The organism is Streptomyces sp. NPDC028928 (assembly GCF_055564915.1).
This window is the reverse complement of the sequence record NZ_JBVHVI010000001.1, coordinates 1,156,060-1,271,402: the sequence shown is the minus strand read 5'-3', so window position 1 is coordinate 1,271,402 and position 115,343 is coordinate 1,156,060. Positions and strand designations below refer to the sequence as shown.

At 73.0% G+C, this 115,343-nt stretch carries 73 protein-coding genes and 2 pseudogenes (2 of these 75 only partly in view); 63 read left to right on the top strand and 12 right to left on the bottom strand.

Going from position 1 to position 115,343, the window contains the following annotated elements:
* The 12 genes and pseudogenes from ACZ4U1_RS05425 to ACZ4U1_RS05370 all read left to right on the top strand — a co-directional run.
* On the top strand, nucleotides 1–15,205 hold the 3' portion of the coding sequence (locus ACZ4U1_RS05425; RefSeq protein WP_467899824.1) for an SDR family NAD(P)-dependent oxidoreductase. 755 nt of this gene lie to the left of the window's left edge; the window shows 15,205 of its 15,960 coding nt (coding positions 756–15,960); the start codon falls outside the window, past its left edge; it ends in the stop codon at nucleotides 15,203–15,205.
* A 136-nt stretch (nucleotides 15,206–15,341) separates the two neighbouring features.
* Nucleotides 15,342–26,234, top strand: coding sequence for a type I polyketide synthase (locus tag ACZ4U1_RS05420; protein ID WP_467899822.1), 10,893 nt, complete (start codon nucleotides 15,342–15,344; stop codon nucleotides 26,232–26,234).
* A gap of 48 nt (nucleotides 26,235–26,282) precedes the next feature.
* A pseudogene (locus ACZ4U1_RS05415) lies at nucleotides 26,283–36,776 on the top strand (type I polyketide synthase); the annotation flags it as partial.
* 44 nt (nucleotides 36,777–36,820) lie between these two features.
* Nucleotides 36,821–37,624, top strand: a complete 804-nt coding sequence (locus tag ACZ4U1_RS05410) for an arylamine N-acetyltransferase family protein (protein ID WP_467899820.1) — start codon at nucleotides 36,821–36,823, stop codon at nucleotides 37,622–37,624.
* Between the two features lie 56 nt (nucleotides 37,625–37,680).
* Nucleotides 37,681–39,024, top strand: coding sequence for an NAD(P)/FAD-dependent oxidoreductase (locus tag ACZ4U1_RS05405; RefSeq protein WP_467899818.1), 1,344 nt, complete (start codon nucleotides 37,681–37,683; stop codon nucleotides 39,022–39,024).
* A gap of 124 nt (nucleotides 39,025–39,148) precedes the next feature.
* Nucleotides 39,149–40,225 (top strand): 3-dehydroquinate synthase family protein, encoded by a 1,077-nt coding sequence (locus ACZ4U1_RS05400; RefSeq protein WP_467899816.1) that lies wholly within the window; start codon nucleotides 39,149–39,151, stop codon nucleotides 40,223–40,225.
* Complete coding sequence (locus tag ACZ4U1_RS05395; protein WP_467899814.1) at nucleotides 40,222–41,640, top strand: 3-deoxy-7-phosphoheptulonate synthase; 1,419 nt, start codon at nucleotides 40,222–40,224, stop codon at nucleotides 41,638–41,640. Before ACZ4U1_RS05400 ends, ACZ4U1_RS05395 begins: the two co-directional genes overlap by 4 nt.
* Complete coding sequence (locus ACZ4U1_RS05390; RefSeq protein WP_467899812.1) at nucleotides 41,637–42,479, top strand: shikimate dehydrogenase family protein; 843 nt, start codon at nucleotides 41,637–41,639, stop codon at nucleotides 42,477–42,479. Before ACZ4U1_RS05395 ends, ACZ4U1_RS05390 begins: the two co-directional genes overlap by 4 nt.
* 159 nt (nucleotides 42,480–42,638) lie before the next feature.
* Nucleotides 42,639–43,799: a 3-amino-5-hydroxybenzoate synthase gene (rifK, locus tag ACZ4U1_RS05385; protein ID WP_467899810.1), complete on the top strand. Its 1,161-nt coding sequence runs from the start codon at nucleotides 42,639–42,641 to the stop codon at nucleotides 43,797–43,799.
* Nucleotides 43,796–44,890 (top strand): Gfo/Idh/MocA family protein, encoded by a 1,095-nt coding sequence (locus ACZ4U1_RS05380; RefSeq protein WP_467899808.1) that lies wholly within the window; start codon nucleotides 43,796–43,798, stop codon nucleotides 44,888–44,890. Before rifK ends, ACZ4U1_RS05380 begins: the two co-directional genes overlap by 4 nt.
* A 7-nt stretch (nucleotides 44,891–44,897) precedes the next feature.
* Nucleotides 44,898–45,593 (top strand): HAD-IA family hydrolase, encoded by a 696-nt coding sequence (locus ACZ4U1_RS05375; protein WP_467899806.1) that lies wholly within the window; start codon nucleotides 44,898–44,900, stop codon nucleotides 45,591–45,593.
* Nucleotides 45,594–45,595: 2 nt separating this feature from the next.
* Nucleotides 45,596–46,516 carry an ROK family protein gene (locus tag ACZ4U1_RS05370; protein WP_467899804.1) on the top strand — a complete coding sequence of 307 codons (921 nt, stop codon included), beginning with the start codon at nucleotides 45,596–45,598 and terminating at the stop codon, nucleotides 46,514–46,516.
* A 356-nt stretch (nucleotides 46,517–46,872) separates the two neighbouring features.
* Here the strand turns inward: ACZ4U1_RS05370 and mhpA are convergent, their stop codons facing one another.
* Nucleotides 46,873–48,522, bottom strand: a complete 1,650-nt coding sequence (mhpA, locus tag ACZ4U1_RS05365; RefSeq protein WP_467899801.1) for a bifunctional 3-(3-hydroxy-phenyl)propionate/3-hydroxycinnamic acid hydroxylase MhpA — start codon at nucleotides 48,520–48,522, stop codon at nucleotides 46,873–46,875.
* Between the two features lie 208 nt (nucleotides 48,523–48,730).
* Between mhpA and ACZ4U1_RS05360 the strand changes: the two genes are divergently transcribed.
* From ACZ4U1_RS05360 to ACZ4U1_RS05295, 14 genes are all read left to right on the top strand, one after another.
* Entirely contained in the window at nucleotides 48,731–49,501 is a 771-nt protein-coding gene (locus ACZ4U1_RS05360; protein WP_467899799.1) for a thioesterase II family protein, read from the top strand.
* A gap of 32 nt (nucleotides 49,502–49,533) precedes the next feature.
* On the top strand, nucleotides 49,534–50,934 hold the full coding sequence (locus ACZ4U1_RS05355) for a cation:proton antiporter (protein ID WP_467899797.1): 1,401 nt from the start codon (nucleotides 49,534–49,536) through the stop codon (nucleotides 50,932–50,934).
* Complete coding sequence (locus ACZ4U1_RS05350; RefSeq protein WP_467899795.1) at nucleotides 50,931–51,371, top strand: type II 3-dehydroquinate dehydratase; 441 nt, start codon at nucleotides 50,931–50,933, stop codon at nucleotides 51,369–51,371. The genes ACZ4U1_RS05355 and ACZ4U1_RS05350 overlap by 4 nt, the downstream gene beginning before the upstream one ends.
* 41 nt (nucleotides 51,372–51,412) lie before the next feature.
* Nucleotides 51,413–52,105 (top strand): alpha/beta fold hydrolase, encoded by a 693-nt coding sequence (locus tag ACZ4U1_RS05345; RefSeq protein WP_467899793.1) that lies wholly within the window; start codon nucleotides 51,413–51,415, stop codon nucleotides 52,103–52,105.
* Nucleotides 52,106–52,158: 53 nt separating this feature from the next.
* A complete protein-coding gene (locus tag ACZ4U1_RS05340; protein WP_467899791.1) occupies nucleotides 52,159–52,713 on the top strand; it encodes an SRPBCC domain-containing protein in 555 nt (184 codons plus the stop codon).
* A gap of 87 nt (nucleotides 52,714–52,800) precedes the next feature.
* A complete protein-coding gene (locus tag ACZ4U1_RS05335) occupies nucleotides 52,801–53,151 on the top strand; it encodes a DUF1330 domain-containing protein (RefSeq protein WP_467899789.1) in 351 nt (116 codons plus the stop codon).
* A 147-nt stretch (nucleotides 53,152–53,298) separates the two neighbouring features.
* Nucleotides 53,299–53,670 (top strand): hypothetical protein, encoded by a 372-nt coding sequence (locus ACZ4U1_RS05330; RefSeq protein WP_467899787.1) that lies wholly within the window; start codon nucleotides 53,299–53,301, stop codon nucleotides 53,668–53,670.
* Between the two features lie 11 nt (nucleotides 53,671–53,681).
* The gene (locus ACZ4U1_RS05325) at nucleotides 53,682–55,265 is read left to right on the top strand and encodes a peptidoglycan-binding protein (protein WP_467899785.1); all 1,584 of its coding nucleotides are present in this window, start codon (nucleotides 53,682–53,684) and stop codon (nucleotides 55,263–55,265) included.
* Entirely contained in the window at nucleotides 55,246–55,782 is a 537-nt protein-coding gene (locus ACZ4U1_RS05320; protein ID WP_467899783.1) for a protease inhibitor I42 family protein, read from the top strand. Before ACZ4U1_RS05325 ends, ACZ4U1_RS05320 begins: the two co-directional genes overlap by 20 nt.
* A 46-nt stretch (nucleotides 55,783–55,828) precedes the next feature.
* A complete protein-coding gene (locus ACZ4U1_RS05315; RefSeq protein WP_467899782.1) occupies nucleotides 55,829–56,242 on the top strand; it encodes a hypothetical protein in 414 nt (137 codons plus the stop codon).
* Nucleotides 56,243–56,397: 155 nt separating this feature from the next.
* On the top strand, nucleotides 56,398–57,813 hold the full coding sequence (locus tag ACZ4U1_RS05310) for a DEAD/DEAH box helicase (RefSeq protein ID WP_467899780.1): 1,416 nt from the start codon (nucleotides 56,398–56,400) through the stop codon (nucleotides 57,811–57,813).
* Between the two features lie 404 nt (nucleotides 57,814–58,217).
* The gene (locus tag ACZ4U1_RS05305) at nucleotides 58,218–58,622 is read left to right on the top strand and encodes a nuclear transport factor 2 family protein (RefSeq protein ID WP_467899778.1); all 405 of its coding nucleotides are present in this window, start codon (nucleotides 58,218–58,220) and stop codon (nucleotides 58,620–58,622) included.
* 123 nt (nucleotides 58,623–58,745) lie between these two features.
* Nucleotides 58,746–59,642: an alpha/beta hydrolase gene (locus tag ACZ4U1_RS05300; RefSeq protein WP_467899776.1), complete on the top strand. Its 897-nt coding sequence runs from the start codon at nucleotides 58,746–58,748 to the stop codon at nucleotides 59,640–59,642.
* Nucleotides 59,639–60,475, top strand: a complete 837-nt coding sequence (locus ACZ4U1_RS05295) for an NAD(P)H-binding protein (RefSeq protein ID WP_467899774.1) — start codon at nucleotides 59,639–59,641, stop codon at nucleotides 60,473–60,475. The genes ACZ4U1_RS05300 and ACZ4U1_RS05295 overlap by 4 nt, the downstream gene beginning before the upstream one ends.
* Here the strand turns inward: ACZ4U1_RS05295 and ACZ4U1_RS05290 are convergent.
* Nucleotides 60,453–60,863 (bottom strand): nuclear transport factor 2 family protein, encoded by a 411-nt coding sequence (locus tag ACZ4U1_RS05290; RefSeq protein WP_467899772.1) that lies wholly within the window; start codon nucleotides 60,861–60,863, stop codon nucleotides 60,453–60,455. The two genes, ACZ4U1_RS05295 and ACZ4U1_RS05290, sit on opposite strands and share 23 nt — an antisense overlap.
* A gap of 127 nt (nucleotides 60,864–60,990) precedes the next feature.
* On the opposite strand from ACZ4U1_RS05290, the gene ACZ4U1_RS05285 reads away from it, so the two are divergent.
* On the top strand, nucleotides 60,991–61,806 hold the full coding sequence (locus ACZ4U1_RS05285) for a helix-turn-helix domain-containing protein (protein WP_467899770.1): 816 nt from the start codon (nucleotides 60,991–60,993) through the stop codon (nucleotides 61,804–61,806).
* 159 nt (nucleotides 61,807–61,965) lie between these two features.
* Here the strand turns inward: ACZ4U1_RS05285 and ACZ4U1_RS05280 are convergent, their stop codons facing one another.
* Nucleotides 61,966–63,003, bottom strand: coding sequence for a helix-turn-helix domain-containing protein (locus tag ACZ4U1_RS05280; protein WP_467899768.1), 1,038 nt, complete (start codon nucleotides 63,001–63,003; stop codon nucleotides 61,966–61,968).
* 243 nt (nucleotides 63,004–63,246) lie between these two features.
* Here ACZ4U1_RS05280 and ACZ4U1_RS05275 point away from each other — a divergent pair, with 243 nt between their 5' ends.
* The 11 genes from ACZ4U1_RS05275 to ACZ4U1_RS05225 all read left to right on the top strand — a co-directional run bounded on the left by ACZ4U1_RS05275 (nucleotide 63,247) and on the right by ACZ4U1_RS05225 (nucleotide 74,545).
* Complete coding sequence (locus ACZ4U1_RS05275) at nucleotides 63,247–63,489, top strand: DUF5302 domain-containing protein (RefSeq protein ID WP_467899766.1); 243 nt, start codon at nucleotides 63,247–63,249, stop codon at nucleotides 63,487–63,489.
* Nucleotides 63,490–64,258: 769 nt separating this feature from the next.
* Nucleotides 64,259–64,420, top strand: coding sequence for a hypothetical protein (locus ACZ4U1_RS05270; RefSeq protein WP_159061809.1), 162 nt, complete (start codon nucleotides 64,259–64,261; stop codon nucleotides 64,418–64,420).
* A gap of 81 nt (nucleotides 64,421–64,501) precedes the next feature.
* Nucleotides 64,502–65,473 (top strand): arginase family protein, encoded by a 972-nt coding sequence (locus tag ACZ4U1_RS05265; RefSeq protein WP_467899763.1) that lies wholly within the window; start codon nucleotides 64,502–64,504, stop codon nucleotides 65,471–65,473.
* A gap of 5 nt (nucleotides 65,474–65,478) precedes the next feature.
* Nucleotides 65,479–66,762 (top strand): hypothetical protein, encoded by a 1,284-nt coding sequence (locus ACZ4U1_RS05260; RefSeq protein ID WP_467899761.1) that lies wholly within the window; start codon nucleotides 65,479–65,481, stop codon nucleotides 66,760–66,762.
* 5 nt (nucleotides 66,763–66,767) lie between these two features.
* Entirely contained in the window at nucleotides 66,768–68,132 is a 1,365-nt protein-coding gene (locus ACZ4U1_RS05255; RefSeq protein WP_467899759.1) for an MATE family efflux transporter, read from the top strand.
* Entirely contained in the window at nucleotides 68,122–69,342 is a 1,221-nt protein-coding gene (locus ACZ4U1_RS05250; RefSeq protein ID WP_467899756.1) for an outer membrane protein assembly factor BamB family protein, read from the top strand. The genes ACZ4U1_RS05255 and ACZ4U1_RS05250 overlap by 11 nt, the downstream gene beginning before the upstream one ends.
* A 4-nt stretch (nucleotides 69,343–69,346) precedes the next feature.
* On the top strand, nucleotides 69,347–71,182 hold the full coding sequence (locus ACZ4U1_RS05245) for a M3 family metallopeptidase (RefSeq protein ID WP_467899754.1): 1,836 nt from the start codon (nucleotides 69,347–69,349) through the stop codon (nucleotides 71,180–71,182).
* On the top strand, nucleotides 71,179–71,823 hold the full coding sequence (locus tag ACZ4U1_RS05240; RefSeq protein WP_467899753.1) for an O-methyltransferase: 645 nt from the start codon (nucleotides 71,179–71,181) through the stop codon (nucleotides 71,821–71,823). Before ACZ4U1_RS05245 ends, ACZ4U1_RS05240 begins: the two co-directional genes overlap by 4 nt.
* Nucleotides 71,824–71,825: 2 nt before the next feature.
* On the top strand, nucleotides 71,826–72,578 hold the full coding sequence (locus tag ACZ4U1_RS05235; protein ID WP_467899750.1) for an SDR family NAD(P)-dependent oxidoreductase: 753 nt from the start codon (nucleotides 71,826–71,828) through the stop codon (nucleotides 72,576–72,578).
* Nucleotides 72,579–72,601: 23 nt separating this feature from the next.
* Nucleotides 72,602–73,681 carry an aldo/keto reductase gene (locus tag ACZ4U1_RS05230; protein ID WP_467899748.1) on the top strand — a complete coding sequence of 360 codons (1,080 nt, stop codon included), beginning with the start codon at nucleotides 72,602–72,604 and terminating at the stop codon, nucleotides 73,679–73,681.
* 15 nt (nucleotides 73,682–73,696) lie between these two features.
* Entirely contained in the window at nucleotides 73,697–74,545 is an 849-nt protein-coding gene (locus tag ACZ4U1_RS05225; RefSeq protein WP_467899746.1) for a JmjC domain-containing protein, read from the top strand.
* A gap of 303 nt (nucleotides 74,546–74,848) precedes the next feature.
* On the opposite strand, the gene ACZ4U1_RS05220 is transcribed toward ACZ4U1_RS05225, so the two are convergent.
* The 4 genes from ACZ4U1_RS05220 to ACZ4U1_RS05205 form a co-directional block, all read right to left on the bottom strand.
* Entirely contained in the window at nucleotides 74,849–75,898 is a 1,050-nt protein-coding gene (locus tag ACZ4U1_RS05220; RefSeq protein ID WP_467899745.1) for an LLM class flavin-dependent oxidoreductase, read from the bottom strand.
* 179 nt (nucleotides 75,899–76,077) lie between these two features.
* Nucleotides 76,078–76,899 carry a DUF1684 domain-containing protein gene (locus ACZ4U1_RS05215; RefSeq protein WP_467899742.1) on the bottom strand — a complete coding sequence of 274 codons (822 nt, stop codon included), beginning with the start codon at nucleotides 76,897–76,899 and terminating at the stop codon, nucleotides 76,078–76,080.
* A gap of 60 nt (nucleotides 76,900–76,959) precedes the next feature.
* Nucleotides 76,960–77,883 carry an LLM class F420-dependent oxidoreductase gene (locus tag ACZ4U1_RS05210; protein ID WP_467899740.1) on the bottom strand — a complete coding sequence of 308 codons (924 nt, stop codon included), beginning with the start codon at nucleotides 77,881–77,883 and terminating at the stop codon, nucleotides 76,960–76,962.
* Nucleotides 77,884–77,987: 104 nt separating this feature from the next.
* The gene (locus ACZ4U1_RS05205; protein ID WP_467900114.1) at nucleotides 77,988–78,128 is read right to left on the bottom strand and encodes a hypothetical protein; all 141 of its coding nucleotides are present in this window, start codon (nucleotides 78,126–78,128) and stop codon (nucleotides 77,988–77,990) included.
* 670 nt (nucleotides 78,129–78,798) lie between these two features.
* Here ACZ4U1_RS05205 and ACZ4U1_RS05200 point away from each other — a divergent pair.
* The 10 genes and pseudogenes from ACZ4U1_RS05200 to ACZ4U1_RS05155 all read left to right on the top strand — a co-directional run.
* Nucleotides 78,799–79,173 (top strand): annotated as a pseudogene (locus ACZ4U1_RS05200) (hypothetical protein); the annotation flags it as partial.
* A 64-nt stretch (nucleotides 79,174–79,237) separates the two neighbouring features.
* Nucleotides 79,238–80,029: an MFS transporter gene (locus ACZ4U1_RS05195; protein WP_467899738.1), complete on the top strand. Its 792-nt coding sequence runs from the start codon at nucleotides 79,238–79,240 to the stop codon at nucleotides 80,027–80,029.
* A 64-nt stretch (nucleotides 80,030–80,093) separates the two neighbouring features.
* The gene (locus ACZ4U1_RS05190) at nucleotides 80,094–81,335 is read left to right on the top strand and encodes a vanadium-dependent haloperoxidase (protein WP_467899737.1); all 1,242 of its coding nucleotides are present in this window, start codon (nucleotides 80,094–80,096) and stop codon (nucleotides 81,333–81,335) included.
* 788 nt (nucleotides 81,336–82,123) lie between these two features.
* On the top strand, nucleotides 82,124–83,020 hold the full coding sequence (locus tag ACZ4U1_RS05185; RefSeq protein ID WP_467899735.1) for a TauD/TfdA dioxygenase family protein: 897 nt from the start codon (nucleotides 82,124–82,126) through the stop codon (nucleotides 83,018–83,020).
* Nucleotides 83,017–83,910, top strand: coding sequence for an ABC transporter permease (locus tag ACZ4U1_RS05180; RefSeq protein WP_467899733.1), 894 nt, complete (start codon nucleotides 83,017–83,019; stop codon nucleotides 83,908–83,910). Before ACZ4U1_RS05185 ends, ACZ4U1_RS05180 begins: the two co-directional genes overlap by 4 nt.
* The gene (locus ACZ4U1_RS05175; RefSeq protein WP_467899731.1) at nucleotides 83,907–84,638 is read left to right on the top strand and encodes an ABC transporter ATP-binding protein; all 732 of its coding nucleotides are present in this window, start codon (nucleotides 83,907–83,909) and stop codon (nucleotides 84,636–84,638) included. Before ACZ4U1_RS05180 ends, ACZ4U1_RS05175 begins: the two co-directional genes overlap by 4 nt.
* Nucleotides 84,639–84,681: 43 nt before the next feature.
* Complete coding sequence (locus ACZ4U1_RS05170) at nucleotides 84,682–85,740, top strand: aliphatic sulfonate ABC transporter substrate-binding protein (protein WP_467899729.1); 1,059 nt, start codon at nucleotides 84,682–84,684, stop codon at nucleotides 85,738–85,740.
* Entirely contained in the window at nucleotides 85,737–87,062 is a 1,326-nt protein-coding gene (locus ACZ4U1_RS05165; RefSeq protein ID WP_467899727.1) for an LLM class flavin-dependent oxidoreductase, read from the top strand. The genes ACZ4U1_RS05170 and ACZ4U1_RS05165 overlap by 4 nt, the downstream gene beginning before the upstream one ends.
* Before the next feature lie 339 nt (nucleotides 87,063–87,401).
* Complete coding sequence (gene panD / locus ACZ4U1_RS05160) at nucleotides 87,402–87,821, top strand: aspartate 1-decarboxylase (protein WP_467899725.1); 420 nt, start codon at nucleotides 87,402–87,404, stop codon at nucleotides 87,819–87,821.
* 30 nt (nucleotides 87,822–87,851) lie between these two features.
* Nucleotides 87,852–88,196 (top strand): GNAT family N-acetyltransferase, encoded by a 345-nt coding sequence (locus tag ACZ4U1_RS05155; protein ID WP_467899723.1) that lies wholly within the window; start codon nucleotides 87,852–87,854, stop codon nucleotides 88,194–88,196.
* Nucleotides 88,197–88,724: 528 nt separating this feature from the next.
* On the opposite strand, the gene gndA is transcribed toward ACZ4U1_RS05155, so the two are convergent.
* Nucleotides 88,725–90,164, bottom strand: coding sequence for an NADP-dependent phosphogluconate dehydrogenase (gene gndA, locus ACZ4U1_RS05150; protein ID WP_467899721.1), 1,440 nt, complete (start codon nucleotides 90,162–90,164; stop codon nucleotides 88,725–88,727).
* 272 nt (nucleotides 90,165–90,436) lie between these two features.
* Between gndA and ACZ4U1_RS05145 the strand changes: the two genes are divergently transcribed.
* Nucleotides 90,437–91,591 (top strand): transglycosylase family protein, encoded by a 1,155-nt coding sequence (locus ACZ4U1_RS05145; RefSeq protein ID WP_467899720.1) that lies wholly within the window; start codon nucleotides 90,437–90,439, stop codon nucleotides 91,589–91,591.
* Here ACZ4U1_RS05145 and ACZ4U1_RS05140 read toward each other — a convergent pair.
* Nucleotides 91,581–92,813 carry a DMT family transporter gene (locus ACZ4U1_RS05140; protein ID WP_467899718.1) on the bottom strand — a complete coding sequence of 411 codons (1,233 nt, stop codon included), beginning with the start codon at nucleotides 92,811–92,813 and terminating at the stop codon, nucleotides 91,581–91,583. The genes ACZ4U1_RS05145 and ACZ4U1_RS05140 overlap by 11 nt on opposite strands.
* A gap of 227 nt (nucleotides 92,814–93,040) precedes the next feature.
* On the opposite strand from ACZ4U1_RS05140, the gene ACZ4U1_RS05135 reads away from it, so the two are divergent.
* From ACZ4U1_RS05135 to ACZ4U1_RS05105, 7 genes are all read left to right on the top strand, one after another.
* Nucleotides 93,041–93,817, top strand: a complete 777-nt coding sequence (locus ACZ4U1_RS05135) for a (2Fe-2S)-binding protein (RefSeq protein ID WP_467899716.1) — start codon at nucleotides 93,041–93,043, stop codon at nucleotides 93,815–93,817.
* A gap of 40 nt (nucleotides 93,818–93,857) precedes the next feature.
* The gene (glgA, locus tag ACZ4U1_RS05130; protein ID WP_467899714.1) at nucleotides 93,858–95,009 is read left to right on the top strand and encodes a glycogen synthase; all 1,152 of its coding nucleotides are present in this window, start codon (nucleotides 93,858–93,860) and stop codon (nucleotides 95,007–95,009) included.
* 50 nt (nucleotides 95,010–95,059) lie between these two features.
* Complete coding sequence (gene glgC / locus ACZ4U1_RS05125) at nucleotides 95,060–96,280, top strand: glucose-1-phosphate adenylyltransferase (RefSeq protein ID WP_467899713.1); 1,221 nt, start codon at nucleotides 95,060–95,062, stop codon at nucleotides 96,278–96,280.
* Nucleotides 96,281–96,300: 20 nt separating this feature from the next.
* Entirely contained in the window at nucleotides 96,301–96,768 is a 468-nt protein-coding gene (locus ACZ4U1_RS05120) for a GNAT family N-acetyltransferase (RefSeq protein ID WP_467899711.1), read from the top strand.
* A 150-nt stretch (nucleotides 96,769–96,918) separates the two neighbouring features.
* Entirely contained in the window at nucleotides 96,919–99,240 is a 2,322-nt protein-coding gene (locus ACZ4U1_RS05115; protein WP_467899709.1) for a GH92 family glycosyl hydrolase, read from the top strand.
* Nucleotides 99,241–99,387: 147 nt separating this feature from the next.
* A complete protein-coding gene (locus ACZ4U1_RS05110; protein ID WP_467899708.1) occupies nucleotides 99,388–100,719 on the top strand; it encodes a wax ester/triacylglycerol synthase family O-acyltransferase in 1,332 nt (443 codons plus the stop codon).
* Nucleotides 100,720–100,838: 119 nt separating this feature from the next.
* Nucleotides 100,839–102,356, top strand: coding sequence for an SDR family NAD(P)-dependent oxidoreductase (locus tag ACZ4U1_RS05105; RefSeq protein WP_467899707.1), 1,518 nt, complete (start codon nucleotides 100,839–100,841; stop codon nucleotides 102,354–102,356).
* Between the two features lie 50 nt (nucleotides 102,357–102,406).
* Here the strand turns inward: ACZ4U1_RS05105 and ACZ4U1_RS05100 are convergent, their stop codons facing one another.
* Nucleotides 102,407–102,685 carry a hypothetical protein gene (locus ACZ4U1_RS05100; protein ID WP_467899706.1) on the bottom strand — a complete coding sequence of 93 codons (279 nt, stop codon included), beginning with the start codon at nucleotides 102,683–102,685 and terminating at the stop codon, nucleotides 102,407–102,409.
* 454 nt (nucleotides 102,686–103,139) lie between these two features.
* Here ACZ4U1_RS05100 and ACZ4U1_RS05095 point away from each other — a divergent pair, with 454 nt between their 5' ends.
* Nucleotides 103,140–103,313 carry a hypothetical protein gene (locus ACZ4U1_RS05095; RefSeq protein WP_467899704.1) on the top strand — a complete coding sequence of 58 codons (174 nt, stop codon included), beginning with the start codon at nucleotides 103,140–103,142 and terminating at the stop codon, nucleotides 103,311–103,313.
* A gap of 157 nt (nucleotides 103,314–103,470) precedes the next feature.
* On the opposite strand, the gene ACZ4U1_RS05090 is transcribed toward ACZ4U1_RS05095, so the two are convergent.
* Nucleotides 103,471–104,823 carry an amidase gene (locus tag ACZ4U1_RS05090; protein ID WP_467899703.1) on the bottom strand — a complete coding sequence of 451 codons (1,353 nt, stop codon included), beginning with the start codon at nucleotides 104,821–104,823 and terminating at the stop codon, nucleotides 103,471–103,473.
* A gap of 110 nt (nucleotides 104,824–104,933) precedes the next feature.
* The gene (locus ACZ4U1_RS05085) at nucleotides 104,934–105,968 is read right to left on the bottom strand and encodes a LacI family DNA-binding transcriptional regulator (RefSeq protein WP_467900096.1); all 1,035 of its coding nucleotides are present in this window, start codon (nucleotides 105,966–105,968) and stop codon (nucleotides 104,934–104,936) included.
* A gap of 269 nt (nucleotides 105,969–106,237) precedes the next feature.
* Here ACZ4U1_RS05085 and ACZ4U1_RS05080 point away from each other — a divergent pair, with 269 nt between their 5' ends.
* The 6 genes in view from ACZ4U1_RS05080 to ACZ4U1_RS05055 are tightly spaced (at most 29 nt apart) and all read left to right on the top strand, a layout consistent with a single transcriptional unit that may run on beyond the window.
* Nucleotides 106,238–107,524, top strand: a complete 1,287-nt coding sequence (locus ACZ4U1_RS05080) for an extracellular solute-binding protein (RefSeq protein WP_467899701.1) — start codon at nucleotides 106,238–106,240, stop codon at nucleotides 107,522–107,524.
* A 6-nt stretch (nucleotides 107,525–107,530) separates the two neighbouring features.
* Complete coding sequence (locus ACZ4U1_RS05075; RefSeq protein ID WP_467899698.1) at nucleotides 107,531–108,418, top strand: carbohydrate ABC transporter permease; 888 nt, start codon at nucleotides 107,531–107,533, stop codon at nucleotides 108,416–108,418.
* Entirely contained in the window at nucleotides 108,415–109,266 is an 852-nt protein-coding gene (locus ACZ4U1_RS05070) for a carbohydrate ABC transporter permease (protein ID WP_467899696.1), read from the top strand. The genes ACZ4U1_RS05075 and ACZ4U1_RS05070 overlap by 4 nt, the downstream gene beginning before the upstream one ends.
* 25 nt (nucleotides 109,267–109,291) lie before the next feature.
* The gene (locus ACZ4U1_RS05065) at nucleotides 109,292–110,572 is read left to right on the top strand and encodes a glycoside hydrolase 5 family protein (protein ID WP_467899694.1); all 1,281 of its coding nucleotides are present in this window, start codon (nucleotides 109,292–109,294) and stop codon (nucleotides 110,570–110,572) included.
* Nucleotides 110,545–112,578, top strand: coding sequence for an endo-beta-N-acetylglucosaminidase (locus ACZ4U1_RS05060; protein WP_467899691.1), 2,034 nt, complete (start codon nucleotides 110,545–110,547; stop codon nucleotides 112,576–112,578). The genes ACZ4U1_RS05065 and ACZ4U1_RS05060 overlap by 28 nt, the downstream gene beginning before the upstream one ends.
* Nucleotides 112,579–112,607: 29 nt before the next feature.
* A protein-coding gene (locus tag ACZ4U1_RS05055; protein ID WP_467899689.1) for an alpha-mannosidase crosses the window boundary here: on the top strand, nucleotides 112,608–115,343 show its 5' portion. It continues 285 nt past the right edge of the window; only the first 2,736 of its 3,021 coding nucleotides appear in the window; it begins with the start codon at nucleotides 112,608–112,610; its stop codon lies off the right edge, out of view.

Sequence of the window (115,343 nt, the reverse complement as noted above, 5' to 3'; positions counted from 1 at the left end):
CTGCAAGTCGTACGCGGACGCGGCCGACGGCACGGGCTGGGCCGAGGGCGCCGGTGTGGTCGTCCTGGAGCGGCTGTCGGAGGCGCAGCGCAAGGGTCACCGGGTGCTGGCGGTGGTGCGGGGCAGCGCGGTGAACCAGGACGGCGCGTCGAACGGCCTGACGGCTCCGAACGGGCCGTCGCAGCAGCGCGTGATCCGCAAGGCGCTCGCCGCAGCGGGCCTGACTCCGGCGGACGTGGACGCGGTGGAGGGCCACGGCACGGGCACGGTTCTCGGCGACCCGATCGAAGCCCAGGCCCTGCTGGCGACCTACGGCCAGGACCGCGAACAGCCCTTGTGGCTCGGCTCGCTGAAATCCAATGTCGGCCACACCCAGGCCGCCGCCGGTGTCGCCGGCGTCATCAAGATGGTCCAGGCCCTGCGCCACGGCGTCCTGCCCGCCACCCTGCACGCCGACGAGCCCAGCACCCGCGTCGACTGGGACGCCGGCGCGGTCCGGCTCCTCCACCGGACCAGCCCCTGGCCGGAGATCGACCGGCCCCGCCGCGTGGGCGTGTCCGGCTTCGGCGTCAGCGGCACCAACGCCCACGTGATCCTGGAGCAGGCACCGGAGGAGCCCGCCACCGTGCCGGTGGCACCGACGCCGGCCGACGGTGTGGTGCCGGTCGTGCCGGTCGTGCCGGTCGTCGTGTCGGCGCGGAGTGCCGGTGCGCTGGCCGGGCAGGCGGGACGACTGGCCACCTTCACCGGCGACAGCGACACCCCGTTGACGACCCTCGCCGGGGCACTGGTCTCGCAGCGGGCACTGCTGCCCGAGCGGGCCGTGGTCGTCGCCGGATCACGGGAGGAGGCGGCGGCCGGGCTCGGGGCACTGGCCCAGGGGGAGACGGCTCCCTCGGTGGTCACCGGTTCGGCGGCCGACGGGAAGACGGTGTTCGTCTTTCCGGGCCAGGGGTCGCAACGGGTCGGTATGGGACGGGAGTTGTGCGCCCAGTACCCGGTGTTCGCGCGGGCGTTGGACGAGGCCTGTGCGGCATTGGACGCGAAGCTCGGCGCCTTCGTCGAGCACTCGGTCCGGGATGTGATCTTCGGCGACGCGGGTGAGGGTCTGCTGGACCAGACGGTGTTCACCCAGGCCGGGCTGTTCGCGGTCGAGTCGGCGTTGTTCCGGTTGGTGGAGTCGTGGGGTGTACGGCCGGATGTGGTGGCCGGGCACTCGATCGGCGAGGTCGTCGCGGCGCACGTTGCTGGCGTGCTGTCGCTGGAGGACGCGGCGGCGCTGGTCGCGGCGCGCGGCCGGCTGATGCAGGCCCTTCCGTCGGGCGGCGCGATGGTTGCCGTTTCTGCCACCGAGGCGGAGATCGCCGAACACCTGGGCGATGGTGTGGACTTGGCGGCGGTGAACGCTCCCGGCTCGGTGGTTCTGTCCGGCGGTGAGGCGTCCGTCCTGGCCGTGGCGGAGAAGCTGCGGGAGCAGGGTCGCCGCCGGGTCAAGCGGCTGACCGTGTCCCACGCCTTCCACTCGGCGCTGATGGAGCCGATGCTGGCGGAGTTCGCCGCAGCCCTGTCGGGGCTGACGTGGAACGAGCCGGCCATCCCGGTCGTGTCCAACGTGACCGGTCGGCTCGCCGAACCCGGGCAGCTGACGGACCCGGCGTACTGGGTCGACCACGTCCGTCGTCCGGTCCGTTTCGCCGAGGGGGTCAGTGCCTCGGGTGGGTCGGTGTTCCTGGAGCTGGGTCCGGGCGGTGCGCTGACGGGTGCGATCGCGGAGTCGGCGGGCGAGGACGCGGTGAGCGTGCCCGCGCTGCGCGACGAGCGAGGCGAGGCGCAGACGCTCCTGCTCTCCGTCGCGGAGCTGTTCGTGCGCGGTGCGCAGGTGGACTGGGCGGCCGTACTCCCCGAGGGGGCCACGGACGTCCACGTGGACCTGCCGACGTACGCCTTCGACCATCAGCACTACTGGCTGCGCATGGCGGAGTCGGTGGTCGACGCGGCGGCCCTGGGGCTGGCCGGTGCCGGGCATCCGCTGCTGGGCGCGGTGGTGCCGTTGCCGCAGTCGGACGGGCTGGTCCTCACCTCGCGGCTGTCCCTGCGCACGCACTCCTGGCTGGCCGATCACGCCGTCGGGGGAGTGGTGGTCGTACCCGGTGCCGGACTGGTCGAGCTGGCCGTACGCGCCGGTGACGAGGTCGGCTGCGGAGTGCTGGACGAGCTGGTGGTCGAGGCCCCGCTGATCGTGCCGGAACAGGGCGCCGTACGCGTGCAGATCACGGTCGGCGGGCCGGACGAGACCGGCGCCCGGAGTGTGGAGGTGTACGCGGCCCCCGACGGCACCGCCGAGGCGGGCGGGCCGGTCCCCTGGACCCGGCACGCCACCGGAATCCTCGCACCGGCGACCGGTGCCGCGGCGACCGGCGGCTTCGACTTCACCGCCTGGCCGCCGCCCGGCGCGGAGCGGGCGGGTACGGACGAGCTGTACGCCGAGCTGATCGCCCACGGCCACGCCTACGGGCCCCTCTTCCAGGGCCTGCGCGGGCTGTGGCGGCGCGGCGACGAACTGTTCGCCGAGGCCGCCCTGGCGGAGGAGGACCAGACCGAGGCCGACCGGTACGGCGTGCACCCGGCGCTGCTGGACGCCGTCCTGCACCCCGCCGTCCGGGAAGCCGTCGCCGGCGACACCGCCCAGGTGTGGCAGCCGCTGGAGTGGAACAGGGTCGTCCTGCACGCCACGGGCGCCACGGTGCTGCGCGCCCGGCTCGTACGGTCCACCGCGGGCGTCGTGTCGGTCGAGGCCGCCGACGAGACCGGTGCCCCGGTCCTGACGGCGGACGCCGTGACCCTGCGACCGGTCCCCGCGGACCGCCTGGCGACGGCGGAGCCCGTCACCGGCGTGGACGACGCGCTCTTCCGGGTGGAGTGGACCGAGCTGCCCGCACCCCGGCCGACCCCGGCGGCACCGGAATGGGTCGCGCTGTCCGACCCGAGCAAGCTGACGGCTCTGGCGGACGGCGCCGAACCGCCGGCCGCCGCCGTGCTCGACTGCGCCGGGGACGGCGGCGACGACACCGCGGCGCTCACCCTGACCAGCAGGGCACTGGGCGTCGTCCAGGCCTGGCTGGCCGAGCCGAGGCTGGAGGGAACGCGCCTCGTCGTCCGTACGAGGGGCGCCGTGCCCGCCGGCGGCGAGCTGATGGTGACCGACCCGGCCGCCGCGGCGGTCTGGGGTCTGGTCCGGGTCGCGCAGGCGGAGAACCCGGATCGGATCGTCCTGCTCGACACCGATGTCGAGGAGGGTGCGGACGTGGAGTCGGTGCTCGCCGCGGTCCTGGCCGTCGGTGAGCCGCAGGTCGCGGTCCGCGGCGGGCGTCTGTTCGTGCCGAGGCTCGCCCGTGTCGCGCCGGCCGGGGCGCCGGTCGTCTTCGACCCGGCGGGGTCGGTGCTGATCACGGGCGGTACCGGCTCCCTGGGTGCGCTGGTGGCGCGGCACCTGGTCGAGCGGCACGGGGTACGGCATCTGGTGCTGGCCAGTCGGCGGGGCTTGGCGGCCGAGGGTGCCGTGGAGCTGGCGGCCGGGCTGTCGGAGTCGGGTGCGGAGTCGGTGTCCGTGGTGGCGTGCGATGTGTCGGACCGGGCGTCGGTGGCCGAACTGCTGACCTCCCTGTCGGCGGAGCGCCCCCTGACGGGTGTCGTGCATACGGCTGGTGTGCTGGACGACGGGGTGATCGGCGCGTTGACGCCCGAGCGGCTGGCAGGCGTGTTCGCCCCCAAGGCCGGTGCGGTCGCCCACCTGGACGAGCTGACACGTCAACTCGCTCCGCAACTCGGCGCGTTCATCGTCTTCTCGTCGGCTGCGGGGGTGTTCGGCTCGGCGGGACAGGGCAACTACGCGGCGGCGAACGCGTATCTGGACGCGGTGGTGCAGCGTCGGCGGGCCGCCGGACTGCCGGGTGTGTCACTGGCGTGGGGTCTGTGGGAGCAGGCCACCGGCATGACCGCCCACCTCGACACCGCCGACCAGGCGCGCATGAACCGCGGCGGATTCCAGGCGATCAACCCCGAGGAGGGCCTGGACCTGTTCGACGCGGCCCTGCGCACCGGTGACAGCCTCCTCGTCCCCATCAAGCTGGATCTGCGGGCCGTACGCGCCGAGGCGGCGGCCGGCGGCGAGATACCGTCCCTGCTGCGCACGCTGATCCCCCACAGCCGGCGGGCCGCCGCCCGTATCGCCGCCGGTCGCGGCAGCGGTCTGGCCGGCCGGCTCGCGGGTCTGACCCCGGCCGAGCAGGAAGCCCTGCTCCTGGACCTGGTCCGCACCCACGTCGCGACCGTGCTCGGTCACAGCGGCCCCGACAAGGTCAAGGCCGACAAGGCGTTCAAGGACGCCGGCTTCGACTCCCTCACCGCCGTCCAGCTGCGCAACCGGCTCCGCGAGACCACCCGGCTCAGCCTCCCGGCCACCCTCGTCTACGACTACCCGACCCCGCTCGCGCTCGCCCGCTACCTCCGCGACGAACTGGACGGGCTGAACGGCAACGTGGCCGGCGCGGCGGCCCCCACGGTCGTCGTGGCCGACCCGGACGAGCCGATCGCCGTCGTCGGCATGGCCTGCCGGCTGCCCGGCGGCGTCAACAGCCCCGAGGAACTGTGGCGGCTGGTGGCCGAGGGCCGCGACGCCATCTCCGGCTTCCCCGCCGACCGCGGCTGGGACGTGGACGATGTCTTCGACACCGACCCCGAGAACATCGGCACGTCCTACGTCGACCAGGGCGGCTTCCTGCACGAGGCCGGCCTGTTCGACGCGGGCTTCTTCGGTATCTCGCCGCGTGAGGCGCTGGCGATGGACCCGCAGCAGCGGCTGCTCCTGGAAACGTCCTGGGAGGCGCTGGAGCGGGCGGGCGTCGACCCGTCCGCGCTGAAGGGCACCGACGTCGGCGTGTTCTCCGGCGTGATGACCCAGGGCTACGGCATCGGCGGTGACATCCCGCCCGAGCTGGGCGGCTTCACGGCCACCGGCTCCGCGGTGAGCGTGGCCTCGGGCCGAGTGTCGTACGTCTTCGGCTTCGAGGGCCCCGCGGTCACCGTGGACACCGCCTGCTCCTCCTCCCTGGTCGCCATGCACCTCGCGGCCCAGGCGCTGCGGCAGGGCGAGTGCTCCCTCGCGCTGGCAGGCGGCGCGACCATCATGGCGACCCCCGGCACCTTCGTGGAGTTCTCCCGGCAGCGGGCCCTCGCCCCCGACGGCCGCTGCAAGGCCTTCTCCTCGACCGCCGACGGCACCGGCTGGGCCGAAGGTGTCGGCGTGGTCGTCCTGGAACGCCTCTCGGAGGCGCGCCGCAAGGGCCATCGCGTCCTCGCCGTGCTGCGCGGCAGCGCGGTCAACCAGGACGGCGCCTCCAACGGCCTCACCGCCCCCAACGGCCCCTCCCAGCAGCGGGTCATCCGCCGGGCGCTCGCGGCGGCAGGGCTGACCGCGACCGAGGTCGACGCGGTGGAGGCCCACGGCACGGGCACCGCGCTCGGCGACCCCATCGAGGCCCAGGCGCTGCTGGCGACCTACGGCCGTGACCGCGAAGAACCCTTGTGGCTGGGCTCGGTGAAGTCCAACATCGGCCACACGCAGGCCGCCGCAGGTGTCGCCGGTGTGATCAAGATGGTTGAGGCCCTACGACACGGCGTCCTGCCCCCGACCCTGCACGTGGCGGAACCCACCCCGCAGGTCGACTGGTCGGCCGGCGCCGTCGAACTGCTCACCGAGGCCCGCCAGTGGCCGGACACCGGGCGCCCGCGCCGCGTCGGCGTCTCCTCCTTCGGCCTGAGCGGCACCAACGCCCACCTCATCTTCGAGCAGGCCCCGGAGGAGCCCGTCGCCCCTCGGGAGCCGCATGACGGAGTCGTACCGCTGGTGGTCTCGGCCGCCTCCGAGGGCGCGCTGTCCGGCCAGGCGGAGCGGCTGGCCGCCTTCGTCGGCGACACCGACGCCTCGCCGGCGGAGGTCGCGGGGGCGCTGGCGGCTCGGCGGGCGGTGCTGTCGGAGCGGGCCGTGGTCGTCGCCGGGTCCCGGGAGGAGGCGGTCGCCGGGCTGAGCGCGCTGGCGCGAGGGGAGTCCGCGGCCGGTCTGGTCACCGGTGGTGCGGGTGCGGTGTCCGGGCGGACGGTGCTGGTGTTCCCGGGTCAGGGTTCGCAGTGGCTGGGGATGGGCCGGGAGTTGCTGGAGTCCTCGCCGGTGTTCGCGGAGCGGGTCGGGGAGTGTGCCCGGGCTCTGGGGCCGTGGGTGGACTGGGACTTGACGGCCGTTCTTCGGGGGGATGTCGACCTGCTGGGTCGGGTGGATGTCGTCCAGCCGGCGAGTTTCGCGGTGATGGTCGGTCTGGCGGCTGTGTGGGCGTCGGTGGGTGTGGTGCCGGATGCGGTGGTGGGTCACTCGCAGGGGGAGATCGCGGCCGCCTGTGTCGCCGGGGCGCTGTCCTTGGAGGACGCCGCCCGGATTGTCGCGGTGCGTAGTCAGGTGATCGCGGGGGAGTTGGCGGGCCGGGGTGGGATGGCGTCGGTGGCGCTGTCCGAGGCGGAGGCTTCCGTTCGTATTGGCGAGTGGGCTGGGCGGGTGGAGGTAGCGGCCGTCAACGGTCCGACGTCCGTGGTGATCGCCGGTGACGCCGAGGCGTTGGACGAGGCTCTGGTGGCGCTGGAGGCCGACGGTGTCCGCGTCCGCCGCGTGGCGGTGGACTACGCTTCCCACACCCGCCATGTGGAGGCGATCGAGGGCGCGTTGGCGGAGGCGTTCGCGGACATCCGCAGCCAGGCGCCGCTGGTGCCGTTCTTCTCCACGGTGACTGGTGAGTGGGTGCGTGAGGCGGGCGTCCTCGACGGCGGTTACTGGTACCGCAACCTGCGCAGTCAGGTCCGTTTCGGCCCGGCTGTCGAGGCCCTCCTCGCCGAGGGTCACACGGTGTTCATCGAGTCCAGTGCCCACCCGGTCCTGGTCCAGCCGGTCAGCGAGATCGTCGACGCCACGCGCGCGGACGCGGTGGTCACCGGGTCCCTGCGCCGAGAAGAGGGCGGACCGCGGCGGCTGTTGACGTCGATGGCCGAGGTGTTCGTCAGGGGTGTGGCGGTGGACTGGACGGGCGTCCTGCCCGCCGGTGCCGACGGCGCGCAGGTGGACCTGCCGACGTACGCCTTCGACCACCGCCACTACTGGCTGAAGCCCACTCCCGCGGCGGACGCGGCCTCCCTCGGGCAGGCGGGCGCCGACCACCCCCTGCTCGGCGCCGTAGTCGAAGTGCCGGAGACCGGAGGCGTGTTGTGCACGTCCCGGCTGTCCCTGCGTACGCACCCCTGGCTGGCGGACCACGCGGTCGGCGGGGCCGTGCTCGTGCCCGGTACCGGGCTGGTGGAGCTGGCCGTGCGGGCCGGTGACGAGGTGGGCTGCGGGGTCCTGGAGGAACTGGTCATCGAGGCCCCGCTGGTGCTTCCGGAGCAGGGCGGGGTGCGCGTCCAGGTCGCCGTCGGCGGCCCCGAGGAGACGGGCACCCGTACGGTCGCCGTGTACTCGGCACCCGAGGACGCCACCGGAGACATCGGCGTCGACGCCTGGACCCGGCACGCCACCGGCACCCTGACCGCGCCGGCACCGGCCGACCCCGCCCAGCCGGTCGCCGACCTCGCCGTGTGGCCGCCCACCGGCGCACGGCAGGTGGACGTCTCCGGCGGCTACGAGCTGCTGGCCGCGGCCGGCTATGGCTACGGGCCCGTCTTCCAGGGCGTACGGGCCCTGTGGCGGCGCGGTGACGATCTCTTCGCCGAGGTCGTGCTGCCCGAGGACCAGCGGGCCGGCGCCGCCCGGTTCGGCATCCATCCGGCGCTGCTCGATGCCGCGCTGCACCCCGCGATGCTGGATGTGGCGCTCGCCGACCCCGAGGGCGAGAACCGCACCGACGACGGGAACGGCGTGCACCTCCCGTTCGGCTGGAACGGGCTGCGCCTGCACGCGGCCGGCGCCTCGGTGCTGCGCGTGCGCCTGACCCGGTCCGCGCCCGACGCCCTGTCCCTGGACGCGGCGGACGAGACCGGTGCGCCGGTGCTCACGCTGCGCTCGCTGGTCTCCCGGGCCGTGTCCGCCGACCAGCTCGGCGCGGCGGCCGACGACAGCCGGCAGTCCCTGTTCCGCGTCGACTGGACGGAGCTGCCCGGGACCGCGGAACCGGGCACCGACCTGCCGCCCGCCTGGGTCCCGATCACCGAGCCCGCGCACGTGGCCGCGCTGACCGACGGCTCGGGCGTGCCCCCGGTGGTGGTGCTGGAAGCCGACCGTACCGGGACGGCGGACGACGTGGCGGCGCTGGCCCTGACGGGCCGGGTGCTGGAGATCGTCCAGGCGTGGCTGGCCGGCCCCGGTCTCGAAGCGGCCCAGCTGGTCGTCGTCACCCGGGGTGCGGTGCCCGCCGGCGGCGAGCGGACGGTGACCGACCAGGCCGCCGCTGCGGTCTGGGGTCTGGTCCGGGTCGCGCAGGCGGAGAACCCGGATCGGATCGTCCTGCTCGACACCGATGTCGAGGAGGGTGCGGACGTGGAGTCGGTGCTCGCCGCGGTCCTGGCCGTCGGTGAGCCGCAGGTCGCGGTCCGCGGCGGTCGTCTGTTCGTGCCGAGGCTCGCCCGTGTCGCGCCGGCCGGGGCGCCGGTCGTCTTCGACCCGGCGGAGTCGGTGCTGATCACGGGCGGCACGGGCGTGCTGGGTGCGCTGGTGGCGCGGCACCTGGTCGAGCGGCACGGGGTACGGCATCTGGTGCTGGCCAGTCGGCGGGGCTTGGCGGCCGAGGGTGCCGTGGAGCTGGCGGCCGGGCTGTCGGAGTCGGGTGCGGAGTCGGTGTCCGTGGTGGCGTGCGATGTGTCGGACCGGGCGTCGGTGGCCGAACTGCTGACCTCGGTGACGGCGGAACGTCCGTTGTCCGGTGTGGTGCATACGGCTGGTGTCCTGGACGACGGGGTGATCGGCGCGTTGACGCCCGAGCGGCTGGCAGGCGTGTTCGCCCCGAAGGTGGCCGCCGTCACCCACCTGGACGAGCTGACGCGCGAAATCGCCCCGGATCTCGGTGCGTTCGTTGTGTTCTCGTCGGCTGCGGGGGTGTTCGGTTCGGCGGGACAGGGCAACTACGCGGCGGCGAACGCGTATCTGGACGCGGTGGTGCAGCGTCGGCGGGCCGCCGGGCTGCCGGGTGTGTCACTGGCGTGGGGTCTGTGGGAGCAGGCCACCGGCATGACCGCCCACCTCGACACCGCCGACCAGGCCCGGGTGAAGCGGAGCCGCAGCCGGACCATCACCTCAGACGAGGGCCTGGACCTGTTCGACGCCGCTCTGCGCACCGGCGACCCCCTGCTCGTCCCGATCAAGCTCGACCTGCGGTCCCTGCGTGCCGACGCGGCGGCCGGGCGTGGCGTACCGTCCCTGCTGCGCGGCCTGGTCAAGGTGGCCCGGCAGGTCGCACGGGCAGCCGCCGCCACCGACACCACCGGCGAACTCGCCGGGCGACTCGCCGGGTTGGACGCGGCGGAGCAGGAGGCGCTGCTGCTGGACCTGGTGCGGACGCACGCGGCGACCGTGCTCGCCCACGCGGGCCCCGAGGGCGTCAAGCCGGACACGGCGTTCCGTGACTCGGGCTTCGACTCGCTCACCTCCGTCGAACTGCGCAACCGGCTCCGCGAGGCCACCGGCCTCAAGCTGCCCGCCACCGTCGTCTTCGACCATCCCACCCCGCTCGCCCTGGCCCGTCACCTGCACGGCGAGCTGGGCGAGACGGCGCCGCTCGACCCCGCCCTCGCCCCGCCCCGCGCAACTGCACTCGCCGACCCGGACGAGCCGATCGCGATCGTCGGCATGGCGTGCCGCCTGCCTGGCGGTGTCAACAGCCCGGAAGACCTGTGGCGGTTGGTGTTCGAGGGCCGCGACGCGATGTCCGGCTTCCCCGACGACCGCGGCTGGGACCTGGAGGGCCTGTTCGACGCCGACCCCGACAAGGCCGGCACGTCGTACGTCGACCAGGGCGGCTTCCTGCACGAGGCGGCCCTGTTCGACGCCGGCTTCTGGGGGATCTCGCCGCGTGAGGCGCTGGCGATGGACCCGCAGCAGCGGCTGCTCCTCGAAACGTCCTGGGAGGCGCTGGAGCGGGCCGGCATCGACCCCCTGTCGTTGAAGGGCACGGACGTCGGCGTGTTCTCCGGCCTGATGGGCCAGGGCTACGGCTCCGGCGGCGACATCCCCGCCGAACTGGAAGGGTTCGTCACCACCGGCGCCGGCAGCAGCGTGGCCTCGGGCCGGGTGTCGTACGTCTTCGGCTTCGAAGGCCCCGCCGTGACCGTGGACACGGCCTGCTCCTCCTCCCTGGTCGCCATGCACCTCGCGGCCCAGGCCCTGCGCAGCGGCGAGTGCTCCCTGGCCCTGGCCAGCGGCGCGGCCGTGATGTCCAGCCCCGGCGCCTTCGTCCAGTTCTCCCGGCAGCGGGGTCTGGCCTCGGACGGCCGCTGCAAGTCGTACGCGGACGCGGCCGACGGCACGGGCTGGGCGGAAGGTGCCGGTGTGGTCGTCCTGGAGCGGCTGTCGGAGGCGCAGCGCAAGGGTCACCGGGTGCTGGCGGTGGTGCGGGGCAGCGCGGTGAACCAGGACGGCGCGTCCAACGGCCTGACCGCCCCCAACGGGCCGTCCCAGCAGCGCGTGATCCGCAAGGCGCTCGCCGCAGCGGGCCTGACTCCGGCGGACGTGGACGCGGTGGAGGGCCACGGCACGGGCACGGTTCTCGGCGACCCGATCGAGGCGCAGGCCCTCCTCGCCACCTACGGCAAGGACCGCGACCCGGAACGGCCGCTGTGGCTGGGCTCGTTGAAGTCCAACATCGGTCACACCCAGGCCGCCTCCGGTGTGGCCGGCGTGATCAAGATGGTGGAGGCGATGCAGCACGGCGTCCTGCCGCCCACGCTGCACGTGGACGCGCCGTCGTCCCAGGTGGACTGGACGTCCGGGGCGGTCGAACTCCTCACCGAGGCGCGTGACTGGCCCGAGACGGGACGCCCCCGCCGGGTCGGCGTCTCCTCCTTCGGACTGAGCGGCACGAACGCCCATCTCATCCTGGAACAGGCACCGGAAGAGCCCACCACGGAGGAACCGGTCCTGCCGTCCGGCGGTGTGGTACCTCTGGTGCTGTCGGCACGGAGCGCCGGTGCGCTGGCCGGACAGGCCGGGCGAATGGCCACCTTCGTCGGCGGAACCGATGCGCCACTGGCGGCTGTTGCGGGGGCGCTGGTGTCCCGGCGGGCAGTGCTGTCCGAGCGGGCCGTGGTCGTCGCCGGGTCGTCGGAGGAGGCGGTGGCCGGACTGGAGTCGGTGGCTGCCGGCGAGTCCTCACCGCTTGTGGTCACGGGCTCGGACACCGACGGGAAGGCGGTGTTCGTGTTCCCGGGGCAGGGGTCGCAACGGATGGGTATGGGCCGGGAGTTGTACGCCCAGTACCCGGTGTTCGCGCGGGCGTTGGACGAGGCGTGCGCCGCCCTGGACGGGCAGCTGGGTGCGGGGCACTCGGTCCGGGATGTGATCTTCGGCGACGCGGGTGAGGGTCTGCTGGACCAGACGGTGTTCACCCAGGCCGGGCTGTTCGCGGTGGAGTCGGCGTTGTTCCGGTTGGTGGAGTCGTGGGGTGTACGGCCGGATGTGGTGGCCGGGCACTCGATCGGCGAGGTCGTCGCGGCGCATGTGGCCGGGGTGCTGTCGCTGGAGGACGCGGCGGCGCTGGTCGCTGCGCGCGGCCGGCTGATGCAGGCCCTTCCGCCGGGCGGTGCGATGGTTGCCGTTTCTGCCACCGAGGCGGAGATCGCCGAACACCTCGGCGGTGGTGTGGACTTGGCGGCGGTGAACGCGCCCGGCTCGGTGGTTCTGTCCGGCGGTGAGGCGTCCGTCCTGGCCGTCGCGGAGAAGCTCCGTGAGCAGGGCCGCCGGGTCAAGCGGCTGACCGTCTCCCACGCCTTCCACTCGGCGCTGATGGAGCCGATGCTGGCGGAGTTCGCCGAGGCGCTGTCGGGGCTGACCTGGAACGAGCCGGCCATCCCGGTCGTGTCCAACGTGACCGGTCGGCTCGCCGAACCCGGGCAGCTGACGGACCCGGCGTACTGGGTCGACCACGTCCGTCGTCCGGTCCGTTTCGCCGAGGGGGTCAGTGCCTCGGGTGGGTCGGTGTTCCTGGAGCTGGGTCCGGGCGGTGCGCTGACCGGTGCGATCGCGGAGTCGGCGGGCGAGGACGCGGTGAGCGTGCCCGCGTTGCGCGACGAGCGAGGCGAGGCGCAGACGCTCCTGCTGTCCGTCGCGGAGCTGTTCGTGCGCGGTGCGCAGGTGGACTGGGCGGCCGTGCTCCCCGAGGGGGCCACGGACGTCCATGTGGACCTGCCGACGTACGCCTTCGAGCACCGCCACTACTGGCTCCGGATGGCCCCCGCCACCGACGCGGTCGCGCTCGGCCAGAGCACGGCGAACCACCCGCTGCTGGGTGCGGTGGTGCCGTTGCCGCAGTCGGACGGCCTGGTGTTCACCTCGCGGTTGTCCCTGCGCACGCACTCCTGGCTGGCGGACCACGCCGTCGGAGGAGTGGTGGTCGTGCCTGGTGCCGGGCTGGTGGAGCTGGCCGTGCGGGCCGGTGACGAGGTCGGCTGCGGTGTCGTGGAGGAGCTGCTGATCGAGGCTCCGCTGGTCGTGCCCGAGCAGGGCGGTGTGCGGGTGCAGGTCACGGTCGAAGCCCCCGACGCGGAGGGCCGCCGTCCGGTGACCGTCCACTCCGTGAGGGAGGACGCCGTCGGCGAGACCGGCGCGGACGCGTGGACCCGGCACGCCACCGGAAGTCTCACCGGTACGCCGACCGCTGCCGACGCCGGTACGCCGACCACTCCCGATGCCTTCGACTTCAGCGCCTGGCCCCCGCCCGGCGCGCAGGCGGAGGACCTGTCCGGTGCGGACGAGCGGCTGCTCCGGCACGGCTACGAGTACGGCCCGGCCTTCCAGGGGCTGCGGGCGCTGTGGCGGCGTGGCGACGAGCTGTTCGCCGAGGTCGCCCTGCCGGACGGACAGCGGGACGCGGCGGCCCGGTTCGGCATCCACCCCGCTCTGCTGGACGCGGCCCTGCACCCGGCGCTGCTGGATGCCGCGGCGGCGGACGACGCCGAGGTCTGGCAGCCGCTGGAGTGGAGCCGGCTGGTGCTGCACGCCGAGGGAGCTACGGCGCTGCGCGTGCGTCTGGCGCGGTCCGCCTCCGGCGCCCTGGCGGTCCAGGCCGCCGACGAGGCCGGTGGCACGGTCGTCACGGCGGAGGCCGTCACGCTACGGCCGGTCCCGGCCGAGCAGCTCGAAGCGGCGGCCGGCGTGTCCGGCACCGATGCGTTGTTCCGGGTGGAGTGGAGTGAGCTGCCGTCCGTGGCTGGTGCTGGTGCTGGTGCTGGTGCTGGTGCTGGTGGGGTGTCGGTGGTGGATGCCCGGGGGGCCGGGGAGGCTCCGGTGGTGTTGGTGGGGCGGGTGTTGGCGGCCGTGCAGGCGTGGCTCGCGGACGATCAGGCCGCTGAGGACGGTCGGTTGGTGGTGGTGACCCGGGGTGCGGTGCCGGCCGGGGGTGAGGAGGCGGTCACCGATCCTGGTGGTGCGGCTGTCTGGGGTCTGGTGCGGGCCGCGCAGGCGGAGAACCCGGACCGGATCGTGCTTGTCGACACCGACTCGGAGGACGTAGGCCTCGATGCGGTGCTGGCGACCGGTGAGCCGCAGGTGGCCGTTCGTGGCACGGCGCTGTACGTACCACGCCTCGCCCGTGCCGCCGGGGCCGCCTCGGCCGAGCCGGTGCTGGACCCGGAGGGTACGGTCCTGATCACCGGCGGCACCGGAATGCTCGGCGCCGCGGTCGCCCGGCGCCTGGTCGAGCGGCACGGCGTGCGGCATCTGCTGCTGGCGAGCCGGCGGGGTCCGGAGGCCGAGGGCGCGGATCGGCTCGTCGCCGAACTCGGGGAGCGGGGTGCCACCGTATCGGTGGTCGCCTGCGACGTCACCGATCGTGACGCGGTCGCCGCGCTCCTCGCCGCCGTACCGGACGCGCATCCGCTGACCGGTGTCGTCCACGCGGCGCGCGTCTTCGACGCCGGGGTGATCGGCGAGATGGACCAGGACCGGATGGCCCGGGTCTTCGCGCCGAAGGTGACGGCCGTCCAGCACCTGGACGAGTTGACCCGCGAACTCGCCCCCGACCTGGCCGCGTTCGTTCTGCTCTCCTCCGCCTCCTCGGTCTTCCTGGGTGCGGGCACCGGCGGCTACGCGGCGGCCAACGCCTGTCTGGACGCGGTCGCCCACCAGCGCCGGGTGGCCGGTCTGCCCGCCGTCTCGCTGGCCTGGGGCCCGTGGGAGCCGACGGGCGGCCAGGACACGGCCGCCGGAGAGGCCGTACGGAACCGGACCGGCCGGCGCGGGGGCGTCGTACCGCTCACGCTCGCGGAGGCCATGGAGCTGTTCGACGCGGCACTGCCGACGAATGAGGCGCTGGTGGTGCCCGTGAAACTGGACCTGCGGGCGCTGCGCGCCGACGCCGCGCTGGGTGCCGGTGTCGCCCCCTTGCTCCGGGGCCTGGTGCGGACCGGGCGGAAGACGGCCCGGGCCGGTGCCGGGGACTCCGGCGGACTCGCCCGCAAGCTGGCCGCGCTGGACCCGGCCGAGCGGGAGACCCTGCTGCTGGCGCTGGTCCAAGGACAGGTGGCGACCGTCCTCGGGCACACCGGGGCGGACCAGGTCAGGGCCGAGACGGCGTTCAAGGACGCCGGGTTCGACTCCCTCACCTCCGTCGAACTGCGCAACCGGCTCCGAGAGGCTACCGGCCTCAGCCTGCCCGCCACCGCCGTCTTCGACTACCCCACCCCGCTCGCCCTCGCCCGCTACCTGCACGACCGGCTGGCCCCGGGTGACCAGGCCGCCCCGACCACGCACCCCCTGCTCGCCGAACTCAGCAAGCTGGAGGCGCTGTTGGCCGACACCGCACCCGACGACGCCACCCGCGCCCAGGTCGCCGCCCGGCTCCAGGGCCTGCTGACCACCTGGTCCACGGCGAACGTCACCGAGCAGGACGCCGAGGAGGACGTGGACTTCGACTCTGCCTCCGACGACGAACTGTTCGAGCTGATCGACACCGAGTTCGGCCACTAGCCACCAGGCGCCGGCCGACCCCGGCCGGCGCCACCCGCAGCCGCACGTCCCCGCACCCGCACGTCCCCGCACTCCCGCGTCCACGCCCGCCCCGCAGTCCACCTGACGCCTTAGCCCCACTAGGAGCTGACCCGCAATGGCGGATGAAAGCAAGCTTCGCGACTACCTCAAGCGCGTTCTCGCCGACGCGCGCCGCTCCCAGCAACGCGTCCGTGAACTTGAGGCCGAGAAGGCGGAGCCGATCGCGATCGTGGGCATGGCGTGCCGGCTGCCCGGCGGGGTGACCGGCCCCGACGACCTGTGGCGGCTCGTCCGCGAACGCGGCGACGGCGTCTCCGGGTTCCCGACCGACCGGGGCTGGGACCTGGAGGAGCTGTTCGACGCCGACCCGGACAAGACGGGCAAGTCCTACGTCGACCAGGGCGGCTTCCTGCACGAGGCGGCCCTCTTCGACGCCGGACTGTTCGGGATCTCGCCGCGTGAAGCCGTGGCGATGGACCCCCAGCAGCGGCTCCTCCTCGAAATGTCCTGGGAGGCCCTGGAGCGGGCCGGTATCGACGCGCTGACCCTGAAGGGCTCGGACACCGGTGTGTTCGTGGGCGTCATCAACGAGGGCTACGCCACCGGCGGCCCGGTCCCGCCGGAGCTGGAGGGCTTCACCGGCACCGGTACCACCGGAAGCGTGGCCTCGGGCCGTATCTCGTACGTCTTCGGCCTCGAAGGCCCCGCCGTCACCGTGGACACCGCCTGCTCCTCCTCTCTGGTCGCCATGCACCTCGCGGCCCAGGCCCTGCGGCGCGGTGAGTGCTCCATGGCCCTGGCCGGCGGCGCCACCGTCATGGCCGGCCCCGGTATGTTCATGCAGTTCTCGCGGCAGCGGGCACTGGCCGCCGACGGCCGCTGCAAGTCGTACGCCGATGCGGCCGACGGGACCGGCTGGGCCGAGGGCGCGGGCGTGGTCGTCCTGGAGCGGCTGTCCGACGCCCGTCGCAACGGCCACCGGGTGCTGGCCGTCGTCCGCGCGTCGGCCGTCAACCAGGACGGCGCGTCGAACGGCCTGACCGCGCCCAACGGTCCCTCCCAACAGCGCGTCATCCGCAAGGCCCTGGCAGAGGCGGGGCTGACCCCGGCGGACGTGGACGTGGTCGAGGGCCACGGCACGGGCACGGTCCTCGGCGACCCGATCGAGGCGCAGGCCCTCCTCGCCACCTACGGCAAGGACCGCGAACAGCCCCTGTGGCTCGGCTCGTTGAAGTCCAACATCGGCCACACCCAGGCCGCCGCCGGTGTCGCCGGCGTCATCAAGATGGTCCAGGCGATGCGGCACGGAGTCCTGCCCCCCACACTGCACGTCGACACCCCCTCCTCCCAGGTCGACTGGTCGGCCGGGGCGGTCGAGCTGCTGACCGAGGAGCGGGAGTGGCCCCAGACCGGCCGCCCGCGCCGGGCCGGCGTCTCCTCCTTCGGTGTCAGCGGCACCAACGCGCACCTGATCCTGGAAGAGCCCCCGGAGGAACCGCCGGCCGCGGAGCCGGTACCCCCGGTCGACGGCGTGGTCCCGCTGGTGGTGTCGGCGGCCTCCGAAGGAGCCCTGGCGGGTCAGGCCGGGCGCCTGGCCGCGTTCACCGCCGACACGGACGCGGCCCTCGCGGATCTCGCGGCCGCTCTCGTCTCCCAACGAGCCCTGCTCGGCGAACGGGCCGTGATCGTCGCCGGGTCCCGGGAGGAGGCGGTGGCCGGACTGAGCGCGCTGGCGAACGGGGAGAACAGCCCCGCGGTGGTGACCGGTGGTGCGGGTGCGGTGGCCGGGCGGGCGGTGCTGGTGTTCCCGGGTCAGGGTTCGCAGTGGCTGGGGATGGGCCGGGAGCTGCTGGAGTCCTCGCCGGTGTTCGCGGAGAGGGTCGGGGAGTGTGCCCGGGCTCTGGAGCCGTGGGTGGACTGGGACTTGACGGCCGTTCTTCGGGGGGATGTCGACCTGCTGGGTCGGGTGGATGTCGTCCAGCCGGCGAGTTTCGCGGTGATGGTCGGTCTGGCGGCTGTGTGGGCGTCGGTGGGTGTGGTGCCGGATGCGGTGGTGGGTCACTCGCAGGGGGAGATCGCGGCCGCTTGTGTCGCCGGGGCGCTGTCCTTGGAGGACGCGGCGCGGATCGTGGCCGTTCGTAGTCAGGTGATCGCGGGGGAGTTGGCGGGCCGGGGCGGGATGGCGTCGGTGGCGCTGTCCGAGGCGGAGGCTTCCGTTCGTATTGCCGAGTGGGCTGGGCGGGTGGAGGTAGCGGCCGTCAACGGTCCGACGTCCGTGGTGATCGCCGGTGACGCCGAGGCGTTGGACGAGGCTCTGGTGGCGCTGGAGGCCGACGGTGTCCGCGTCCGTCGGGTCGCGGTGGACTACGCTTCCCACACCCGCCATGTGGAGGCGATCGAGGGCGCGTTGGCGGAGGCGTTCGCGGACATCCGCAGCCAGGCGCCGCTGGTGCCGTTCTTCTCCACGGTCACCGGTGAGTGGGTGCGTGAGGCGGGCGTCCTCGACGGCGGTTACTGGTACCGCAACCTGCGCAGTCAGGTCCGCTTCGGCCCGGCCGTCGAGGCCCTCCTCGCCGAGGGACACACGGTGTTCATCGAGTCCAGCGCCCACCCGGTCCTCGTCCAGCCGGTCAACGAGATCGTGGACGAGACGACGGCCGAGTCCGACGCCGTCGTCACCGGCTCACTGCGCCGCGAAGAGGGCGGCATACGGCGGCTGTTGACGTCGATGGCCGAGCTGTTCGTCAAGGGCCTGGCGGTGGACTGGGTGGCCGTCCTGCCCGAAGGCGGCGGCGACACCCCTGTCGACCTGCCGACGTACGCCTTCGACCACCGCCACTACTGGCTCCGGCTGAACGGAGCGACCGATGCCACCGCCCTCGGGCAGGCGCCCACGGACCACCCGTTGATCGGTGCGGTCGTGGAGGTGCCCGAGACCGGCGGTGTGTTGTGCACCTCCAGGCTGTCCCTGCGCACGCACCCCTGGCTGGCGGATCACAGGGCCGGCGGGGTGGTCCTCGTCCCCGCCGCGGCCCTGGTCGAGCTGGCCGTGCGGGCCGGGGACGAGGTCGGGTGCGGAGCCCTCGACGAACTCACGGTCGCCGCCCCGCTGGTGCTGCCGGAACAGGGAGGGCTACGCGTCCAGGTCGCGGTCGGCGGCGTGGACGAGAGCGGCTGCCGCACGGTCACCGTGTACTCGACCCGCGAGGACGCCACCGAGGTGATCGGGGCGGAGGCCTGGGTCCGGCACGCCACCGGTGTGCTGACGGCGACGCCCAAGCCCGGCGAGAGCCCGCAGGGCGACTTCGGCGCCTGGCCGCCGCCCGGTGCCCAGCGCGTCGACGTGGAGTCGCTGTACGGCGGTCTGGTCCGGCACGGTTACGAGCACGGGCCCGCCTTCCAGGCCGTACGGGGGCTCTGGCGGCTCGGTGAGGAGATCCTGGCCGAGGTCGCCGTACCCGAGGACGAGCGTGAGGAGGCCCGGCGGTTCGGGCTCCACCCGGCGCTGCTGGACGCGGCCCTGCACCCGGCGCTGCTGGACGCGGCCGTGGCCGACGGCGGCTCGGGGGTGTGGCAGTACCTGACCTGGCGCGGTCTCGCGCTGCACGCCGTCGGCGCCACGGCGCTGCGGGTACGGATCACGCCGCACGGCCGGGACGCGCTGGCGCTGGAGGCGGTCGACCAGGCCGGCGGGCTGGTGCTGCGCGCGGACTCGGCGGAGCTTCGCCCGCTGGCCGCCGGACAGTTGGAGACGGCCGCGGGCACGGCGAGCGACGACTCGCTGTTCCGCGTCGAGTGGACCGCGCTGCCCGCAGCCGACGCGCAGGCGGGCGAGCCGCCGACCTGGGCCCGGGTGCGCTCGGCCGCCGACATCACCGCCCTGGCGGAGGGCGCCGCGGCTGAACTGCCCGCGCTCGTCGTCCTGGAGGCCTTCGCGGCCCACGACCACGGCGCGGACGACCCGGCGCTGGCGTTGACGAACCGGGTGCTGGCGGCCGTGCAGACCTGGCTGGCCGCTCCCGCCCTGGAGCCGACCCGGCTGGTGGTGGCCACCCGGGGTGCGGTGCCGGCCGGCGCCGACGGCGCGGTGACCGATCCCGCGGGCGGCGCGGTGTGGGGCCTGATCCGGGCCGCGCAGTCCGAGAACCCGGACCGCATCCTGCTCCTCGACATCGACCCCGACATCGACCCCGACATCGACATCGACCCCGACATCGACATCGACCCCGAGATAGACCTCGACCCCGAGATGGACCTCGACCTCGACCACGTGTTGGGCCGCATGGCGACCGGCACCGAGCCCGAACTGGCCCTGCGCGGCGAGACGCTGTACATCCCCCGGCTCGCCCGCGCCACCGCGACCGGCGGTCCCGACCAAGTGGCCGTCGAGGGGCCCGGCGCACTGGACCCGGACGGCACGGTCCTCATCACCGGCGGTACCGGCTCGCTAGGCGGGCTGCTGGCCCGGCACCTGGTCGCCCGCCACGGCATCCGCCACCTCGTGCTGGCCAGCCGTCGCGGCCAAGCCGCCGAGGGGGCCGTCGAGTTGGTCACCGAACTCACCGAACTCGGCGCCGCCGAGGTCACGGTGGCCGCCTGCGACGTCACGGACCGCGACGCGGTCGCCGCCCTGCTGACCGAGGCCCGCCGGGGCGGACGCCCGCTGACCGGGATCGTGCACACCGCGGGCATCGCCGACGCCGGAGTGATCGGCACCATCCGGCCCGAACAGGTCGCGGGGGTCTTCGCGCCGAAGGTGACCGCCGTACGTCACCTGGACGAACTCACCCGCGAACTCGCCCCGGAACTGGCCGCGTTCGTCGTCTTCTCCTCCGTCTCCTCCGTCTTCCTGGGCGCGGGCACCGGCAGCTACGCCGCGGCCAACGCCTTCCTGGACGCCGTGGCCCACCAGCGCCGGGCCGCGGGCCTGCCCGCCACCTCCCTCGCCTGGGGCCTGTGGGACCAGGCCACCGGCGGCATGGCGGCCGGCATGGACGACCTCACCCGCAGCCGGATGAACCGGCGCGGCGGTGTCCTCCCCATGTCCCCCGAGGAGGGCATGGACCTCTTCGACGCCGCCCTGCGCACCGGCGAGGCCCTGCTCGTCCCGGCCAAACTGGACCTGCGCCGACTTCGTACCGACGCCGGCGCCGGACGGGCCGTCCCCACCCTCCTGCGCGGCTTGGTCCGCACCGGCCGGCAGACCGTGCGGGCCGCGGCCGGCGACAGCGGGGGCGGCCTGGCCGACCGGCTCGCCGGGCTGGGCGCGGCGGAGCAGGAGGCGCTGCTGCTTGACCTGGTGCGGACGCACGCGGCGACCGTGCTCGGCCACGCGGGCCCCGAGGGCATCAAGCCGGACACGGCGTTCCGTGACTCCGGCTTCGACTCACTCACCTCCGTCGAACTACGCAACCGGCTCCGTGAGGCCACCGGCCTCAAACTGGCCGCCACCGTCGTCTTCGACCACCCGAACCCGCTCTCCCTCGCCCGTCACCTGCACGGCGAACTGGGCGAGACGACGTCGACCGCCCCGGCACCGGCCACGGCCCTCACACGCGCCGACCCGGACGAGCCGATCGCGATCGTCGGCATGGCGTGCCGCCTGCCCGGCGGTGTCAACGGCCCGGAAGACCTGTGGCGGTTGGTGGCCGAGGGCCGTGACGCGATGTCCGGCTTCCCCGACGACCGCGGCTGGGACCTGAGCGGCTTCTTCAGCGACGACCCGGACCAGACCGGCACCTCCTACGTGAGCCAGGGGGGCTTCCTCTACGACGCCGCCCTGTTCGACGCCGGCTTCTTCGGCATCTCCCCGCGTGAGGCGCTGGCGATGGACCCGCAGCAGCGGCTGCTCCTCGAAACGTCCTGGGAGGCGCTGGAGCGGGCCGGCATCGATCCCCTGTCGTTGAAGGGCACGGACGTCGGCGTGTTCTCCGGCCTGATGGGCCAGGGCTACGGCACCTCCGGCCCGGTGCCGCCCGAGCTGGAGGGCTTCACCGGTACCGGAGGCATGGGCAGCGTGGCCTCCGGGCGCGTCGCCTACGTGTTCGGCTTCGAGGGCCCGGCCGTGACCGTGGACACGGCCTGCTCCTCCTCCCTGGTCGCGATCCATCTCGCCGCGCAGGCCCTGCGGGGCGGCGAGTGCTCGATGGCCCTGGCCGGCGGCGCCACCGTCATGGCCACCCCGGGCACCTTCGTCGAGTTCTCCCGGCAGCGGGGTCTGGCCTCGGACGGCCGCTGCAAGTCGTACGCGGACGCGGCCGACGGCACGGGCTGGGCGGAAGGTGCCGGTGTGGTCGTCCTGGAGCGGCTGTCGGAGGCGCAGCGCAAGGGTCACCGGGTGCTGGCGGTGGTGAGGGGCAGCGCGGTGAACCAGGACGGAGCGTCCAACGGCCTGACCGCCCCCAACGGGCCGTCCCAGCAGCGGGTGATCCGCAAGGCGCTCGCCGCGGCCGGGCTGACCCCGGCGGACGTGGACGCGGTGGAGGGCCACGGCACGGGCACGGTCCTCGGCGACCCGATCGAGGCCCAGGCCCTGCTGGCGACCTACGGTCAGGAACGCGAACGGCCGCTGTGGCTCGGCTCGTTGAAGTCGAACATCGGGCACACCCAGATGGCCGCGGGCGTGGCCGGTGTGATCAAGATGGTCCAGGCGATGCGGCACGGCGTCCTGCCCGCCACCCTGCACGTCGACGCCCCGACCTCCCAGGTCGACTGGTCGGCCGGAGCGGTCGAACTGCTGACGCAGGCCCGCGAGTGGCCGGACGTGAACCGGCCGCGCCGCGTCGGCGTCTCCGGCTTCGGCGTCAGCGGCACCAACGCGCACGTGATCCTGGAGCAGGCGCCGGAGGAGCCCGGCACCGAGCCGGTGACCCCGGTCGATGGCGTGGTGCCGCTGATCGTCTCGGCGCGGAGCACTGGCGCCCTCGCCGGACAGGCGGAACGACTGGCGCGGCTCGTCGGCCGAACGGATATGCCCCTGGAGGCCGTTGCCGGGGCGCTGGTGTCCAGGCGGGCGGTGCTGTCCGAGCGGGCCGTGGTCGTCGCCGGGTCGTCGGAGGAGGCGGTGGCCGGACTGGAGTCGGTGGCCGCGGGCGTCCCCTCGCCGTTCGTCGTCACGGGCTCGGACACCGATGCCAGGACCGTGTTCGTGTTCCCGGGGCAGGGATCGCAACGGGTCGGTATGGGCCGGGAGTTGTACGCCCAGTACCCGGTGTTCGCGCGGGCGTTGGACGATGCGTGCGCCGCCCTGGACGGGCAGCTGGGTGCGGGGCACTCGGTCAAGGATGTGATCTTCGGCGACGCGGGTGAGGGTCTGCTGGACCAGACGGTCTTCACCCAGGCCGGGCTGTTCGCGGTCGAGTCGGCCTTGTTCCGACTGGTGGACTCCTGGGGTGTACGGCCGGATGTGGTGGCCGGGCACTCGATCGGCGAGGTCGTCGCGGCGCACGTTGCTGGGGTGCTGTCGCTGGAGGACGCGGCGGCGCTGGTCGCGGCGCGCGGCCGGCTGATGCAGGCCCTCCCTTCAGGCGGTGCGATGGTCGCGGTCGCCGCCACCGAGGCGGAGATCACTGAATTCCTCGGCGCTGGAGTCGACTTGGCGGCGGTCAACGCGCCCGGATCGGTCGTCCTGTCCGGTGACGAGGCGGCCGTACTCGCCGTAGCCGAGAAGCTGCGGGAGCAGGGCCGCCGGGTCAAGCGGCTGACCGTCTCCCACGCCTTCCACTCGGCGCTGATGGAGCCGATGCTGACAGAGTTCGCAGCAGCCCTGTCCGGGCTGACCTGGAACGAGCCGGCCATCCCCGTCGTGTCGAACGTGACCGGAAAGCCGGCCGAGCCGGGCCAGCTGACCGACCCGGCGTACTGGGTCGACCACGTCCGCCGTCCCGTCCGTTTCGCGGACGGCATCGCCGCATCGGGTGGCACGGTGTTCCTGGAACTCGGCCCCGGCGGCGCCCTGACCGGTGCCATCGCGGAGTCGGCGGGTGAGGACGCGGTGAGCGTGCCCGCGCTGCGCGACGACCGGGCCGATGCGCAGACCCTCCTGTCGGCCGTGGCGCAGCTCTTCGTGCGCGGGACCAAGGTGAACTGGGCGGCCCTGCTTCCCGAGGGCGCCACCGAAGCCCGCGTGGACCTGCCGACGTACGCCTTCGAGCACCGCCACTACTGGTTGCAGACGGCTCCGGCCACCGACGCGGTCGCCCTGGGCCAGAGCACGGCCGACCACCCGCTGCTGGGCGCGGTGGTGGAGGTGCCCGAGACCGGCGGGCTGCTCTGCACCTCCCGGCTGTCCCTGCGCACCCACCCCTGGCTGGCGGACCACGCCGTCGGGGGAGTGGTCCTCGTGCCCGGCACCGGGCTGGTGGAACTGGCCGTACGCGCCGGTGACGAGGCCGGCTGCGGTGTGCTGGACGAACTCGTCATCGAGGCGCCTTTGGTCGTACCCGAGCAGGGCGGTGTCCGTGTCCAGGTCGCCGTCGGCGGACCGGACGACGACGGCCTGCGCACGGTGGCCGTCTACTCGGCCCGCGAGGACACCGCCGGCGAGATCGGCACCGACGTCTGGACCCGGCACGCCACCGGCACCCTCACCACCACCCTCCCCACCACGGTCCCGGCGACCGGCGGCACCTTCGACTTCGCCGCCTGGCCGCCGCCCGGCGCCGAACGGGTCGAGGTGGACGTCGACGCCTTCTACTCCGGGCTCATCGAGAAGGGGTACACGTACGGCCCGGCGTTCCAGGGCCTGCGGGCGGTGTGGCGGCGCGGCGGCGAGGTGTATGCCGAGGTGGCCCTGCCCGACGGGCAGCGGGAGGAAGCGGCCCGGTTCGGCCTCCATCCCGCCCTGCTGGACGCCGCCCTGCACGCCAACGGATTCGTCACCCCGGACGCGGCGAGCGCACCCGGTGAGGCGGCGCGCACGGTCCTGCCGTTCGCCTGGAACCGGCTGGCGCTGCACGCGGCCGGTGCCTCGGCGCTGCGCGTGCGGGTGGCGCCGTCCGGGCCCGACGCGGTGACGGTGCAGGCCGCCGACGAGACCGGTGCGCCGGTGCTGACCACCGACTCCCTGGTGTTCCGCGCGGTCAGCGCCGAGCAGCTGGAGGCCGCTGCCGGCGCGCCCGGCGCGGACGCGCTGTTCCGCGTGGAGTGGACCGACGTCACCGTACCCGCCCGCACGGGCAGCCCGGATCCGGACTGGGCGCGAGTCGCCACCGCCGCCGACCTCGCCGGTGCGGCCGCGCGTGACACCGTGCCGGAGGTGTGGGTCGTACCCGCCGACGGCCCCGACGACGACGCCCTGGAGCGCACGTCCCGGGTCCTGGGCGTCCTGCAGGCGTGGCTGGCGGAGGAGCGGCTCGCGGACTCCCGGCTCGTCGTCGTGACCCGGGGCGCGGTGGCCGCCGCCGGTGAGGAGACCGTGGCCGACCCGGCGGGGGCGGCCGTGTGGGGGCTCGTCCGGGCCGCCCAAGCGGAGAACCCCGACCGGATCACCCTCATCGACACGGACGCCCCGCCGGCCGACGACGCGTCCCTCGCCACCCTCCTCGCCACCGCCTCGGCGGCCGGTGAACCGCAGCTCGCGCTGCGCGGTACGACCTTCCGCGCCCCGCGCCTGGTGCGGGCCGCCACCCCCGCCCGCCCCGGCCCGGAGAACGCCGGCTGGGACCCGGACGGCACCGTCCTCGTCACCGGCGGCACCGGCTCGCTGGGCGCCCTGCTGGCCCGGCACCTGGTGGAGCGGCGCGGCGTCCGGCATCTGCTGCTGGCGAGCCGGCGCGGCCCGGACGCCGGGGGCGCGCGGGAACTGGTCACCGAGCTGACCGCGCTCGGCGCGACGACCGTACGGGTGGCCGCCTGCGACATCGCCGACCGGGACGCGGTCGCCGCCCTGCTGGACTCCGTACCGGACGAACACCCGCTGACCGCCGTCCTGCACACCGCAGGCGTCCTGGACGACGGCGTGATCGGCACACTCGACCGGGACCGCCTGGACCGCGTCTTCGCGCCGAAGGTCGTGGCCGTGCGCCACCTGGACGAGCTGACCCGCACCCTGGACCTGACCACGTTCGCCGTCTTCTCCTCCGCCTCCGGCCTGTTCGGCTCGGCCGGCCAGGGCAACTACGCCGCCGCCAACGCCTGGCTGGACGCGGCGATGGCCCGGCGCCGCGCGGCCGGACTGCCCGCGCTGTCCCTGGCCTGGGGGCCCTGGGAACAGACCACCGGGATGACCGCCGGCGCCGAGGCGGCGGCCCGCACCCGTGGCAATCGGCGCGGTGGCATCCTGCCGCTCGCCCCGCAGGAGGGCCTGGCCCTCCTCGACGCGGCCCTGGCCGGCGACGACACGCTGCTCGTCCCGGTCAAACTGGACCTCAGGGCCGTACGCGCCGAAGCGGCCACCGGCACCGGAGTCCCGCCGCTGCTCCGCCAACTCATGCGCGCCGGACGGCAGTCGGCGCGGAGCGCCGCCGGCGACGGCGGGGACGGCCTGCTGCGCCGGCTGGCCGGGCTGGACCGCGAGCGGCAGGAGGCCGTGCTGCTGGACCTCGTCCGCGGCCATGTCGCCGGCGTGCTCGGCCACGCGGGAGCGGACGGCGTCGGGGCCGAGACGGCGTTCAAGGACGCCGGGTTCGACTCCCTCACCTCCGTGGAGCTGCGCAACCGGCTGCGCGCCGCCACCGGCGTCAACCTCTCCGCCACCGTGGTCTTCGACTACCCCACCCCGCTCGCCCTCGCCCGCCACCTGCACGGCGAACTCGCCCCCGAGGGCGCCGCCGGGCAGCGGCCGGCGGCGGAGGCGGACGAGGAACGGCTGCGCCACGCGCTGCTCACCCTCCCGCTGGAGCGGTTCCGGGAGGCCGGCCTGCTGGACGCGCTGGTCGACCTGGCCGCCCTGGAACCAGGCGCACCCACGCCCGACGAACCGGACACCGCACGGGGCGCACTGGCCGACCTGGACGTCGACGACCTCGTACACCTCGCGCTCGGCGACAGCGAATCCCTCGAAGGCTGACGCGGCACACGACAGATTGGGGCAGGGAAAGTGAGTGCTTCCTACGAGAAGCTTGTCGAGGCGCTGCGCAAGTCGCTGGAAGAGGTCGGCACGCTGAAGAAGCGGAACCAGCAGCTGCTGTCCGCCTCCCGCGAACCGATCGCCATCGTCGGCATGGCCTGCCGCCTCCCCGGCGGCGTCGACACACCCGAGCAACTCTGGGAGTTGGTCGCCGAGGGCCGTGACGGGGTGTCGGGCTTCCCCGACGACCGCGGCTGGGACCTCGACACCCTGCTGGACGCCGACCCCGAGAAGACCGGCACCTCCTACGTCGACCAGGGCGGGTTCCTCCAGGGCGCCGGCCGGTTCGACGCGGAGTTCTTCGGCATCTCCCCGCGTGAGGCGCTGGCGATGGACCCGCAGCAGCGGCTGCTCCTCGAGACGTCCTGGGAGGCGCTGGAGCGGGCCGGCATCGACCCCCTGTCGCTGAAGGGCACGGACGTCGGCGTCTTCAACGGCATCATGGGCGTCGACTACTTCGCCGGCGGCAGCGTCCCACCCGAGCTGGAGGGCTTCACCGGTACCGGCGCCGCGTCCAGCGTGGCCTCCGGCCGCGTCTCCTACGTGTTCGGCTTCGAGGGTCCCGCGGTCACCCTCGACACCGCCTGCTCGTCCTCCCTGGTCGCCATCCACCTCGCCGTGCAGGCGCTGCGCCGCGGCGAGTGCACCATGGCCCTGGCGGGCGGCGCCACCGTCATGGCCACACCCGGTCTGTTCATCGACTTCTCCCGGCAGCGGGGCCTCGCCGCCGACGGCCGCTGCAAGGCCTACTCGTCCACCGCCGACGGCACCGGCTGGGCCGAGGGCGCCGGAGTCGTCGTACTGGAACGGCTGTCGGAAGCGCAGCGCAAGGGCCACCGGGTGCTTGCCGTCGTGCGCGGCACAGCGGTCAACCAGGACGGCGCGTCCAACGGCCTGACGGCACCGAACGGTCCCTCGCAACAGCGGGTCATCCGCAAGGCCTTGGCGGCGGCCGGGCTGACCCCGGCCGACGTCGACGCGGTGGAGGGCCACGGCACCGGAACGACCCTCGGCGACCCGATCGAGGCCCAGGCCCTCCTCGCCACCTACGGCCAGGACCGCGAACAGCCTCTGTGGCTGGGCTCGTTGAAGTCCAACATCGGCCACACCCAGGCCGCCGCAGGTGTCGCCGGCGTCATCAAGATGGTCCAGGCCATGCGGTACGGCGTCCTCCCACCCACCCTGCACGTGGAGGAGCCGTCCCCCCGCGTCGACTGGGAAGCGGGCGCCGTACGGCTGCTGACGGAGGCCCGCGAGTGGCCGCACCTGGACCGGCCGCGCCGCGTCGGCGTCTCCGGCTTCGGCGTCAGCGGCACCAACGCCCACGTGATCCTGGAACAGGCACCGGAGGAGCCCCCTGCCCGGCCGGTGACCCCGGCCGACGGTCCGGTGCCGGTGGCCGTCTCGGCGCGGAGCACCGGCGCCCTCGCCGGACAGGCGGAACGACTGGCGCGGTTCGTCGGCCGAACGGATATGCCCCTGGAAGCCGTTGCCGGGGCGCTGGTGTCCCGGCGGGCGGTGCTGTCCGAGCGGGCCGTGGTCGTCGCCGGGTCGTCGGAGGAGGCGGTGGCCGGACTGGAGTCGGTGGCCGCGGGCGTTCCCTCGCCGTTCGTCGTCACGGGCTCGGACACCGATGCCAGGACCGTGTTCGTGTTCCCGGGGCAGGGATCGCAACGGGTCGGTATGGGCCGGGAGTTGTACGCCCAGTATCCGGTGTTCGCGCGGGCGTTGGACGATGCGTGCGCCGCCCTGGACGCGCAGCTCGACCTGGAGCACTCGGTCAGGGATGTGATCTTCGGCGACGCGGGTGAGGGCCTGCTGGACCAGACGGTGTTCACCCAGGCCGGGCTGTTTGCCGTGGAGTCGGCGTTGTTCCGGTTGGTGGAGTCGTGGGGTGTACGGCCGGATGTGGTGGCCGGGCACTCGATCGGCGAGGTCGTCGCGGCGCATGTGGCCGGGGTGCTGTCGCTGGAGGACGCGGCGGCGCTGGTGGCCGCGCGCGGCCGGCTGATGCAGGCCCTTCCGTCGGGCGGCGCGATGGTTGCCGTTTCCGCCACCGAGGCGGAGATCGCCGAACACCTCGGCGATGGTGTGGACTTGGCGGCGGTGAACGCTCCCGGCTCGGTGGTTCTGTCCGGCGGTGAGGCGTCCGTACTGGCCGTCGCGGAGAAGCTGCGCGAGCAGGGCCGCCGGGTCAAGCGGCTGACCGTCTCCCACGCCTTCCACTCGGCGCTGATGGAGCCGATGCTGGCGGAGTTCGCCGCAGCCCTGTCCGGGCTGACCTGGAACGAGCCGGCCATCCCCGTCGTGTCGAACGTGACCGGAAAGCCGGCCGAGCCGGGCCAGTTGTCCGACCCGGCGTACTGGGTCGACCACGTCCGCCGCCCCGTCCGTTTCGCGGACGGCATCGCCGCATCGGGTGGCACGGTGTTCCTGGAACTCGGCCCCGGCGGCGCCCTGACCGGCGCCATCGCGGAGTCGGCGGGCGAGGACGCGGTGAGCGTGCCCGCGCTGCGCGACGACCGGGCTGATGCGCAGACCCTCCTGTCGGCCGTGGCGCAGCTCTTCGTGCGCGGGACCAAGGTGAACTGGGCTGCCCTGCTTCCCGAGGGCGCCACCGAAGCCCGCGTGGACCTGCCGACGTACGCCTTCGACCACCAGCACTACTGGCTCCCGGCCCCCAGCCCCCTCATGGACGCCACCGCCCTGGGCCAGGGGTCGGCGGACCACCCGCTGCTGGGTGCGGTGGTGCCGTTGCCGCAGTCGGACGGGCTGGTGTTCACCTCGCGGCTGTCCCTGCGCACGCACTCCTGGCTGGCGGACCACGCCATCGGGGGAGTGGTGCTGGTACCCGGCACCGGGTTGGTCGAACTCGCCGTACGCGCCGGTGACGAGGTCGGCTGCGGAGTGCTGGACGAGCTGGTCGTCGAGGCTCCGCTGGTCGTGCCCGAGCAAGGTGCCGTACGCGTCCTGGTCGCGGTCGGCGGGCCCGACGAGACCGGTGCCCGCAGCGTGGAGGTGTACTCCACCCGCCAGGAGGTCGGCACGGAGAGCGGTCCGGACGCCTGGACCCGGCACGCCGCCGGCACCCTCACCACCACCGCCCCCGAGACGGACGGCACCTTCGACTTCACCGCCTGGCCCCCGCCCGGCGCCCGGCAGGTCGACATCTCCGACGGCTACGAGAAACTGACGCGGGCGGGATACGGGTACGGCCCGGCGTTCCAGTGCGTGCGGAAGGTCTGGCGGCGTGACGGCGAGCTGTTCGCCGAGGTCGTCGTACCGCGGGAACAGCGGGAGAACGCGGCCGGGTTCGGCATCCACCCGGCGCTGCTCGACGCCGCGCTGCACGCGAGCATCCTGGACGCGGCGGCCGGGGTCACCGACGGTGCCGTGGCGGAGCAGGAGGCCGTGGTGCGGCTGCCGTTCGCCTGGAACGGGCTCACGCTCCACGCCTCCGGAGCCGTGTCGATCCGGGTACGGCTGCTGCGGCCCGACCCGGACACGCTGTCGCTGGAGGCCGTGGACGACACCGGCGGCCTGGTGCTGACCCTGGACTCGCTGGTCTCGCGGGCCGTCTCCGGCGAGCAGCTCGAAGCGGCGGCCGGCGTGTCCGGCACAGATGCGCTGTTTCGGGTGGAGTGGAGTGAGCTGCCGTCCGTGGCTGGTGCTGGTGCTGGTGCTGGTGCTGGTGCCGGTGCTGGTGCTGGTGGGGTGTCGGTGGTGGATGCCCGGGGGGCCGGGGAGGCTCCGGTGGTGTTGGTGGGGCGGGTGTTGGCGGCCGTGCAGGCGTGGCTCGCGGACGATCAGGCCGCTGAGGACGGTCGGTTGGTGGTGGTGACCCGGGGTGCGGTGCCGGCCGGGGGTGAGGAGGCGGTCACCGATCCCGGTGGTGCGGCTGTCTGGGGTCTGGTGCGGGCCGCGCAGGCGGAGAACCCGGACCGGATCGTGCTTGTCGACACCGACTCGGAGGACGCAGGCCTCGATGTGGTGCTGGCGACCGGTGAGCCGCAGGTGGCCGTTCGTGGCACGGCGCTGTACGTACCACGCCTCGCCCGTGCCGCCGGGGCCGCCTCGGCCGAGCCGGTGCTGGACCCGGAGGGAACGGTCCTGATCACCGGCGGCACCGGCTCCCTGGCCGGGCTGCTCGCCCGGCACCTGGTGACCCGGCACGGCATCCGGCACCTCGTCCTCGTCAGCCGGCGCGGCCCGGAGGCCGACGGGGCACGGGAGTTGGTGGCGGAGCTGGAGGCGCTGGGCGCCGCGTCGGTGGCGGTGCCCGCCTGTGACGTGACCGACCGGGACGCGGTGGCGGCACTGCTGGCCGGGCTGACCGGGACCGGGCAGCCCCGGCTGACCGCCGTCGTCCACGCGGCCGGGGTGTTCGACGCGGGTGTGGTCGGCGAGATCGAACCCGGCCGGCTGGACCGGGTGTTCGCGCCGAAGGTGACGGCCGTGGAGCACCTGGACACGCTGACCCGTGAACTCGTCCCGGAACTCGACGCGTTCGTCACCTACTCGTCCGTCTCCGGTGTCTTCCTCGGCGCGGGCACCGGCAGTTACGGCGCCGCCAACGCCTGCATGGACGCGCTGATGACGCGCCGCCGGGCGGCCGGGTACCCGGCGCAGTCGCTCGCCTGGGGCCTGTGGGAGCAGACCACCGGCATGGGCGCCGACCTGGACGACCTGTCCCGCAGCCGCATGAGCCGCCGGGGTGGCGTGCTGGCCCTCGGCCCCGAGGAGGGCATGGAGCTGTTCGACGCGGCGCTGGGCAGCGGGCACACCCTGCTCGTGCCGGTCAAACTGGACCTGCGCGGGCTGCGGGCCGACGCCACCGCCGGGGCCACCGTGCCGCCGCTGCTGCGCGGGCTCGTCCGCGCGGGCCGGCGTGCCGCGCGCGGGACCGGACGCGAGGGCCGGGACGGACTGGCCGGACGGCTGGCCGGGCTGGCCCCCGCCGAGCAGGAGGCGCTGCTCCTCGACCTCGTCCGCACCCATGTCGCGAACGTCCTCGGGCACGCCGGTCCGGAGCGGGTCAGGGCCGAGACGGCGTTCAAGGACGCCGGGTTCGACTCCCTCACCTCCGTCGAACTGCGCAACCGGCTCCGCGAGGCCACCGGTCTCAACCTGCCCGCCACCGCCGTCTTCGACTACCCCACCCCCCTCGCCCTCGCCCGGCACCTGCACGAGGAGTTCCAGGGCGTGACCCCGGCCGCCGCCGCGCCGGTGGCCGTGCGGCACGATCCGGACGAGCCGATCGCCGTGGTGGGCATGGCCTGCCGGCTGCCCGGCGGAGTCGGCAGCCCCGAGGAACTGTGGCGCCTGGTCCGCGAGGGTCGCGACGGCGTCAGCGGGTTCCCCACGGACCGCGGCTGGGACCTCGACGCGGTCTACGACGCCGACCCCGAGCACGCCGGGACGTCGTACGTCGGGCAGGGCGGCTTCCTGCACGAGGCGCCGCTGTTCGACCCGCTGTTCTTCGGGATCTCGCCGCGGGAGGCGGTCGCCATGGACCCGCAGCAACGGTTGCTGCTGGAGACCTCCTGGGAGGCGCTGGAACGGGCCGGCATCGACCCGACCGCCCTCAAGGGCAGCGACGTCGGCGTGTTCAGCGGCATCATGGGCGTCGACTACTACTCCGGCGGCGAAGTCCCGGAGGAGGTGGGCGGGTTCGCGCTGACCGGCGCCGGGGCCAGCGTGGCCTCCGGCCGGGTGTCGTACGTCTTCGGCTTCGAGGGCCCCGCCGTCACCGTCGACACCGCCTGCTCCTCCTCGCTGGTCGCCCTGCACCTGGCCGCGCAGGCCCTGCGGGGCGGCGAGTGCTCCCTGGCCCTCGCCGGGGGCTCCACGGTGATGGCCGGGCCGGGCATGTTCATGGAGTTCTCCCGGCAGCGGGCGCTCGCCCCGGACGGGCGGTGCAAGTCGTACGCCGACGCCGCCGACGGCACCGGGTGGGCCGAGGGCGCGGGTGTGGTCGTACTGGAACGGCTGTCGGAGGCGCGGCGCAAGGGGCACCCGGTGCTCGCGGTGATCCGCGGCTCGGCCGTCAACCAGGACGGCGCCTCCAACGGGCTCACCGCCCCCAACGGGCCCTCGCAGCAGCGGGTCATCCGCAAGGCGCTCGCCGCGGCCGGGCTGACCCCGGCGGACGTGGACCTGGTCGAGGGCCACGGCACGGGCACCGTCCTCGGCGACCCCATCGAGGCGCAGGCCCTGCTGGCGACCTACGGCAAGGACCGGGACCCCGAGCGGCCGCTGTGGCTCGGCTCGTTGAAGTCGAACATCGGGCACGCCCAGGCCGCCGCCGGGGTGGCCGGCGTGATCAAGGCCGTACAGGCCCTGCGGCACCGCGAGATGCCCGCCACCCTGCACGTCGACGCGCCCTCCTCCCAGGTCGACTGGTCGGCCGGCGCGGTGCGGCTGCTCACCGAGGCCCGCGCCTGGGCCGACCCGGGACGGCCGCGCCGGGCCGCGGTGTCCTCCTTCGGGCTCAGCGGCACCAACGCGCACGTCATCCTGGAGGAGGCCGGCGAGGGCCCGGAGGAGGCGAGCACGCCGGAGGCGGCCCCGGCCGGTGTCGTACCGCTCGTGGTGTCGGCCCGCGGCACCAGGGCGCTCGCCGGGCAGGCCGCACGGCTCGCCGCGTTCCTCGACGCCACCGACACGCTGCCCGCCGGCGTCGGCGCGGCCCTGGTGACCCGGAGGGCCGTCCTGCCGGAGCGCGCCGTGGTCGTCGCCGGCACCCGCGAGGAGGCCCGGGCCGGACTGGGCGCGCTGGCCCGCGGCGAGCACAGCCCCGCCGTGGTGACCGGCAGCCCCGCCCCGGCCGCCGCCGGCAAGGTCGTCTTCGTCTTCCCCGGCCAGGGCACCCAGTGGGCCGGCATGGGCCGCGAACTCCTGGACACCTCCCCGGTGTTCGCCGAGCGGATCGCCGAGTGCGCCCGGGCGCTGGAACCCTGGGTGGACTGGAAACTGGAGGACGTGCTGCGCGGCGAGACACCGGCCGAGCTGCTGCGGCGCCCCGACGTCGGCCAGCCTGCGGGCTTCGCCATGATGGTCGGCCTCGCGGCCGTGTGGGCGGCGGCCGGGGTCGTCCCGGACGCGGTCGTGGGCCACTCGCAGGGTGAGATCGCCGCGGCCTGCTTCTCCGGAGCGCTGCCACTGGAGGAGGCCGCCCGGCTCGTGGCGCTGCGCGGCCAGGTGATCGCCGAGCGGCTGTCCGGGCACGGCGGCATGATCGCCGTGTCCCTGCCCGAGGCCGAGGCGGCCGCCGCCGTCGAACCCTGGGCGGGCCGCGTCCACGTGTCGGCGGTCAACAGCCCCACCTCGGTCGTGGTGGCCGGGGACACCGGCATCCTGGACGAGGTCCTCGCGGCGCTGACGGCCCAGGGCGTCCGGGCCCGGCGGATCGCCGTCGACTTCGCCTCCCACACCCCGCACGTGGAGGCGGTGCGCGAACCCCTCGCCAAGGCGTTCGGCGACGTCCGCGGCCAGGCTCCTGTCATCCCCTTCCACTCCACCGTCACCGGCGAGCGCGTCACCGAGGCCGGCGCCCTGGACGCCGACTACTGGTACCGGAACCTGCGCCGGCCGGTCCGTTTCGACGCCGCCGTCGCCGGCTTGCTGGAGACCGGGCACACCGTGTTCGTGGAGGTCGGCGCCCACCCGGCGCTGGCCCCGGCGATCAGCGAGACCGCCGACGGCGCCGACGTGCTGGTGACCGGCACCCTGCGCCGCGACGACGGCGGCCCCCGGCGGCTGCTGGCCTCCCTCGCCGAACTGTTCGTCAGGGGTGTCCCGGTGGACTGGACGGCAGTCCTGCCCGACGGCACCGCCGAAGCCCGTGTGGACCTGCCGACGTACGCCTTCGACCACCAGCACTACTGGCTGCCCGCCCCGGCCGCCGCCGGCGACGCCGCCTCGCTGGGACTGGCCGGCGCCGACCACCCGCTCATCGGCGCGGTGGTCGAGGTGCCCGACACCGGCGGCGTGCTGTGCACCTCCCGGCTGTCCCTGCGCAGCCACCCCTGGCTCGCCGACCACGCCGTGGGCGACGTCGTGCTGCTGCCCGGCACCGGACTGGTGGAACTCGCCGTCCGCGCCGGCGACGAGGCCGGCTGCGCCACCCTGGACGAACTCGTCATCGAGGCCCCGCTGATCCTGCCCGCGCAGGGCGGCGTACGCGTCCAGGTCGGCGTCGGCGGACCCGACGACCACGGTGCCCGCACCGTCACCATCCACTCCACGCCCGACGGCCCGGCCGGCGCCGACGGCTGGACCCGGCACGCCACCGGTGTCCTCACCCCGGCCCCCCGCACCCGCGCCGCCCACCCCGACCTCACCACCTGGCCGCCGCCCGGCGCCGAACGCGTCGAGGTGACCCCGGAGGACTTCTACGCCGGACTGCGCGAGCACGACTACCGCTACGGCCCCGTCTTCCGCGGACTGCGCGCGGTGTGGCGGCGCGGCGAGGAACTCTTCGCCGAGGTCGCCCTGCCCGAGCAACAGCGGGCCGCCGCAAAGGATTTCGGCCTCCACCCCGCCCTCCTGGACGCCGCCCTGCACACCAAGGCGTTCCTGAGCAGCGGCGAGCACCGCACGATGCTGCCGTTCGCCTGGAACGGGCTCACCCTGCACGCCTCCGGCGCCGCGTCCCTGCGGATCCGGGTCTCCCGGCCCGCCCCGGACGCGTTGTCCCTGGAGGCCGCCGACGAGACCGGCAGCCCGGTGCTCAGCGCGGACTCGCTGGTGTTCCGCCCGGTCGCCCCTGAGCAACTGCGTACCAGCGGCGGCGGCGACATGCTGTTCGGCGTCGACTGGGTCCCGCTGCCCCGGCCCGAGGGCACACCGACCCCGTCCTGGCTCCGGGTGTCCACCGCGGAGGAGGTGGCGACCCTCGCCGAGGACGCCCAGGACGGCGCCGGGCTGCCCCGCGCCGTCGCCGTGGAGGCCGTGACCGCCGGCCCGGACGACACCCCGCTCGCCGTCACCGAGCGCACCCTGGAGGTCGTCCAGACCTGGCTCGCGGGCGGCGGCCTGGAGGACACCCGGCTGGTCGTGCTCACCCGGGGCGCGGTGCCCGCGGGCGGCGACGACACGGTCACCGACCCCGGCGGCGCGGCCGTCTGGGGGCTGATCCGCGCCGCACAGGCCGAGAACCCCGACCAGATCGTCCTGCTCGACACGGACGCGGACACGGACACCGAAGACCCCGAGCGTTTCGGGGCGTTGCTGGGCGCGGTCCTGGCCACCGGTGAACCGCAGCTCGCGGTCCGCGACACGGCACTGTACGTGCCGCGCCTCGCGCGAAGGGACCCGGCCGGCATCGCGGAACCGGCGCTGGACCCGGACGGCACGGTGCTGATCACCGGCGGCACCGGCTCCCTGGCCGGGCTGCTCGCCCGGCACCTGGTGACCCGGCACGGCATCCGCCACCTCGTCCTGGCCAGCCGCAGCGGCCTGGAGGCCGACGGGGCACGGGAGTTGGTGGCCGAGCTGGAGGCACTGGGCGCCGCGTCGGTCGCCGTGCCCGCGTGCGACACGACCGACCGGGACGCGGTGGCGGCACTGCTCACCGGGCTGACCGGCCCCCGCCTCACCGCCGTCGTCCACGCGGCGGGCCTGTACGACGCGGGCGTGGTCGGCGAGATCGAACCCGACCGGCTGGCCCGGGTGTTCGCGCCGAAGGTGACGGCCGCCCGGCACCTGGACGAGCTGACCCGCGAACTCGCCCCGGACCTGGACGCGTTCGTCGCCTACTCCTCCGTCTCCGCGGTCTTCCTCGGCGCCGGCACCGGCAGTTACGCGGCCGCCAACGCCTGCATGGACGCGCTGATGGCGCGCCGCCGGGCGGCCGGATTCCCGGCACGGTCGCTCGCCTGGGGCCTGTGGGAGCAGACCACCGGCATGGCGGCCCGCGCCGACGAACGCGTCCGCGGCCGGCTCAGCCGCCGCGGCGGCGTCCTCGCCCTCACACCCGAGGAGGGCATGGAGCTGTTCGACGCGGCGCTGGGCAGCGACCGCACCCTGCTGGTGCCGGCCAAGCTGGACCTGCGGGGCCTGCGCGCCGACGCGAGCGCCGGGGCCGCCGTGCCGCCGCTGCTGCGCGGACTCGTCCGCGCGGGCCGGCAGTCGGCGCGGGCCGCCGTCACCGGGGACGAGCGGCGCCGGCTCGCCGAACGCCTCGCCGGACTGCCGGCGGGGGAGCGGACCGAGGCCCTGCTGGAGCTGGTGCGCAGCCAGATCGGCGTCGTCCTCGGCTACGCCGACACCCACCAGGTCGACGCCGGCCAGGGCCTGTTCGAGATCGGCTTCGACTCGCTGACCGCGCTCGAACTGCGCAACCGGCTCGGCGAACTGACCGGCACCAAGCTCGGCGCGGGCCTCGTCTTCGACCATCCGACCCCCGCGCTGATCGTCGCCCACCTGACCGAGCGCCTGTACGGCGAGGACACGACCGGGCCCGTCGCCCTGTCCGTCTGAGGCGTCCACGCACCGCACCGACCCCGAAGGGAGCAGCTGACCGCATGTTCGACGTGGATGCCTACCTCCGCCGCATCGGCTGGACGCAGGCAGTGCCGAGGCCGGACCTCGCCACCCTGCGCACCCTGCACAAACAGCACCTGATGACCCTGCCGTACAACGTCGCCGGGCAGGGCTTCGCCGACGGCGTGAACCTCGTGGACGTGGACGAGGACGAGGTGTTCCGCACCGGGATCATGGAGGGCCTGGGCGGCACCTGCTTCCAGCTCAACCGGCTCTTCTTCCGGCTCCTGTCCGCACTGGGCTACGAGGTGTCCCTGCTGGCCGCGAGCACCGCCGAGGGCCGGGAGAACTTCGGCACCGAGATCGAGCACATGTTCATCCGGGCCGTCCTCGACGGCCAGGAGTGGCTCGTCGACGTCGGCTACCCCGGACCGTCGTACCTCGAACCGCTGCGCGTCAGCGACGAGGTGCAGACCCAGTACGGCTGCCAGTACCGGCTCGTGAGCAAGGAGGACGGCACCGTCGCCCTGCAGCGGCGCGGGCGCGTCACCCGGTGGGGCACCGTCTACACCTTCCGGCTCCAGGCCCGCCAGTGGCACGACTGGAAGGAGCTGGAGGACCGGGCCCGCGCCCACCACGCCACCGCCACCGCCGCCGCGGACGACGGCCAGGGCATCCTGTGCGGCCGGAGCTTCGCGGACGGCCAGGCCGTGCTCAAGGGCCGCCGGTTCCTCGTCGTCCGGGACGGCCGCGAACGCGTGCGCACCGTCGTGGACGACACCGAACACCAAAGGCTCGTCGCCGCCCTCCTCACCGGCGACCTGGACCCCGCCGACCTCGCGTGACCAGGCGGCAGACCAACCCGACCAGCGTCACCAGCAACCGACCGGAAGGACATTCCATGGGCAAGAACTCGGCCGACGTCGTCGTCATCGGTGGCGGACCGGCGGGCGCGGTCAGCGCCTTCGTGCTGGCCAAGGAGGGGCACTCCGTGGTGCTCCTGGAGCGCGAGGAGAACCCGCGCTTCCACATCGGCGAGTCACTGCTGCCGTACATGATGGGCCTGTTCGACCGGATCGGTATCCGGGAAGCGGTGGAGACCAAGGGCTACGTCCCCAAGTTCGGCGGCGAGTTCATCGACCCGACCGAGACGAAGTTCTTCTCCGGTGTCTTCCGCGCCGACTTCGGCAAGCAGGGCGAGGGCCGCTACGACCGGGCCTTCCAGGTCGAGCGGGCCAAGTTCGACCGCATGCTGGTCGAGGAGGCCGGCCAGGCCGGTGCCGAGATCCACTTCGGCGCCACCGTCGGCGAGCTGCTGATGGAGGGCGACCGCATGGTGGGCGTCCGCTACACCGAGGACGGCGAGGAGCACGAGGTCCGCTCGCAGTACGTGGTCGACGCCAGCGGGCGCGCCGGGCGCATCGCCCACAAGTTCGGACTGCGCAAGACGCTGGAGAAGCTTCGCATGGTCGCGGTGTTCCGGCACTACGACGGCCTGGACGAGAAGCACAACCTCGGCGTCGAGGGCGACATCCAGGTCGGCGCGCACGCCGACGGCTGGGTGTGGGCCATCCCGCTGTCCAAGGACGTCATCAGCGTCGGCACCGTCATGCCCCGCGACGTCTTCCGCGCCTCCACCCCGGAGAAGGTCTTCGAGGAGCACCTCGCCCGGGTGCCGCGGATCACCACCCGGCTGACCGGCACCCGTCCGATCATGGACCTGAAGGTCGAGACCGACTACTGCTACCACACCGACACCGTCACCGGTCCCGGCTGGGTCATGGTCGGCGACGCCGGCTGCTTCGGCGACCCCATGTTCTCCGGCGGTGTCCTCGTCGCCTCCGCCACCGCGGTCCGCGCCGCCGAGAACCTCAGCCAGGCCCTGAAGAACCCGCAGGACGCCGACCAACTGATCGCGGAGTACGAGAACTTCTTCAAGACCGGCTACGACACCTACATCCGGCTCATCCACGCCTTCTACGACGGCGAGCTGGTCGCGGTCGCCGCCGACGCCGGCCGCACCACCGACCGCGAGGCCCTGGAGCGCTACCTGATCCGGCTGATCGGCGGCGACTTCTGGAGCGAGCACAACGCGGTCGCCCAGGAGATGCGCCGGCGCCCCGAGTGGGACACCTTCGCGCCGTTCCAGCGGGTCTACGGCTGCCCGTCCTACCCGCACCTGGACGAGCAGGACCGCAAGGAACGCGCCGAGTCCCGCATCCGCCGGGTGACCGCCGGCCAGTAAGGCCCATCCGGGGCCCGAGCCCTCCGGGCCCGTCCGCCACGGGGCCCGGCCGCGGTGTACCGCCGCCGGCCGGGCCCCGGGCGACCGACCGAGTCCGCGCACTACCGAACAAGGTGAGGCGGAAGTGACAAGACAAGTCCCGGTGCGCTTCGGCGACCGGTCCTACGATGTGCTCATCGGCCCCGGAGTGCGCTCCGCCCTGCCCGGGATCATCGACAGGCTCGGCGCCCGGCGCGTCGCCGTGGTCTCGGCCCGCCCCGTCGAGTGGGTGCCCGACACCGGCGTGGAGACACTGCTGCTGCCCGCCCGGGACGGCGAACCGGACAAGAACCTCGCCACGGTGGAGTCCCTGTGCGCCGCGTTCGTACGCTTCGGGCTGACCCGCTCCGACGCCGTCGTCTCCGTCGGCGGCGGCACCACCACCGACGTCGTCGGCCTCGCCGCCGCCCTCTACCACCGCGGCGTTCCCGTCGTCCACCTGCCGACCACCCTGCTCGCCCAGGTCGACGCCAGCGTCGGCGGCAAGACCGCCGTCAACCTGCCCGAGGGCAAGAACCTCGTGGGCGCCTACTGGCAGCCCGCCGCCGTCCTGTGCGACACCGACTACCTGACCACCCTGCCGCCCCGCGAACTGCGCAACGGCCTCGGCGAGATCGCCCGCTGCCACTTCATCGGCGCCCCCGGCCTGCACGGACTGCCCCTCGTCGAACAGATCGCGGCCAGTGTGACGCTCAAGGCCGGCATCGTCTCCGCCGACGAACGCGACACCGGCCTCAGGCACCTGCTCAACTACGGCCACACCCTCGGCCACGCCCTGGAGGCCGCCACCGGCTTCGCCCTGCGGCACGGCGAGGGCGTCGCCATCGGCACCGTCTTCGCGGGTCTGCTCGCCGGCACCCTCGGCCGGATCACCCCCGACCGGGTGGACGAACACCGCGAGCACGTCGCCTCCTACGGCCTGCCCACCGCACTGCCCGACGACAGCGAACCCGGCACGCTGACCGAGCTGATGCGGCGCGACAAGAAGGCCCGCTCGGGCCTCACCTTCGTCCTGGACGGCCCGTCCGGCGCCGACCTCGTCACCGACGTGCCCGAGCGGGCGGTCACCGAGGCCCTGGCCCGGATGGAACGCGCCCCCCTCGACCGGCTCGTCACCGGTGCCCCGGCCGGCACCGCGGGAACGGAGGCGGCGGTGACATGACGTACTCACCACGGTGGCCGCCCGGCACCCCCGGGCGGATCCGGCGGCGGGCCGTCGAGCGCACCCTCGCCGACCGGCTCGAAGCGGCCCTGGCCAGGCCCGCCGCACAGCAGCCCGGCTGGCCGGACCCGGACCGGGCCCGGGCCGTGGTCCGCCGGCTGACCGCCGGCGAACCCCTCGTCACGCCCGCCGAGACCCGGCGGCTGCTCGACCGGCTCGGCGCCGTCGCCCGCGGTGAGGCCCTCCTGCTGCAGTCCGGCGACTGCGCCGAGACCTTCGCCGACACCACCGAACCCCATCTGCGGGCCAACCTCGGCCTGCTCCGGCGGATGGCGCTGGTCCTCACCCACGCCGCCGGCCTGCCCGTGGTCACGGTGGCCCGCGCCGCCGGACAGTACGCCAAGCCCCGCTCCGCGGCCGTCGACGCCGACGGGCTGCCCGTGTACCGGGGCGACATCGTCAACTCCGCCGAACCCGGCCACGCGGCCCGCACCCCCGACCCGGAACGCATGGCACGGGCCCACCGCCACGCCCGGGAGGCGATGACCGTCCTGCGCCGGCTCGCCCACGGCGACCTCGCCGACGCACACGCCCTGCACGAGGAGAACCGCCGTTTCGTCAGCACCGCCCCCGGAGGCCGCCGGCACCGGGCACGCGCCGCGGAGATCGGCCGCGGGCTGCGCTTCATGACCGGCATCGGCGCCCCCGCACCACGGCTCGGAGAGATCTGGACCAGCCACGAGGCCCTGCTGCTCGACTACGAACGCACCCTGCTGTGGATCGACCCCGACGGCCCCGAACCCCAACTGTCCAGCGGGCTCGCCCACTTCCTGTGGATCGGGGAGCGCACCCGGCACCCCGACGGCGCGCACATCGCCTTCGCCGAACTGCTCGCCAACCCCGTCGGCGTGAAGATCGGCCCCGGCACCACCCCGGAACAGGCGGTGGAGTACGTACGCCGCCTCGACCCGCACGGCGTGCCGGGCCGGGTCACCCTGATCAGCCGGATGGGCCACGACCGGGTGCGCGAGGTGCTCCCGCCGATCGTGGAGAAGGTCACCGCCTCCGGCCGCCAGGTGATCTGGCAGTGCGACCCCATGCACGGCAACTCCCGTACCACCGCCGCCGGTTACAAGACGCGGAGCTACGAGCACATCCTCGACGAGATCACCGGCTTCCTGGAGGTGCACCGGGCGCTCGGCACCCACCCCGGCGGCCTGCACCTGGAGGCGACCGGCGAGGACGTCACGGAGTGCACCGGCGGCGCCCGCGGCCTGTCCGAGGACGACCTGCCCGCCCGCTACCGCACCGCCTGCGATCCCCGCCTCAACGCCGAACAGTCCATGGAACTCGCCTTCACCGTCGCGGAGTCGTTCGCGACCGGGGCGGCGCACAGCACGGAGGCACGACGATGACCGACACCCCACAGCCGGCCCCCGCCGGCCCCCCGAGGCAGACCCTGGTCAGCGGAACCACCCGGCTCTACGCCGTCCTCGGCGACCCGGTCGGCCAGGTCCAGTCGCCCGGACTGCTCAACCCGCTCTTCGCCCGCCTCGGCATCGACGCCGTACTCGTCCCCGTGCACGTCCGCCCCGCCGACCTGGAACCGGTCGTCCGCGGGCTCCAGCGCGTCGGCAACCTCGACGGCCTGTTCGTCACCGTCCCGCACAAGACGGCCGCCGCCCTGCTGGCCGACCGGCGCAGCCCCACCGTCGAGATCACCGGCAGCGCCAACGCGCTGCGCCGCGAACCCGACGGCGCCTGGCTCGCCGAGAACTTCGACGGCTCCGGCTTCGTGGCCGGCCTCGTCCAGGCCGGGCACCAGCCGAAGGGCGCCAGCGTGGCCCTGGCCGGCGCGGGCGGGGCCGGCAGCGCCATCGCGGCGGCCCTGCTCGGCGCGGGCGTGGACCGGCTGACCCTCACCGACCCCGACACCTCGCGGCTGACCGCCCTCGTGGAGCGGCTGGCCGCCCACTGGCCCGGCCGCGTCCGGGCCGCCGTCGAGCCGCCCCTGGCCGACAGCGACATCGCCGTCAACGCCACCCCGCTCGGCCTGCGCCCCGACGACCCGCTGCCCTTCCCGCCGCACGCGCTGCCACCGGGCGCCGTCGTCGCCGACATCATCATGAAACCCCGCGAGACCAGGCTGCTGCGCGAGGCCGCCGCACACGGCCTGCGCGTGCACCACGGACGCCACATGCTCACCGGCCAAGTCGACTCCTACCGTGCCTTCTTCGGGCTCCACCAGCCCTAGCGGGCCGACTACCAGACCGGGGGATGGGAGGCCCGGCACGCCGCGTCCTAGTCTGAGGACGGCCAGCACTGCGCGAACCGTCCGGACCGGCTCTGTCGCCCCCCTTCGCCTCGCCCGCTCACTCCCGCCCAGCCCGTTCCGACGGAGATTTGGAGAACCATGAACGCGCGACCGGCACCGGAATTCCCCACGTGGCCCCAGTACGACGACGAGGAGCGGACCGGACTGATCCGCGCCCTCGAACAGGGCCAGTGGTGGCGCATGGGCGGGGAGGAAGTCGCCTCCTTCGAGCGGGAGTTCGCCGACTTCCACGGCGCTCCGCACGCCCTCGCCGTCACCAACGGCACCCACGCCCTCGAACTCGCCCTGCAGGTCATGGGAGCCGGCCCGGGCACCGAGGTCATCGTGCCCGCCTTCACCTTCATCTCCTCCTCCCAGGCCGCCCAGCGCATCGGCGCGGTCGCGGTCCCCGTCGACGTCGACCCGGACACGTACAACATCGATGTCGCCGCCACGGCCGCCGCCGTCACCCCGCGCACCCGCGTCATCATGCCCGTGCACATGGCCGGTCTGATGGCCGACATGGACGCCCTCGGCAAACTCTCCGCCGACACCGGCGTACCGATCCTGCAGGACGCGGCCCACGCCCAGGGCGCCCGCTGGCAGGGAAAGCGGGTCGGCGAACTCGGCACGGTCGCCGCGTTCTCCTTCCAGAACGGCAAGCTGATGACCGCCGGCGAGGGCGGCGCCGTCCTGTTCCCCGAGAGCGACCTGTACGAGGCGGCGTTCCTGCGGCACAGCTGCGGCCGGCCGCGTACCGACCGCCACTACATGCACCAGGTCGCCGGCACCAACATGCGGCTCAACGAGTTCTCCGCCGCCGTGCTGCGCGCCCAGCTGCGCCGCCTGCCCGCCCAGACGGAACTGCGCGACCAGCGCTGGGCGCTGCTGTCCCGGCTGCTCGGCGCCATCGACGGTGTCGTACCGCAGGGCGGTGACGTCCGCGCCGACCAGAACACCCACTACATGGCGATGTTCCGGATCCCCGGCATCGCCGAGGCGGACCGCAACGCCCTGGTGGACCGGCTGGTCGAGGCCGGGCTGCCCGCGTTCGCCGCGTTCCGCGCCGTGTACCGCACCGATGCCTTCTGGGAGGTCGGCGCCCCCGACGAGACCGTGGATCAGGTCGCCGAGCGCTGCCCGAACACCGAGGCCATCAGCAGCGACTGTATCTGGCTGCACCACCGGGTGCTCCTCGCCGGCGAGCGGGACCTGGAGATCACGGCCGAGATCATCGCGGACGCAGTGGCCGCGATATGAGCGTGCGGGCCGCCGTGGTGGGGCTCGGCTGGGCGGGGCGGGAGCTGTGGCTGCCCCGGCTGCGGTCCCACCCGGACTTCGACCTGGTCGCCGTCGTCGACCCCGATCCCGCCGCCCGGGCGGTCGTCGGCGCGGCGACGGGCCTCCCCGCGCACGCGGAACCGGACGCGCTCGACGCCCGGTCCGTCGACCTCGCCGTCGTCGCCGTACCCAACCACCTGCACACCACGGTCGCCGCCGGCCTGCTCGGCCGGGGCGTCTCCGTCTTCCTGGAGAAGCCGGTGTGCCTGTCCAGCGCCGAGGCCGACACCCTGGCCGCGGCCGAGCGCGACGGCGGCCTGCTGCTGGCCGGCAGCGCCGCCCGGCACCGCGCCGACGTCCTCGAACTCGCCGTGCTACTCCCCGAGTTGGGGAAGGTACGGCATGTCGACCTGGCCTGGGTGCGGGCCCGCGGGGTACCGCGGGCGGGCGGCTGGTTCACCCGGCGCAGCGAGGCCGGCGGCGGCGCCCTGGTCGACCTCGGCTGGCACCTCGTGGACACCCTGACCGCGCTGCTCGGCCCGTCCCCGGTCCACCAGGCCGTCGGCGCCGTCTCGGACGACTTCCTCAACGCCGGCGAGTGGTCCGCGGCCTGGCGCCGCGAGCGGCCCGCCGCCGCCCTCACCGGCGACGTCGAGGACACCGCCCGCGGGTTCCTGCTCCGCGAGGACGGCGTCTCCGTCTCCCTGCACGCCAGTTGGGCCTCGCACCAGGCGACGGACCTGTCCCTGATCCGGATCGAGGGCAGCACCGGCACCGCCGAACTGCGCTGCACCTTCGGTTTCAGCCCCAACCGGCAGCCCGAGTCCGTGCTCACCCTCACCCGCGAGGGCGCCACCCGTCGGCTGCCCGTCCCCGCCGAACCCGTCGGCGCGGAGTACGGACGGCAGCTGGACGGCGTGCCGGCCCTCCTCGCCGATCCCGCCGGCCGGGGCCGGGCCATCGCCGAGGCACGCACCACCGTACGGCTCGTGGAGCGTCTGTACGCCTCCGCCCGGACCGGACGCGACGGGCCGAGCGAGCCCGTGTACCAGCAGACCACCAGCAGATGAGGACCCCATGACAGTCCACTCGCCCGACCGGCCCCTCCCCCCGGCCGGCCTCCTGACGGCAACCCGGCGGGCGGTCGTCTTCGACCTGGACGGGGTGATCGTCGACAGCTTCGCCGTCATGCGGGAGGCCTTCGCGGTCGCCTACGCGGAGGTCGTCGGCGACGGCCCCGCCCCGTTCGAGGAGTATGTGCGCCACCAGGGGCGCTACTTCCCCGACATCATGCGGATCATGGGGTTGCCGCTGGAGATGGAGGAGCCCTTCGTCCGCGAGAGCTACCGGCTCGCCCACCGCGTGGAGGTCTTCGACGGCGTCCTCGAACTCCTGCTGACCCTGCGGGTGCGCGGACTGCGGCTGGCCGTGGCCACCGGCAAGGCCGGCGACCGCGCCCGCTCGCTGCTCGACGGGCTCGGCCTGCTGCCGTTCTTCGCCCACGTCATCGGCTCCGACGAGGTGCCCCGGCCCAAGCCCGCGCCCGACATCGTGCAGCGTGCGCTGGAACTGCTGGACGTGCCGCCGGAGCAGGCCATCATGGTCGGCGACGCGCCCACCGACCTGGCCAGCGCCCGCGACGCCGGTGTGGCCTCGGCCGCCGCCCTGTGGGTCGGTCCCGACGAGGAGGAACTGCTCGCCGCCGGGCCCGACGCGGTACTGCGCCGCCCCAGCGACCTGCTCGCCCTGTGCCCGGCCGTACCCGGCGCCTGAGCGTGCCCGCTCCCCGGGACCGGCAGCCCGGCGCCGCTTCGGCGCCGGGCAGTCTGGGCATCGACATCGGCGGCACCAAGGTCGCCCTGCGCGCGGAGACCGACGACGGCCGGATCGAGGAGTCGACGTTCACCTGGGGCCCGCACCAGGACGCCGAGGGCGACCTGGCCGACCTGGCCGCGCACCTGAAGGCGTTCCCCGCCCTGGCGGACGTACGGGCCGTCGGCGTCGCCATGCCCGCCACCGTCGGCCCCGACGAACGGATCACCGCCTGGCCCAGCCGTCCCGCGTGGACCGGGCTCGCCCTGGGCCCCGCCCTGCGCGGGCTGTTCCCCGGGGCGCCGGTCGCCTGGGCCGACGACGGCGACCTCGGCGCCCTCGCCGAGGCGGACGCGGCGGACTGCGCCCACCTCCTCTACGTCGGCGTCGGCACCGGAGTGGGCGGCGGACTCGTCCTGAACGGCACGCTGTGCCCCGGACCCGAGCGGGGCTCCTTCGAGATCGGCCACCTGGTGATCGACCAGGACGGCCCCCCGTGCGTCTGCGGACGCCGCGGCTGCCTCCAGGCGACCGCGTCCGGACCGGCCACCCTCGCCCACGCCGCCGCACTCCGCGGCGCCCCGGTCACCTTCGACGCGCTTCGGGCCGGCCTGCGCGACCACCTGCCCTGGGCACACGCGGCCCTGGACCGCACGGCCCGCGCCCTGGCCACGGCCCTCACGAGCGTCACCGAACTCCTCCATCCCGACCGAGCCGTCCTGGGCGGCGGCTTCACGGCGGGCATCCCGGACCTCCTGCCCGCCGTCGCCACCCACCTGGCAGCCCGAGGCCGCCCCGGCCACCCCACCCCACCCCTCACCCCGGCCCGGCTCGGCGGCCTGTCCTCGCTCCGAGGCGCGGTACTGCTGGCCCAACGCCTCTGACCCCCACCCCCACAGGCGGGCGGCCGGGCTCAGAGGTTCTCCCGGCGTGCCCGCGCGCCCCGCTGTCCGGCGGCGGTCTCGCGGCCTGCGTGGACTCGGCAGCCCCCTCACCCCGACCACTCGCGCCCCGGCTGACCGCCCAGCCCACAGTGCGTGCGGTCGCCCGGTTCCCCGGGGCTCGGTGTTTCTCCCGGCGTGCCCGCGCGTCCCGTTGTCCGGCGGCGGTCTCGCGGCCTGCGTGGACTCGGCGGCCCCCTCACCCCGACCACTCGCGCCCCGGCTGGGCGGCTTGTTCTCGCTGCGGGGCGCGGTACTGCCGGCCCAGCGCCTCCGACCGCGCGCCCGCGCCGCCCTGTTCAGCGCGCGTGCCCGGCGGGTGCCGGCGCGGTCAGCCGGCTGCGGAGGCCGTCCACGAGGGCGGCCACGCCGGACGGGCCGGTCGCCGTGCCGTAGACGTGGTAGTCGGGGCGCACCAGCAGGGCGGTGGCGCCGTACCGGTCGAGGTAGGCGCGCAGCACCCCGTCGGCGTCCACGGCGTCCACCGCGTCGACGGCGCCGCCCGTGCCGTCGTACGAGCTGCCGGCGGGCCGCAGGCGGACCACCTGCGCACCGATGTCCCGCAGGAACGACAGCCGGACCGGAGTGAGGTCCGACTCCGCCTCCGGCGTGGCGAACAGGACGAAACCATGGCGCACCGGATCCTCCAGCGGCTCCCCGTCGGACGGTCGCACCAGCCGGGCGTGCGGCAGGACCTCGCCCGTCGGGGGCACCCGGGTGCCGGTGCCGTCCGGGCGGTGCAGCAGGCCGCAGGTGATCGGACGGGCCGGATCGGGCCGGCCGGGCCCCCGCCCGCGCCGGTTCGCCAGCACCGTCGCGTCCCGCTCCGCCGCGGCCGCCGCGTCCGTCACACAGATCAGCCGCCCCAACTGCACCGACGCCAGGATCGACTCGCGGACCTGCGCCCGGCGCTCCTCGGTGTAGCTGTCGAGCAGCGACTCCGGGGCGGCGCCGCTCAGCACCAGGTCCAGCCGCCACGCCAGACCGACCACGTCCCGTACGCCCGAGCACATGCCCTGCCCCGCGAACGGCGGCATCAGATGCGCCGCGTCCCCGGCCAGCAGCACATGCCCCACCCGCCACTCGTCGGCCCACCGCGCCTGGAAGATGTACGTCGTACTGCGCAGCAGCCGCGCGGTGTCCGGGGTGACGTCGAACGGCGCGAGCAGCCGCCACGCGGTCTCCTCCCGGTTCAGGTCGGCCGCCCGCTCGCCCGGCAGCCGCATGAACTCCCAGCGCCGGTGCCCTGGCCCGCTCCCGACCAGCGTGGTCGGCCGGGCCGGATCGCACAGTTGCACGTTCGTCGGCACGAACTCCCGCGGCTCGCGCAGCTCCACGTCGCAGAGCAGCCACTCGTAGGAGAACCCGAGATCGGTCACGGACACGCCCACCCGTTCCCGTACGAAGCTGTTGGCGCCGTCGCAACCGACCACCCAGCGCGCCGAGAAGGTCCGCGCCGTTCCCTCGTCGTCCTCCGCGGTCACCGTCACCCCGTCCGGGCCGTCGGCGAGGTCCACGACCCGGTGGTCCCGCAGCACCGTGATGCCCGGCAACTCGGCCGCGCGGGCGGCGAGCAGCTCCTCCAGCGCGGGCTGGTGCATGGTGTTGGCGTCGGGCCACCCGTACGGGCCCTCGGTGGTGAACTCGATGTCCAGCAGGGTCTTCCCGTCCGCCGTACGCCACTGGTAGCCGGTGCCCGGCTCGGTGATCCGGCCCAGCTCCCCGCCGATGCCCGCACCGGCCAGCAGCCGGGCCGTCTCCCCGTCGAAACTCGTCGCCCGGGGCAGCGTGTACGGCCGCCGCCGGCGTTCGAGGACCGTCACCCGCCGGCCGCGCTGCGCCAGCAGCACCGCCAGCACCGAGCCGACCGGCCCGTATCCGACGACGAGCACATCGGTATCCGGTGAACTCGTGGACGCCGTCGGGTCGTCGGGTGACACAGCGGACATGGAAACCCCCTCGGTACGGCCTGCTGACGGGCCCTGCTCGGGTGACTCGTGGTGAGCGTACGGCCCGGCGGGCGGTTCCGGCCGGGATCCGCCCGAGGGCTATCAGGTTGAGGGATACCGGCCCCGTCGCCGCTCGGCCTAACCTGCCGAAGTCCCGTACCAGACGCTGATCCCCGCAGTTCCCCGACGTGAAAGCGAGCCATTCGGCATGCCTGGAGCAACGGCACAGTTCGAGAAGTGGGTCAGCGTCTTCCGCCCCTCGCCCGACAGCGCGGTACGACTCGTCTGCCTGCCGCACGCGGGCGGTTCGGCGAGCTTCTTCTTCCCGGTCGCCACGGCCCTCGCGCCCACGGTCGAGGTCCTGGCCGTCCAGTACCCGGGCCGGCAGACGCGCCGGCACGAACCCGGCATCGACAACATCCCCGACTACGCCGACCAGATCTTCGCGGCCCTGCGCCACCTCGACGACCGGCCGCTCGCCCTGTTCGGGCACAGCATGGGCGCCGTCCTCGCCTACGAGGTGGCCCTGCGCATGCGCGACGCCCACATGCCGTCCCCGGTACGCCTGTTCGCCTCCGGCCGGCGCGCTCCCTCCCGTTACCGCGACGAGCGTGTGCACGCGGCCACCGACGAGGACGTGCTCGCCGAACTGCGCACCCTCAGCGGCCCCAACCAGGCGGTCCTGGCCGATCCCGAGGTACTGGCGATGTTCCTGCCGGCGATCCGCAGCGACTACACCGCCATCGAGAACTACCGGCACGACCCCGGCAGGCAGCTCGACTGCCCGGTGACCGTGCTCACCGGCGACGCCGACCCCCGGACCACGCTGGACGAGGCCCACGCCTGGGAGGAGCACACCACCGGTCCGACCGACGTCCAGGTCTTCCGGGGCGGGCACTTCTTCCACGTCGAGCGGAGCGCCGAGGTCATCGCGCTCCTGTCCCGGAGTCTGAGCGGCCAGGGCGCCGACACCCGCTGACCCCATCGACCGCTCCGACGAGGGATGAGCCCGTGACGCTCGCCAGCCCCCTGACGCCCGACGGCCCGGTGACGCTCGCCGGCCCCGTGCCCACCATCGCCCCCCACTCCCTCCTCGTCTTCCTCCTCCAGCTCGCCTTCCTGCTGCTGTTCGCCCTCGTCCTCGGCCGGCTCGCCGAGCGCTTCCGCATGCCCGCGGTCGTCGGCGAGCTGTGCGCCGGCATGCTGCTCGGCCCGTCCGTGCTCCAGCACGTGCTGCCCGCCTTCTCCCACTGGCTGCTGCCCCAGCAGCCGGAGCAGATGCACATGCTCGACGCCACCGGCCAGCTCGGCGTGCTCCTCCTCGTCGGAGTCACCGGCGCCGAGCTGAACTTCGGCCTCGTCCGCAAGCGCGGGATCACCGCCGCCCGGGTCAGCATCGCCGGCCTGGTGCTGCCGCTCGGTCTCGGCATCGCCACCGGCTTCGCGCTGAGCGGCATCCTGCTGCCGGACGGCGTCGACTCCACGGTCTTCGCCTTCTTCCTCGGCGTGGCGATGTGCGTCACCGCGATCCCGGTGATCGCCAAGACCCTCCTCGACATGAAGCTGCTGCACCGCGACATCGGCCAGCTGATCCTGTCCGCCGGCGTCGTGGACGACATCGTCGGCTGGTTCCTGCTGTCCGTGGTCTCCGCGATGGCCACCGCCGGACTCACCGCCGGTGTCGTGGCGACCGCCGTGCTCTACCCCGTCGGTGTCGTGCTGTTCGCCGTACTGATCGGCCGCCCGCTGGTGGGCGCCGCGCTGCGCCGGGCGGGCCGGGCCGAGGGCGCCACCCCCACCATCATGACGGTCGTCGTCCTGGTCCTGTTCGGCGCCGCGGCCACCCAGGCCATGAAACTGGAGGCGATCTTCGGGGCCTTCGTCGTCGGCGTCCTGGTCGGCACCAGCAAGGACCTGGACCGGGAGAAGCTGGAACCGCTGAAGAGCACCGCGCTGGGCTTCCTCGCCCCGCTGTTCTTCGCCACCGCCGGGCTGCGGATGGACCTCACCGGCCTGCGCCACCCCGCCGTCCTCGCCGCGGCCCTCGCCGTGCTCGCCGTCGCCGTCCTCGGCAAGTTCTCCGGCGCCTTCCTCGGCGCCCGGTTCAGCCGCCTCAACCGCTGGGAGGCGCTCGCCCTCGGAGCCGGCATGAACTGCCGCGGCGTGGTCGAGGTCGTCGTGGCGATGACCGGCCTGCGCCTCGGCGTCCTGGACACCGACGCGTACACCATCATCGTCCTGGTCGCGATCGTGACCTCGCTGATGACACCGCCCGTCCTGCGGGCCGCGATGAGCCGCGCGGAGGAACTCGCCGACGCCGAACTCACCCTGAAGGACGCCGACCCCGGCCGGGCCCGGGCCCCGCACGACTCCGGCCGGTCCGGCACGTCGAACAGTGAGGTGACCCCGTGAACACCCTGCTCCTGCTGAACGGCCCCAACCTCGGCATCCTGGGCCGCCGCGAGCCCGAGATCTACGGCACCGACACCCTCGCCGACATCGAGAAGGCCGTCGCCGCCGAGGTGGGCGGGGCGGGCTGGGAGGTGCTCTCCCTCCAGCACGACTCCGAGGGCGACCTGGTGCGCGACATCAACCGGCACCACGACTCCGTCGGCGCCATCGTCAACCCCGGGGCGCTGATGATGGCCGGCTGGAGCCTGCGCGACTCCCTCGCCGCCTACCCGCGGCCCTGGATCGAGGTGCACCTGAGCAACGTATGGGCCCGGGAACAGTTCCGGCACGAGTCCGTGATCGCCCCGCTGGCCTCCGGCATCGTCGTCGGCCTGGGCTCGATGGGCTACCGGCTGGCCGCGAAGGCACTGCTGGAACTGGTCGAGCGGAACAGCTGAACCGCGTCTCACACCCGCGTGTCGAAAGGACACCCCCGATCATGAAGCTCGCACTGCACGAGGTCGGCGACGGCGACCGGACGGTGCTCCTCGTCCACGGCGTGATGTCGTCGGCGGACACCTGGCGCCGGGTGGCGCCGGCCCTCGCCGAGCGCGGCTACCGCGTGATCATGCCTGACCTGCGCGGCCACGGGGACAGCCCGCACGCCGACGCGTACACGCCCGAACTGCTCGCCGCCGACCTCGTGGAATCGGTCCCGACGGGCGTCGACCTGGCCCTCGCCCACTCCTTCGGCGCGCCCGTGCTCGCCCTCGCGGTGCCCGGCCTGCGCCCCGCCAAGGTCGTCTACAGCGACCCGGCGTGGAGGCTCGGCGCCAAGTCCGTCGACGAGGTGCGGGAGTTCGCCCAGGCCACCAAGTCGGCCACCGCCGACAGCATCCGCCAACTGTGCCCGCGCTGGCAGCCCGAGGACATCGAGGCGGAACTGGCCGGGTACGCCCGCTGGGACGTCCGGGCCATCGAGTGGCTGCAGAGCGACCGGGACCTGATCCCGGCGCGCGCCGAGGTGCCCTCGCTGGTCCAGGGCGCTGGCGACCATCACCTCGTACCGGACGAGCTGGCCGAACGGCTGCGCGGGCGCGGCTTCGAGGTGGTGTACGTGCCGGACACCGGCCACTGCATCCACCGCGACGACCTCGACGGCTTCCTGAAGTCACTGGACGGCTGGCTCTGACCGCGGGCGCGGGGGCGCCCGGCCGGTGCCCCCGCCCGTGTTACGTTGAGCCCATGGACGCAGGTCACCCCGCCCAGGCGGAGGCGGGAAACGCCCCGGTCACTGACCCGGCACCCCGCGCGCTGCACGGCTCGTTCTCGTTCGACCTGGACTTCACGGTGGCGCGGGCCGAGGTCTTCCGCGGCTTCGCCGACCCGTCCCTGCGGAGCCGTTGGTTCCGCCTTCCCGGCGGCTCCGCCACCGCCGAACACGAACTGGACTTCCGCGTCGGCGGCGGCGAGACCGCCCGCAACGTCTTCGTCTCCGGCGACACCGAGGAACACCTCGCCTACCGCTCCCGGTTCCTGCACATCGTGCCGGACACCCGGATCACCTACGTCTACGAGGCCGAGGTCGACGGCAGCACCCGCTGGATCTCCCTCGTCACCGTCGAACTGGCCGACCAGCCCGCCGGGTCCCGCCTGACCTGGACCGAGCAGTACACCTGGCTCGTCCCCACCGGAGACGGCACCCAGGACGCCGCCCACCTCCGCGGCGGCACCCGCCTGCTGCTCAACGGCCTCTCCACGGTGGTGAATCCCGCCCGCCACCGCTTCCTGCGTGTCTGAGCGCCCTTACCTCCCAGGTCATCGATCCCAGCCGGCCCGCGTGTCACGATCGTCGGCGTAGGGAACCCGACCGACCGGAAGGACGCCATGCCCGCCTACGCCATAGCGCACCTGCAGGAAGCCGCCGCCCCGCACCCGGAGATCGCCGAGTACGTCGAGCGCATCAGCGCCACCTTCGAGCCGTACGGCGGCCGCTTCCTCGTGCACGCCGCGCAGCACGAGGTCAAGGAGGGCCGCTGGCCCGGGCACGTCGTGGTGATCTCCTTCCCCGGCATCGCCGAGGCCCGGGCCTGGTGGGACTCACCCGCGTACCAGGAGATCGCCCCGCTGCGCTCGCGGCACATCGCCGGCGACATCATCCTGGTCCCCGGTGTTCCCGAGGACTACGACCCGGCCGACACGGCGAAGGCGATGCGGGAGGCGCTTTCCGCCGGCTGACGCGACCCCGGCTCGACGCGTGCCCAGGCGTGCCGTGGGGCGGTGATGTGGAGGAGGTGTGTGTGGCGGATGACGTGCGATCTTCGTACGGAGAGTGCGTGTTAGCCTGCCCGCGGTTCACGATCGAACGCACACGGGGGAGGCACGGTGGGCTCGGACGGCTACCAGGTCAAGGCAGGCATGACCGGGCAGGCCCAGCAACTCGACGACGCCGGCACGGACATGGACGGCATCAGCCGGGCCGTCAAGTCGCGCATGAGCTACTCGTACGGCGATGCCGGCGGGAACGACGCCGCGTCGGCGCTGAACGCGTTCGTCAAGGCCTGGGAGGCCGAGGCCAAGACGCTGGCGTCGGCATTGCACGAGCTGGGTGGCAAGGTGCAGTTGGCCAAGAAGACCTACCACGGCACCGACGGGCTGGTGAAGACGCACGCGGACAGCGTCCACGTCGGCGGCACGAGCAGCCTCACCGACACATCGGCGCAGGGCGGGCGCACCTCGGCCCTGTCGAGCTACTGAGGAACGGGCCGGTGTCGTTCTTCTTCTCTCCCCTCGACTCCCCTTCCTTCCGCCTGGCGTGGCTCGCCGGGCTCTCCAAGAAAATGCTCGGTGCCGGGAGCAAGAACGAGCTCCTCGACCTGATCGACGACGCCCTCTCGGTGCCCGAACCGGGCGGCGACCCGGGCTTGCTGGAGGGCCTGGCAAGCCTCTACCGCGGCCAGGTCGACCAGGTCGGCAGCGTCTTCGACCAGGTCGACCGGGTGGGCCGCAAGGGTCTTCCGGAGGTGTGGGTCGGCGACACGAGCGTCCTCGCCTCCGACGTGGTGAACGCCGTCGGGCGGTCCGTGAACCAGATGAGCGAGGCGTTCCATGGTTGCGCGTCGGTGCTGCTGACGCTGGCCGACGCGATCGGCGCCGCGCAGCGCAAGGACGAGCAGGGCCGCGGACAGCTGCTGGAGCAGAAGAAGACGCTCGGCGGCAGGGACGGTTTCTTCGACGACCTGCACGAGAACGACGAGGAGGAGTGGGACCGCAAGAACGCCGCCCACTTCGGCTCCTACGCGGTCGACCTGATGCACGCCGCCGTCTCCGACGCGCAGGAGGCCACCCGCGTCGCGGCCCGGGACCTGAACAAGTGGGCCGCCGAGGCACGGGCCGGGAAGATGGAGACCAGCGAACTCACCGCGGTCGACAAGGTGATGCTCGCCGACACCGGCGTCGCGGGCGCGGACGCCGAGCTGAACGAGATCCTCACGGCCGGTGACCTGGCGCGCGCGTCGACGCGTATGGACCTGCTGAGCCTGGACGACGAGATGGCCATGGAGCGGATGCTGGCGAAGTCGGACAGCCCGCAGGAGCGGGCCTACCTGATGAAGGCCCTGGCCGCCGGCCACAGCGTCGCCGAGATCGAGACGTTCCAGGGCAAGATCCACGGCAAGGACCCCGACTGGATGCGCCGGCACCTCACTCCGGTGGTCACCGCCTCGGACAGCATGAAGGACGAGGGTCTCGCGCAGGACGGCTCGAACAACAACAAGGACTACGCCTCGTTCGACGGCCAGCTGTGGATCCAGGGCGGCGACGGCTCCGAGGGCACCTGCGTGGCCTCGTCCACCGTCACGTCCCGCGCCATGGTCGACCCCCTGTACGCGCTCGACCTCACCGGCGGCCCCGACGGACAGCAGGACGACCCCGAGGCCTTCAAGCAGCGTCTGGTGGCCGAACAGCACCGGCTGCACACCGAAGGCGACGGCGGCAAGAACTGGGGCGGCATGGGGCCCGAGGGCCAGGAACGGATCAACGACACCCTCGTCGGCAGTGCCACCGGCAGTGACTACGAGCGCCAGGACCTGAACAGCGCCGCCGACCGCAGGGCGGTCCTCACCGAAGTCGAGAAGTCGGTGGCCGAGGGGCGGCCGGTGCCGGTCGACGTCTCGGGCAAGGAGGGCGCCCACGCCATGACCATCATCGCCCAGGAGGGTGACATGCTTCAGGTCTACAACCCCTGGGGCTCGACCACCTGGGTCAGCGAGGACGACTTCATCAACGGCCACATGGGCAAGGCTTCCAACAGTGATCTCCCCAACGCGTACAGTGTCTATCTTCCGCGGTAGCAGGGGCGGTGCCGCGATCGCGGCCGCCGCTCTCCTCGCTCTCGCCACGGGCTGCGGCTCGGGCACCGACGAACCGGCCGGCGGCTCCACGAGCACCGCGAGCCGTCCCACGGGCACGACGAGCCACCCGGTGAAGGACACCAGCATCACCGCCAAGCCGGGGGAGCGCTTCACCATCACCGTCGACCAGAACGCCTCCACCCGCGAGTACTGGTACCTGGTCGACCCCAAGCCCGACAGCTCGGTGCTGGTCAGCCGCGGCCAGGACCACACGTCGGACTCCGGCGACGAGCCGGAGGCCGGTGCCGGCGGCCGGCTCACCTTCACCTTCGAGGCCAAGGGCAAGGGCACCACCCGGTTCACGCTGCTGCACTGCACGTTCACCACCTGCCAGGGCAACACCTCCACCGTGCCCCCCGCGACGACCGGACCCTCCGCCACCCCGACCACGGGGGCGGCCACCCCCTCCCCCTCCCAGGCCCCCGAACGCATCACCTACACCGTCACCGTCGACTGAGCCGCAGCGGACCAGTCAGACGAGACGAGACACCCGAGGCCCCGCCATGAACGACGACGTCCCCCACCCGCCGGACCGCACGGACGACGAGCTGGCCCGGCTCGACATCACCGTCCTGCTGCGTTACGGCCTCACCGCTGAGCCCGGCCCCCGGCGCACCGCCCTGTTCGGCGACGGCGCCGCGGCCGCGGCCGTCGTCCTCGACCGCCTCGGCACCGAGCCGCGCTCGGTCGCCTTCCTCGCCGACACCGTGCGCGCCGGCGGACTCGCCCGCGCCGTGGAGCTGCCCGAGCCCCTGCCCCGCCCGGAGGCGGCCGTCCTCGTACGGGAGTGGCTGCGGGCCGGCACCGAACTCGCGGGCGGTATCGCCGCCGACGACACCGCCGCCACCTGGCTGCATGCCGTCGCGACCATCATCGAACTGAAGCAGCTGACCCGGACGCGGGACCGGAGTACGTGAGCGCGTGAAGTGGCGCGATGCCATGCCTTGTGCTAGCGTCACGCCTTTGCGTGGTCGTCGCGGCAGGCGATGCCGCCTGTGCGGTTCCGCTTGATGCGTGGGCTGCTCCAACCTGCCGGGCCTTCCTCGGTACGTTCCCCCGCGGAAGGCTGTTCATGAAGCACCCCGAAGACTCCGGCACCGTTCACGGCGGTCCCGCCCGGTCCGCGACCACGACTCCGGCGCCGCTCCCGGCCGCCTCCTTCGCCGGCCTGGAACTGCCGGTGGCGGTGCTGCGGACACTCGGCGAACTGGGGGTGCGTGAACCCTTTCCGATCCAGGCCGCCACCCTGCCCGATGCCCTCAAGGGGCGCGACGTCCTGGGACGCGGGCGCACCGGGTCGGGCAAGACGCTCGCCTTCGGCCTGCCGCTGCTGACACGTACGGCCGGGCGGCGCGCCGAACCGAAGCAGCCCCTCGCTCTGGTCCTCGTGCCCACCCGGGAGCTGGCCCAACAGGTCAGCCAGGCGCTGGCGCCGTACGCCGAGGCACTGCGGCTGCGGATGACCACGGTCGTCGGCGGCATGTCGATCGGCCGGCAGATCGCCGCGCTGCGCCAGGGAGCGGAGGTGCTCGTCGCCACCCCCGGACGCCTGCACGACCTGATCGAGCGCAACGCCTGCCGCCTGGCACGGGTGAGGATCACCGTGCTGGACGAGGCCGACCAGATGTCCGACTTGGGATTCCTGCCGCAGGTCGTCGACGTCCTCGAGCAGGTGCACCCCGACGGTCAGCGGATGCTCTTCTCGGCCACTCTCGATCGCGACGTCGATGAGCTGGTCCACCGCTACCTCCACGACCCCGTCGTCCACTCGGTCGACCCGTCCGCGGGCACGGTCACGACGATGGAGCACCACGTTCTGGTCGTCCACGGCCCCGACCGCTACGCCGTCACCACGGAGATCGCCGCCCGCGACGGCCGCGTCCTGCTGTTCCTCGACACCAAGCACGCCGTCGACCAGCTCACCCGGCACCTGCGGGCCAGCGGGGTGCACGCCGGAGCCCTGCACAGCGGCAAGTCCCAGCCCCAGCGCACACGGACCCTGGCGCAGTTCAAGAACGGCGGGATCACCGTTCTGGTGGCGACCAATGTCGCGGCCCGTGGCCTGCACATCGACGACCTCGATCTCGTGGTCAACGTCGACCCGCCCACCGACCCCAAGGACTATGTGCACCGGGCCGGCCGCACCGCCCGCGCCGGTGAGTCCGGCAGCGTGGTCACGCTCGTGCTGGCAGGCCAGCGCCGCGAGGCGAGCCGCGTGATGGCTGAGGCCGGCATCGAGCCGACCGTCACCAAGGTGCGCTCGGGCGAGGCGGAGCTGAGCCGGATCACCGGCGCCAAGGCTCCCTCCGGCATCCCGCTGGACGGCGGGCCCGCCGTCCCCCGGCCCAAGAACACCAACACTCCCTTCCGCGGCCTCGGCACCACCAAGGACCCCTCCCGCGGCACCGGCGGCAAGTCCCGAAAGGCCGGCGAGGCCCGCAAGCTCGCCGAGGCCCGCAAGGCCGCCCTCGTGCGTCGCAACGGCTGAGAGCCGTTGCCCCTGCCGCTGCCCTGCGGGGAATCCCCTGGCCACGGGATCGGCAACCCTCAAGCCGGTGCTCGACGGGATAGCGCCTGACCCGCTGGTCACCAAGCGCACCCACCGGGCCTTCCTCGGCGAACCACCGGCGACTGCACGCCGACAAGGGCTACGCGTACGACCACCGTTCTGCGCCGCCTCACCTACGGCCGAAACCCCGGCAGCGTCCCCGACGAGCACAGCGCGGCCGATCGGGATGCGCTGGAACCTGAGACGCGATGTCGAGAATGCGCGGACGCGACGTCAATCCGGCGCCGAGCCGACGCGGCATGATCGAAAGGCCCCCGCCCCGGCACCCATGGCCGTGCCCGCATCGCGCAGCCGTACCCCTACCCGTACCAAGGACGCTCATCATGGACCGACTGGACGTCATCGACATCTGCAACCGCATGGCCTGGTACGCGGACCAGCGCACCTGGGACGCGCTGGCCGAGGTGTTCGCCGACAAGGTGACGCTCGACTACACCAGCCTCAACGGCGGCGAACCCGTCACCCTCACACCCGCGCAGATCGTCGACGGCTGGCGGACCGGCCTCGGCGTCTACACCGCCACCCACCACCTCCTCGGCAACCACCTGGTCGCCGTCGACGGCGATCACGCGGTGTGCACCGCCACCTTCCAGGCCACCCACCGCAAGGCGGACGACTCCCTGTGGACACTGGGCGGCACCTACCGCTTCGACCTGGCCCGCACCCGCGACGGATGGCGCATCACCGGCGTCGTGATGACCGCGATCTGGAGCGACGGGGAGCGATGAGGCGACCGGAGGGACGCCGGCGCCGTTCGCCGGCCACCTCCACGGCTCCCCGCCTCTCCCTCGCACCCCCGCCCTGCTCGGACTCACCGCTGGACCGACCATCCACGCCACACAGGAGTACGCATGACACGCAGGACCGACGTCGCCTTCACCAGTGAGGGCGCCACCCTGACCGGCACCCTCTACCTTCCCGAGCACACGGAAATTCCGGGCCCGCTGCCCGGGATCGTGGTCGCCGGCACCTGGACCAGCGTCAAGGAGCAGATGGCCGACCGGTACGCGGAACGGCTCGCCGAGCACGGATACGCCGCGCTGTCCTTCGACTTCACCGGCTTCGGCCGGTCGGAGGGCGCACCGCGTGACGTCGAGGACCCGGCCCTCAAGGTCCGCGACATCCACCACGCGCTCAGCTTCCTCGCCGCCCACGAGGCGGTCGACGGCGACCGGATGGGCGCACTCGGCATCTGCGCGGCCGCGATGTACATGTCGGACAACGCCGCCGGCGACGCCCGGGTCCGCTCCCTGGCCCTCGTCGCCCCCTGGCTGCACGACGCCGCCGTCTGCGAGGACGCCTACGGCGGCGCGGAAGCCGTCGCCGAACGGGTCAAGGCCGGCCGGGAGGCCCGCGCCCACTACGAGGAGACCGGCGAGGTCGCGTACGTCCCGGTGGTCTCCGCGACCGACGAACGCGCCGCCATGCCGTACGACATCGACTTCTACCTCAACCCCGCGCGCGGCGGCATCCCCGCCTGGCCGAACCGTTTCGCTGTCATGGCGTGGGCGGACTGGCTCACGTACGACGCCATCGCCCTCGCGCCCCGCATCGAGCAGCCCACCCTGCTGGTGCACAGCGAGGACGCCGCGATCCCCGACGGCGCCCGCCGCTTCCACGCGGGGCTCGCCGGCCCCAAGGACATCCTGTGGACGCAGGGCACCCAGTTCGACTTCTACGACTGCGAACCCCAGGTCACCGTCGCCGTCGACACCGTGGCCGCGCACTTCGCCCGGACGCTGCGATGATCCTCGTCACCGGAGCCACCGGAAACGTCGGCGGCGAGGTCGTCCAGGCGCTCGCCCGCGCCGGAGAGCCCGTACGCGCCCTGGTCCGCAAGCCCGCCGACGTGCCCGCGGACCAGGTCGTCGGAGACCTGAACGAGCCCGACTCGCTCGGTCCCGCCCTCGACGGTGTGCGGGGCGTGTTCCTGCTTCCCGGCTACCGCGACATGCGGGGGTTGCTGGCCCGGATGCGCGGTGCCGGGGTGGAACGCGTCGTCCTGCTCTCCAGCTTCGCGACCGTCGCCACCGACACCGACAACGTCCTGTCCGAGTACATGATCGACTCGGAGACCGCGGTCAGGGAATCGGGCCTGGCCTGGACGGTCCTGCGGCCGAACGCCTTCATGTCGAACGCGCTGCGCTGGCTGCCGCAGCTCCGGGCGGGCGATGTCGTCAGGGACGCGTTCGGCGCGGTGCCGGTCGCGTCGGTCGACCCGTACGACATCGCCGCCGTCGCCGTCCGCGCCCTGCTCGACCCGGGCCACGAGGAACGGATCCACCCGCTCAGCGGCCCCGAACCGCTGCTGCCGGCCGAGCGGTTGGCCGTCCTGGCCGAGGTCCTCGGGCGCGACCTGCGCTTCCACGCGCTGTCGGACGAGGAGGGCCGGGCCGACATGGCCGCGGCGGGCGTGCCGGAGCCGTACATCCGGGCGTTCTTCGCTTTCTACGGCGACGGTACCCTCGACGAGTCGCTGGTCTACCCGACCGTCGAGCGGCTGACCGGCAGGCCGCCGCGCACCTTCCGCCAGTGGGCGACCGCACACCGCGCGGAGTTCACGGCCGACCGGGAGCCGTGAAGCCCTCGGGAGCCCGGTCGAGGAAGACGGTGACGGAGCTGATCCGGCCGTCCTCGTCGAGGTGCAGGATGTCCGTGCCGGTGGCGAAGGACGTGTCGTCGCCGGTGCGGATCTCCCAGGCGAGCCGCGCGCGGGCGTGGTGGCACTGGGCGGTCTCGCGCAGGCGGAACTCGGCGGTGCCGCTGTGGCCGACGAACCGGTCGCGGAAGCCCGTCAGGGCCTGCGTACCGCTGAGGACCCCGATCGGGGCGCGGTACTCGACGTCGTCGGTGAAGGCCGCCGCGGCGGCGCGGTGCCGCTCGTGCTCGGTGCGGGCGTTCCAGAACCGCACGTACGCGTCGGCGAGTCGGGCGAGGTCGAGGGGCTGGAGGGCGGGCGTCTCGGTCATGGCCGCTGTCCTTTCGATCGTGGGTCTTCGTGCTTCCCGGTCCGTCACTGTGCGGGGTGCCCGTGCGGCGCGTCGATGACCTCCGAGGTCATTGCCGCCGTGCGGGAGGGAGGAGAGCCTGAGGGGCATGACGACCACCACCGAACCCGTCGGAGTGCTGCTGCGGCGCTGGCGTGAGCGGCGCCGTCGTTCCCAGCTCGACGTGTCGCTCGCCGCGGAGCTGTCCACCCGGCACCTGAGCTGCGTCGAGACAGGACGGGCCAATCCGAGCCGGGACATGATCCGGCGGCTGTGCGACGAGCTGGAGGTGCCGCTGCGCGAACGCAACGCGCTCTACCTCGCCGGGGGTTACGCACCGGTGCACGCCGAGCGCCCCCTGGCCGATCTGGGCGCGGCGCGCGCGGCGGTGGAGGCCGTCCTTACGGGGCACGAGCCCCATCCGGCACTCGCGGTGAACGTCCGCTGGGAGTTGGTGGCCGCGAACCGTGCCGCGCGGCTGTTCCTGAGCGGCGTGGGCGACGGCCTGGACGCCGGCCCGGACGAGGGCGTGGGCGAGGGGAGGGCGCAGCCGTTCAACGTGCTGAAGGCGACGCTGAGCCCCGACGGGCTGGCGGGGCGCATCCGGAACCTCGCGCAGTGGCGGGCCCATGTGCTGCGCCGCGTCCGGCGCCAGCTGGAACGGACGGCGGCCGACGGACTCGCCGAGCTGCTCGCCGAGTTGGAGAGCTGTCCCGCCCCGGAAGAGGAGGCGGCCGTGGCCGGTCCGGAGGACGATCTGGTGGTTCCCCTGCGGCTGGCGAGCGAGTACGGGGAACTCGTACTGCTCTACACGACGACGGTGTTCGGCTCGCCGAGGGACGTGACGCTCGACGAGATCGCCATCGAGACGTTCTTCCCGGCCGATCCGCGTACGGCGGAGCTGATGCGTGCGGCGACCGCCTAGCATCCCTGTCGTCGTGGCCTGGCGGGCGCGGCGCGCGGAGCCCCTCGCTCCGGGCGGGGGGCTCCGCGTCCTTCTCGGAGACAAACCGCCTCAGGCGTCGAAGTCGGTGCTGCGGCTGACCGACTCCCAGGCCCGGGCCGTTCCGTCCACACCGTCTTCTCACGTCGTCCCGGGCCCCCTCCTCGCCTGCTCGCTCCGGCACGCCGCTGCGCGGTAGTCACGCGGGGAGAGCCCGTACGCGGCGCGGAAGGCCCGGGTGAAGGGGGAGGCACGGGGCATGCCCCACCGGGTGGCGAGCGCGTGGATGGGCCGGTCGCGCAGCGCGGGGTCCGCGAGGTCGGCGCGGACCCTCTCCAGCCGCTGGGTGCGGATCCAGGCGGCGACCGTCTCGCCCGGGGTCTGCTCGCCGAAGACCCGGTGCAGGTGGCTGAGGGAGATGTGGTGCGCGGCGGCGACCGTGCGGGGGGTCAGCTCCGGGTCGGGCAGGTGCTGCTCGATGAAGGTCCGGATGCGCCGGCCGAGGACCTCGTACCGGGTTTCCGCCGGCAGGGCGGCCTCGGTGTCCAGGGCGTGGGCGAAGAAGGCCGAGACGAGGTCCACCGTGACCGTGCCCAGACGGGGCCCGTCGGCCGGCCGCAGAGCCTCGGCCTGCCGGTCCACTCCGGTGAGGAAGTCCGCCAGGAGCGCCCCCGGACCGGTCCGCACCGACAGCCCGTGCCCGAGCAGCCGTTCCACCTGCCGCGGCGGCAAGGGCAGCAGGTTCTTGGGCAGGTCCACGCCCACACCGGCGACCACACCCGCCCGATCCTCTGCCGTGGCGGCCGGGGCGGCGGAGGGGTACGCGTGCACGGTGCTCGCCCGCCGACTGCCGTCCACGAGTACGCCACCGGCGCCTATCGTGGCCGTCCCCCCGCGCTCATGGAGCAGCGTCAGTCTGCCGTCGGTCAGCAGGGACAGGTGGTACAGCTCGGCGTCGTACCGCCGGATCCGCTGCCAGGTCCGCCGGAACGTCGCGGGCGAGAACGCCGTCCGCCACACGGTCACCGGCCCCAGTTCCATCACCCGCAACTCGGCCCGGAAGTCGGCGGCATGCTGACTGCTGGCGTCGCTGGGCCGGCTGCGGTCGATCAACTCCCGCCAGCGGTCGAACCGCTCGCCGACGGGTACGTCCTCGCTGCGGAATACGGTACCGATCACTGCTGTGCTCTCCGTCCTCCCCGATGGACGCACGTCCTGGGGTGTCGATCGCCGTGACGGACTCCAGGATGAGGCCGTGCCGGACGAGGTGAGGGGCTCGCCGAAGAACTCCTCTGCGAAGTGAGCGCCTTCGGCCGCGAGAGCTAAACCGGCCGAAACCGCGCAGGATGATGTTGCCGGCGTCCCGGACCTCGCCCGGCATGACAAGCTGTGCTGGCCCACCCCCGAACCCAGGAGGTCACCATGACTGAAGAGCCCGTAATCACGGAAGGTTCGGAGCCGGCTGTCCCCGAGACGTCCCCTCTGTCGACGGACAGCGACGGCAACTACGACCTCAAGCGCAGGTTCCGTGAGGCCCTGGCGCGCAAGCGCGGTGCGCAGGGGGACGCGGCCGATGTCGCCGCCAGCCCGGACGCGTCCAAGGTGCGTGCGGCGCACGGCCCGGCTGCGAGCCAGCGCTCGTTCAGGCGCAAGAGCGGCGGCTGACTCGATCAGTCCCGCAATCCGGCCGCCTTACCGGCACTCTGCGCGCTGTCCACGCGCGCTTGCCGGCGAGGCGTAGCCGGTGGTCTCGCCTGAGATCGGCGCATCTGGCGGCTTGATCCGGTTGCTCGCGGAGTCGGACAGGTGGTGCTCGTAGTGGCGGACCAGGCGCCGGTGCACTAAGGGCCGGGCTCGGCCAAAGACGCTCGCCAGGTCCGTGCGCCGGCCGCCTTCCCTGAGCGGGCCCGCGAGTAGTCGGGTGGGTGCCGTCAGCTTCCCCATGGGACACGGGCGAGGAGCAGACCACGAACTTCGGCGCTCCGTGTTCGGCACCCTCCCACTGGAACCGGGCAGTGGGCCGTCTGCCTCGGGACCGCGTCCACGGTGCTCCTGGCCGAACTGGCCGAACTGCCGAACTGGCCGCGTACGGCGGACGAGGGGCGGCTTCCCGGCCGTAGAGGCCGGGCCGACGAGCGAGCGGATCGGGCCACTTGCGCCGGGGCGCCGATCGTCGCCCGCATGAGGCGGAAAGCGGCCCGTGCCGAGGTACAGGTCTTCGATTTGGGACAATCGCACCCTTTCAGTGTGGCGGAAAATAAACGCTTGAAGCGTCGGCAAGCAGCTTGGTCGGTGTCTGATCCTTGACGGCCGCACAGGTGATCGCCAAATCTTTCTTCGTCGCATCCGCGGCAAGTACGTGCAGCACATGGGCCGCCGATCGCCGATCGGCAAGGCCTTTTCCACTGTTTGACCGACAGTAAGGAGTGCAGCCATGTCGAAGTACACCCTGGAAAAGAAGCCCGCCTTCTTCCGCGCCGCCAACGCGGAGGTCTTCTTCGAGGCGGAGGCCATGGAGACCGAGGCCGTGATCAGCAGCCTCGGCGAGGAGCTGGAGGTCGACGCCGAGCTGGACGCGATCCTCGGCGAGCGCTGACCAAGGCACCCAGGAGGGAGCGGCTCCGGCCGCTCCCTCCGTCCGCGAACTTTTCCGAATTCCCGAAGGAAATGTGCTGACGTGCCAAGACTGCGGACGAAAACCGCGTTCGCCGGACTGAGAACGGTCGCGCCCGACGCAGTGCCGCCGAACGCCGCCGCGGCGGTCGTCGGTTCCGGCTATTCCCTCGGCAGCGCCCACCAAGGGGCCGAAAACGGCCCCTTCTTTCTCCGGACGCTTTCGAAAGCGCATACCTGGGGTGCGGAACAGCCCGGTATCGTCCAACTGCGCAACGGGCGCGTCCCCCTGGAACGCGCGGTCGACATCGGCGACGTGCTCTTCGACGGAATGGCGCTCGCCGACGCCCAGGAGGCGCTCGCCCAGGTGATCGCCGCGCTGCCCGCCGGCACCGTCCCCGCGGTGATCGGCGGCGACCACACGGTCACCCTGCCGGTCGTCCAGGCGCTGTGGAAGCGGCGCCGGCGCCCCTTCACGGTCGTCCAGTTCGACCACCACCTGGACCTCCAGATCTGGGACGGCGCACCGACCCGGGACGTCGCCCGGGACCCGATCTTCAACACCAACGTGATGTCCCACGTGTCCGACCTGGTCGGACCCGAGCGTCTCCTCCAGGTCGGGGTGGCGCCGTACGCCACGGTGGAGGCCGACAGCGCCGACGGCCTGGACGGCTACCTGCACGGCGTCGGACGGCAACTGCCGCTGCTGGCCCCGGAACTCGACGACCCCGATGCCTTCCGCGCCGCCCTCGGCACCGGCACCGACGTCTACCTCACCGTCGACATCGACGTCCTGGACCGTTCGGTGATGTCCTCCACCGGCTATCCGGCGGAGGCCGGCCTGGGCACCCGGGACCTGCTGCGCCTCATCGACTGGGTGCTCCGGGACAACCGGCTCGTCGGCTTCGACCTGGTGGAGTTCGCCGCCCCCGCCGACGCCCGCGACGCCACCACGCTCTCGGATGCCGGCCGCGCCGTACTGGTGTTCCTGCATCTTCTCAACTGGGCATGCCGCCAGGCGGCAGAGAGGGCGTGACGACGATGAGCGGAGCAACCCCGGACCGGATCGCGTTCGAGACGGTCGAGGTCCAGGCCAACACCTTCCAGGAAACCCTGCTCGGGCTGGAGTACACCACCGGCCCCGGCCGGCCGGCCGACCTGTTCTCCCGGGCCTGCGTGGAGCAGTACGCCGACCTGCGGCTGGATCGCTTCGGCTACCTGCTCGCCCAGGTCTTCGAACCCAACGTCCTGCACGAGGCCGCCCTCCTCGCCGGCCTGTCCTACGACTCCCTGGCCGACCTGAGCCACCGGCCGACGGAACCGGTCGAACGGCTGGCCGCACTCGTCCGCGACGCGGCCGACCTCCCGGTGACCGCCCTGGTCAACACCGCGGCCGCGTTGATCAGCGTCTCCCGCTTCGACCCCGCCGAACGCCTGCTCGCCGACGCCTACGCCAGGGCCGCCACACCGCGCGAGCGGTTCGAGGCCGCCATGCTCGCCTTCGTCGTCACCAACCGGCGTGACGACGGCGCCGACTCGCCCCGCCAGTTCGACCGCATGCGCGAGGCCGCCGAGACCGGCGAGGTGCCCGAGGACCGCGTCCTGGACGCCTGCTCCCAGGCCGTCGTCTGGTACCTCAAGCGCAAGGAGCTGCCGGAGGCGGAGTACGAGTGGTTCCGCGCCACCGGCGCCCGGCTGGCCGAGGCACACGACCGGCTCGACCCCGGCGCGATCTCCTCCTGGTACCGCGCCCTCGCCATGGTCCCGGCCGCCGTCGGCGAGGCGGAGACCACCCGCCGCTACATGGAGTACGCGCGGGAGGCCGCAGAGGACACCATGGCGCGCCGCCCGCGCGCCTACGAGACGCACTTCCTGAAGACGTACCACGAGTCCTCGCTCAAGGAGCACATGTACCTCACGCGCGACCTCGACCGGGCGGAGGAGGCGGGGCGGGCCCTGATCGCCCTCGACCCGGCCTGGGCCCCCAGCTACGGCGAACTCGCCGAGGCCTACGCCGCCTTCGGCCGGCTCGAGCAGGCAGCCGAGTTGTACGAGCAGGCGGTCGCGGCCGGTCCGCCGTACGTCGGCCACCACATGCTGCGCGCAGCAGGCTGCCACCGGAAGGCCGGCGCCGCCGACCGCGCCCTCGCCCTCCACCGGGACCTGGCCCGCCTCGCCCCCGAGGACGAGCAGGTACTGCGCGACGGCCTCGACCTGGCCGACGGCCTGGGCGACGACACCTCCCGCCACCGGTTCCAGGCCGCGCTGGAGCGGCTCGGCCACGACGGCACCCGCGGCGCCGGCCCACAGGCGGGGGACCGGTAGCCGCCATGGAGCACACCCGGTTCACCGTACGGAACTACACCGGCTACACCGCGGTGGTCTTCGGCCTGGGCGTGGTCTCGGTGGGGTTCGGCGCCCTCGACCTCATCATGGTCGCGCCGAAGGGCCTGGACCAGGCGGCGGCCGTCGGCCAGGCGGATGTGCTGATCTCGGCCATCTACGCCGTCTTCATCGGCGTCGTCGACGTCTTCAGCAGCCGGCTCGCCATGGCGGAGGGCGAGCAGCGGACCAGCCACCGCCTGCCGGTGCTCGGCACCGCCCTGCTGCTGTTGCTGATCCCCTGCCAGCTCCTGGGCATCGCCCTCGGCCTCGGCATCGAGCCGCTGCTGCGGGCCACCGGGCAGAAGGCGGAGCTGATCCCGCTGGTCGGCGACTACGTCCAGATCCGCACCTACGGCATCGCCCTGGTCCTCGGCTACATCGTCATCAGCGAGTCGCTGAAGATCTGCGGCCTGAAGAACCTGTCGGCCGTCAACCTGGTCTTCGGCCTCGCGGTGAACGCCCTGTTCAACTGGATCTTCCTGGACACCGGCGCGGCCCGCCTGTTCGCCTCCCCGGCCCAAGCCGTCGCCGCGTCGACCCTGGTGGCCCAGGCGGTCATGGCCACCACCGGCGGCATCGTCCTGGTCCGCCGGCTGCGCACCCGCCCGGACCGCTTCGTACGCCCCCGACGCCACGAGGTCCTCACCGAGTTCCGTTCGATGGCCCGCACCGCGCCCGGCATCGGACTGCGCCACTTCAACGACTACATGGGCACGACCATCCCGCTGCTGTTCATCGGCACGCTCGGCGTGGTACAGCTGGCCGCCGCGACCGTGGCCACCAAGATCTACACCCTGTTCTGCCGGGTCCCGCAGGCCTGCTTCGCCGGGTCCTTCGTCTTCTACGGCTACGCCCTGGGCCGCGGCCCGGACGACCTCACCCGCACGGTGCGCAAGATGCGCCTGTACGCCGCCGTACCCACCGTGGCGGCGACCGCCGTCACCGCGCTGGCCGCGCCCTGGCTGGTCGACGCCTTCGCCAGTCCCGGCCTCGACCGGGACCTCGCGCGCAACCTGCTCCTCGCCTATCTGCTGTACGTCCCCGCCTACTTCTTCGAGCAGATCTTCGGCGAGATGCTCACGGTCCACCAGCGCGGCGGGCTGCTGTTCGTCTCCTCGACCGTGGTGACGTACCTGCTGACCATCCCCCTCGCCTGGTACGCGGTGTTCGCCCTGGACTCCACCTTCCTCGCCGTCGCCTGCAAGGGCATCCCCACCGCCGTCCTCGCGTTCGTCTTCTGGCGCGCGCTGCGCCGCACCGGCCGGCCCGGTGCGGACCGAGCGGAAAGCGAGATGAGCCTTGCCCAGTAGCCTCCCGGCCGGCTCGCCCGGCCTGCCGGCCGACTCGTCCCCCCTTCCGGCCTTCCGGCACGACCCGGTCAAGTCGGTGCTGCCCGGCCGCGGCGGCGGCGCCTTCCACTGGGACCGCGAGCCCGCCGTCTGCGGACACCGGCGCCTCACCCACGACAGCGCCCACCTCGGTCAGACCGTCCCCGTCCCGGTCAGCTCCACCCCCGCCGTCGTCGCCGGCGTCGGCGTCGTGGTCGCCAGTGACGACGGGCGGCTGCGGTTCTTCGACCCCGGCCTCGGCAAGGTCTACTGGGAACGCCGCCTGGACCGCTCGGTGTACGCCTCCCTCGTCGTCGACCAGGCGCGCCGCCATGTCATCGTCGCGACGACCAGCGGGCTGATCACCTGCTTCGACCTGCGCGGCACCCTGGTGTGGTCGCGCAAGGCCGAGTTCCCCGTCTTCGCCACGCCCACCGTGCTGCCGGGCGCCGACCTGCTCGTGGTGGCGGCCTTCCACAGCCGCTGCCTGGGCCTCGCCCTCGGCACCGGCGAGATCGTGTACGACCGCCCGCTGCCCCGCCCCTGGTCGGCGGCCCACGGCGGCGTCGCCGCCTACCGCGACCCCTACGCCAGCCCCGTCCCCGCCGCCGACGACACCGCCGTACTGTGCTGCGGGGAACACGTCGTCGCCCTGGCCGCGGACGGCACCGAGGTGTGGCGGCAGGAGATCGGCCATCCCGTCAAGGCGTCGCCCGCGCTGCTGCACGACACCGGCCGGCTGGCCGTCTGCCCGGTCGACGGGCGCTGCGTCCTCCTCGACGCCAAGACCGGCCGCCCCGAGGCGGAGGTCCGCCTCGGAGCCAAGATCACCGGCAGTCCGGCGGTCTCCGGGGACGTCCTGGCCGTCGGCACCCAGCTCGGCACGGTCACCGGTCTGACCTCCTCGGGCGAGGTGCGGTGGACCTCACCCCAGGGCGCGCCCCGCTCGTACACCTCGCTCACGGTGCTGCCCGACGGGAACTTCGTGGCGACCGCCGAACGCGGCAACATCGTGTGCCTCGCTCGCGAGGACGGCCGGTTCCTGTGGGAGAGCAGCCAGGTGCTCGGCCTGCCCGACCACGAACCGGCTCTGGACATTACCCCGGTCGCGGCCGCCTCGGGCAGCATGTACGCCGCGTCGTACGGGGGCGACCTCTACCAGTTCCTGTTCCAGCCGTGCGACGAGGAGTGACCTCATGTCCGTAGACCCCGTTCTGGCGCCGGACCGGGAGAGCCTCACCGCCATGGAGGAGGCCCTGGAGGCGATGATGAGCCGGCTCCGGGAGATCGTGGCCGAGCCGCGGCTGACCCAGGAGACCCTGGTCGAGATCACCTCGATCTACAACAACGTCGCCTACATCTTCCTCTACCTGGAGGCCAATGACGAGTTCGTCGACTTCGAGCGCCTGCTGCCCTGGCGCGACGCCTTCCACAAGGACCCGGAGCTGGACCGGCAGATCCTGGAGAAGCTGCTGCTGTTGCGCTGCCCGGACCCGGAGGCGGAGGAGTCCCGACTTGCCTACGTCGCGCAGCTGAGCGCCAAGCAGGAGCCCGCGGACATTGCCGTCGAGGAGGAACTCGACGCCCTGCTCACCGAGGCCAAGGGCGTCCTCGACGACGTCCAGCGCGACCAGGCCCGGCTGCTGGAGCGCCTGGGCACGCCCGCCGGACCGGGCACCCCGTCGGCCGTGTTCTACAAGCTCTCCAGCCAGGTCGGCAGCCCCGCCACCCGCGGCAAGCTCGCCCGGGCCTGGCAGGGCGCGCGCGACGCGCATCTGCCACGGCTGCTCGGCCTGGTCGACGGGATGATCGAGGCGCGGCGGCGGCAGAGCGCCGCGCAGGGCCACCCCAGCGTGCTCGCGCGGACGTTCACCAAGTGCGCCGTCGAGGAGGCCGACGTGGCCGCCTTCCTGGAGCGCCACCTGGCGCGGGCGCTGACCGCCCACACCGAACTGGGGAAGGAAATACGGCAGTTGTGCCCCGACGCGGGCGACGAGCCGTTCGCCCACTTCGCGCACAGCGTCCGTACGGCGACGGGCGGGGCCAAGCCGCCGATGTTCGACCTCGACGACTGCCTCGACTACATCTTCACCGTCGCCCGGCACGTCTTCGGCCTCACCCTCACCCGGCAGGCGACCGGCGCCGCGCAGGTCGTCACCGTCGCCGTCCGCTCCGAGCACGGCGAGGTCGGCCACATCAACTTCGACCTGTGGGACACCGGGAACAAGACGATCGGGGCCAACCACACCAAGGGCATCCGCAACCGCACCGACTGGAGCGGCGTGGTGCAGCGGCCGGTCGCCTACGTCTCCTGCCGGTTCCGGCCGGGAGCCGACGGCGGGGGACGGATCACCTTCCAGAACATGCACAGCCTGTTCCACGAGTTCGGGCACGCCCTGAACCACCTGCTGATCCGCAAGCGGATCTCCAACCGGTCCGGCCTGGAGTACCTGCCCCTGGAACGGCTGGAGCACCTCAGCATGTGGTGCGAGAAGTGGGCCTACCACCCCGACCTGGCCGGGTACCTCTCCCTCACCCCGGGCGCGGAGGAGGGACTGGCCCTGTGCCGCCGCATCAAGATGATCGAGTACCGGCGCACCTACCTGGAGCGCGCCGTGCTGGCCCTGCTGGACTTCGACGTCCACCGGCGCGCCGACGGCGGCCTCGAGGACTCCTTCCGGCGCCTGGACGAGCGGTTCGGCATCGGCCGCCACTGCACCCTGGGCGACTTCCCCGGCTACTTCACCTGGCCCATGTTCACCGCCAACCCCGGCGCCAACTTCGCCTATCTCTTCGGCGCCGCGGACAGCGCCCAGAAGTTCGCCCCCTTCCACCGCACATCCCTCGCGGACGTCACGCCCGACCAGGCACCCGAACTGTTCCTGCCCTGCTTCGACTTCGACGCACCCACCACCCGGCCGGACAGCGAGGCCCTGTTCGCCTTCTACGACACCGCCCGCCTCCACGACGGCACCGCGCCCTCGGCGCCGGCTGGGACCCGCGGCGCTCAGCACCCGGGAGCAGACGCGTGACGACGATCCCGCACGGCTACATCCGCGCCGTCCTCGGCCCCCGCGAGGAGGTGCTCGACGGCATCCTGCGGCGCTCCCTGCTCGACGACCGGCTGCCGACCATCCAGGTCGACGACAACGCGGGCCGCGTCCTGCAACTGCTCACCCTGCTGCGCCAGCCCCGGCAGGTGCTGGAGATCGGGACGCTGTTCGGCTACTCCACCATCCACCTGGCCCGCGGCCTGCCCGAGGGCGGGCGGGTGACCACGCTGGAGATCGACCCGCGGGCCGCCGAGGCCGCCCGCCGCAATCTGCGCACCGCCGGGGTCGAGGACCGGGTGGACATCGTCGTCGGCGACGCCTGCGCCTACCTGGAGACCGTGCCGCCCGAGAGCGTCGGCCTGGTCTTCATCGACGCCGACAAGAAGTCGTACCCCGACTACCTCCGGCTGTGCTACCCGCTGCTGGAACCCGGTGGCGTGCTGATCGCCGACGACGCCTTCGCCCAGGGCGACTTCACCGCCGAGCGCACCGAGGGGTCCGACGAGGACCGCGAGGCGAAGGCCATCCACCGCTACAACCGCGCGGTCGGGCGCAGCACCCGGCTGTTCTCCGCATTCGTCGGGACCCAGAGCGGTCTCCTGGTGAGCGTCAAGGAATAGACATGGCCCAGCACGCCCTCGTCACCGGAAGCAGCCACGGCCTCGGCGCCCACCTGGCCGCCCGGCTCGCCGCCGACGGCTGGAAGGTGACCGGCCTCGGACGCCGCCCCGCGTCCGAGACCCCCGGCACACCCGGCGTCGACCACCTCCAGGCCGATCTGTCCCGGCCCGAGACCCTGGAGCGGATCACGGACCGGCTCGGCGAGGCACCCGACCTCATCGTCCACAACGCCGTCAGCTACCCGCCCCGCCCCGCCCACGAACTGTCCCTGGCCGAGTTGGAGGACGTCTTCCGGGTCAACGCCCTCGCCCCCTACCGGCTGACCCTGGACCTGCTGGCCGCCACCCCCGACACCCGGTTCACCTCGATCGTCGTCATCAACTCGGAGTCCATGTTCCACGCCGACCGCGACTCCGGCGCGTACGCGGCGAGCAAGGCCGCGCTGCGCGTGCTCACCGGCTCGCTCGCCGACGCCTGCCGCTCCCGCAACACGGCCGTCGCCACCCTGCTGCTGGGCCCGCTGGCCGATCCGGACAAGGTGGCGCAGCTCCAGCGGGTCGCCGCCCGCCGCGGCGTCGACGAGGCCGAGATCACCCGGGTGTTCCTGCGCAAGTCCAACCCGGACCTGGTCATCGAGGAGCTGATCGACTTCGACGCGTGCTACCGCAGCGTCCAGTACCTCGCGGGCCTCGGGCGGGCGGCCAACGGCATGCTGTGCCGGCTCGACGGCGGCTCCGCCGGCTCGCTGATCTGAGCCGGGGGAGCGAGGAGCGCCGTATGACCGAGGTGACGTACCGTCTGCTGGGCCGCACCGGGCTGAAGGTGTCGAACATCGCCCTCGGCGTGGCCACCTTCGGCTCGCAGTGGGGGCCGCGCTGGACCATGCCGGCCGCGGAGGCGGACGCGCTGCTCGGCGTCGCCCTCGACCACGGCATCAACTTCTTCGACACCGCGAACGTCTACAACCGTGGCGAGAGCGAGACCTGGCTCGGCCGGGCGCTGCGCCGCCGGTCCGCGCTGGACCAGGTGGTGATCGCCACCAAGTGCGGGTACCGCACGGACCCGAGGGACGTGAACTCCGGCGGATGCAGCCGCCGCAACATCGTCGCGTCCGTGGAGCGGTCGCTGCGCCGCCTCGGCACCGACCGCATCGACCTGCTGTACCTGCACCTGTGGGACGGCGTCACCCCGGTCGAGGAGAGCCTGGCCGCGGCGGCGGACCTGGTCTCCGCCGGGAAGGTCCGCTACATCGGGCTGAGCAACGTGCCGGGCTGGTACGCCGGTCAGGCCGAGGCCGTCGCCCGGTGGCGGGGCTGGCCCGTCCCGGCGGCGGTCCAGCTCAACTACAACGCGCTGGAGCGGACGATCGAGCACGAGTTCTTCCCGTTCACCGAGGCCACCGGCGTCGGCCTGGTCGCGTGGGGGCCGCTCGCCAACGGCCTGCTGACCGGCCGGTACCGGGTCGACCTGGAGGAGCGGCGGATCACCGGCGACGGGCGGATGACGCAGACCTTCACCACCGGCGACGTCGACCCCTTCCGCCCGGTCGTGCCCCGCGTCATCGCGTGCCTGACCGACCTGGCGGCGCGGACGGGGCGTACGCCCGGACAGCTGGCCCTGGCCTGGATCCTGAGCAAGCCGCAGATCACCAGCGTTGCCGTGGGCGTCTCCTCCGGCGACCAACTCCTGGAGAACCTGGCCGCGCTGGAGATCTCGCTGCCGCCGGAGGACCTCACCAGGATCGACGAGGCGAGCGCGCAGCCGACCCCGTACCCGTACACCTTCCTCGCCGACGGCATCCAGGCACTGGTCCATGGTCCCGAACAGCTGAGGGCAGTGCGGCCCACGACTCCGTAGCGAAGGGAAACCGGTATGACGTCAGACGTCCCGTTCGAACAGCCGTCCTTCGACTTCGACCTCTTCTTCTCCGCCTACTGGCGCAAACGGCCCCTGTACGTCCCCGGCGGGGCGAAGGAGCTGCTGGGCCGCGTGTGGACCGACGACGACTTCGACGCCGCCCTGGCCGGGGCGCGCGCCGACGGCACGGAGGTCAAGGAGCGGCCCGGTGAGGTGACGTTCATCGAACAGGTCTCCCGCTTCGACACCGACCTGCGCGACCGCGCGGACCGGCTCGCGGGCGTCTTCGGCGCGCCGCAGGCCTGGTTCGACGCGATCCGCACGTACGCGCGCAGCGGCATCGGCGCCCACTTCGACCACAGCGACAACTTCGTGCTCCAGCAGAACGGCACGAAGGAGTGGACGCTCGCCTCCTCCGAGCACCTGGACCGCCAGGACGTCGTACGGCGCATGATGAACCACCCCGGTGTGGGCGCCCACGAACTGCCCGACGGCGACAGCGTCCGCTTCACCGTCGGCCCCGGCGACCTGCTCTACATCCCGCTGCTGTGGCTGCACTCCGGCGTCTCCCGCGGCGACTCGCTCAGCGTGTCCCTGGTCTGCCCCGCCGTCTCCCTCCAAGCCGCCGTCCTCCCGCTCCTCGCCCAGGTGCTGCGCGCCCGCGGCGTCGGCCACCAGCCGGTCCCGGCCCTCCACACCGGACTGTCCCCGCAGCAGCGCGCCGACGCCACGGCCGCCCTGGCCCGCGCGACCCGCGCCTTTCTGGAGCGGATGAGCGACGACGCGCTCGCGGACGCGGTCCTCGCGCTCCAGCACCGGCGCCTGACGGGGGAGAGCGCCGGCCCGGTGGCCGACACCGCCTGACGCGTCGACCACCACCAGCGTGATCACTGCTGTGCGCCTGGGCGCACCCGGGTCCGCGGCGATACGCCGGGTTCTGGAAGGCCTTCGAGCCGAAGGCATGCCGATGTACAGTGAGGGACGCCCCCGACCTGCAGAAAGCTCGCGGGGAGCCGTCTTCTAGGAGTCCAAAGTGCTGCGTACTCTGTTCAAGTCCAAGATCTAGCCGGTTTGCTGACCTGCGCCCGCGGTAGGTACCTGCAAGGAGCGCGATTGAAGGCTCCGGGGTGTGCACCTCCAGCCGCGCGGCCGGTTCCGGAACCGCGCTCACCGGACGGCCTCCTGCGCCGGCAGGGGGGCGGGGTGCCAGCCCAGTTGGGGCGCGATCAGGTGGCGTACGTCGTACAGGATCTGTTCGTACTCCTCCTGGTGGAACTCGTAAGGCAGCTCCAGGCGCAGTTCGGACACCTCTGCGACCACGGGGTCCGCAGCCAGCTGCTCCAGGATCTGTTCGGCGCTCCCGACCATGTCCGGCGCGAAGAGGATCTGCTTCGGGCCGAAGTCCCGCGGTGCCAGAGTGCGCTCCTGGCGGCTCGCCGCGTACTCCCGGTAGCGGGCCCGGGTTGCGGCGTCGGCGCTGTCGAACGGCACGATCACCCGTCCCAGCGCCACCCGTGCGCCCGGTCGGGTGTCGCCCAGGGCACGCCGGTACTCCGCGAGCAGGTTCAGCTGGGCCGTAGTGAAGTCGACGGTGCCCTCGCTGCTGACGATGTTTCCGGACAGCAGGTTCAGCCCGTTCTCGGCGGCCCAGCGGACCGAGCGCAGACTGCCTCCGCCGTACCAGATTCGGTCCACCAGGCCGGGATTGTGCGGTTGCAGCCGCGGCCGCTGGGTGTTGCCCGGCGAGTGGATCACCGTGTCGGGACCGCCGAGGTAGTCACCGCGCAGATTGCCGACGAGGCGGGCGATCCTTCCGTAGGACAGGTCGAAGCTCCGCCAGTCGCCGTCGTACACCAGGTCACCGAGCAGCTCGGCGTGCGGCATGCCGGTGCTGAAGCCAACCTGCAGCCGCCCCCGGGACAGTACGTCGGCCAGCGCCAGGTCCTCGGCGAGGCGGAACGGGCTCTCGTAGCCGATGGGGATGACCGCGGTGCCCAGCTCGACCCGCTCGGTGCGCTGGCCGGCCGCAGCGAGGAAGACGGCGGCCGAGCCGACGCCGTGTTCGAGGTGGCGCTGCCGGATCCAGGCGCCGTCGAAGCCGAGCCGTTCGCCGTATTCGAACAGCTGGAGCGTCTCCTCCAGACCGCTGTAGGGGTCGTCGTCGGCGAAGTTCCCCGGGGTGAGCAGGGCCAGTGAAGTGATAGTGGGGGCACTCATATGACGTCGGTCCTCAACTCGTGGTGGTACCGGGAATGGCCGCGAGCCGCTCGTGGGTGTAATCGTGGCGGGCTCGGCTTCCCGACTCGCCCCGGCCGCGGCCCCGCAGGGCCGACACGCCGCAGTGCCCTCCGAACGCGACCGCGCACCGGTATCCCGAACCATCCGGCACGGCAGGTTCAGGACCCTTCGCGCTCGCGGGGGATCTTCTGGCCGGCCTCGATCGCCACCGGCAGTCGGTTCTCGGCCGGGGGCAGCGGGCAGGTGGCCAGGTCCGTGTAGGCGCACGGCAGGTTCGCGGCGCGGTTGAAGTCCAGGACGACCGTACCGTCGGCGGCGGGCGGCTCCCGGGCGAGGACCCGGTTGGCGGCGTAGGTGGTGACCCCGGAGGTCGCGTCGGTGAACAGCACCATCAGCCGGCCCGCACCATGGCCGGGGAACGTGGTCAGCGACAGCGGGCGCCCGTCCAGCTCGAACTCGACCCTGCCCGGGGCGTCGTACACATGCTCAAGGCCCTCGACCGCGGCGCCCACGGTGGTCGGTCGTGGCATGTCGAAGGGGACGTAGCGGCCCGTCACCGCCCAGCGTGGGTCGGGGGCGTAAGCGGGCGTTCCGGTGAAGGCCGTGCGCAGTGGCGCATCCGGGTGCCGGGGGCGCACGATGTCGTGCCCGCCGCGCCTGGCGATCTCGATGACGGCGTGTCCCCAGACGGCGTCGACGCCGCCGCGTTCGGGAAGCACGCCGAAGCGGTGTTCACCGTGCACCGGCATTCCGTCGACGAGCAGTTCCTCGTCGTCGAGGTCTACGACGACCCCGTCGGGGCCGGTGCGCCACGCACCGGGTGCGTCCGGGAAGCGCTGGGGCCGGTCGTCGAGCCAGTGCAGGCCGGTGATCGCCAGGAAACCGTGCGGGGCGGCGAGCCGCGCCTCCTGGGCGCGGTACCACTCCAGCCAGTTCTCGGTGAAGACATGGAAATCGGTCGTGGTGGCCTCGGTGGTCATGGGTTCTCCATCGTCACGGGGTGCGGGGGGCCGGTCGGGCCGTCGGTTCGAACGGCGTGTTCAGCGGGCCAGTTCGCCGAGGAGCCGCCAGGTGCGTCGGCGGTCGGCTTCTCCCGCGATCTCGGTGCCCGAGAACACGACCTCGGTGGCGCCGGCGTCGCGGTAACGGCGTACCTCGGCCTCGACCGTCTTCTCGTCGCCGATCACGGCCAGGTCGGCGGCTCGACGGCCGCCGGAGAGTTCGATGACTCGCGCGTAGGACGGGATCTGTTCGTAGAAGGCGAGGTTCTCGGTGGCCTTGGCCCGCACCGCGTCGACGTCGTCCGTGACCACGCCGGGCACCAGGGCCACGATCCTGGGCGCGGGGCGGCCGGCGGCCTCGGCTGCGGCGGTCAGGGCGGGCACGATGTGGTCCGCCAGGGCGCGCGGTCCCGCCAGGTAGGGCAGGATCCCGTCCGCCAGCTCACCACTGACCCGCAATGCCTGCGGCCCCATCGCGGCGACCAGCAGGGGGACACCGCTCTCGGCACCCGGTACCCGCGCTGGGAGCGGGGTGGTCGCGGTGAGCAGTTCGCCGTGGAAGTCGGCTGTGCCGGTCTCGGTCAACTGCCGCAGCGCGGTGAGGAATTCACGCAGGCGGGCGATGGGGCGTTCGAAGGGCAGGCCGAAGCCGGTCTCCGTCAGCAGTTTCGTGCCCAGGGCCAGGCCGAGGTGGTAGCGGCCGTGGGTCGCGGCCTGGGCGGTCTGGGCCTGGCTGGAGACGAGCAGCGGGTGCCGGCCGAAGACGGGGATCGCGGAGGTACCGACCTGCAGTCCGGGCACTTCACGCCCGACGATCGCCGCGAGCTGGGGTGAGTCCGCGCCGAAGGTCTGCCCGAACCAGGCCGACGTGACACCGAACTCTGCGGCCTCTTGCGCCAGTTGGACGGTGACGTCGACCTGGTTCGGCGCGTCGGACGCGTTGAGCGCTACTCCAACAGTCATGTCAGTCAGAACAGGCCTCGGCCGGACCCGCATTCCGGTCCGTCTGTGACAGCTTCGTGTCAGTCATGTGTACTCAGCCCTGAGTGGAAGGGGTATCCCGGTGCTCAGCCCGCCCGCCGTCGGTCCGGCGCGGACCGGTGCGTGAGGGGTTCGCGCAGGCCGAGGTTCTCGCGCAGGGTGGTGCCGGTGCACTCGGTGCGGTAGATGCCGCGTTCCTCCAGGTCCGGGACGAGCAGGCCCCCCACGAGTCCCCCGGGGCGCGGGCCACCTCCACGCCGTCCCGGGACTCCCGGGCCCGCGCGGCGACGTCGGCGATCAGCGGCCGTTCCCAGGCACGGGCCGCCTCGGGACGTTCCTCCTCCGCCACCACCCACCCGGCGCGACCGGCGGAAATGTGGCCCAGGGACGCCAGCTGGCCGGAGACATGGAAGGGTTCGGCATACGTGACCGGGACGACGGGAGCGATCCCGATGGTGCTCTAGGACGCCGCGGCGAAGGCCGCCCGCTCCACCGCGCCGATACGGCCCACCGGATCCGGTGAGGCGCAGGGCGGGGCCGGTCAATGGGGTCCCTTCCGGGAATCAAAGCCTCCACCGGTCAGGAACTTTCCCGTTCAACGTACGTCGCCCGCCCCTGTGAACACCTCATCCGCTGGGACGCACGGTGGACGCATCTTTCCCGTTGTGCTTTGCTCCGGCCATGGAGGCCACTGGCAGGGCACACACGGTGCTGCTCGACCCGTTCTGGGTGAGCCGCCGCGCCGACCAGTTCGACCAGGTCTGTCGCTGACCGCCGTTCGACGGCTCGCGATCTCGCTCTTCTCTCTCGGCCTGCAGCCTTCTCTCGTCCTCGACCAGCCGCTCTCCGGGTGTAGCTGTGAGGCGCCCGCATCAGCCCTGCCGTGAAGGAAACCCCATGGCCCAGTTCACAGCCCTGCCTGTCATCGACATCTCCCGCTTCCACGCCCCGGACGCGGACACTGACGCCTTCCTCGCCGAACGTCTGATCGGCCCCGATCAATGGCCGTCCGTGTTACCGGAGTTGAGAGACCTCGTGCTGCGCTGGCAGGCGGAGGCGCTGCGGGTGAGCCGTGAGGTGCTGCGGGCACTCGCTGCGGCGCTCGGACAGGACGAGGGATACCTCGACCAGTGGTTCGACGACGAAGCGGCCATGCACGTGAAGATCGTGCACTACCCTCCGCGCGCTGCTGAGGACGCCGACCAAGGGGTGGGTGCGCACAAGGACTACGGCTACCTCGCCCTGCTCCAGCAGGACGAGGTCGGCGGGCTCCAGGTGCAGCGCGAGGACGGGGTGTGGATCGACGCGGTGCCAGTGCCCGACGCCTTCGTGCGCGGTGCTCACCCTGACCCTCGCTGCCCGCTGGCCGCCCCCGCCTCGGCGCACCGCCCGCGACTCCCGGCTGGACGTCCTCGGCCTCGGTCTGCTCTGCGGACGGGTGCACCCGGCACTGACCTCGTCGAAGCCGTATGTGCTGGGCACGGCTGTCGCGATGGCCCAGTTCGGCTCCTCACTGGCCGCGTTCCTCGTGCTCACCGTCTTCCTGCAGGACGGGCTCGGCCTGTCCGCTCTGCTCACGGCGGCGATCACTCTCCCCGGGGCGGTCGGGATGGGCATCTCTTCGGCCCTCGCCCGGCGGCTGGTACGACGGATCGGATCCCGTACGGTGTCCGTCGGCCTGCCCCTGGGCATCGGCGCCGCGCTCGCGGGGCCGGCGTTCGCGCTCGGTCTGCCGACGGCGGTACTGCCGGTGGCACTGGCCGCGGCGCAGTTGATGTCCGGCGTCGCCGGAGGGCTCACCGTCTCACCCAATCAGACCCAGGTACTTCAGCACGCTCCGGCGGAGGCCCCGGGGGTGGGAGGCGGGATCCTGCAGATGGCCCAGCGCATCGCGGCGGCTGTCTGCCTCAGCGCCGTCCCCGCGGTGTATCTGCATGCCGCTTCTGGTCCGCCGGGAGGCGGTGACCCCCGGTCCGGGTACGCACTGGCCTCCCGTGTCTGCGCGGGCCTACTCGCCGTGGGCCTGCTGTTGTCCCTGCTGCGCCGGGCCGTCACGCCGCCCCGTCCGTCGGCATCCGCGTCGGCGAACCGCACCGGCGTGGTCCCCCGCCCCAAGGAGACGACCTGACCACCCGGGGCGCGGGCGCCGCACTCGTCGGCTCCCTCACCCCACCGAAACCCAAGGAGTACAAGTGAGTTCGACCAGATCCCGACCCGCCCTCGTTGTCCTCGGCGCGGCAGCTCTGTTGACCGCCTCCGTCGCCGTTCCTCAAGCCTCGGCGGCCGGCCGCACGTCCACGGCTCTCGCCTGGTACGACGCGACAGCCGAGACCATCGCAACGGCCGGGGCACCCACCCAGATCACCAACAGCCGTACATGGGCCATCAGTTGGCTTGCGGCCGCCCGGGCGACCCGGAGCGTGCCCGCCGGTGTCGACCGCGGTGCGTATCAGGAGGCGGCGCTCGCCGGGGCCGTACACCGTGCGCTGGTGACGTTGACCCCGAGCCGGAAGGAGCAGCTCGACGCGACGTTCAAGGAGACCCTCGACGCGATTCCCGACGGCCCGGCCGAAGAGCGGGGCGTCACGGCGGGAGAGCGACAGGCGGACATCGTCCTCGCGTCGAGGCAGGGCGACGGACTCGACCCCGCCTCGGTCAACGCGCCCTATCCGGTGAAGCACGCGGCGCCGGGCGTGTGGCAGCCGACGCCACCCGACTATGCGCCGGCGGCCCAGTACGGCAACCGTCTCGCCAAGCCGTTCCTGCTCAGGACGCAGAGCCAGTTCCGGCTCGGCCCGCCGCACGCCCTGGACTCGCGGCGCTATGCCGTCGACCTCGCGGAGGTGCGGGCGTACGGTGCCGTCGACAGTACGGGGCGCAGTGCTCACCAGACCGAGACCGCCACCTTCTGGCTCGGCTCCTCCCTCACTCTCTACACCGAGCCGCTGCGCGTGGCGCTCTCCCGCACGGACCAGGGGACCGCCGGGCAGGCCCGGCTGGTCGCGCTGTTCCACGTGGCGCTGGTGGACACGCAGATCGCCACCTCCGACAGCAAATACGCCTATGAACGCTGGCGTCCGGTCACCGCGATCCGCACCGGCAGCATCGATCCCGACCCGGACTGGACGCCGCTGCACAATACGCCGGCGCATCCGGACTACCCGAGCGGCCACAACACCTACGCGGGCGCCGCGCAGACCGTGCTGTCGGCGCTTGTAGGTCCGCGAACCGCTCCATTCGCACTGACCAGTCCCACGGCGCCGGGCGTGACCCGGACCTACACCACGTGGAAGCAGCTCTCGGACGAGAACGTCGACGCCCGGGTCTTCTCCGGTATCCACACCCGGTCGGCCGACGAGGCGGGGATCACCCTCGGCACGAACGCGGCACGGTACGTCCTGCAGAACACGGGACGCCTCCTCGCTCCGCGCTGACTCTCCGCGCGGTCACCGGCAGCGCGGCGGCGACGCTCACTCGAACGCCGCCGCCGCGTCACGCAGAGCCTGGACCACGGCCGCCGCGGAGTCCGGTCCCGGGGCGCCCGCGCGGTAGGCGACCGAGCGGAGGGTGTCGGTGCGGCGGAAGACGCCATGCCGTTCGTACAGCGGCCAGGAGACCGGCGACCTGCGGGGCGATCACGCCCGACCCCGTGGGCGTGCCCTCACGTTCGTTGCTGCCGGAAGGTGGCGTGAGCGTGTCCCGAAGAGGCGGAGACGTTCTCCGTGTCCGCAATGCAAGACCTACCCGGGAACTTCTTGACCAGCCTGGTGGACATCTGCTGAACTCCCGAACCATGAACCCGCGCGTGGACCTGACCCGGCGGCGCCACATCGATCTGGCGCACGTCTTCAGCGCGTTTTGTTGTCGCTGACCCGGGAAGTGCTCCCCGGCGGCGGCCGGTGTGCGCCCATGGCGCGTGCCTGTCAGCGGCGGTGCAAAGCCGCTGACACTGCGATCCCTCCCTGCGGGATCGTCGTCTCCACCTCTTGAGGGCTCCCCGTCTCCTCTCCTTCTCGTGTGAGCCGGGAGCCTGTTGCCCACGCCGACGCGGTCGCTGAGAGCGCGGCTGTAGCGGTCCTGCGGCCACATGTTCTTCTCTCCGGTCCGCCCAGCCAGCGCTTCCGCGTGTGGTCGATCAGTCCTGTGCAGTACCAGCCCATTTACCCAACGCCCGATCTCCAGCACGGCTTGGCGTGCCCGATCTGTCCGGGAGGGACCCCTCATGCCTCCGTTCATCCGCAAACTCACTGGCCGTATCGGCGCGGTCGTCGAGGGCGTCGACCTCACCGCACCGCCCGACCCCTTGACGGTCACGGCGCTCCGTGACGCCCTTAACGAGCACAAGGCGATCGTGTTCGACGACGTGAACCTCGACAATGCCGGTCAGGAACGTGTGGCCGGTTGGTTCGGCGACCTCACCACCGCTCACCCGAACGTGCCGGCCGCCGACGGTACGACGAACGTGCTCGCCGTCGACAGCGAGACGTCCAAGGCCAACGAGTGGCACACGGACGTCTCCTTCGTGATCAACCCGCCGCAGGCCACCACGCTGCGGTCGGTCGTGACCACGCCGTACGGCGGCGAGACGCTCATCGCGAACGCCGCCGCGGCGTACCGCGATCTGCCCGAACCGCTGCGGGCCCTCGCGGACTCGCTGCGCGTCGTGCACACCAACAGGTACGACTACGCCCGCCCTTCGGCCACGACGGCGCAGCGGCAGGAGTACGACCGGATTTTCGCCTCGACGCCGTACGAGGCGGAGCACCCGGTCGTGCGGGTGCATCCGCTGACAGGCGAACGTGGGTTGTTCATCGGTGGGTTCGCCAAGCGGATCGTCGGTCTGTCGCGCAGCGAGTCGGCCGAACTGCTGCGCATCTTCCAGTCGTACGTGACCCGTCCGGAGAACATCCTGCGCTGGACCTGGTCCCCGAACCAGCTGCTGATCTTCGACAACCGGATCACCCAGCACTACGGGGTGGACAACTACGACGACCACCCCCGCCGCCTCAACCGGGTGACGATCGCCGGAGACGTTCCGGTCGGCGTCGACGGACGCCACAGCGAACAACTCGTCGGCGACGCCTCGCACTACAGCAGTGTGCTGGAGGCGGCGGCATGACCGAGCTCAGCCTCAAGGCGCCCGCCGTCAGCGGGAGCCCGGACACCGAGACGACGAGCGCGCGGGAACGCGAGGTGTTCCTGCCGCGCGACGCCGGCCGTCGAACGCCGCTCAGCACACTCCGCGAGCGCCTGCGCTGGCCGCTGGGCATCTACACGACTCCCGTCGTGATCCTCATCGTCTGGGAGGTGCTCGCCCGGGCCGGAGTGCTGGCGAAGACCTACGCTCCGGCACCGACCTCCATCGTGAAGTCCGCCGCCGATCTGTGGCAGCAGGGCGTCCTCGGGCCCGACCTGGCCATCTCGCTGCAGCGGGCCGGCACCGGTCTCGCCATCGGGCTGACGGTGGGCGTCATCACCGGCGTGCTCGGCGGGCTGCTGCGCAGCGGTGAGTACCTGTTCAACGGCCTGGTGCAGGTACTCAACACGATCCCTCTCCTCGCGGTGCTGCCGCTGATGATCGTGTGGTTCGGCATCGACGAGCTCACGAAGGTGCTGCTGATCTCCTTCGGAGCCGGCGTCCCGATGTATCTCAATCTGTTCGCCGCGATCCGGGGCGTCGACCAGCGGCTGATCGAGATGGCACGCACGACGGGCGCGGGCACCTGGCGCTTGGTGACGCGCGTGCTGGTGCCCGGAGCCCTGCCGGGGTTCCTGGTCGGCCTCCGGTTCTCTCTCGCGTACAGCGTCCTGGGCCTCGTCGCCGCCGAAACGGTCAACGCCGACAAGGGACTGGGGTTCCTCATCACTCAGGGGCAGACCTATCTCCAGACCAACCAGGTCTTCGTGGGGCTGGTGATCTACTCGCTCCTCGGTCTGCTCGCCGACCAGTTCGTCCGGGCTCTCGAGCGGGTGCTGCTGCGGTGGCGACCCGGCTATGAGGCGTCATGAGCAGCGCAGTCGCGACCGAGCCCCGTCGGCAGACCGGGGTCGCCGTCGAGCAGGTGGTCCGTCGGTTCGGTGACCGGGTGGTGCTCGACCACCTCGACCTCACGATCGCCGACGAGGAGTTGGTGATCCTGCTCGGCCCGTCGGGCTGCGGCAAGAGCACCCTCCTGCGGCTGCTCGCCGGACTGGACCGTCCCGACGGAGGGCGCGTGGAGGTCCCGGCACGGCGTGCGATCGTCTTCCAGGCCGACCGGCTGCTGCCGTGGCAACGGGTCCTGCGCAACGTCACTCTCGGCCTGCACGGACCCGACGCCGACCAGGCGGCCCGCGACGTGCTCGCCGAGGTCGGACTCTCGGGCCGTGAGAAGGCATGGCCCAAGGAGCTCTCCGGAGGCGAGGCCCAGCGGGTGTCGCTCGCGCGGGCACTGGTCTCGGAGCCTGAACTGGTCCTGCTCGACGAGCCGTTCGCAGCCCTCGACGCCATCACACGGCTGCGCATGCACGACCTCGTACGCTCGCTGCGGACCAGGCACCGCGCCGCCATGCTGCTCGTCACCCACGACGTCGACGAGGCGATCGCCCTGGCGGACCGCATCGTCGTCATGAGCGACGGCCGCATCGGCACCTCACACGACGTGCACCTCTCTGCCGCGGACCGTGAGGCGAGCGTCGCACGCGAGGAACTCCGCGCCCGGCTCCTGGAAGACCTCGGCCTCGCCGGCCAGCACTGACGTCCCCGAACACCTCCACCCAGCACAGAAAGCACGACAAACCATGCGAAAGAGGACCACCAGATTCATCGGCGCCGTCGGCTCGCTCGCCCTGGCGGGCACCCTGGTCGCCTGCGGATCGTCGTCGTCGGACACCGACGCGCCGCTGAGCAACGCCGCCGACACGAGCGACGCCAAGCACCCCGAGTGGAGCAAATACACCTTCACCATCGGCGACAACGGCGGTGATGGCAGCCAGGAGCTGGCGAAGCTGACCGGCGTGTTCGACAAAGCGCCCTACAAGGTGAAGTTCGCCCGGTTCACCTACGGTCCGCCGCTCGTGCAGGCCGCAGCCTCGGGCGATATCGACCTCGGCAGCGTCGGCGACGTACCACCGATCACGGGTGCCGCGAAGGAGTACGGCTTCAAGGTCGTCGCCGTCAACCGCTCGCTCACGCCCGACCAGGCCGTGGAGAACATCATCGTGCCGAAGGACTCGAAGCTGAAGACGGCAGCCGACCTCAAGGGCAAGAAGATCGCTGTCCCGCCGGGCAGTTCGGCCCACGGTCTGGCCCTGAACGCGCTGAAGAGCGTCGGCCTCACCCCCAAGGACGTGAAGCTGGTCTTCCTCGACCCGGCTGCTGGCGCTACAGCGTTCAACACCGGCAAGGTGGACGCCTGGTCGATCTGGAACCCGCAGTCGGCGATCGCGGTCAAGAACGGCGCGCAGATCCTGGTGAAGGGGCTCCCGCCGATCGACCAGACGAGCAGCTACTACGTCGCCAGTGACACGTCGCTGAAGGACAAGACCAAACGCGCGGCTCTCACGGACGTCCTGAAGAGGCTCTCGCGGGAGTTCGCCTGGGCGGTCAAGAACGCCGACAAGTACGCGCAGGCGCTCTCGAAGGAGCAGGGCATCCCGCTGGACGACGCCAAGGCGTCCCTGGCCGCCTACTCGAACCGGGTGACCCCGGTGCAGCAGTCGGACATCGAGCTGGAGCAGAAACTCGCCGACGCCTTCCTGGAGGCGGGCCAGATCACCAAGAAGGTCGACGTCAAGTCGATCACCGACAACCTCCTCCCGGCCGGCTACGACAGCTCCAGGCTGAAGGTCACCTCATGAGCGCGAGACGGCGGCTCCACCTCAACGCCTTCCTCATGGAGGCGGGCCACCACGAGGCGGCGTGGCGGCTCCCCGACAGCAACCCCCGGGCGGACTTCGACCTGCGGCACTGGATCGAGCTGGCCCGGTTCGCCGAGAGCGCCAAGTTCGACTCGCTGTTCCTCGCGGACGGCCCCGCCCTCATCGGAACCGGCGAGTTCCGGCCGCCGGGCCAGCTCGAACCGCTGACCCTGCTCACCGCCCTGTCCCAGGCGACCAGCAGGATCGGTCTCATCGCGACCGTGTCCTCGACCTACAACGAGCCGTACAACCTCGCCCGCCGGCTCGCGTCCGTCGACCACGTCAGCGGAGGCCGCGCCGGCTGGAACATCGTCACCTCGGCCGGGGCTGACGAGGCCGCCAACTTCGGCCTCGAGGACCGCCCGGGCCACGCCGAGCGCTACGCCCGCGCCGACGAGTTCCTGAAGGTCGCCAAGGCGCTGTGGGACAGCTGGGAGGCCGAGGCCGTCCTCGCGGACAGAGCCACGGGACGCTACGCCGACCCCGCGCGGCTGCACCGGCTCGGCCACCAGGGCCGGTACTTCAAGGTGGCCGGCCCACTCAACGTCGAGCGTCCACCGCAGGGCTACCCGCTGCTCGTCCAGGCCGGCTCCTCCGAGGACGGCAAGGACTTCGCGGCCCGCCACGCCGAGGCCATCTTCACCGCCCACACGACGTATGAACGCGCCGCCGCCTTCTACGCCGACATCAAGGCACGGACCCGGGCAGCGGGCCGCGACCCGAACGGAGTGATCGTCCTGCCCGGGATGGTCCCGTACATCGGGTCGACCGAGGAGGAGGCCCGGGCGCTCGCGCAACAGTTCGACGAGCTGCGCGTTCCGGAGTACGGGCTGCGCCAGTTGGCCGCCGTGTTCGAGACCGAGCCGTCGGTCTTCGCACTCGACGAGCCGCTGCCGGACTTCATCCTCGCCAGGCCGAAGTTGGAGGGCTCGCAGAGCCGGTCCGACCTGATCATCGAGCTCGCGGTACGTGAGCGGCTGACGGTCCGGCAGATCATCTCCCGGCTCGGCGGCGGGCGCGGCCACTTCGAGTTCGTCGGCACGCCCGAGCAGATCGCGGACACCATCATCACCTGGTTCGAGGGCGGTGCCGCGGACGGGTTCAACATCATGGCGCCCGCCCTGCCGTCCGGCCTCGCGGCCTTCGTGGAGCATGTGCTGCCGATCCTGCGCGGCAAGGGCTTGTTCCGCGAGGAGTACGAGGGCACGACCCTGCGCGAGCACTACGGCCTTCCGGTCCCGGCGAACCAGTTCCATGGCTGAACCGCTTCGGCTTCACCGCGGTGGCCGGGCTTGGCGAGGTCCGGGACGGCGCCTGGGGCGCCGAGCTCGCGGGACGACGCGGCAGTCGGGCAGTGTCCGGTGCCCAGCCGGCCGAAGTGGTCGTCCAGGCACTCGACATCGCTTGGGCGGAAAGCGCGCCGAGAGTCCGTGAGCGAGTGCTCATCTGACTGTGGCGGCGTCAGAAAAGTCAGCAACGGGTCAGTGTGAGCCCTGGAACACCTGGCGACAGCTGACCGAACATGCGAAACGATGTAGCCTCCGAAGACCGCCCTTGACCTGCCCAGACAGGCAGGGAGCAGACAAACCGGGAGTTGCTTCATGTTGCGTACAGTATTCAAGTCCAAGATCCACCGCGCCACCGTCACCCAGGCCGACCTGCACTACGTGGGATCCGTGACCATCGACGCCGATCTTCTCGACGCGGCCGACCTGCTGCCCGGGGAGCTGGTGCACATCGTCGACGTCACCAACGGGGCCCGGCTGGAGACGTACGTCATCGAGGGCGAGCGCGGGTCCGGGGTGATCGGGATCAACGGGGCCGCGGCCCACCTGGTGCATCCCGGGGACCTCGTGATCATCATCAGCTACGCTCAGGTCACCGACGCGGAGGCCCGCGAGCTGCGGCCCCGTGTGGTGCACGTCGACGCCGGCAACCGGATCGTGTCCCTCGGTGCCGACCCGTCCGAGCCGGTGCCCGGGTCGGACCAGCAGCGCAGCCCGCAGGCCGTGGGGGCCTGACCGGCGACAGGACCAGGAGCGTGCGTGCCCATGAGCGGGACCGGGATCCGCGACGACCGGGCGGCGGGCCGCCTGGAGGCCGTCGGCGACGGTGAAGTCGTCGGCCGCATCGAGTACTTCGTCCTGGAGTCGCCCGCGCGCGCCCTGGTCCCCGTCCACACGATCGTGGAGCCCGCCCACGAGGGCAGGGGCATCGCCGGGTCCCTCGCCCGGGAGCTGTACGCCCTCGCCGAGCGCGAGGGCGTCCCGGTCGCCCCGCTGTGCCCGTACGTCGTGAAGTGGGCCGAACGCCACCCCGAGGCGGCCCCGCCGGCCGACCCGGGCCTGCTGTCGGCCGCGAAGGACTGGTTGCGCGCGCACCCGGAACGCCTGTAAGCGGGCGGGCGGTGCCGCCAGGCCCCCGGGCCCGGGGCGGCGAGGGCGACGGGGGCCACCCGCCTGGACCCCTTCGGTGCTGCCGTCGGGTGAGTGGCCGCGCGGCCGAAGGGTAGGCGGGGGAGTAGTCCAGAGGCGACGTCCCGTGACTGCCCGGAGGACACCATGACGAACCCGCACCCCGACCCGGTCCCGCCGGGCCCGACACCGGGCCCGCAGCCGACCCCGCCGGACCCGTACCCCAGCCCGGTCCCGCCTCCGGAACCGGGCCCGCAGCCCACTCCGCCCCCGCCGGGGCCCAGCCCGGCCCCGCCACCGGCCCCGCCGCACCCCGGCCCGCCGGAACCGTCACCCTCGCCCATCCCGCCGGGCCCCGAGCCCGTACCCAACCCTGAGCCGGGCCCGCCCCTCACCTGACCGGGACCGGCGTGCTCCGACGGGGCGCGGGGCCGTTGGCGATGTGCTGCTCCGCCGCGCGGGCACGACCAGCCGCACACGGCCCGCACCCGCGCCCCGACAGGCCCCGCCTCAGGCGGACACCTCCGACCGGTCCCCGCCCCACAGCGTGTGGAACGACCCGTCCCGGTCGACCCGCCGGTAGGTGTGCGCCCCGAAGAAGTCCCGCTGCCCCTGCGTCAGGGCCGCCGGCAGGCGCGACGCCCGCAGCGCGTCGTAGTAGGCCAGCGCCGCGGCGAACCCGGGCGTCGGCACCCCCTGCCGGGTCGCCGCGACCAGCACCTCCCGCCAGTCGTCCTGCGCGTCGGCGATCTCCTGGGCGAACGTCTCGTCCGACAGCAGGCTCGGCAGGTCGCGCCGGGCGTCGTAGGCGGAGCGGATGCGGTCCAGGAAGGCCGCGCGGATGATGCAGCCCCCGCGCCAGATCGAGGAGACCGCACCGAGGTCGATGTCCCAGCCGTACTCCTCGCTGCCCGCGGCGATCTCGTGGAACCCCTGCGTGTACGACACGATCTTGGACGCGTACAGCGCCTGCTCCACCCGGTCCGCGAAGGCCGCCGCCTCCGACTCGCTCAGCGGGGACGGCTTCGGGCCGGCCAGGTCCCGCGAGGCGGCCCGCAGCGCCGCGTGGCCGGACAGCGAACGGGCGAAGACCGCCTCCGCGATCCCGGACACCGGAACGCCCAGGTCCAGCGCGATCTGCACGGTCCAGCGGCCGGTGCCCTTCTGCTCGGCCTGGTCCACCACCACGTCCACGAACGGCTTGCCGGTGGCCTCGTCCACGTGGGACAGCACCTCGGCGGTGATCTCGATCAGGTACGAGTCCAGCCGGCCGGTGTTCCAGGTGCGGAAGATGTCCGCGATCTGCGCGGGCTCGTACCCGGCGACATCGCGCAGCAACTGGTACGCCTCACCGATCAGCTGCATGTCGGCGTACTCGATGCCGTTGTGGACCATCTTCACGAAGTGCCCGGCACCGTCGGGACCCACGTGCGTCACGCACGGCGCACCGTCGGCGGCCTTCGCCGAGATCTTCTCCAGCATCGGGCCCAGCGAGTCGTACGACTCCTTGGAACCGCCCGGCATGATGCTCGGGCCGTGCAGCGCGCCCTCCTCGCCGCCGGAGATGCCCGTGCCGACGAAGTGGATGCCCCGCTCGCGCAGTTCCCGCTCCCGGCGCCGGGTGTCCGCGAAGTGCGCGTTGCCCCCGTCGATGATCATGTCGCCGGGCTCCAGCAGCGGCGCGAACTCCTCGATCACCGCGTCCGTCGGCCCACCCGCCTTGACCATGATCACCAGGCGGCGCGGGCGCTCCAGGGCCGCCACGAACTCCTCGGCGGTCTCGGCCGCGACGAAGTCGCCCTCGTGCCCGAACTCCTCCACCAGCGCCTTCGTCCGCGACACCGTACGGTTGTGCACGGCGACCGTGTAGCCGTTGCGGGCGAAGTTCCGGGCGAGGTTGCGGCCCATGACCGCGAGGCCCGTGACACCGATCTGCGCTGAAGTGCTCATACCGCCTGCTCCCTGGTTGCCTCGTGTACTACGGCTCCGTCAGTACGGGTCCTCGCCCATCCTGACGTGCCGCTACGGCGAGCGCACATCCGACCCGCCACGCATGAGTACGCAGCGCGGCCGCCTTCCGCCTCAGTCACCGGCCCGCCGGCTCCGGCAGGGGCCGCATCCGGCCAACTGGCCGCGGCGCGAGGCCGGTTTACCGTCTTGTCATGGCCTGTTCGTGGCGCTTACTTTTGCCGCTCCTGACGCATGCCGAGGGGAATTCGGACATGGCCGTACGCGGCCGGCATCGCCGGTACCAGCCGAACAGGATCAACCGCGCCTCACTCACCGTCACGGCGGGCGGCGCCGGCCTGGCGATGCCGCTGGTCGTCGCCGGCACCGCGGACGCCGCCGACGCGGCCACCTGGAACAAGGTCGCCGCCTGCGAGTCCAGCGGCAACTGGAGCATCAACACCGGCAACGGCTACTACGGCGGGCTGCAGTTCACCCAGTCCACCTGGGAGGCGTACGGCGGCACCCGGTACGCACCGCGCGCCGACCTCGCCACCCGGGCCGAGCAGATCGCCGTCGCCGAGAAGGTCCTGGACGGGCAGGGGCCCGGCGCCTGGCCGGTGTGCTCGGCGCGGGCCGGGCTGGCCCGGGGCGGCAGCAGCCCCGACGTGCACACCGAGACCGCCGCCACGCGCCCCGCCGAGTCCGCCCCCGCGCGGTCCCGCTCCGTCAAGGACGTCCAGCCGCAGACCACCCCGCAGTCCCGTGCGGGGCGGGCCGAGATGTACACGGTGGTGCACGGCGACACCCTCTCCGGCATCGCCGGCGACCACCATGTGCCGGGCGGCTGGCGGGCGCTGTACTCGGGCAACCGCGCCACGATCGGCGCCGATCCCGACATGATCCTGCCGGGCCAGCGGCTCAGCCTGAGCGGCACGCACACCCGCACCGCGCCCCCCAAGTCCCCGAAGAAGAAAGCCCCTCCGGAGCACCCCACCACGCACCGCACGACGCCCCCGGCCCGGCACGCCCTCGTCGCCCCGGTGACCGCGTCCGTCGGCACCGGCTACCACGTCGCCGGCTCCCACTGGTCGAAGGGCTACCACACCGGCGTCGACTTCCTCGTGCCGACCGGCACCTCCGTGAAGGCGGCGGCGGCCGGGCGGGTGGTGGCCGCGGGGTGGGGCGGCTCGTACGGCTACCAGGTGGTGATCCGGCACACCGACGGCCGTTACACGCAGTACGCCCACCTCTCGGCGATCTCCGTGCGGGCCGGCCAGAACGTCACCACGGGCCAGCGCATCGGCCGCTCCGGCGCCACCGGGAACGTCACGGGCCCGCATCTGCACTTCGAGGTGCGGACCGGGCCCGGGTTCGGCTCGGACATCGACCCGCTCGCCTATCTCCGGGCCGGCGGCGTCAGAATCTGACGCGGGCGCGCCACCGGTCCCGGACCGGCAGCGGCACGTGGAAGCTCGCGGACAGCGGCACGTACGAGGAGGGGAGCGCACCGCCGGCCGGCGCGCTCCCGGCCGGAGCCGGCAGGAGCAGCTCGCCGAGCACCGCCCGGCCCGGCCCGGCACCGGTCTCGGCACCCCCGGCCCGGCCCGCCGCGCCGTCCGCGGCCCCGCGCTGCCGCGGCACACCGGGGCGTGTCTGCGCGGCGGTCGGGGCCGACAGCCCGGCAGCGGCCGGCCCACCGGGCACGGCGAAGGCACCGACCGGGAACAGCACGACCGGCGCCGGCCCGGCCTCCACCGCTGCCGAGGCTGACACGGGGGCGGCCGGAGCCGGAGCCGGTGCGGCAGCGCCCGGCGTCGCCGCGGGCGCCATCCGCTCCGTCGTCAGCATGATCAGGCCGCCCGCCGCCACCACGCCGCAGCCCAGGGCGAGCGCGGTGCCCGTGGTGCCGTAGCGGAACGTCTCACCGAACATGAGGATGCCGACCGCCGCGGCCAGCACCGGATTGACCACCGTCAGCGTGGCCAGCGGGGCGGCGAGGCCGCCGCCCCGGTAGGAGGCCTGGGACAGCAGCACGCCGGCCGCCGCGAAGACGCCGATCACCGCGAGCGAGGACAGACCGCCCAGGCCGATGCCCTCGGTCCAGTCGACGGCCACGGTCTTGGTGAACACCGAGGACATGCCGAAGGCGATGCCGGAGGCGGTGGCGAGCAGCACGCTGCGCACCGCGGGGTGCCGGTGCACGGCCAGGCCCGCGCACATCAGCGCCACCACCGCCCCACCCGTGGCCAGCGCGACCACCAGCCGCTGGGCCGGGTCGAGGGAGTGCGTGGAGGACGAGCCGACCAGGGAGAGCAGACCGGCGAGGCCCGCCGTGGCCATGAGGGCGCCGCGCCACGCGGTCGCGCCAGCCCGGCGGCCCACGCACAGCGCCGCCATCGGCAGCGCGAAGACGATGGTCAGCGCGCCCAGCGGCTGGACCAGGCTGAGCGGCCCGCAGGCCAGCGCCACGACGTGCAGCACACCACCGAGACCGTTGAGCGCCAGCGCACCCCACCAGCCCGGCCGGCGCAGCGGCAGACAGCCGCTGTCGGGGCTGGACACCGCGACCTGCTCCTGCACGATCGCTCCGCCCGCGTAGGCGAGGGCGGAGACGACCGACAGGAGCACGGACAACGCCAGGGCGCTCATCGGTGTCTCCTCTGCGTGCGCCGGGCGTCCTGGGCCCGGTGCGGCGTGCGGTCGGCTTCCATGGCCAACACTCTGCCCGCCCGCGCACGTCCCGTCGTCGTACCTGAGCACGCAATGCGTCCTACTGCCGATGGAGTACACCGGCCGGATGATCATCCCCTGGAGGGGGACGCCGGGTGGAGACCCGCCCGGCCGTCCACGCGACGCGCCTGGTACGAGTACCTGTTGTGGACCTCGACCCCGAACTCGCCGCACTGCGCCCGCTGGGCGGCTTCTTCGCCCTGCGCACCCTGTGGGACACGGCCGGAGCCGCCGGGCCGCCGCGGCTGCCGACCCTCGCCCAGGGCTACGCGGCAGACACCCCGGACGGTCACGGCAACCCGGTGACGTCGCGCGTCGCCACCGTCGCCGAGCGGCTGCGGACCGCCGAGCCACGGGTCGCCGCCTCCCTCGCCCACCAGGGGCTGGCCGCCCGGCTGTGGTCGGTGGCCCTCGGCTGTGCCGTCCTGTACGGCCGGCTGCCCGACCTGGACCCGCGCCTGCTGCGCTGGGACGCCCGCGCCTCCGCCCCCGACGACCTGTGGCTCACCGAGCTGCGCCCGCTGCCCGGGGACGCGGCCACCCTCACCGCCACCGTGCTGCACGCCCATCTGGAGCCCCTGACCGTCACCCTGAGCGCCCGTTACGGCGTCGCGGCCGGCCTGCTGCGGGGCAACGCGGGTTCCGCGCTCGCCGCGACCGCCCGGGAGCTGGGCCGCTGGTCCCGCGCCCACGGCCGTACCGACGTCGCGGCCCGCACCCGCGCCCTCACCGGCGAACTCTTCGCGCACCCCCTGCTGAACGCCACCGGCACCCGCACCGGCACCGCCTTCCGGCGCCGCAGCTGCTGCCTGTACTACCGCGTCCCCGGCGGCGGGCTCTGCGGCGACTGCTGCCTCACCCGCCCGCCGCGTCCGGCACCGCGCACCGCCCCGCGCTCTTCCCCGGGCGCCGCATCTGGGTGACCATGAAGGGGACCTGCCACAGAGACCAGGGGGTTGTCGGGTGCGAGTGGGACTGCTGACCCGGGAGTACCCCCCGGACGTGTACGGCGGCGCCGGTGTCCATGTGGAGTTCCTTGCGCGCGAGTTGGCCGCCCTGGTGGACCTGGAGGTGCACTGCTGGGGCGAGGGCCGCGGGGTCGGCGTCGTACGCCACCGTCCCTGGTCCGTCCTCGACGGCGCCAACGACGCGCTGCGCACCTTCTCCGTGGACCTCGCCATGGCCGCCGCCCTGGAAGGCCGCGAACTCGTCCACTCCCACACCTGGTACGCGGGCCTCGCCGGCCATGTGGCCAAGCTCCTGTACGGCATCCCGCACGTGGTCACCGCCCACTCGCTGGAGCCGCTGCGCCCCTGGAAGGCCGAGCAACTCGGCGGCGGGTACGCCCTGTCGGGCTGGGCCGAGCGTTCCGCGATCGAGGCGGCCGACGCGGTGATCGCCGTCTCGGGCGCCATGCGGGAGGACATCCTCGCCTGCTATCCCGCGCTGGACGCGGCCCGGGTGCACGTCGTGCACAACGGCATCGACACCCGGCTCTACCGGCCCGACCACGGCACGGACGCGCTCACCCGGCACGGCATCGACCCCGCCCGCCCGTACGTCCTGTTCGTCGGCCGGATCACCCGGCAGAAGGGCGTGCCCCATCTGCTGCGCGCGGTACGGGACATCGACCCCGGAGCCCAGGTCGTGCTGTGCGCGGGCGCGCCCGACACCCCGGAGATCGACCGGGAGTTCCAGGAGCTGTTCGAGGAGCTGCGCCGGGTCCGGGCGGGCGTGTTCTGGATCCCGCAGATGCTGCCGCGCACGGAGGTGATCCAACTCCTCACGCGCGCCGCGGTGTTCGTCTGCCCCTCGGTGTACGAGCCGCTCGGCATCGTCAACCTGGAGGCGATGGCCTGCGGCACACCGGTCGTCGCGTCCCGGGTGGGCGGCATCCCCGAGGTGGTGGCGGACGGCCGTACCGGTCTGCTGGTCGAGGTGGACGAGGACTTCGCGTCCGGGCTCGCCCGGGCCCTGGACACCGTCCTCGGTGATCCGGACGCGGCCCGGCGGATGGGGGAGGCCGGTCGGGCCCGCGCGGTGGGGGAGTTCGGCTGGGACGCGGTGGCCCGCCGCACGGCGGGGCTGTACGAGGAGATCCTCAAGCAGGCTTAGTCCGGTCTGCTCGGGGCAGCCATGGTTCAACCACGGTGAGGGGAGCGGCCATGCGTCGTGGAGGGCCTTCCGTACTCGGGATCGTGCTGGCGGGCGGCGAGGGCAAACGCCTGATGCCGCTGACCGCGGACCGGGCCAAACCGGCCGTCACCTTCGGCGGCACCTACCGGCTCGTCGACTTCGTCCTGTCCAACCTCGTCAACGCCGACGTGCTGCGCATCTGCGTGCTGACCCAGTACAAGTCGCACTCGCTGGACCGGCACATCACCACCACCTGGCGGATGTCCAGCCTGCTCGGCAACTACGTCACCCCGGTCCCGGCCCAGCAGCGCCTCGGCCCGCGCTGGTACCTGGGCAGCGCCGACGCGATCCTGCAGTCCCTGAACCTGGTCCACGACGAACAGCCCGAGTACGTGGCGGTGTTCGGCGCCGACCACGTGTACCGCATGGACCCCCGGCAGATGCTCGCGCAGCACATCGAGGGCGGCGCGGGCGTGACGGTGGCCGGTATCCGGGTGCCGCGCGCGGAGTCCTCCTCCTTCGGGGTGATCAGACCGGGCGCGGACGGCCGCGCCGTCGAGCGCTTCCTGGAGAAGCCCGCCGACCCGCCGGGCCTGCCGGACGACCCGGAGACGGTGTTCGCCTCGATGGGCAACTACGTCTTCACCACCAAGGTCCTCATCGAGGCGCTGCAGCGGGACGCCGAGGACGACCGGTCCGTGCACGACATGGGCGGCTCGATCCTGCCCCAGCTGACCGCGCGCGGCGAGGCGCAGCTGTACGACTTCAGCGAGAACCACGTGCCCGGCGAGACCAGCCGCGACCAGGGCTACTGGCGGGACGTGGGCACCCTGGACGCCTACTACGAGGCGCACATGGACCTGATCGCCGAACGCCCCGCGTTCAACCTCTACAACCGCCAGTGGCCCATCTACACGCACTCCTACCAACTGTCCCCGGCCCGTTTCAACGCGGGCGGCATCGCGAGCGAGTCCATCATCAGCGCCGGCTGTCTGATCCGTGGTCAGGTCACCCGGTCCGTGCTGTCGCCGGGCGTACGGGTCGACCCGGGCGCGGTCGTCCAGGGCTCGGTGCTGCACGACAACGTGCACATCGGCCGGGGCGCGGTGGTCCGCGGTGCCGTCCTGGACAAGAACGTCGAGGTCCCGCCCGGCGCGACGATCGGCGTCAACCCGGAGCGCGACGCCGAGCTGTACACCGTCTCCAAGGGCGGTGTCATCGCGCTGGGCAAGGGGCAGCGGGTGCCGTAGCGGGCGTTAGGGTCGACGCCATGTCCGCTGCTCTCGCACTCGTGTTCCGTCCGGCGACCCGTGCCGACCTGCCCGCCGTCCTCGCCCTGCTCGCCGACGAGGAGCGGGTGGTGGATCCGGCGACGGTCGAGGTGACGGAGGCGTACGAGCGGGCCTTCGCCGCCGTCGACGCGGACCCGCGCAACGAGATGCTGGTCCTCGCCGAGGACGGCACCGGCACCGTGGTGGGCTGCCTGCAGGCGACGTACATCCCCGGGCTCGGCAAGGGCGGTGCCGAGCGGGCGCTGATCGAGGCGGTGCGGATCCGTGCGGACCGGCGGGGTGGCGGGCTCGGCCGGACCCTGATGGAGCACGCGATGACCCGAGCACGGGCGCGCGGCTGCTCGCTCGTCCAGCTCACCAGCAACAAGAACCGCGAGGACGCGCACCGCTTCTACACCGGGCTGGGGTTCGCCCGCAGCCATGAGGGCTTCAAGCTGGCCCTCTGACCCTCCCTCGGCCCTCTGACCCTCCCTCGGCCCTCGGGCCCCTCGCGTCCGCGCGACGCGTTTCATGGAAATATCCACGAATGCCCGGGTTTTCGGCCTCCGCCGTTCAGGATGCAGCCAACGATGTCCAACCTGCGGAGGTCATCCGACATGAGAGGGACCCGGCGCACGCGGCTGTGTCTGGCCGGGGTGATGGCAGCGTCGGCGCTGATCGCCACCCCCGCCGCCCGGGCCGCCGAGCGGACCGACGGCCACCTCACCGACCTGGTCAACCCGTTCATCGGGAGCCAGAACGAGGGCAACACCTTCCCCGGCGCGGCCGTGCCCTTCGGCATGGTGCAGCTCTCCCCGGACACCGGGCACAGCACCGGCTACGACTACGCGCAGAACCGTGTCCGCGGCTTCTCCCTGGTCCACCTCTCGGGCGTCGGCTGCCGCATCGGCGGGGACCTGCCCGTGCTGCCCACCACCGGGGACGTCACCCAGACGGACTACGCCCGGTACGCGGCGGCCTTCTCGCACGACGACGAGGAGGCGAGCCCCGGCTACTACCGGGTGGGCCTCGCCTCCGGCATCCGCGCCGAACTCACCGCGACGGCCCGCACCGGCGTGCAGCGCTACACCTTCCCGGCCACCGGCAAGGCCAACGTCCTGCTGAACGCCGCCCAGTCGCTGCACAAGCCGGTGAGCAGCACGGTGCGCATCCTGGACGACCGCACCGTGCGCACCGAGATCACCGGCCACGGCTTCTGCCGGGACACCGGCCCCTACACGGTCCACACGATCACCCGCTTCAGCCGGCCCTTCACCGCCTACGGCACCTGGGACGGCGGGACCGTCACCCCCGGCGCCCGCGGCGGATCCGGCGGCGCCTACGTCCGCTTCGACACCACCCGGGACCGCACGGTCGAGGCGACCACCGCCCTGTCGTACGTCGACGCGCGCGGCGCCGCGACCAACCTGCGCGCCGAGGGCGGCCGGTCCTTCGACGCCGTACGCCACCGGGCCCGCGAGGAGTGGGAGCGCCGGCTCGCCGCCGTCCGGGTGCGCGGCGGCACGCCCACGCTCCGCCGGACCTTCTACTCCTCGTTGTACCGCGCCCACCTCGCGCCCAACACCGGCAGCGACGCCGACGGCCGCTACCTCGGCTGGGACCGCCGTACCCACCGCGCCCGCGGCTTCACCTACTACCAGAACTGGTCGCTGTGGGACACCTACCGCACCCAGGCCCAGCTGCTCGCGCTGCTCGCCCCGCGCGAGGCACGGGACATGGCCCGGTCGGTGGTCGCCGTCGACGAGGACGGCGGGTGGCTGCCCAAGTGGGGCTACGGCCCGGTCGAGACGAACATCATGACCGGCGACCCGGTCACCCCGTTCCTGACCACCGCCTACCGGATGGGGCTGCTGAAGGGATTCGAGGAGCGGGCCTACCGGGCGCTGAGGAAGAACGCCGACGGCGTGCCGCCCGCCGCGTACCCGGGCGTCGGGCGGGAGGCCAACGCCGAGTACATCGCGAACGGTTTCGCGCCCTACGTCAAGGGCCGGCCGTACGCCAAGATGGGCGACTCCGACTACCACCACGGCGCCTCCGTCACCCTGGAGTACGCGCTCGCCGACGCGATGCTCGCCCAGATGGCCCGCGGCCTCGGCCACCACGAGGACGCCGCCCGGTACGCCGCCCGCTCGCGGAACTACCGGAACGTCTTCGACCCCGCCACCGGCTTCTTCCGCGCCCGCGACACCTCCGGCGCCTTCACCGGCTCGCCCGACCCGGCCCGCGGCACCGGCTTCCACGAGGGCACGGCCTGGCAGTACCAGTGGCTCGTCCCGCAGGACGTCCCCGGCATGGTCGGCCTGATCGGCGGCAACCGCGCGGCCGACGACCGCCTGGACGCCTTCTTCGCCTACGACCGGCTGCTCGCCGACCCGGAGAGGACCGCCCGCGAGGTGTGGGTGCACGGCGACCCGTACGCCTACTACAACGCCGCCGTGTACAACCCGATGAACGAGCCGGACCTCATCGCGCCCTACACCTACCTCTCCACCGGCCGCCCCTGGAAGACCACGGACGTGGTGCACGCCGCGCTCACCCTGTTCACCGACAGCCCGGCCGGCATGACCGGCAACGACGACCTCGGCACCATGTCCGCCTGGCACGTCCTGTCGTCCATCGGCCTCTTCCCGGTCCAGCCCGGCTACGACACCTGGGGCCTGACCACCCCGGTCTTCGACCGCGTCGACCTGACCCTGGACCGCCGCTACTGGCCCGCCGGCCGGCTCACGGTGACCGCGCCCGGCACCTCGGCCGCCGACCGCTACGTCCAGTCCGTGCACACGGACGGCAGGCCGCACGACCGGACCTATCTGACCACCGGCGCCCTGCGCTCCCTGCGCTCCGTCGCATTCACGGTCGGCCCGCGCCCGTCGGAGTGGGGTACGTCACCCGAAGCGGCGCCGCCCGTCCTGAGGTGACCTCAGCCGTCGCCTGCGTCCCGTCTCTTCCACCGGTGACGGGACTTAACCTGGCGTTAACTGAGCGTAGCCTGATCGTACTTGACCGTAATCGCCCACCGGGGATTGACTGCTGATCCACCCCTTGTCGACGCGTGAGGCAAGCCCTTGACTTCCGACCTGCTCGCTCCCCTCGACCTGGCCTTCTGGAACATGGAGTCCGACCGGCACCCGATGCACCTCGGCGCGCTCGGCGTCTTCGGCGCGCACTCGCCCACGGCCGGGGCCCACGCCGCCGACCTGCTCGCCGCCCGCGCCGCCTCCGTGCCCGGCCTGCGCATGCGCATCCGCGACACCTGGCAGCCACTCGCCTTCGGCGGCGCCGCCCGCGAGACCGACCCGCACTTCGACCCGCTCAACCACGTACGGCTGCACGCCCCGACGGACGACTTCCACGCGGCCGCCGGCCGGCTGATGGAGCGTCCGCTGGAGCGCGGCCGGCCGCCGTGGGAGGCGCATGTGCTGCCCGGCGAGGACGGGGTGTCCTTCGCGGTGCTCTTCAAGTTCCACCACGCCCTCGCCGACGGGCTGCGCGCGCTGAAGCTCGCCGCCGGCGTCCTCGACCCCGTCGACCTGCCCGAGCGCGCGCCCCGCGCCGTCGAGCCGCCGCAGGGTCTGCTGTCCGACGTACGCCGGCTGCCCGCACGCGTGCCCGGGCTGGTCCGGGGAGCGCTGTCCGACATGGGGCGGGCCCTGGACATCGGCGCCTCGCTCGCCCTGTCCACGCTCGGCATGCGCCCGACCGCCGCACTGACCTCCGCGCCCAGCGGCACCCGCCGCACCGCCGGGGTCGTGCTCGACATCGACGACGTGCACCGGGTGCGCAAGAGTGCCGGCGGCACCGTGAACGACGTCCTCGTCGCCGTCGTCGCCGGCGCGCTGCGCCGCTGGCTGGACGAGCGGGGCGACGGCAGCAAGGGCGTGGCGCCCCGCGCCCTGATCCCCGTCTCCCGGCGCCGCCCGCACACCGCCCAGCCACAGGGCAACCGGCTCTCCGGCTACCTGATACGGCTTCCGGTGAACGAGCCGGACCCGCTGGGGCGTCTGGAAACGGTGCGCACCGCGATGATCCGCAACAAGGACGCGGGGCCCGACCGGGGCGCCGGCGCGGTCGCGCTGCTCGCCGACCACGTGCCGGCGCTCGGCCACCGGCTCGGCGGACCGCTGGTCGGCCAGGCGGCCCGGCTGTGGTTCGACATCCTGGTCACCAGCGTGCCCCTGCCCGGACTCGGCCTGCGGCTCGGCGGCCACGAGCTGACCGAGGTGTACCCCCTGGCCCCCCTCGCCCCCGGCCAGGCGCTGGCGGTCGCGATCTCCACGTACCGCGGACGCGTCCACTACGGCCTGGTCGCCGACGCTCAGGCCGTACCGGACCTGGACCGGTTCGCCCGCGCGGTGTCGGCCGAGGTACAGACCCTGCTGACGGTCTGCGACGCCTGATCACGGGAGCCGCCGCCGGGCAGCGGTTTGGTTCCCCGGGTGGGGGTCCGTAAAATCCGCTGTTCGAAAGCGGGCGCGAGTCGGAGCGCTGCGCGGGTGATCAGGGAAGCGGCAGCGCGATGACGGTGACAGAGGACGGCTCGGCGTCCATGGACATGCCCACGGACGCCTCCGTGGACGAGGCGGTCCACGGGCCGGGTATCGACCCCGAGCGGCTGGCCGTCTGCCTGAGCGTGCTGGAGGAGCTGGACCGGCTGGAGGTCGACCACCCCGACGCGATCAAGGTGCGCCGGGCCACCTCGCACATCTACCGCACGGTCAAGCAGCGCCGCCGCCAGGAGCGCCGCGCCGCCAAGACCGCCCACGACCGCGCCGTCACCGAGGCAACCGCCACCGGCTCGGCCGAGCGCATCGACGACGAGACCGAGGGCATCCTGCCCTCCTCGAAGGTCGAGGAGGGCAGGATCGCGGGCATACTCCAGCGCCCGCGCTCCTGCTACACCTGCAAGACCCGGTACGTGGAAGTCGACTACTTCTACCACCAGCTCTGTCCCGACTGCGCCCGCGTCAACCGGGCCAAGCGCGACGCCCGTGCCGACCTCACCGGCAAGCGCGCCCTGCTCACCGGCGGCCGGGCCAAGATCGGCATGTACATCGCCCTCAGGCTGCTGCGGGACGGCGCGCACACCACCGTCACCACGCGGTTCCCCAAGGACGCCATCCGCCGCTTCAAGGCGATGGAGGACTCGGCGGACTGGATGCACCGCCTGGAGATCGTCGGCATCGACCTGCGTGACCCCGCCCAGGCCGTCGCGCTGGCCGACCAGGTCACCGAGGCCGGCCCGCTGGACATCTTGATCAACAACGCCACGCAGACCGTACGCCGCCTGCCCTCCGCCTACGCCGCCCTGGTCGAGGGCGAGAGCGCCCCGCTGCCCGCCGGCGAGCTGCCCGCCCACCACGTGATCGGCGCCTTCAACTCCGGCGCGGTCGACGGCCTGGCCGCGCTGCCCGTCGGCACCAGCGGCCTCGACGCGCAGAAGGTCGCCGACCTCGCCCTCGTCGCGGGCAACGCCAGCGTCGCCCGGCACCTCGACGGCACCGCCATCGACGCGGGCGGCCTGGTCCCCGACGTCGTCGAGAGCAACACCTGGGTGCAGACGATCGACCAGATCTCCCCGGTGGAGCTGCTCGAGACCCAGCTGTGCAACTACACGGCGCCGTTCATCCTGATCAGCAAGCTCCGCCCGGCCATGGCCGACGCCGCGCGGAAGGCGGAGAGCGGACGGGCGTACGTCGTGAACGTCTCCGCCATGGAAGGCGTCTTCGGCCGCGGCTACAAGGGTGCGGGCCACCCCAACACCAACGCCGCCAAGGCCGCGATGAACATGGTGACGCGGACCAGCGCCGAGGAGATGTTCCAGGCCGACGGCATCCTCATGACCTCGGTCGACACCGGCTGGATCACCGACGAGCGCCCCCACTACGACAAGCTGCGCCTCGCGGAGGCCGGCTTCCACGCACCGCTCGACCTGGTCGACGGCGCCGCCCGCGTCTACGACCCGATCGTGCGCGGCGAGGCGGGCGAGGACGTGTACGGCGTCTTCCTGAAGGACTACGCGCCCGGCAAGTGGTGAGCCGCCGCGCGGGTGACACGCGGATCAGGGGCCAGGGCGGCGGCCGGCGCTCAGTCGACCGCGCCGAGCCGCCCGTGGCGGGCCGCCACCAGCTCCAGCACCGTGCGCCAGTCCTCCAGCACGCCCGCGTCGAAACCGGCCGTGCGGCTCTCCTCGCCGGGGCGCAGCCGCAGCGCACCGTCGTCGGCGGGATCCCCGTCCCCGCGCACCAGCCGGAACACCCGCTCCCCGAGCAGGGCGCGCACCGCCTCGGCCGCGGTCCGCAGCGCGTGCTGGTGCCGGCCGGCGTACAGCAGATCCATCAGCTCCTCGACGCTGCGCAGCTCCATGCGTCAGTCCTTTTGCGAGACAGCCGTTGCCGCGTCAGCAGACCATGGCGAGCTTGCGCCTCGGCCAACAGCACTTGAAGAGGTGTTCGCCCCTGTAGGCCACGTGGGTGATTCCCGGGGTCGTACGAGTGAGCATCTTGTTTCAAAAGGCCCCATATTAGGGGGTATTGGGGAGCTGCATGACGCGTATCGGTTACCGGTTGTTTGCACTCCCTATCGAGCGGATGGCCGCTCATTTGGTTAACCTGGGGTGGACGGACAGCAGTAAGGGGTCCCACCCACACCCATCGTCCGTCCTGGGGCGATCCGGTCGACAACGGCCTGCTCCGACAGAGGTACCGGCGCCACCGCGTCCGAACTGGCCTTCCATCCAGACCCGAGCGGGGCGTCGAGCGCCGGAGCGCAGGCTGTCCGGTACGCCCCGAGGGTGAGCCCGACACATAAGGAGTGCGCGGTGACACCGGAGAAGACGAATCGCGAACAGCGCCCCGAGGAACGCACGGAGCGCTCGGGCCGCCGGCCCGGAGAACTCGGCAGTCTCGACGTGTGGGCCCGGTCCGCCCCGATCCGCCTCGCGGGGTACGAGGACGACCTCGCCGAGCCGCACATCCTGCCGAGCGTGGACTGACCCCCGGGGTCGGGCCCTTCGCGATCGCCGCCCGCACGGGCGTGAGGACTCACACCCGTGCCGGGCTCTCCCTTTTCAGGGCCCTTTACGGCCGCCTCTCATCGCTCTCTCTGCGGCCGCCCCTCATCGCGCTCTTCGCAGCCGGCACTTCGGGCTCTCACGGCTGGTCCGGCACGGGTGCCGTCCGCTGCCACGGGCTCAGCTCCTCCAGCTCCTGCGCCAGCTCCAGCAGCACGGCCTCCGTGCCCGGCCGCCCCACGAGCTGTACGGCGCAGGGGGCGCCCGAGGGCAGGGCGCCGGCCGGGACGGACATCGCGGGCCAGCCGGTCAGGTTCCACGCCGGGGTGAAGGGCGAATACGCGGTGTTGGCGAGGACGTTGCGCAGCCAGCCGCGTTCGTGCCACGGGCCGGCCTGCGGGGAGCGGCGGGCCAGCGCCGGGGTGAGCAGCACGTCGTACTCGGTGAGGAACGGCGTCAGCCGGGCCCGCAGCCGCTCACGGGCGTCGCCGGTGCGCACCGCGCGGACGAACCGGCGGCCCACGGCCGCGTGCACCCGGGTCCGGCGGGCCAGCCGCGCCCGGTCCAGGCCGGCGGCGTCCACCGCCGTACCCGCCGTCCAGTGCCGGAGCGCGGTCACGCCGAGGGAGAGCGGGTACGGCGGCTCGGCCCGCCGCACCTGGTGCCCGGCCCGGGCCAGCACGCCGGCCGCCTGCCGGACCGCGGTCGTATACGGCCGGCTCACGCTCACCCCGGCGAGCGGGCTGCGCACCGCGGCGGCGATCTTCCGGCGGGTACGCTCCTCCGGGCGTTCGAACTGCGTGTCGGCGAGGACCGCCAGCATCAGCCGCAGGTCCTCGACCGTCGTGGCCAGCGGGCCGTTCTCCGACATGCCGAACCAGTCGCCGTTGCCGATCCCCGCGGGCACCACTCCGTGCCCCGGCTTCAGGGTGACGAGCCCGCAGTTCGCGGCCGGGATGCGCAGCGAGCCCATGCCGTCGTTGCCGAGCGCGAGCGGCACCAGACCCGCGGCGACGGCCGCCGCGCTGCCGCCGGAGGAGCCGCCCGCCGTGCGGGAGAGGTCCCAGGGGTTGCGGGCGATGCCGTACGGGCCCTCCGTGGTGCCGAAGACGCACAGCTCGGGCACGTTCGTCAGGCCGACGACCACCGCACCGGCCGCCCGCAGCCGGGCCACCGTCACATGGTCCTCGGCGGCCGGGGTGTCCGGGGTGGCTGCGGAGCCGTTGCGGTGCGACTCGCCGCGCACCCCCAGGTTGTCCTTGACCGCCAACGGCACGCCCGCCAGCGGCAGTTCGGTCAGATCGGCGCGGGAGGCCAGGGCGTCGGCCTCGGCGAGCGCCGCTTCGGCCCGGACCTTCCGGAACGCACCGATCCGGCCGTCGAGCCGCTCGATCCGCGCGAGGTGCTCGGCCACCACCTCCCGGGGCGTGACCCGCTTCTCACGAACGGCGGCGGCGATCTCGACGGCACTCCGGCCGGCCCAGCTGCTCACGTGACGCTCCTCGTTACTCATCGGTACGGAAGAGGGGTAGGAGGAACTGTGCCCGGTCGGAGGCGGCACGTCGAGAGGCCGCGGTGCGTCGGGCGGCCGCCGCCGGTCGCTCAGGCGCCCGGCACCTCCCCGCCCTCGGCTGGCGTCGCCGCTCCCGTACTGCCCCGCCCCGTCAGCCGTGGCACCGGCACCCCCACCGCCCGGGCCGGGCTGCCGTCCAGCAGGGCCAGCAGTTCGCGGGCGGCCGTGCGGCCGAACTCGGCGCTGTCGCGGGACAGGGCGGACAGCCGCGGGGTGACCATGCGGCACAGCGCCGAGTCCTCCCAGGAGACCACCGACACATCCTGCGGGACACGGAAGCCCAGGTCGGACGCGGCGGCCACACCGGCCACGGCCATCACGTCGTTGTCGTAGATCAGAGCCGTCGGCGGCGGCGAACCGCCGAGCACCCGGCGGGTCACCGCGGCCCCCTCCGCGTCGGAGTAGTCCGTGGTCACCGAGCGGACCTCGGTCAGACCACGCCGCTCCGCCTCCGCGCGCAGCGTGGCGATACGGCGCCGGGTGTGGGCCAGGTCGGGCAGGCCCGCGATGTGGACGATCCGCCGGTGGCCGAGGGCGGTCAACTCGTCCACCACGGAGGCCATCGCGCCCGCGTCGTCCGCCCAGACCGTGGACAGTCCGGGATGGCGCACGTCGGGCGCACCGCCGATCACCACGGCGGGCAGCCCGAGTTCGTCCAGCAGGTCGGGCCGGGGATCCGATGCGCGGGGATCGGCCACCAGGACCCCGTCCACCCGGTGCTCCGCCCACCAGCGCCGGTACACCGCGCACTCGTCGGCCACGTCCCCGGCCACCTGGAAGAGGAGGCCCAGGTGCCGCTCGGCCAGGACCTCCTGGATGCCGGAGACGAGCTGGAGGAAGAACGAGTCCACGCCCAGCGTGTGCGCGGGGCGGGCCAGGACGAAGCCGACCGTCGCCGCGCCTTCTCCGGACAGCGCGCGGGCCGCCGTGCTGGGACGCCAGCCGAGCTGTTCGGCGACCCGGCGGACCCGGGCGCGGGTGGCCTCGGAGACGCCGGGGCGGTCGTTGAGCGCGAAGGACACGGCGCTCTCGGAGACTCCGGCGCGCCGGGCGATGTCCTTCATCGTGGGCCGGCGGGCGGGGGACCGTCTGGTCGGCACGTTTCTCCCCCTTCGGGAACATGCTCGCTGAGGCGCTTGAACTAAAGCGCTTGAGTGTCAAGACCCTAAAGCGCGTTAGCGAATCACGGCAAGTTTTGTCCACGAAGCCTCTGACCTGCACTGATGAAGCGTGTATTTCTTTAGCTCGGCGCATCCATTGACTTTGCCGGAAGGCCGCGGGCAAGGTCTTCGACGCCACTCGCAGACCGACACCGCAAGGGAGCCGTGTCACCGTGCCCATGTCCCGCAGAGCCCTCGCCGCCGCTGCCGTCGCCCTCGTCCTGCCGCTGAGCGCCTGCGGCTCGGGCGGTGACGACGGCGGCTCGACCGACGCCTCCGGCAAGGTGGAGGGCGACATCACCTTCCAGACCTGGAACCTGCGCGCGAACTTCAAGCCGTACTTCGAGGGCCTGATCGCCGACTTCGAGAACACGTACCCGGGCACCCATGTGAAGTGGGTCGACCAGCCCGCCGAGGGCTACCCGGACAAGCTCAGCGCCGACGCGGCCGGCGGCACCCTGCCCGACGTCGTCAACGTCTCCCCGGACCTGGTCGCCCCGCTCGCCAAGGCCGGCCTCGCGCTCGACCTCGACAAGGCCGCCGCCAAGTACAAGGCGGAGTACTTGCCGGGCGCTTGGGCCAGCCACCAGGTACCGGGCACGAAGGGCACGTACGCCTTCCCCTGGTACCTCAACACCGGCCCGCTCTTCTACAACAAGGAACTGTTCAGGAAGGCGGGACTCGACCCCGACCAGCCGCCGAAGACGTACGACGAACTCTTCGCCGACGCCCTGCGGATGGCCGAGAAGAGCCACGGCGAGGTCGCCACCCTCGCCAACGTGCCCACCATCGAGGACTTCGGCCGCTACGGCGTCCCGCTGATGAACGAGCAGGGCACCGCCTTCGCCTTCAACGACGCCAAGGGTGTCGAACTCCTCACCGAGTACAAGCGGTTGTACGACGCCAAGGCCCTCGACCCGCAGGCGCTGACCGCGACTCCGGAGTCCTCCGGCAAGAAGTTCCTCACCGGCGCCGTCGCCATGAACCCCGGCAGCGCCCTCGATCTCGGCAACTTCAAGAAGAACGCGCCGAGCCTGTACAGGAACATCGGCATCACCGACCAGATCACCAGCACCGGGCACGTCAACATGTATGTGATGGGGGTGATGGTCAACTCCCGCACCCGGCACACCCCGGCCGCGGTCGCCTTCGCCCACTTCGTCACCGACGCGCGGAACCAGATGTCCTTCGCGAAGAAGGTCGCCATCTTCCCGAGCACGGCCGGCTCCCTCGACGACCCGTACTTCACCAAGGAGGACGGCACCGACGAGACCCGGGTACGGGTCGCCGCCGCCAAGTCCCTGAAGAACGCGGTCAACTACACGCCCGTGCTGTTCAGCGACCAGATGAAGACCGCGCTGCGCAACGAGGTCGCCAAGGCGCTCCAGGGCAAGGAGAGCCCCGAGGAAGCCCTCGACAACGCTGTCAAAGCCGCCGACCGGCTGCTCGGGCAGGGCTGACCCGCCATGGCCGCGCCCCTCCGCGTCAGGCGCCAACTACCGTACAGTCCCTGGCTGTTCGCCGCCCCGGGCCTGCTGGTCACCGGCGCCTTCGTGCTCTACCCGTTCGTCTCCACCCTGGTGAACTCCTTCACCGACCGCCGCACCCTTCTCCCCGGCCGCTTCGTGGGTCTCGCCAACTACCGCGAGCTGCTCCACGACGACATGTTCTGGACCGGGCTGCGCAACAGCACGCTCTACGTCCTCGGGGTCGTCCCCGCGCTGGTGATCCTGCCGCTGCTGCTCGCGCTGCTGGTGCACAAGAGCATCCCCGGTATCGCCTTCTTCCGCTCCGCCTTCTACACCCCGGTCGTCGCCTCGATCGTCGTGGTGGGCCTGATCTGGGTGTGGCTGCTGGACGAACGCGGGCTGGTCAACTCGCTGCTGGAGACCATCGGCGTCGGCCGGGTCGGCTTCCTCAGCGACCAGTGGCTGCTGCTGCTCAGCGCCATGGCCGTCACGGTCTGGAAGGGTCTCGGCTACTACATGATCATCTACCTGGCGGCCCTGGGGAACGTCCCGCGCGAGCTGCACGAGGCCGCCGCCGTGGACGGGGCGGGCGCGGTGCGGCGCTTCCTCAGCGTCACCGTGCCCGCCGTCCGGCCGACGATGGTGCTGGTCGGCGCGCTGTCCTCGGTCGCCGCCTTCAAGGTGTTCTCCGAGGTGTACCTGATGGCCGGGCCCAGCGGCGGGCCCGCCGGCGAGGACACCACCCTAGTCATGCTCGTCCAGCGCACCGGCACCGGCCTCACCGGCCGCGTCGGCTACGCCTCCGCCCTCTCCGTCGTCGTGTTCGCCGTCACCGTCGCCCTGATGCTGCTCGTGCTGCGCGCGGACCGGAGGGAGGAGGCATGAGGGTCACCGACGAGCACGGCCGCCGCGTCCGGCTGTGGGAACTCGTCCTGCGGTACGCGTTGCTGATCGCCGTACTCGCCCTCACCGCCGGGCCGTTCCTGTGGCAGCTGTCGACCTCGTTGAAGGGGCCGACCGAGGACATCTACGGCTCACCGCCGAGCTTCGTGCCCGAGCAGCCCACCCTGCACAACTACGAGCGGGTCGCCGACACCATCCCCGTGTGGGACTACGCCCTGAACTCGCTGAAGGTCGCCACCGCCAACGTCGTGACCAACTGCGCCGGTTCCGCGCTCGCCGGGTACGCGCTGGCCCGCCTGCGCTACCGGGGCCGCCGCGCGGCCACGCTCGCCTTCGTCCTGGCGATGCTGGTGCCCGTGGAGGGCGTCATCATCGCCCAGTTCACGACCATGCGGGAGCTGGGCCTCAACAACACCCTCGTCGGCGTGGTCCTGCCGGGCTGCATCGGCGCGATGAACGTGCTGCTGATGCGCAACGCCTTCCGCAACCTGCCCTACGAGATCGAGGAGGCGGCCTACGTCGACGGCGCCGACGTCTGGCAGCGGTTCTGGCGCATCGCCCTGCCGTCGGTGAAGGGCACCCTCGCCGTCGTGGCGATCTTCGCTTTCATGGGCGCCTGGGACGACTTCCTGTGGCCGCTGATCGTGCTGAGCGACCCGTCCAAGTTCACCCTGACCATCGGCCTCAACTACCTGCACGGCACGTTCGCCAACGACGAGCGTCTCGTCGCCGCCGGCACCGTGATCGCCGTGGCGCCGCTCATCGCCCTCTTCGCCTGCCTCCAGCGGTACTTCTTCCGCGGCGTCGGCGAGGGCGCGGTCAAGGGCTGAACCTCCCCGACTGCAAGGACACCGCATGCCTCCTGCCGTGCGCTTCGGCGTCAACTACACGCCCAGCGAAGGGTGGTTCCACCACTGGCTCGACTTCGACCTCGACTCCGTGCGCGCCGACCTGGACGCGATCGCCGCGCTCGGCCTCGACCACATCCGGGTCTTCCCGCTGTGGCCCTACTTCCAGCCCAACCGCACCCTGATCCGCCCCCGCGCCGTCGACCAGCTCGTGGCCCTCGCCGACGCGGCCGCCGAACGTGGTCTGGACGTCAATGTGGACGGTTTGCAAGGCCACTTGAGCAGCTTCGACTTCCTGCCCGCCTGGACCCGCACCTGGCACCGCCGCAACCTCTTCACCGACCCGGACGTCACCGACGGCCAGGCCGCCTATCTGCGCACCCTCGCCGCCGCCCTCGCCGACCGGCCGGGCTTCCTCGGCATGACCGTCGGCAACGAGATCAACCAGTTCGCCGCCGGCCCCCACCCCGACCCCGACCGGATCACCGCCGAGCAGGCCGAGCACTGGCTCACCCGGATGCTCGCCGCCTGCGCCGAGGGCGCCCCCGGCCGGCTCCACCTGCACGCCTCCTACGACGCCGCCTGGTACCAGGACGACCAGCCCTTCACCCCCGGCCACTCCGCCCGGCTCGGCGACCTCACCGCCGTGCACTCCTGGGTCTTCAACGGCACCGCCCAGCGCCACGGCCGTACCTCCGTGCCCGCCGAGCACCACGCCGCCTACCTGGTCGAGCTGAGCAAGGCCTGGGCGGACGAGCCGCACCGGCCGGTCTGGCTCCAGGAGGTCGGCGCCCCCGCGCCCCTGGTGCCCGCCGAGCACGCCGCCGCGTTCGCCGAGGCGACCATCGAGAACGCCCTGGACTGCCCGGACCTGTGGGGCATCACCTGGTGGTGCTCCCACGACGTTCCGCGCACCCTCGCCGACTTCCCCGAACTGGAGTACTCCCTCGGCCTGTTGACCAACGACCGGCGGCCGAAGGACCTCGCCCGGGTCCTGGCCGGGGCGGCCCGCCGGACGCAGCGCACCCCGGCGGTGCGCGGCACGGCCCTCGTCGTCCCCGCCGAGCCCGCCCACCGCTCCCGCTGCGCTCCCGGCGGCGACGTCTTCGACGCCTTCTTCCGGCTCGTCGCCGACGGCGCCCGCCCCACCACCGTGCTCGACACACGCGCCGACGACCCGGACCACCTCGCCGTGCGCGGCATCACCGACGTCGTCACTCCCGGCCAGGTACTCCCCACCCCCCAAGGAGGCACCCGCTCGTGCACCCCACCAGACGCACCGTCCTGATCGCCGCCGGCGCCACCGCCCTGACCCCCGCACCGCCCGCTGCGGCAGCCCCGCGCGCCGCCGCGGCGACCCCGCCGTACGCCTCGTACTGGTACCCGGACTCGCTGCCCGCCGGCAGCCCCGGCCCCGGCATCACCTGGCGCAGCCTGAAGAGCTGGCGCGCGGCCGGCGACCCCGACCTCGCCTTCAACGCCGCGACCGTGCCGCTCGCCCGCCGCTTCACCCCGGCCCCCGCCAACCCCACCGCCCGCTCCGGACAGGCCCGCGTCCAGGCGCTCGTCTCCTTCGGGCCGACGTCGGGCAACCCCTCCCAGGGTTCGGCCACCGCCGACACGTACGCCCTCACCCACTGGGCGTACCTGGACGAGCTGGTCTTCTGGGGCGGCTCGGCCGGCGAGGGCCTGGTCCTCGCGCCGAACGCACCGGTCGTGGACGCCGCCCACCGGCACGGCGTCCCCGTCCTCGGCACCATCTTCCTGCCGCCGGCGGCCTACGGCGGACAGCTGCAGTGGACCCGGGACCTGGTGCAGAAGGACGCCGGCGGGCACTACCCGCTCGCCGCGCAACTCGTCGCGGTCGCGGCGGCGTACGGCTTCGACGGCTGGTTCCTGAACGCCGAGACCGGCGGCGGGAACACCGCGCTGGGCACGGCCATGCTGGGCTTCGTCAAGGAGCTGAAGGCCCTCGCGGCGGCCAGGGGACAGCGGGTGACCTGGTACGACGCGATGACCGTGAACGGCACGGTCAGCTGGCAGGGCGCCCTGAACAGCCAGAACCAGACGTTCTTCCAGGCCGCCGACGACATGTTCGTGGACTTCCGGTGGAGCGCGGCCACACTCGCCTCGTCCGGCACGAAGGCGGACCGGCTGGGGCGCAGCCGGTACGAGCTGTGGGCCGGTGTCGACGTCGAGTCGAACGGGTCCGGTACGTATGTGAACTGGGACGCGATCGTGCCGGCGGGCAAGCCGCACGTGACCTCGATCGGCTTCTACCGGCCCGAGTGGACCCGCACCCACCTGCCCGCCGACCGGCGCGCCCCCGAGGACTTCCACGCCGCCGACGACCGGTTCTGGACCGGGCGGTCGCTGGACCCGTCGCGACCCGACCCGGACGATCCGTGGCGGGCGCCGGCGGTGTCCGTGGCCGACCGGTCGACGGTGGCCTCGATGCCGTTCGCGAGCGTGTTCAACACCGGGCACGGGCTGCGCTGGTACGAGGAGGGGGCCGTCGCCTCGGAGACCCCCTGGAACCACCTCGGACTCCAGGACCGGCTGCCGTCGCGGCGGTGGGTGGTGCGGACGGCGGGGGAGCGGCCGGCGGTCTCCTTCGACTTCGCCGCCGCCTGGCGGGGCGGCAGCAGTGTGCTGGTGGCGGGTGAACTCGATCGACCAACGGTGCTGGACCTGTACGCGACCCGGCTGCCGATCGGTGTGAACACGGTTGTCGACCTGACCTTCCGGGGCGAGGCTGGGGAGGTGAATGTCGAGCTGGCGGTGGCGACGGCCGAACCGCGTACGCCGGGGACGACACCGCCGTACACGTATCTCGCTGTGAACCCGGTCAACCACAAAAGCCCGGTGCGGTCCGTCAACGGCTGGCAGACCGTGACCGTCCCGCTCACGGGGCTGTCCGGCACCCTCCGCACCCTCGGCGTCCGGCTCACCGCGGCAGGGGGCCCGGTCCGCTGGCGGCTGGGCGGCCTCGCCGTCCGCCCCGACGGCACTCCACAGGCCCCCGCCGCCCCCTCCGGCGCCCGCGTCACCGCCGCGAACGGCGGCGACCTCCGCCTCGCCTGGACCGCCGCCCCCGGCACCGTCCGCCACTACACCCTCCACCGCCTCCTCCCCGACGGCACCCGCCGCTTCCTCGGCGCCACCGGCCAGCGCGCGTACTACGTCGCCGGCCTGCGGCCGGAACAGGGCGAGAAGGCCGCACGGTTCGAAGTGCGCGCGGTGGGGGAGCTGTACAACGCCTCGTCCCCCGCCACCGTCACCCACCCCTGGTAACCACCCGGAACCCGCAGGGAGCACCCCGCATGCATGACGACCGCACTCTGGTGGAAGCCCGCCTCCGGCGCGTCCTGGACGAACGTATCCGCCCTGCCGTGTACCCCGAGTCCGTGCCGCTCCGGGCGGCGGTGTGGCACGCGCCCGGCGAGCCCGTCCCGGTCGCGGAGGGGCTCGCCGCCGAGCCCGAGCCGATCGAGGTGGGCGCCCGGTGGGGTGCTCCCTGGGGCACCAGCTGGTTCCGGGTGACCGGGACCGTGCCCGAGGCGTGGGCCGGGAGGACCGTCGAGGCACTGCTGGACCTGGGCTTCGACGAGAACATGCCCGGCTTCCAGTGCGAGGGCCTGGTCTACCGGCCCGACGGCACCCCGGTGAAGGGCCTCAACCCGCGCAACCAGTGGGTCCGCATCGGCGCGCCCGTCACGGGCGGCGAGGAGGTGCGCCTGCACATCGAGGCCGCCTCCAACCCGGTCATCCTGGACTACCACCCCTTCCGGCCCACCTGGCTCGGCGACAAGGACACCGCCGGCCAGGAGCCGCAGTACACGCTCACCCGCATGGACCTCGCCGTCTTCGACGAGACCGTGTGGCAGCTGGCCCTGGACCTGGAGGTGCTGGGCGAGCTGATGGCCGAGCTGCCCGTGGACTCCGCGCGCCGGCACGACATCCTGCGCGCGGTCGAGCGCGCCCTGGACGCCGTCGACCTCCAGGACGTGAACGGCACGGCGGACCGGGCCCGGCAGCAGCTGACCGGCGTGCTGTCCGCGCCCGCCGTGCCGTCCGCGCACCGGATCAGCGCGGTCGGGCACGCGCACATCGACTCGGCGTGGCTGTGGCCGCTGCGCGAGACCGTGCGCAAGGTGGCCCGTACGACGTCCAACATGACCGCGCTCATCGAGGACGAGCCGGAGTTCGTGTTCGCCATGTCCCAGGCACAGCAGTGGGCCTGGGTGAAGGAGCACCGGCCCGAGGTGTGGGCGCGGGTGAAGAAGTCCGTGGCGGAGGGGCGCTTCGTGCCGGCCGGCGGGATGTGGGTGGAGTCGGACACCAACATGCCCGGCTCGGAGGCGATGGCCCGGCAGTTCGTGCACGGCAAGCGGTTCTTCCTCGACGAGTTCGGCATCGAGAACGAGGAGGCCTGGCTGCCGGACACCTTCGGCTTCGCCGCCGGTCTGCCGCAGATCATCAAGGCGGCCGGCTCCAAGTGGCTGCTGACGCAGAAGATCTCCTGGTCGCAGACGAACAAGTTCCCGCACCACACCTTCCACTGGGAGGGCATCGACGGGACCCGGATCTTCACGCACTTCCCACCCGTCGACACCTACAACTGCTCCATGAAGGGCAGCGAACTCGCCCACGCGGAACGCAATTTCAGGGACAAGGGCAGGGCCCGGCACTCGCTCGCGCCCACCGGCTGGGGCGACGGGGGAGGCGGCACCACCCGCGAGATGGTCGCCAAGGCGTCCCGCCTGCGCGACCTGGAGGGCTCGGCCACCGTCACGTGGGAACCGCCGCGCGCGTTCTTCGAGAAGGCCGAGGCCGAGTACCCCGAACCGCCCGTCTGGGTGGGCGAGCTGTACCTCGAACTGCACCGCGCCACCCTCACCAGCCAGGCCAGGACCAAGCAGGGCAACCGGCGCAGCGAACACCTGCTGCGCGAGGCCGAGCTGTGGGCGGCGACCGCCGCGGTCCGCACCGGATTCCCCTATCCCTACGAGGAGTTGGACCGGATCTGGAAGACGGTGCTGCTGCACCAGTTCCACGACATCCTGCCCGGCTCCTCCATCGCCTGGGTGCACCGGGAGGCGCGGGCGACCTACGAGCGCGTGGCCGCCGAACTGACCGAGATCATCGAGGCCGCGCAGCGCGCGCTGGCCGGCGCGGGCGCGACCCCGCTGGCCTTCAACGCGGCCCCGCACCCCCGCCACGGCGTCCCGGCCGGCGGTGCCGCCGGCCCGGCCGAGGCCGGCGCCACCACGCTCGCCTCTCGCGAGGACGGCGGGTTCACACTGGACAACGGCCTGCTGCGGATCACCGTCGACGCCCGGGGCCTGGTCGTCTCCGTCTACGACCCCGCCGCCGACCGCGAGACCGTCGCCCCCGGCAGGGCCGCCAACCTCCTCCAGCTCCACCCGGACTTCCCGAACATGTGGGACGCCTGGGACGTCGACTCCTTCTACCGCAACACCGTCACCGACCTCACCGACGCCGAGTCGGTCACGGCCGGAGAAGACGGCGCCTCGGTGCGGATCGTCCGGACCTTCGGCTCCTCCCGGGTCACCCAGCTGCTGTCCCTGCCGCCCGGCGAACGGCGGCTGCTCATCGACACCGAGGTCGACTGGCACGAGACGGAGAAGTTCCTGAAGCTGGCCTTCCCGCTCGACCTGCACGCCGAACGGTACGCCTCCGAGACCCAGTTCGGGCATGTCTTCCGCCCCACCCACACCAACACCTCGTGGGAGGCGGCCAAGTTCGAGGCCTGCAACCACCGCTTCGTCCACCTGGAGGAACCCGGCTGGGGCGTCGCCGTCGTCAACGACTCCACCTACGGCCACGACGTCACCCGCACGGTCCGCACCGACGGCGACCACGGTACGACCACCACGGTCCGGGTCTCCCTGCTGCGCGCCCCGCGCTTCCCCGACCCCGAGACCGACCAGGGCGTCCACCGCTTCCGGCACGCCCTGCTGCCGGGCGCCGCCCTCGCCGACGCGGTCCGCGAGGGCTGGCGGATCAACCTGCCGGAACGGCACACGACCGGCGCC

Coding starts and splice junctions, on each gene's coding strand:
- ACZ4U1_RS05420 (WP_467899822.1), top strand. CDS start 15,342: ATGGCGGATGAAAGCAAGCTTCGCGACTACCTCAAGCGCGTTCTCGCC.
- ACZ4U1_RS05410 (WP_467899820.1), top strand. CDS start 36,821: ATGTTCGACGTGGATGCCTACCTCCGCCGCATCGGCTGGACGCAGGCA.
- ACZ4U1_RS05405 (WP_467899818.1), top strand. CDS start 37,681: ATGGGCAAGAACTCGGCCGACGTCGTCGTCATCGGTGGCGGACCGGCG.
- ACZ4U1_RS05395 (WP_467899814.1), top strand. CDS start 40,222: ATGACGTACTCACCACGGTGGCCGCCCGGCACCCCCGGGCGGATCCGG.
- ACZ4U1_RS05390 (WP_467899812.1), top strand. CDS start 41,637: ATGACCGACACCCCACAGCCGGCCCCCGCCGGCCCCCCGAGGCAGACC.
- rifK (WP_467899810.1), top strand. CDS start 42,639: ATGAACGCGCGACCGGCACCGGAATTCCCCACGTGGCCCCAGTACGAC.
- ACZ4U1_RS05380 (WP_467899808.1), top strand. CDS start 43,796: ATGAGCGTGCGGGCCGCCGTGGTGGGGCTCGGCTGGGCGGGGCGGGAG.
- ACZ4U1_RS05375 (WP_467899806.1), top strand. CDS start 44,898: ATGACAGTCCACTCGCCCGACCGGCCCCTCCCCCCGGCCGGCCTCCTG.
- mhpA (WP_467899801.1), bottom strand. CDS start 48,522: ATGTCCGCTGTGTCACCCGACGACCCGACGGCGTCCACGAGTTCACCG.
- ACZ4U1_RS05360 (WP_467899799.1), top strand. CDS start 48,731: ATGCCTGGAGCAACGGCACAGTTCGAGAAGTGGGTCAGCGTCTTCCGC.
- ACZ4U1_RS05345 (WP_467899793.1), top strand. CDS start 51,413: ATGAAGCTCGCACTGCACGAGGTCGGCGACGGCGACCGGACGGTGCTC.
- ACZ4U1_RS05340 (WP_467899791.1), top strand. CDS start 52,159: ATGGACGCAGGTCACCCCGCCCAGGCGGAGGCGGGAAACGCCCCGGTC.
- ACZ4U1_RS05335 (WP_467899789.1), top strand. CDS start 52,801: ATGCCCGCCTACGCCATAGCGCACCTGCAGGAAGCCGCCGCCCCGCAC.
- ACZ4U1_RS05315 (WP_467899782.1), top strand. CDS start 55,829: ATGAACGACGACGTCCCCCACCCGCCGGACCGCACGGACGACGAGCTG.
- ACZ4U1_RS05310 (WP_467899780.1), top strand. CDS start 56,398: ATGAAGCACCCCGAAGACTCCGGCACCGTTCACGGCGGTCCCGCCCGG.
- ACZ4U1_RS05305 (WP_467899778.1), top strand. CDS start 58,218: ATGGACCGACTGGACGTCATCGACATCTGCAACCGCATGGCCTGGTAC.
- ACZ4U1_RS05300 (WP_467899776.1), top strand. CDS start 58,746: ATGACACGCAGGACCGACGTCGCCTTCACCAGTGAGGGCGCCACCCTG.
- ACZ4U1_RS05295 (WP_467899774.1), top strand. CDS start 59,639: ATGATCCTCGTCACCGGAGCCACCGGAAACGTCGGCGGCGAGGTCGTC.
- ACZ4U1_RS05290 (WP_467899772.1), bottom strand. CDS start 60,863: ATGACCGAGACGCCCGCCCTCCAGCCCCTCGACCTCGCCCGACTCGCC.
- ACZ4U1_RS05285 (WP_467899770.1), top strand. CDS start 60,991: ATGACGACCACCACCGAACCCGTCGGAGTGCTGCTGCGGCGCTGGCGT.
- ACZ4U1_RS05275 (WP_467899766.1), top strand. CDS start 63,247: ATGACTGAAGAGCCCGTAATCACGGAAGGTTCGGAGCCGGCTGTCCCC.
- ACZ4U1_RS05270 (WP_159061809.1), top strand. CDS start 64,259: ATGTCGAAGTACACCCTGGAAAAGAAGCCCGCCTTCTTCCGCGCCGCC.
- ACZ4U1_RS05260 (WP_467899761.1), top strand. CDS start 65,479: ATGAGCGGAGCAACCCCGGACCGGATCGCGTTCGAGACGGTCGAGGTC.
- ACZ4U1_RS05255 (WP_467899759.1), top strand. CDS start 66,768: ATGGAGCACACCCGGTTCACCGTACGGAACTACACCGGCTACACCGCG.
- ACZ4U1_RS05245 (WP_467899754.1), top strand. CDS start 69,347: ATGTCCGTAGACCCCGTTCTGGCGCCGGACCGGGAGAGCCTCACCGCC.
- ACZ4U1_RS05235 (WP_467899750.1), top strand. CDS start 71,826: ATGGCCCAGCACGCCCTCGTCACCGGAAGCAGCCACGGCCTCGGCGCC.
- ACZ4U1_RS05230 (WP_467899748.1), top strand. CDS start 72,602: ATGACCGAGGTGACGTACCGTCTGCTGGGCCGCACCGGGCTGAAGGTG.
- ACZ4U1_RS05225 (WP_467899746.1), top strand. CDS start 73,697: ATGACGTCAGACGTCCCGTTCGAACAGCCGTCCTTCGACTTCGACCTC.
- ACZ4U1_RS05220 (WP_467899745.1), bottom strand. CDS start 75,898: ATGAGTGCCCCCACTATCACTTCACTGGCCCTGCTCACCCCGGGGAAC.
- ACZ4U1_RS05215 (WP_467899742.1), bottom strand. CDS start 76,899: ATGACCACCGAGGCCACCACGACCGATTTCCATGTCTTCACCGAGAAC.
- ACZ4U1_RS05210 (WP_467899740.1), bottom strand. CDS start 77,883: ATGACTGTTGGAGTAGCGCTCAACGCGTCCGACGCGCCGAACCAGGTC.
- ACZ4U1_RS05185 (WP_467899735.1), top strand. CDS start 82,124: ATGCCTCCGTTCATCCGCAAACTCACTGGCCGTATCGGCGCGGTCGTC.
- ACZ4U1_RS05180 (WP_467899733.1), top strand. CDS start 83,017: ATGACCGAGCTCAGCCTCAAGGCGCCCGCCGTCAGCGGGAGCCCGGAC.
- ACZ4U1_RS05175 (WP_467899731.1), top strand. CDS start 83,907: ATGAGCAGCGCAGTCGCGACCGAGCCCCGTCGGCAGACCGGGGTCGCC.
- ACZ4U1_RS05170 (WP_467899729.1), top strand. CDS start 84,682: ATGCGAAAGAGGACCACCAGATTCATCGGCGCCGTCGGCTCGCTCGCC.
- ACZ4U1_RS05165 (WP_467899727.1), top strand. CDS start 85,737: ATGAGCGCGAGACGGCGGCTCCACCTCAACGCCTTCCTCATGGAGGCG.
- panD (WP_467899725.1), top strand. CDS start 87,402: ATGTTGCGTACAGTATTCAAGTCCAAGATCCACCGCGCCACCGTCACC.
- ACZ4U1_RS05155 (WP_467899723.1), top strand. CDS start 87,852: ATGAGCGGGACCGGGATCCGCGACGACCGGGCGGCGGGCCGCCTGGAG.
- gndA (WP_467899721.1), bottom strand. CDS start 90,164: ATGAGCACTTCAGCGCAGATCGGTGTCACGGGCCTCGCGGTCATGGGC.
- ACZ4U1_RS05145 (WP_467899720.1), top strand. CDS start 90,437: ATGGCCGTACGCGGCCGGCATCGCCGGTACCAGCCGAACAGGATCAAC.
- ACZ4U1_RS05140 (WP_467899718.1), bottom strand. CDS start 92,813: ATGAGCGCCCTGGCGTTGTCCGTGCTCCTGTCGGTCGTCTCCGCCCTC.
- glgC (WP_467899713.1), top strand. CDS start 95,060: ATGCGTCGTGGAGGGCCTTCCGTACTCGGGATCGTGCTGGCGGGCGGC.
- ACZ4U1_RS05120 (WP_467899711.1), top strand. CDS start 96,301: ATGTCCGCTGCTCTCGCACTCGTGTTCCGTCCGGCGACCCGTGCCGAC.
- ACZ4U1_RS05115 (WP_467899709.1), top strand. CDS start 96,919: ATGAGAGGGACCCGGCGCACGCGGCTGTGTCTGGCCGGGGTGATGGCA.
- ACZ4U1_RS05105 (WP_467899707.1), top strand. CDS start 100,839: ATGACGGTGACAGAGGACGGCTCGGCGTCCATGGACATGCCCACGGAC.
- ACZ4U1_RS05100 (WP_467899706.1), bottom strand. CDS start 102,685: ATGGAGCTGCGCAGCGTCGAGGAGCTGATGGATCTGCTGTACGCCGGC.
- ACZ4U1_RS05085 (WP_467900096.1), bottom strand. CDS start 105,968: ATGAAGGACATCGCCCGGCGCGCCGGAGTCTCCGAGAGCGCCGTGTCC.
- ACZ4U1_RS05075 (WP_467899698.1), top strand. CDS start 107,531: ATGGCCGCGCCCCTCCGCGTCAGGCGCCAACTACCGTACAGTCCCTGG.
- ACZ4U1_RS05070 (WP_467899696.1), top strand. CDS start 108,415: ATGAGGGTCACCGACGAGCACGGCCGCCGCGTCCGGCTGTGGGAACTC.
- ACZ4U1_RS05065 (WP_467899694.1), top strand. CDS start 109,292: ATGCCTCCTGCCGTGCGCTTCGGCGTCAACTACACGCCCAGCGAAGGG.